At 68.8% G+C, this 115343-nt stretch carries 98 protein-coding genes (2 of these 98 running past the window's edge); 40 read left to right on the plus strand and 58 right to left on the minus strand.

The genetic code is table 11. The annotated features are described in order from the left end of the window. Positions 1 to 621: the 3' portion of an acyl-CoA dehydrogenase family protein gene (locus DMC61_RS18365; RefSeq protein WP_125690305.1), read on the plus strand. It extends 585 nt beyond the left edge of the window; the window shows 621 of its 1206 coding nt (coding positions 586-1206); its start codon lies beyond the left edge, outside the window; the stop codon is at positions 619 to 621. A gap of 2 nt (positions 622 to 623) precedes the next feature. On the opposite strand, the gene DMC61_RS18370 is transcribed toward DMC61_RS18365, so the two are convergent. After that, positions 624 to 1163: a dihydrofolate reductase family protein gene (locus DMC61_RS18370; protein ID WP_125690306.1), complete on the minus strand. Its 540-nt coding sequence runs from the start codon at positions 1161 to 1163 to the stop codon at positions 624 to 626. Positions 1164 to 1255: 92 nt separating this feature from the next. Between DMC61_RS18370 and DMC61_RS18375 the strand changes: the two genes are divergently transcribed. Next, entirely contained in the window at positions 1256 to 1843 is a 588-nt protein-coding gene (locus tag DMC61_RS18375) for a TetR/AcrR family transcriptional regulator (protein ID WP_125690307.1), read from the plus strand. 39 nt (positions 1844 to 1882) lie between these two features. On the opposite strand, the gene DMC61_RS18380 is transcribed toward DMC61_RS18375, so the two are convergent. The 4 genes from DMC61_RS18380 to DMC61_RS18395 form a co-directional block, all read right to left on the minus strand. Then, positions 1883 to 2848 carry a sporulation protein gene (locus DMC61_RS18380; protein WP_125690308.1) on the minus strand — a complete coding sequence of 322 codons (966 nt, stop codon included), beginning with the start codon at positions 2846 to 2848 and terminating at the stop codon, positions 1883 to 1885. A 121-nt stretch (positions 2849 to 2969) separates the two neighbouring features. Continuing rightward, a complete protein-coding gene (locus tag DMC61_RS18385) occupies positions 2970 to 4313 on the minus strand; it encodes an erythromycin esterase family protein (RefSeq protein ID WP_125690309.1) in 1344 nt (447 codons plus the stop codon). Positions 4314 to 4506: 193 nt separating this feature from the next. Beyond that, positions 4507 to 5349: a carbohydrate-binding protein gene (locus DMC61_RS18390; protein WP_125690310.1), complete on the minus strand. Its 843-nt coding sequence runs from the start codon at positions 5347 to 5349 to the stop codon at positions 4507 to 4509. A gap of 78 nt (positions 5350 to 5427) precedes the next feature. Next, positions 5428 to 6333: an AraC family transcriptional regulator gene (locus DMC61_RS18395; protein WP_125690311.1), complete on the minus strand. Its 906-nt coding sequence runs from the start codon at positions 6331 to 6333 to the stop codon at positions 5428 to 5430. 135 nt (positions 6334 to 6468) lie between these two features. Between DMC61_RS18395 and DMC61_RS18400 the strand changes: the two genes are divergently transcribed. The 4 genes from DMC61_RS18400 (at position 6469) to DMC61_RS18415 (ending at position 10638) form a co-directional block, all read left to right on the plus strand. Further along, positions 6469 to 7647 carry a glycosyltransferase 87 family protein gene (locus DMC61_RS18400; protein ID WP_233594851.1) on the plus strand — a complete coding sequence of 393 codons (1179 nt, stop codon included), beginning with the start codon at positions 6469 to 6471 and terminating at the stop codon, positions 7645 to 7647. 121 nt (positions 7648 to 7768) lie between these two features. Further along, complete coding sequence (locus tag DMC61_RS18405; RefSeq protein WP_125690313.1) at positions 7769 to 8518, plus strand: SDR family NAD(P)-dependent oxidoreductase; 750 nt, start codon at positions 7769 to 7771, stop codon at positions 8516 to 8518. A gap of 92 nt (positions 8519 to 8610) precedes the next feature. Next, a complete protein-coding gene (locus tag DMC61_RS18410) occupies positions 8611 to 9150 on the plus strand; it encodes a GNAT family N-acetyltransferase (protein ID WP_233594852.1) in 540 nt (179 codons plus the stop codon). Between the two features lie 294 nt (positions 9151 to 9444). Continuing rightward, a complete protein-coding gene (locus DMC61_RS18415) occupies positions 9445 to 10638 on the plus strand; it encodes an HNH endonuclease signature motif containing protein (RefSeq protein WP_125690314.1) in 1194 nt (397 codons plus the stop codon). Between the two features lie 104 nt (positions 10639 to 10742). On the opposite strand, the gene DMC61_RS18420 is transcribed toward DMC61_RS18415, so the two are convergent. The 3 genes from DMC61_RS18420 to DMC61_RS18430 form a co-directional block, all read right to left on the minus strand. Further along, positions 10743 to 11939, minus strand: a complete 1197-nt coding sequence (locus tag DMC61_RS18420; RefSeq protein WP_125690315.1) for an FAD-dependent monooxygenase — start codon at positions 11937 to 11939, stop codon at positions 10743 to 10745. Between the two features lie 19 nt (positions 11940 to 11958). After that, positions 11959 to 12528: a TetR/AcrR family transcriptional regulator gene (locus DMC61_RS18425; protein ID WP_199750024.1), complete on the minus strand. Its 570-nt coding sequence runs from the start codon at positions 12526 to 12528 to the stop codon at positions 11959 to 11961. Between the two features lie 65 nt (positions 12529 to 12593). Continuing rightward, the gene (locus DMC61_RS18430; protein ID WP_125690317.1) at positions 12594 to 13292 is read right to left on the minus strand and encodes a type 1 glutamine amidotransferase domain-containing protein; all 699 of its coding nucleotides are present in this window, start codon (positions 13290 to 13292) and stop codon (positions 12594 to 12596) included. A gap of 121 nt (positions 13293 to 13413) precedes the next feature. Here DMC61_RS18430 and DMC61_RS18435 point away from each other — a divergent pair, with 121 nt between their 5' ends. Together DMC61_RS18435 and DMC61_RS18440 are read left to right on the plus strand one after the other, a co-directional pair. Next, positions 13414 to 14316: a LysR family transcriptional regulator gene (locus DMC61_RS18435; RefSeq protein WP_125690318.1), complete on the plus strand. Its 903-nt coding sequence runs from the start codon at positions 13414 to 13416 to the stop codon at positions 14314 to 14316. An 85-nt stretch (positions 14317 to 14401) separates the two neighbouring features. Then, positions 14402 to 14590, plus strand: coding sequence for a hypothetical protein (locus DMC61_RS18440; RefSeq protein WP_125690319.1), 189 nt, complete (start codon positions 14402 to 14404; stop codon positions 14588 to 14590). A 9-nt stretch (positions 14591 to 14599) separates the two neighbouring features. Here DMC61_RS18440 and DMC61_RS18445 read toward each other — a convergent pair whose 3' ends face one another. Then, a complete protein-coding gene (locus DMC61_RS18445; RefSeq protein WP_125690320.1) occupies positions 14600 to 15556 on the minus strand; it encodes a GlxA family transcriptional regulator in 957 nt (318 codons plus the stop codon). 86 nt (positions 15557 to 15642) lie between these two features. Between DMC61_RS18445 and DMC61_RS41455 the strand changes: the two genes are divergently transcribed. Further along, a complete protein-coding gene (locus DMC61_RS41455) occupies positions 15643 to 15786 on the plus strand; it encodes a hypothetical protein (protein WP_170064569.1) in 144 nt (47 codons plus the stop codon). Positions 15787 to 16006: 220 nt separating this feature from the next. Next, positions 16007 to 17752, plus strand: a complete 1746-nt coding sequence (locus tag DMC61_RS18450) for a BCCT family transporter (protein WP_199750025.1) — start codon at positions 16007 to 16009, stop codon at positions 17750 to 17752. Between the two features lie 64 nt (positions 17753 to 17816). Here the strand turns inward: DMC61_RS18450 and DMC61_RS18455 are convergent, their stop codons facing one another. The 22 genes from DMC61_RS18455 to DMC61_RS18560 all read right to left on the minus strand — a co-directional run bounded on the left by DMC61_RS18455 (position 17817) and on the right by DMC61_RS18560 (position 47720). Beyond that, complete coding sequence (locus DMC61_RS18455; protein ID WP_125690321.1) at positions 17817 to 18182, minus strand: DoxX family protein; 366 nt, start codon at positions 18180 to 18182, stop codon at positions 17817 to 17819. Then, positions 18182 to 18658 (minus strand): carboxymuconolactone decarboxylase family protein, encoded by a 477-nt coding sequence (locus DMC61_RS18460; protein WP_016331795.1) that lies wholly within the window; start codon positions 18656 to 18658, stop codon positions 18182 to 18184. Before DMC61_RS18460 ends, DMC61_RS18455 begins: the two co-directional genes overlap by 1 nt. Positions 18659 to 18686: 28 nt before the next feature. Further along, positions 18687 to 19550, minus strand: a complete 864-nt coding sequence (locus tag DMC61_RS18465; RefSeq protein WP_016331794.1) for a sigma-70 family RNA polymerase sigma factor — start codon at positions 19548 to 19550, stop codon at positions 18687 to 18689. 321 nt (positions 19551 to 19871) lie between these two features. Next, positions 19872 to 21764: a copper-binding protein gene (locus DMC61_RS18470; RefSeq protein WP_125690322.1), complete on the minus strand. Its 1893-nt coding sequence runs from the start codon at positions 21762 to 21764 to the stop codon at positions 19872 to 19874. A gap of 71 nt (positions 21765 to 21835) precedes the next feature. Beyond that, positions 21836 to 25801 carry a ThuA domain-containing protein gene (locus DMC61_RS18475; RefSeq protein ID WP_125690323.1) on the minus strand — a complete coding sequence of 1322 codons (3966 nt, stop codon included), beginning with the start codon at positions 25799 to 25801 and terminating at the stop codon, positions 21836 to 21838. Positions 25802 to 25820: 19 nt separating this feature from the next. Further along, entirely contained in the window at positions 25821 to 26837 is a 1017-nt protein-coding gene (locus DMC61_RS18480; protein ID WP_125690324.1) for a multicopper oxidase domain-containing protein, read from the minus strand. A gap of 14 nt (positions 26838 to 26851) precedes the next feature. Then, positions 26852 to 27739: a sugar phosphate isomerase/epimerase gene (locus DMC61_RS18485; protein WP_125690325.1), complete on the minus strand. Its 888-nt coding sequence runs from the start codon at positions 27737 to 27739 to the stop codon at positions 26852 to 26854. Positions 27740 to 27749: 10 nt separating this feature from the next. Continuing rightward, positions 27750 to 28754 (minus strand): sugar phosphate isomerase/epimerase, encoded by a 1005-nt coding sequence (locus DMC61_RS18490; protein ID WP_038518461.1) that lies wholly within the window; start codon positions 28752 to 28754, stop codon positions 27750 to 27752. Beyond that, positions 28754 to 31843, minus strand: a complete 3090-nt coding sequence (locus tag DMC61_RS18495) for a ThuA domain-containing protein (RefSeq protein ID WP_125690481.1) — start codon at positions 31841 to 31843, stop codon at positions 28754 to 28756. Before DMC61_RS18495 ends, DMC61_RS18490 begins: the two co-directional genes overlap by 1 nt. A 106-nt stretch (positions 31844 to 31949) precedes the next feature. After that, a complete protein-coding gene (locus DMC61_RS18500) occupies positions 31950 to 33323 on the minus strand; it encodes an alkaline phosphatase family protein (RefSeq protein WP_125690326.1) in 1374 nt (457 codons plus the stop codon). After that, positions 33320 to 34390, minus strand: a complete 1071-nt coding sequence (eboE, locus tag DMC61_RS18505; RefSeq protein WP_125690327.1) for a metabolite traffic protein EboE — start codon at positions 34388 to 34390, stop codon at positions 33320 to 33322. The genes DMC61_RS18500 and eboE overlap by 4 nt, the downstream gene beginning before the upstream one ends. Next, positions 34387 to 35250: a TatD family hydrolase gene (locus DMC61_RS18510; RefSeq protein ID WP_125690328.1), complete on the minus strand. Its 864-nt coding sequence runs from the start codon at positions 35248 to 35250 to the stop codon at positions 34387 to 34389. Before DMC61_RS18510 ends, eboE begins: the two co-directional genes overlap by 4 nt. A gap of 4 nt (positions 35251 to 35254) precedes the next feature. After that, positions 35255 to 36667 carry an EboA domain-containing protein gene (locus DMC61_RS18515; RefSeq protein ID WP_125690329.1) on the minus strand — a complete coding sequence of 471 codons (1413 nt, stop codon included), beginning with the start codon at positions 36665 to 36667 and terminating at the stop codon, positions 35255 to 35257. Next, positions 36664 to 37512, minus strand: coding sequence for an SCO3242 family prenyltransferase (locus tag DMC61_RS18520; protein ID WP_125690330.1), 849 nt, complete (start codon positions 37510 to 37512; stop codon positions 36664 to 36666). Before DMC61_RS18520 ends, DMC61_RS18515 begins: the two co-directional genes overlap by 4 nt. Further along, complete coding sequence (locus DMC61_RS18525; protein WP_125690331.1) at positions 37509 to 38666, minus strand: inositol-3-phosphate synthase; 1158 nt, start codon at positions 38664 to 38666, stop codon at positions 37509 to 37511. The genes DMC61_RS18520 and DMC61_RS18525 overlap by 4 nt, the downstream gene beginning before the upstream one ends. Positions 38667 to 38776: 110 nt before the next feature. Beyond that, a complete protein-coding gene (locus DMC61_RS18530) occupies positions 38777 to 39946 on the minus strand; it encodes a Gfo/Idh/MocA family protein (protein WP_125690332.1) in 1170 nt (389 codons plus the stop codon). 41 nt (positions 39947 to 39987) lie between these two features. Then, the gene (locus DMC61_RS18535; RefSeq protein ID WP_016331780.1) at positions 39988 to 41040 is read right to left on the minus strand and encodes a substrate-binding domain-containing protein; all 1053 of its coding nucleotides are present in this window, start codon (positions 41038 to 41040) and stop codon (positions 39988 to 39990) included. Between the two features lie 22 nt (positions 41041 to 41062). Then, a complete protein-coding gene (locus DMC61_RS18540) occupies positions 41063 to 42079 on the minus strand; it encodes an ABC transporter permease (RefSeq protein WP_016331779.1) in 1017 nt (338 codons plus the stop codon). Further along, the gene (locus DMC61_RS18545; protein ID WP_016331778.1) at positions 42076 to 43578 is read right to left on the minus strand and encodes a sugar ABC transporter ATP-binding protein; all 1503 of its coding nucleotides are present in this window, start codon (positions 43576 to 43578) and stop codon (positions 42076 to 42078) included. The genes DMC61_RS18540 and DMC61_RS18545 overlap by 4 nt, the downstream gene beginning before the upstream one ends. Beyond that, on the minus strand, positions 43575 to 44795 hold the full coding sequence (locus DMC61_RS18550; RefSeq protein ID WP_125690333.1) for an ROK family transcriptional regulator: 1221 nt from the start codon (positions 44793 to 44795) through the stop codon (positions 43575 to 43577). Before DMC61_RS18550 ends, DMC61_RS18545 begins: the two co-directional genes overlap by 4 nt. 349 nt (positions 44796 to 45144) lie before the next feature. Next, positions 45145 to 46347 carry an ROK family transcriptional regulator gene (locus DMC61_RS18555; protein ID WP_016331776.1) on the minus strand — a complete coding sequence of 401 codons (1203 nt, stop codon included), beginning with the start codon at positions 46345 to 46347 and terminating at the stop codon, positions 45145 to 45147. A gap of 92 nt (positions 46348 to 46439) precedes the next feature. Beyond that, positions 46440 to 47720, minus strand: a complete 1281-nt coding sequence (locus DMC61_RS18560) for an MFS transporter (RefSeq protein ID WP_125690334.1) — start codon at positions 47718 to 47720, stop codon at positions 46440 to 46442. A gap of 92 nt (positions 47721 to 47812) precedes the next feature. On the opposite strand from DMC61_RS18560, the gene DMC61_RS18565 reads away from it, so the two are divergent. Continuing rightward, on the plus strand, positions 47813 to 48379 hold the full coding sequence (locus DMC61_RS18565) for a TetR/AcrR family transcriptional regulator C-terminal domain-containing protein (protein ID WP_125690335.1): 567 nt from the start codon (positions 47813 to 47815) through the stop codon (positions 48377 to 48379). A gap of 25 nt (positions 48380 to 48404) precedes the next feature. On the opposite strand, the gene DMC61_RS18570 is transcribed toward DMC61_RS18565, so the two are convergent. Both DMC61_RS18570 and DMC61_RS18575 read right to left on the minus strand, forming a co-directional pair. Next, a complete protein-coding gene (locus tag DMC61_RS18570) occupies positions 48405 to 49067 on the minus strand; it encodes a response regulator (protein ID WP_125690336.1) in 663 nt (220 codons plus the stop codon). Next, positions 49064 to 50596, minus strand: a complete 1533-nt coding sequence (locus DMC61_RS18575; protein ID WP_125690337.1) for a sensor histidine kinase — start codon at positions 50594 to 50596, stop codon at positions 49064 to 49066. The genes DMC61_RS18570 and DMC61_RS18575 overlap by 4 nt, the downstream gene beginning before the upstream one ends. A 132-nt stretch (positions 50597 to 50728) precedes the next feature. Between DMC61_RS18575 and DMC61_RS18580 the strand changes: the two genes are divergently transcribed. From DMC61_RS18580 to DMC61_RS18600, 5 genes are all read left to right on the plus strand, one after another. Further along, positions 50729 to 51697 (plus strand): tripartite tricarboxylate transporter substrate binding protein, encoded by a 969-nt coding sequence (locus tag DMC61_RS18580; protein WP_016331771.1) that lies wholly within the window; start codon positions 50729 to 50731, stop codon positions 51695 to 51697. Next, positions 51694 to 52188, plus strand: a complete 495-nt coding sequence (locus DMC61_RS18585; protein ID WP_125690338.1) for a tripartite tricarboxylate transporter TctB family protein — start codon at positions 51694 to 51696, stop codon at positions 52186 to 52188. The genes DMC61_RS18580 and DMC61_RS18585 overlap by 4 nt, the downstream gene beginning before the upstream one ends. Next, positions 52188 to 53705, plus strand: coding sequence for a tripartite tricarboxylate transporter permease (locus DMC61_RS18590; RefSeq protein WP_016331769.1), 1518 nt, complete (start codon positions 52188 to 52190; stop codon positions 53703 to 53705). The genes DMC61_RS18585 and DMC61_RS18590 overlap by 1 nt, the downstream gene beginning before the upstream one ends. Before the next feature lie 120 nt (positions 53706 to 53825). Next, entirely contained in the window at positions 53826 to 54380 is a 555-nt protein-coding gene (locus DMC61_RS18595; RefSeq protein WP_125690339.1) for a hypothetical protein, read from the plus strand. Positions 54381 to 54547: 167 nt separating this feature from the next. Next, positions 54548 to 55984: a DUF1996 domain-containing protein gene (locus tag DMC61_RS18600; protein ID WP_125690482.1), complete on the plus strand. Its 1437-nt coding sequence runs from the start codon at positions 54548 to 54550 to the stop codon at positions 55982 to 55984. Positions 55985 to 56185: 201 nt separating this feature from the next. On the opposite strand, the gene DMC61_RS18605 is transcribed toward DMC61_RS18600, so the two are convergent. The 6 genes from DMC61_RS18605 to DMC61_RS18630 form a co-directional block, all read right to left on the minus strand. Next, positions 56186 to 56875, minus strand: coding sequence for a hypothetical protein (locus DMC61_RS18605; protein ID WP_016331765.1), 690 nt, complete (start codon positions 56873 to 56875; stop codon positions 56186 to 56188). A gap of 121 nt (positions 56876 to 56996) precedes the next feature. Beyond that, a complete protein-coding gene (locus DMC61_RS18610) occupies positions 56997 to 57698 on the minus strand; it encodes a Crp/Fnr family transcriptional regulator (protein WP_016331764.1) in 702 nt (233 codons plus the stop codon). A 29-nt stretch (positions 57699 to 57727) separates the two neighbouring features. Further along, positions 57728 to 58093: a hypothetical protein gene (locus tag DMC61_RS18615; protein WP_016331763.1), complete on the minus strand. Its 366-nt coding sequence runs from the start codon at positions 58091 to 58093 to the stop codon at positions 57728 to 57730. 50 nt (positions 58094 to 58143) lie between these two features. Then, on the minus strand, positions 58144 to 58656 hold the full coding sequence (locus DMC61_RS18620; RefSeq protein WP_125690340.1) for a hypothetical protein: 513 nt from the start codon (positions 58654 to 58656) through the stop codon (positions 58144 to 58146). A 1-nt stretch (position 58657) separates the two neighbouring features. Continuing rightward, the gene (locus DMC61_RS18625) at positions 58658 to 60412 is read right to left on the minus strand and encodes a substrate-binding and VWA domain-containing protein (protein ID WP_125690341.1); all 1755 of its coding nucleotides are present in this window, start codon (positions 60410 to 60412) and stop codon (positions 58658 to 58660) included. Positions 60413 to 60448: 36 nt separating this feature from the next. Further along, complete coding sequence (locus DMC61_RS18630; RefSeq protein ID WP_125690342.1) at positions 60449 to 63070, minus strand: P-loop NTPase fold protein; 2622 nt, start codon at positions 63068 to 63070, stop codon at positions 60449 to 60451. Positions 63071 to 63206: 136 nt separating this feature from the next. Between DMC61_RS18630 and DMC61_RS18635 the strand changes: the two genes are divergently transcribed. Beyond that, a complete protein-coding gene (locus DMC61_RS18635) occupies positions 63207 to 63758 on the plus strand; it encodes a snapalysin family zinc-dependent metalloprotease (RefSeq protein WP_016331759.1) in 552 nt (183 codons plus the stop codon). Between the two features lie 47 nt (positions 63759 to 63805). Here DMC61_RS18635 and DMC61_RS18640 read toward each other — a convergent pair whose 3' ends face one another. Together DMC61_RS18640 and DMC61_RS18645 are read right to left on the minus strand one after the other, a co-directional pair. Next, on the minus strand, positions 63806 to 63985 hold the full coding sequence (locus DMC61_RS18640) for a ferredoxin (RefSeq protein WP_125690343.1): 180 nt from the start codon (positions 63983 to 63985) through the stop codon (positions 63806 to 63808). Positions 63986 to 63990: 5 nt separating this feature from the next. After that, positions 63991 to 65193 (minus strand): cytochrome P450, encoded by a 1203-nt coding sequence (locus DMC61_RS18645; protein ID WP_125690344.1) that lies wholly within the window; start codon positions 65191 to 65193, stop codon positions 63991 to 63993. Between the two features lie 162 nt (positions 65194 to 65355). Between DMC61_RS18645 and DMC61_RS18650 the strand changes: the two genes are divergently transcribed. Then, entirely contained in the window at positions 65356 to 66297 is a 942-nt protein-coding gene (locus DMC61_RS18650) for a helix-turn-helix domain-containing protein (RefSeq protein ID WP_233594855.1), read from the plus strand. A 380-nt stretch (positions 66298 to 66677) separates the two neighbouring features. Here the strand turns inward: DMC61_RS18650 and DMC61_RS18655 are convergent, their stop codons facing one another. The 4 genes from DMC61_RS18655 to DMC61_RS18670 form a co-directional block, all read right to left on the minus strand. Then, entirely contained in the window at positions 66678 to 67901 is a 1224-nt protein-coding gene (locus DMC61_RS18655; RefSeq protein ID WP_125690483.1) for an HNH endonuclease signature motif containing protein, read from the minus strand. A gap of 235 nt (positions 67902 to 68136) precedes the next feature. Further along, positions 68137 to 73020, minus strand: coding sequence for a DNA repair ATPase (locus tag DMC61_RS18660; RefSeq protein ID WP_125690346.1), 4884 nt, complete (start codon positions 73018 to 73020; stop codon positions 68137 to 68139). Continuing rightward, positions 73017 to 74963, minus strand: a complete 1947-nt coding sequence (locus DMC61_RS18665) for a flotillin family protein (protein WP_233594856.1) — start codon at positions 74961 to 74963, stop codon at positions 73017 to 73019. The genes DMC61_RS18660 and DMC61_RS18665 overlap by 4 nt, the downstream gene beginning before the upstream one ends. Before the next feature lie 80 nt (positions 74964 to 75043). Next, a complete protein-coding gene (locus DMC61_RS18670; protein ID WP_125690348.1) occupies positions 75044 to 75628 on the minus strand; it encodes a hypothetical protein in 585 nt (194 codons plus the stop codon). A 277-nt stretch (positions 75629 to 75905) separates the two neighbouring features. Between DMC61_RS18670 and DMC61_RS18675 the strand changes: the two genes are divergently transcribed. From DMC61_RS18675 to DMC61_RS18710, 8 genes are all read left to right on the plus strand, one after another. Next, a complete protein-coding gene (locus DMC61_RS18675; RefSeq protein ID WP_125690349.1) occupies positions 75906 to 76343 on the plus strand; it encodes a hypothetical protein in 438 nt (145 codons plus the stop codon). A gap of 23 nt (positions 76344 to 76366) precedes the next feature. Then, on the plus strand, positions 76367 to 78466 hold the full coding sequence (locus tag DMC61_RS18680; protein WP_125690350.1) for a (Fe-S)-binding protein: 2100 nt from the start codon (positions 76367 to 76369) through the stop codon (positions 78464 to 78466). Between the two features lie 48 nt (positions 78467 to 78514). Continuing rightward, on the plus strand, positions 78515 to 79429 hold the full coding sequence (locus DMC61_RS18685; RefSeq protein WP_125690351.1) for a metal ABC transporter substrate-binding protein: 915 nt from the start codon (positions 78515 to 78517) through the stop codon (positions 79427 to 79429). Next, positions 79426 to 80169, plus strand: a complete 744-nt coding sequence (locus DMC61_RS18690; RefSeq protein ID WP_125690352.1) for a metal ABC transporter ATP-binding protein — start codon at positions 79426 to 79428, stop codon at positions 80167 to 80169. Before DMC61_RS18685 ends, DMC61_RS18690 begins: the two co-directional genes overlap by 4 nt. Further along, positions 80166 to 81038, plus strand: a complete 873-nt coding sequence (locus DMC61_RS18695; protein ID WP_016331747.1) for a metal ABC transporter permease — start codon at positions 80166 to 80168, stop codon at positions 81036 to 81038. The genes DMC61_RS18690 and DMC61_RS18695 overlap by 4 nt, the downstream gene beginning before the upstream one ends. A 72-nt stretch (positions 81039 to 81110) precedes the next feature. Continuing rightward, positions 81111 to 81926 carry an ABC transporter ATP-binding protein gene (locus tag DMC61_RS18700; protein WP_125690353.1) on the plus strand — a complete coding sequence of 272 codons (816 nt, stop codon included), beginning with the start codon at positions 81111 to 81113 and terminating at the stop codon, positions 81924 to 81926. 17 nt (positions 81927 to 81943) lie between these two features. After that, positions 81944 to 82921 (plus strand): iron-siderophore ABC transporter substrate-binding protein, encoded by a 978-nt coding sequence (locus DMC61_RS18705; protein WP_125690354.1) that lies wholly within the window; start codon positions 81944 to 81946, stop codon positions 82919 to 82921. Continuing rightward, on the plus strand, positions 82921 to 84936 hold the full coding sequence (locus tag DMC61_RS18710; RefSeq protein WP_125690355.1) for an iron ABC transporter permease: 2016 nt from the start codon (positions 82921 to 82923) through the stop codon (positions 84934 to 84936). Before DMC61_RS18705 ends, DMC61_RS18710 begins: the two co-directional genes overlap by 1 nt. A gap of 63 nt (positions 84937 to 84999) precedes the next feature. Here the strand turns inward: DMC61_RS18710 and htpG are convergent, their stop codons facing one another. Genes htpG through DMC61_RS18730 form a run of 4 tightly spaced genes read right to left on the minus strand, consistent with a single transcriptional unit; the run spans position 85000 to position 90374 of the window. Continuing rightward, positions 85000 to 86865 (minus strand): molecular chaperone HtpG, encoded by a 1866-nt coding sequence (htpG, locus tag DMC61_RS18715; protein ID WP_016331743.1) that lies wholly within the window; start codon positions 86863 to 86865, stop codon positions 85000 to 85002. 29 nt (positions 86866 to 86894) lie between these two features. Further along, positions 86895 to 88481, minus strand: a complete 1587-nt coding sequence (locus DMC61_RS18720) for an alkaline phosphatase D family protein (protein WP_125690356.1) — start codon at positions 88479 to 88481, stop codon at positions 86895 to 86897. Between the two features lie 49 nt (positions 88482 to 88530). Next, positions 88531 to 89151: a hypothetical protein gene (locus DMC61_RS18725; protein ID WP_125690357.1), complete on the minus strand. Its 621-nt coding sequence runs from the start codon at positions 89149 to 89151 to the stop codon at positions 88531 to 88533. Then, positions 89148 to 90374, minus strand: a complete 1227-nt coding sequence (locus tag DMC61_RS18730; RefSeq protein WP_125690358.1) for a YncE family protein — start codon at positions 90372 to 90374, stop codon at positions 89148 to 89150. The genes DMC61_RS18725 and DMC61_RS18730 overlap by 4 nt, the downstream gene beginning before the upstream one ends. Positions 90375 to 90518: 144 nt before the next feature. Between DMC61_RS18730 and DMC61_RS18735 the strand changes: the two genes are divergently transcribed. After that, positions 90519 to 91658: a CdaR family transcriptional regulator gene (locus DMC61_RS18735; protein WP_125690359.1), complete on the plus strand. Its 1140-nt coding sequence runs from the start codon at positions 90519 to 90521 to the stop codon at positions 91656 to 91658. A gap of 62 nt (positions 91659 to 91720) precedes the next feature. Then, complete coding sequence (locus tag DMC61_RS18740) at positions 91721 to 93382, plus strand: sulfatase-like hydrolase/transferase (protein ID WP_125690360.1); 1662 nt, start codon at positions 91721 to 91723, stop codon at positions 93380 to 93382. A gap of 18 nt (positions 93383 to 93400) precedes the next feature. Here the strand turns inward: DMC61_RS18740 and DMC61_RS18745 are convergent, their stop codons facing one another. Continuing rightward, positions 93401 to 94360, minus strand: coding sequence for a YafY family protein (locus tag DMC61_RS18745; protein ID WP_125690361.1), 960 nt, complete (start codon positions 94358 to 94360; stop codon positions 93401 to 93403). A 61-nt stretch (positions 94361 to 94421) separates the two neighbouring features. On the opposite strand from DMC61_RS18745, the gene DMC61_RS18750 reads away from it, so the two are divergent. Further along, positions 94422 to 95579: an epoxide hydrolase family protein gene (locus tag DMC61_RS18750; RefSeq protein ID WP_125690362.1), complete on the plus strand. Its 1158-nt coding sequence runs from the start codon at positions 94422 to 94424 to the stop codon at positions 95577 to 95579. A 239-nt stretch (positions 95580 to 95818) separates the two neighbouring features. On the opposite strand, the gene DMC61_RS18755 is transcribed toward DMC61_RS18750, so the two are convergent. Further along, positions 95819 to 96361 (minus strand): transcriptional regulator, encoded by a 543-nt coding sequence (locus DMC61_RS18755; protein ID WP_125690363.1) that lies wholly within the window; start codon positions 96359 to 96361, stop codon positions 95819 to 95821. Between the two features lie 75 nt (positions 96362 to 96436). Between DMC61_RS18755 and DMC61_RS18760 the strand changes: the two genes are divergently transcribed. Beyond that, a complete protein-coding gene (locus DMC61_RS18760; RefSeq protein WP_370456417.1) occupies positions 96437 to 97618 on the plus strand; it encodes an MFS transporter in 1182 nt (393 codons plus the stop codon). Here DMC61_RS18760 and DMC61_RS18765 read toward each other — a convergent pair. Continuing rightward, positions 97599 to 97967, minus strand: a complete 369-nt coding sequence (locus DMC61_RS18765; RefSeq protein WP_125690365.1) for an arsenate reductase family protein — start codon at positions 97965 to 97967, stop codon at positions 97599 to 97601. The two genes, DMC61_RS18760 and DMC61_RS18765, sit on opposite strands and share 20 nt — an antisense overlap. Before the next feature lie 91 nt (positions 97968 to 98058). On the opposite strand from DMC61_RS18765, the gene DMC61_RS18770 reads away from it, so the two are divergent. After that, entirely contained in the window at positions 98059 to 98628 is a 570-nt protein-coding gene (locus tag DMC61_RS18770; protein WP_125690366.1) for a YdeI family protein, read from the plus strand. 1 nt (position 98629) lies between these two features. Here the strand turns inward: DMC61_RS18770 and DMC61_RS18775 are convergent, their stop codons facing one another. Continuing rightward, positions 98630 to 99835, minus strand: a complete 1206-nt coding sequence (locus DMC61_RS18775; protein WP_125690367.1) for a PP2C family protein-serine/threonine phosphatase — start codon at positions 99833 to 99835, stop codon at positions 98630 to 98632. A gap of 9 nt (positions 99836 to 99844) precedes the next feature. Next, the gene (locus tag DMC61_RS18780) at positions 99845 to 100540 is read right to left on the minus strand and encodes a TetR/AcrR family transcriptional regulator (RefSeq protein WP_125690368.1); all 696 of its coding nucleotides are present in this window, start codon (positions 100538 to 100540) and stop codon (positions 99845 to 99847) included. 59 nt (positions 100541 to 100599) lie between these two features. On the opposite strand from DMC61_RS18780, the gene DMC61_RS18785 reads away from it, so the two are divergent. The 9 genes from DMC61_RS18785 to DMC61_RS18825 all read left to right on the plus strand — a co-directional run bounded on the left by DMC61_RS18785 (position 100600) and on the right by DMC61_RS18825 (position 112024). Further along, on the plus strand, positions 100600 to 101397 hold the full coding sequence (locus DMC61_RS18785) for a thioesterase family protein (protein ID WP_125690369.1): 798 nt from the start codon (positions 100600 to 100602) through the stop codon (positions 101395 to 101397). Between the two features lie 78 nt (positions 101398 to 101475). After that, complete coding sequence (locus tag DMC61_RS18790) at positions 101476 to 103530, plus strand: hypothetical protein (RefSeq protein WP_125690370.1); 2055 nt, start codon at positions 101476 to 101478, stop codon at positions 103528 to 103530. A 125-nt stretch (positions 103531 to 103655) separates the two neighbouring features. Further along, positions 103656 to 104078 (plus strand): DoxX family protein, encoded by a 423-nt coding sequence (locus tag DMC61_RS18795; protein ID WP_125690371.1) that lies wholly within the window; start codon positions 103656 to 103658, stop codon positions 104076 to 104078. Positions 104079 to 104377: 299 nt separating this feature from the next. Beyond that, positions 104378 to 105670: an extracellular solute-binding protein gene (locus DMC61_RS18800; RefSeq protein WP_016331726.1), complete on the plus strand. Its 1293-nt coding sequence runs from the start codon at positions 104378 to 104380 to the stop codon at positions 105668 to 105670. Further along, a complete protein-coding gene (locus DMC61_RS18805) occupies positions 105667 to 106653 on the plus strand; it encodes a carbohydrate ABC transporter permease (RefSeq protein WP_125690372.1) in 987 nt (328 codons plus the stop codon). Before DMC61_RS18800 ends, DMC61_RS18805 begins: the two co-directional genes overlap by 4 nt. Beyond that, a complete protein-coding gene (locus DMC61_RS18810; protein WP_016331724.1) occupies positions 106650 to 107480 on the plus strand; it encodes a carbohydrate ABC transporter permease in 831 nt (276 codons plus the stop codon). The genes DMC61_RS18805 and DMC61_RS18810 overlap by 4 nt, the downstream gene beginning before the upstream one ends. Positions 107481 to 107483: 3 nt before the next feature. Continuing rightward, on the plus strand, positions 107484 to 108926 hold the full coding sequence (locus DMC61_RS18815; protein ID WP_125690373.1) for a glycoside hydrolase family 3 protein: 1443 nt from the start codon (positions 107484 to 107486) through the stop codon (positions 108924 to 108926). Between the two features lie 209 nt (positions 108927 to 109135). Further along, on the plus strand, positions 109136 to 111046 hold the full coding sequence (locus tag DMC61_RS18820; protein ID WP_125690374.1) for a translation factor GTPase family protein: 1911 nt from the start codon (positions 109136 to 109138) through the stop codon (positions 111044 to 111046). A 15-nt stretch (positions 111047 to 111061) separates the two neighbouring features. Then, complete coding sequence (locus DMC61_RS18825) at positions 111062 to 112024, plus strand: LLM class flavin-dependent oxidoreductase (RefSeq protein ID WP_125690375.1); 963 nt, start codon at positions 111062 to 111064, stop codon at positions 112022 to 112024. Positions 112025 to 112272: 248 nt separating this feature from the next. On the opposite strand, the gene DMC61_RS18830 is transcribed toward DMC61_RS18825, so the two are convergent. From DMC61_RS18830 to DMC61_RS18845, 4 genes are all read right to left on the minus strand, one after another. Then, the gene (locus DMC61_RS18830; RefSeq protein WP_125690376.1) at positions 112273 to 113136 is read right to left on the minus strand and encodes an NAD(P)-dependent oxidoreductase; all 864 of its coding nucleotides are present in this window, start codon (positions 113134 to 113136) and stop codon (positions 112273 to 112275) included. Positions 113137 to 113331: 195 nt separating this feature from the next. Continuing rightward, positions 113332 to 114069 (minus strand): Long-chain-fatty-acid--CoA ligase, encoded by a 738-nt coding sequence (locus DMC61_RS18835; RefSeq protein WP_125690377.1) that lies wholly within the window; start codon positions 114067 to 114069, stop codon positions 113332 to 113334. 55 nt (positions 114070 to 114124) lie between these two features. Further along, the gene (locus DMC61_RS18840; RefSeq protein ID WP_125690378.1) at positions 114125 to 115219 is read right to left on the minus strand and encodes a glycosyltransferase family 4 protein; all 1095 of its coding nucleotides are present in this window, start codon (positions 115217 to 115219) and stop codon (positions 114125 to 114127) included. Between the two features lie 78 nt (positions 115220 to 115297). Further along, positions 115298 to 115343, minus strand: partial view of an inositol monophosphatase family protein gene (locus tag DMC61_RS18845; RefSeq protein ID WP_125690379.1) — the end only. It continues 743 nt past the right edge of the window; 46 of the gene's 789 nt are visible here — the last part of the coding sequence; its start codon lies off the right edge, out of view — the gene reads right to left on this strand; its stop codon occupies positions 115298 to 115300.

Raw genomic sequence — 115343 nt, forward strand, 5'->3', positions numbered from 1 at the left:
CTCACCGAATCGGGCAGCGTGACCATCACCGACGTCCGCGTCCCGTGGGCGAGCGCGGCGGGCTATGTCGACAAGAAGTTCCACCCCTTGACCTACAACACGCTCAACGTCCCGGCGATCCAGCTGGTGTTCACCAACTTCTACCTCGGCATCGCCCAAGGGGCATTGGAAACCGCGCTGACCTACACCCGCGAGCACACCCGTGCTTGGCCGTACGGCGGCGACGACAAGACTTCCGCCGGTGAAGAGTGGTACATCCTCGAAGGCTACGGCGATCTCCAGTCGAAACTGTGGGCGGCCGAGGCACTCGCGGACAAGGCCGGAACCGCGATTTCGGCCGTGCTGCACGCGCCGCGCGAGGAATTGACACCCGAGGCCCGCGGCGAGGTCGCGGTCCTCATCGCGGCCGCGAAACAGCGTGCGATCGAAACCGGCCTCGAAATCGGCACGAAGATCTTCGAACTGACCGGAGCCCGCGCGAGCGCCACGAAATACGGCTTGGACCGGTTCTGGCGGAACCTGCGCACGCATTCGCTGCACGATCCGGTGGCCTACAAGCGCCGCGAAGTCGGTGCGTACGCATTGCTGAACGAACTCCCGGAGCCCACCTGGTACACCTGAACCTACCCCGCTGCCACGGCATAGGTGAGCAGCAGCGCGCCCGAAGCGAACCGTCGGTCGTCGACGAGCATGAAGGCCGTCTTCGCGTACTCGCCATCGAAGAGTCGCGTCCCGCCGCCGAGGAGCACCGGGTTCACCACGAGCCGCATTTCGTCGAGCAACCCGAGCCGGGCGACGGAAGTCGCGGCCCCTCCCCCGGCGAAGAGGGCGATGTCGCCTTCGAGATCGGCGAGCGCGGAGGCGTCTTCGACCAGGTGCGAGTTGTGCCAGGTCGTGGTCCGGAGCGTGCGCGAGAGAACGTACTTCGGCAGCTCGTGCATCCGCCGCCGCTGCGTGGCCGAGACCTCGTCACCGGCGGTCGGCCAATAGCCGGCGAGTTCCTCGTAGGCCTTGCGACCGAAGGCCATCCCGTCGATCGACTCCAGCAGTTCGTCGATATGCGCTTGGAACTCGTCGTCGGCGAATCGCCAGTCGATGTCGCCCGCGGCGTCGGCGATGTAGCCGTCCAGCGAAACGTTGGTGTGCAGAAAGAGACGCCCCATGTGAACTCCTCGGGATCGACTTCTTGAACGATCGAACAAGAAGTCAACGTACACTTCTTGAACGCACTGTCAAGAAGTCGTACGATGCGACCATGCCACGCACGGGAAGGCCGCGGTCCTTCGACGAGGACCGAGTGATCACAGGGGCGCTCGACGTCTTCTGGCGGCGGGGTTACGCGGCCACGTCGATGCGGGATCTGAAGGACGAACTCGGCATCCTGCCGGGAAGTCTGTACGCCGCGTACGGCGACAAGCACGCGCTTTTCCTGCGAGCGCTGGAACTCTACGCGAGCGGCGCCCGAAGCCAGGCGGCCGCGCTCGCCGAAGGTCCCGTTCTCGCGCATCTGCGCGAACTTCTGCTCAGCGTCCTGGAAGCCGCGCGGGAGAACCCCGGGCGCGGCTGCCTGCTGGGCAACACCGCCACCGAACTGCTTCCCGCCGACGAAGCCGCCGAGAAGCTGGTCCATAGTGGATTCGAAGCACTGGAAACCGGTATCGCGCAAGGACTCGAGGCCGCCCAGCGCTCGGGCGAGGTCCGTGCCGACGTCGACTGTGCGACGCAGGCGCGGCTCCTGCTCGTCGTGATGCAGGGACTGCACGTGGTGGCCAGGGCGGAGGCGGATCCGCACCGGCTCACCGACGCGATCGACGCGGCTTTGGCACCGCTGACCGCGAAGTGAGCTCTGGGCACACCGGAGCCGGTGTGCCCAGAGGCCGGATCACTCCTCGAAGCCCTCGTCGCCGCCGTCGAAGACGTCTTCCATGACCTCGCCGAGGATCATGCCGCCGACCACACCGGCCGCGGCACCGGCGATCACGCCGCCCATCCCCGGACCGCGCCTGCCGTGGTGACCGTGGTGGTCGTAGTCGTGGCCGTAGTGCTCCTGGTGCCCGCCGAACATGGCGTGCCCGCCGCCGGATTCGGCGACCTTGGCCAGCCAGCCGTCGATGGCCGCAGCCCAGTCGGTGCGCAGCGCCTCCTCGTGCGAAACGTGGAAGCGGCCGAAGGAGTCACCGCCGGACCGGAACATGCCGCCGCGCCTGTCCGCCTCCAGCACCACCACGAGGTCGTCCGGGCTCGCGACGAAGGTCAGCTCCACCTGGCTGACCCGGCCGGCGTAGCGCGACGGCGGGAAGAACTCGATCTCCTGGAAGAACCCGAGCTCCTGCCGGACGCCGTGCAACCGCCCGGCCTCGACGTCGGCGCTGCGGAAGGAGAAGCCGAGCTCGCCGAACGCCTCCAGCACCCGGTCCTGCGATTCCAGCGGCCCGACGAGGACCGGGTCGAGGTCGCCCTTGTCCGGCGCGCCGGCGATGACGAGTTCGGTGCGCACGCCGACGACCATGCCCGGCAGCTCCCGCCCGCCCACCGCGCTGATCGGCGTTTCCCACGGCAGGGCGAGCTGGAACGGGACGGTCGTCAGCTGCCCCGCCGTCACCCGCACCTTGCGGCCCGCGCTGACCCGCAGGAACTCCGCGGTCCCGGCCCGCTCGTGGTCGCCGTGCTCGACCTCGACCCTGGTGACCAGCGAAAGCAGGATCTCCTCGATCTGGGCGTCGCTCGAACCGCCCTGGATGCGTACCTGGCCGGTGATCACCTCGCCGGGAACGGCGTGCGGCGAGTCGAGCACGGTGTCGACGGACGGACCGCCGACCCCGAAGGCGCTGAGCATCCGTTTGAACATCAGGGATTTCCTCCGCTGGGTACTGGAACAAGGGGGTACCGGAACACTTCGACTACTACCGAGATCCGCCGCGGCACGCCAGGTGAAACGGGTTAAAAACCCCTAAACGGGCGCGACGTCACTACCTTCTCAGATCGGCCTCACGGACGTCGTGCAGGTGGATGACGACGTCGTAGGAGCGTCCGAGCGAGATGTCCGCCGGGTCGACGGGGAACAGCGTGCCGATGGTGCGGGTGGGCCGGGCGGTGTCCAGCCAGGCGCGGGCGGCCGGCGGCGCGGTGCGCAGGTCCAGGTAGAAGTCGTCGAACCGGACCCGGTCGAGGGTGTCCTCGTTCGTCCCCGACGGCGCGGCCGGGACGGAGAACCGCTTCCACTCCCCGCCCACCGCGGTGTCCTTGGACAGGAAGGAACCCTCGTCGAAGCTGAACCCGATCGGCAGGTAGCCGCGGCCCAGCGTCTCGCGCAGGAAGGCGCCTTGGGTCTTCGGGTAGATCGACGGCATGTCGGGGATGTACGCGACGTGGGCGTTGTGCGCGGAGAGCAGGATCTTGTGCCCGGTCCGCCGCTGCCACCAGGCGACGTTCTGCGCCATCGCCTGATCGCGCAGGATCTGGGCCGCGGGCAGCCCCTTCGGATCCGCGAGGTCGACGGCGAGGAAGCGGGCGGTCTGCGCGACGAACCTGGCGTGCTGCTCGGTCCAGCCGTAGGCGTCCGCGCCGGTCAGGCCCTTGACCAGCTCGAAAGCCTGCTCCGCCTGCGTGGCGAGCCGCCTTCGCTCGTCGACGGGTTTGCGCAGGTAGGCGAACGCGTCGTCGATCGGGCGCAGTCCCGTGTACAGCTCGTTGAGACGGGGCAGCGCCTCCGGATGATGCCGCCCGATGTAGTCGGTGATCCGCGCGAAGAACGCGTCGTTCACCGAAGGCGCGCCGAGGTCGTCGCCGACGAAGTGCACCGTGCGGTCGGGGTGCGCGCGGTTGTGATCGCGCATCCACCGGATCAGGCTGACGAACTCCTCGCGGTCCCAGGGCGACCCGGCCAGGGTGCGCTTCGCGATCTCACGGGCGTCACCGCGCCCGGTCTGGACGTACTCGTCGATCTCCAGGCCGGCGGACCAGCTGAGCTCCAGCGCGAAGGCCCGGAACCCCTTTTCCTCCACCAGGTAGCGGAACACCCGCTCCTTCATCGTGAAGAACTCGTGGGAGCCGTGGGTCGCCTCGCCGAGGCCGACCACCTTCGCATCGGCGATCATCCCGCCCAGTGCCCGAAGATCGGCGGTGTTCCGGCCGGGTTCGGTCGAGCGCAGCGGATACGCCACCCGGTCCAGCGACCGCACCGGATCCCGCCAGGTCGTGGTCGTCTCCGCCGCGAGTGCCGGACTCGCCAAGGGAGCGAGCACCGCTCCCGTCACCATCACGGCGGCGGCCACCACTCCCCGTCTCGCCCACCGCTTCCGGCCGTTCGTCATACCGTTCACCCCTTCGCTCCGATGTCGAAATCGATCATCGTCCGCGGGCCGGGGCCGGCGCATTGAAGCAAAGCTCCTACTTGGGGTGAGGAAAACCCCACCCCATGAGGAAGCGGGTGGACCCCGCCGCCGGGGTGTGGGACCCGGCGGCGGGAGTCCACCCGCGTTTATCTCCCTCCGCAGCGGCTGTCCGTCACTCCGCGCGCCACAACGCGGGTGTGGACGGCGGCTCCCAGCCGGGCTGGGCGGTGTGCGCCTGCAAGCACACATAACCGCGACCGCTGTAGGTGACCCGGGCGCCCGCGGAATAGCCGGTTCCCGCCGCCCAGGTCGTCCCGCCGGGCGGGTTGGAGGTCGAAGTCGACGTCGTCGGCGTCGTACTGGTCGGCCGCGAGGTCGACGTCGGCGTCTGCGGCACGTTCAACACGAAGTCGAACGCGGCCTCCTTGGCCGTGCCCGCGTCCCGGACGGTCATCAGCAACCGCGGGTCGAAGATCGTGTCGGTGTTGTTGCGCGGCTCGTTGGGGAAGTAGAGCTGCGTGGTCAGCACCGGCCTGCCGGGCGCCTGGACCTTGACGTGGATGTGCCGCGTACGGCCGGGGTACAGGCCGGGCACGATGGTGCTCAGCGAGAACGCGCCCTGGTCGTTCGTGAACTGGTGACCGCGGAAGGTGTACCCCACGTTGTCGTAGGCGCCGTTGACGTCCGCCTGCCAGAAGTCCAGCAGTGCCCGCGCGATCGGCAGACAGCCGAGCCCGAACACGTAGCCGGACACGGTGAGCCGCGTCCCCGGCGTCCCCGGCGAGACGAGCGAGGTGCGCTGCGGGGAATTCGGCTTGAAGTAAGGACCCTCGGTCTGCGGGATGGTCGGGTCGTCCCCGTCGTCGCAGTACGGGGTCAGCTCGGGTGTCTTGCCGCTCTCGACGGTGGTGCGCGCGAGTGCGGGACCGCCGATCAACGCGACCGGAGCCGCCACACCCGCCGCGAGCGCGGCCTTCAGCACAGTCTTTCGGCTGAGCTTGTTCTCTTCGTCCATACCTGCTCCTCGTGGGGGCTTCGGGAATCACCCTCGACGGTATGGAGAAGATCAGCTGCGGACGATGGACTGGGGTGGTCAGTCGTGGTGAATCTCCGGGGGCGAGTCTCCGGTCCGGCGGTAATCACCGGGGCTCAACCCCGTTTCCCGCCGGAAGAACCGGCAGAAATACGCGGGATCCGCGAAACCGACCCGGCTGGCGACCTGCCGCACGGTGAGATCGGTGCCGAGCAGGAACCGTTTCGCCTCCCGTGTCCGCGCTTCGCGCATCAGTTGTGCCGCCGTCCGGCCGGTCGCCGTTTTCACCGCGTCGGTGAGATATCCCGGCGTGACCCCGATACGTTCCGCGAGCGCGCCGACCGACCAGAGCCCGAGATCGGGTCGGCCGAGCAACCGGGCGAATTCCGTGCCCACGGCCTGCGCCCTCGCGGGCGGACGCGGATCCGCGAGCCCGGGAAGCCGTCCCGCCCGCACGATCAGCACGTGCATCAGCGCCCGCAGCACCGAATCGGTACCCTGCCCGCCACAACGGAATTCCTCGTCGAGTTCGGCGACCAGCCGCGCCGTCTCCTCGGCCGCGCGTTCGTCGAGCCGCCACGGCTGCTGGCTGAGCCTTCGCAGGGTTTCGCGATCCGACGGATGTTCGAGCAGGAAATCGTCGGTGAACAGCACGACGAATCCGCTGAGATCGCGGGCATCCCAATGATGCACCTGCCCCGGTGTTATGACCGCGAGTTGCGGCGGCCCCAATTCCCAGCGGGTGAAATCGATGACGTGGTCGCCGGTGCCGCCGGTGACATGGACGATTTCGTAGAAGGTGTGCCGATGCGGGAACGACGCCCGCGACATCGGCCCGATCGTGTCGAATGTGCCGACCGTGAACGGCAGGGCGTCCGGCGCGCGGACCTCCAGCCGATGCAGTGGCAATTCCCCCGCCTTCGGTTTCAGGCAAGGCGTCCTCGGCAACACCGTCGTTCCGCGCATGGATCGGTCCCTTTCACCATACTGGGGAATGAAAAGTCTAGACCAATGTGCGTGCGGTGACTGCCGACGGAAGTCGCTTCTCCCCCGCCCGGTACAGTCGTGATCATCGACGCACGTCCGAAGGGTCACCACGCGATGTCTCCCACCAAGTCGCGCGGTCGGGCCTGGTGGTCGCTCGGCGCGTTCGCCGCCTTGGCGCTGGCGTGCGCCGTGGCCCTGATGACGGCGGGCACTTCCCACAGCGACCTGGAGATCTACCGTTTCGGCGTCGACACCCTGTGGAGCGGCGGCGATCTCTACGGCGCGTTGCCGCTTTCCGACGCCGGCATCCCGTTGCTGTTCATCTACCCGCCCTTCGCCGCGCTGGTGCTCACCCCGCTGGCACTGGTGCCGTGGACGGGCGCGGTGCTGGTGCTGTTCGCGCTCAGCCTGGCCGCACTGGGCATCACCTTCTACGGGATCGTCCGCACGCTGTGGCCGTCCGGGGACCGGCGGAAGGCGTTGCTCGTCGCGTCACTGGCGATCACCCCGGCGCTGTTCCTCGAACCGGTCCGCCAGACGCTCGGCTTCGGCCAGATCAACCTGTTGCTCATGGGCCTCGTCGCGGCCGACTGCCTGCTGGCGCGGGGTCGTTACCGGGGCATCGGAGTCGGTCTCGCCGCCGCCGTCAAGCTGACACCGATGGCGTTCCTGCTGTTCTTCCTGGTACGCAAGGATTTCCGCGGCGCGCTGACCGCCATGGGCACGTTCCTGGCCGCCTCGGCCGTCGCGTTCGCGGTCGCGCCGGAGGCCTCCGCGCGTTACTGGTTCGGCGGCTTCGCCGGGGCGTCCGGGATCAGCGGGACTTCGTTCCACACCAACCAGACCCTGCAGGCCGTCCTGGCCCGGTTCGGCGTCGAGTCCGCCGCGAAACCGCTGTGGATCGTCCTCACCGGTGTGCTGCTGGTACTGGTGACGGTGACCATGTACCGCTCGGCGCCGGTGCAGGCGTTGCTGCTCAACGCGACGTTCGCCCTGCTCATCTCGCCGACGTCGTGGTCGCATCACTGGGTGTGGATCGCCCCGGCGCTGTTCACCACCGCCGCGTACGCGGTCCTGCATCGCCGAGACCGCCGCCGTGCGGCAGGCTGGCTGGCCGTTACCGGCGTCGTGGCCACGATCTTCGTCGCGGCCCCGTTCCGGTACTTCCCGGCCTTCGACCGGCCGGGCCAGACCTGGACGACCACCCAGCAGTGGCTGGGGAACTGCTACGTCCTGGCGGGTCTGGTCTTCCTCGCCGTCGCGGGTGCCCGCTCCCTGCGGAAACGCGTTTAGCCGGCTGAACGCGATCCCTCTGTCTTGACACCAGAGAGCGCGCTGTATCTGGCGCTCGCCCTCGGCCTCGCGGGATTCTGTTTCTGGTGGATCCGCCGCCGTCTCGCCTGAAAGGACCTCGATGCTCGACCTGACCGGTACCACCACCCTCGTAACCGGGGCCAGCGGCGGGATCGGCCGCGGCATCGCACTGCGCTTCGCCGAGGCGGGCAGCGCCGTCGCCGTGCACTACCACCGTGACAAGGCCTCAGCGCTCGCCGTCGTCGAACGGATCCAGGAGGCGGGCGGCACCGCCGAGGCGTTCGCCGCCGACCTCACCGACGACGGCGAATGCCGACGGCTCGTGGCGGCTGCCGCAGCCTGGACCGGGCGGCTCGACACCCTGGTCAACAACGCCGGCGTGCAGCCGATCGAACCGCTGCCGGAGATGTCGGCGGAGAGCTGGCGCGCCGTCCTCGACGCGAACCTCACCAGCGCGTTCTCGTGCACCCAGGCCGCGGCCGAAGTGATGAAGGGCGGCAGCGTCATTCATATCGCCTCGATCGAAGCGGCCCATCCCGCGCCGGGACACGCGCATTACAGCAGCGCGAAGGCCGCCCTGGTCATGCACGCCCGAGCCGCCGCGCTCGAATACGGGTCGCGAAAACTGCGCGTCAACTCCGTCTCCCCCGGCCTGATCGACCGGCCCGACCTTGACGACGCCTGGCCGGAGGGCGTCCACCGCTGGCGGCAGGCTTCGCCCTTGGGCAGGCTGGGCACACCCGGCGACGTCGCGAACGCCTGCTTGTTCCTCGCCTCGCCGCTCGCGTCGTGGATCACGGGGCACAACCTCACGGTGGATGGAGGCGTGTCCGCGCGTCCCACTTGGTAGACAAGCATGGCGAAGCTCCTGGTCGAGCGAGTGATCCTGGTCGTGAACTCCAGTGCCTGACGGGTGATGTTCCGTGCGCGATACTGACTTTCATGAACCCAGACAAAGTCCGCTTGAGGGCGTTCACCGAGGCCGACCTCACCTTTCTCGACCGCCTCTGCACGGATCCCGATGCGCTCGGCGAGTTTGACTGGCCCGGATTCGGTGATCCGAGGGCACGCCGCAAGCGATGGGAGATCGACGGGTACATCTCCGCCGAGTCCGCGGCGGTTGCGATCGCGCGGGCCGACGACACGGTTATCGGCATCGTCAGCTGGAAACCTCGCGGCTTCCCCTTGGGTGTCACCTACGAGATCGGCGTGGGGGTGCTACCCGAGCATCGTGGACAGGGGGTGGGCACGGCGGCGCAGAGGCTGCTCGTGGACTACCTGTTCGGCCGCACGACGGCGAACAGAATCGAAGCCCTCACCAATGGCGGTAACTTCGGCGAGCAGAAAGCCCTCGAACGCCTAGGGTTCCGCCGGGAAGGGGTCATGCGCGGCAGGTCCTTCCAACACGGCGAGTATGTCGATGTGCTCGTCTACGGTCTACTCCGCTCAGAGCATTGTTCCGGGACGGCATGTTCAGAGTGAAGTTGGAAAAGGCTCCGTGTACGTCGAGGGCGCTGCGACGGCTTGGTGCGGAGCACCCGTATCGCCTCCATCGGCTCGGCGAAAGGACCGAACCCCGCGTCCACCCGCTTCGGCGAATCATCTTGCCAGGGCCCACTCACGATCGTTTGACAACAGGCCGCCGTTTTATTGGGCCGATATAGTCTGAACATGCTATAGCACAGGTGTTCGATTCGGCGTAGCATTGATCTTGTGTCCAGCGACGATGCATCCCCGAAGACGACCACCGAGTGGTGACGCGTCGACACCGCGACGCTGCACGCCCGCAAACAGGAACTCGAAGTTCTTAAGCGACAGTTGGATGCCGAGCAGAACGCGATCCTCGCCGAAATCAATTCCCGCGGGATCCGCGGCTGCTCGGGTCATTCGACGTTGGCGGGATTGATTCTCGAGGACTTCCTGGTGTCAGACAAGGAAGCCGCCGCCCGCGCCGACCGGGTGCTGGCACTGCATCCCGGCCCCTCGATCGGCGGAGACCCCGAACCCCCGTTGGCTCCGTTGACGGCCGAGGCTGCTGCGGAGGGCGCGATCGGTCGTGGCCAGATCGACGCCATCATCAAGACTCTCGCCCGCATCCCCTCCACCGTCCCCGAGGAAGAGGCCCGGGCCGGAGAGAAGATCCTCGTCGAACTGGCCCGACGCGCGGGGCCACGGCAGATCGCCCGCGCCGGACGCCACCTGCTCGACGAACTCGACCCCGACGGCAAAGAACCCCGCAACGACGACCCCAAAGACACCCGCCCCGAACTACGGTTCATCAAACACCGCGACGGCACCCTGGGCCTCAAAGCGCGACTGGACCTGGAAACCTACGCCCGCTTGAAGTCCGATCTGGATCCGATGGCCAAACCGCACAAGGCCATCGACGGTGTCCGGGATGCCCGCACTCAGGACGAACGCTACGGGGACGCTTTCGCCGACTATGTGCGGTTGAAGACCACCAGCCGTAACCTCCCCGGCCAAGCAGGCGAAGCCACCCACATCCTGGTCACGATGTCCTACGAGGATTTGATCCGGGACATCGGCGAAGCCCACCTCGACCTCGTGGGCCCCATCAGCGCCACCGACGCGAGGATCCTCGCCTGCGACGCCCGCGTCCGCCCCGGCGTCCTCGGCACCGCAGGCGAACCACTCGACATCGGCCGCTCCAAACGCACCGTGTCGTTGGCACAGAAATACGCGCTCACGATCCGCGACGGAGGCTGCGCCTTCCCGGGCTGCGACATGCCCGTCCCACGCTGCACGGCCCACCACATTGTTTTCTGGCGGCACCACGGCGAAACGAAGATCGACAACCTCGTACTCCTCTGTACCAAGCACCACCGGCTCATCCACCGCAGCGAATGGAAAGTCCAGATCGCCCAAGACGGCCTGCCGGAATTCACTCCGCCCGCCTACCTCGACCCCACCGGGACCCCGAGGCGCAACACCATGCACCTACGGACATAAGCCGACCCGTGAAACTTCCGAAACCGAGTCCCGACCCGACTGGCTCCCACCCAACCCGCTAGACGCGCCGAACAGCCGGTGCCCCATCGAGCCGTACCGAAAAGTCACCGGCTCCGAATCTCGGCCCCGCGCTTCAGATTCGTCACCAGCGCCGTCGACTTGCCGGTGACGGCGGCCGCGAGCGGGCGTTCGAGTCCCGGAAGCCGGGCTACGCGAAGGAGCGCGCGGCGCGCCAGGAGCAGGAAGCGGTTGGCGGGAAGGAACCATCGCGCGCCCCGGCGGGCGACCTGCTGCTTCTCGGTCACCACTGGGCGGACCAGGCTCTCGTAGTCCGCGAGCGCCGTCTCGATCGAGGGCGCCCGGGTGAGCTGCTCGGCCAGCACGAACGCGCCCGCGATACCCAGTGAAGCCCCCTGACCGGCGAGAAGGGAGACGGCATAACAAGAATCGCCGACGAGCACGACCCGCCCGCGGCTCCACGAAGGCATCTCGATCTGCGCGACCTGGTCGTAGTACACCTCACCTGGAGGCGGGCACAGCTCGAGTGCTTTCGGTACCGCCCAGCCGAGCGAACCGTAGGTCGCACGCAGCGCTGCTCGCGCATCGGCCGGCAGGGCCGGGTCCGTCGTGCGGTGCACGGCGAACGCCGCGAGTTTGCCGTCGCGGAGCCCGTAGAAGCCCATCTGCATCCCGATGGTGTCGGTCAGGCAGAACCGCTCCCCCACCCGCGTACGAATGTCCTCGTCCTCGAAAACGAAGGCCGCCGTATGAAACCCGAGATGACGCAAGAACCGGCTCTCTTCACCGAAAACCAGCCGGCGGACGGTCGAATGGATCCCGTCGGCGCCGACCAGCAGATCGGCTTCGATGGTCTCACCGTCCGCCAAGGTGACCCGCACGCGGTCGCCGAGGTCCTCGACGCCGGTGACCCCGGCACCGAACCTGACGTCCACTGTGGACGGAAGCCCGGTACGCAGGACCCGCTCCAGATCCGGCCGCATGATGCTGCAGAGCCGTCCCCGCACCGACTTGGCGAACTGGACGTAGTCGATCGCCGCCCGGCGGCGGCCGTGCTCGTCCAGCAAGGTCGCTTCGTCCACCCGATACGCCACTTCTTCGATCTGGGGCAGCAGCCCCATCTCCTCGACGGCGTCGAAGCCGGGGCCGAAGAAGTCGATCATGTAGCCCTGTTCCCGCGGCCCCGCGGCCCGTTCCAGCACCACGACCTCGACGTCCAGCGTCGCGAGCCGGTGCGCCAGCGCCAGACCGGTGATCCCGGCACCGCAGATCGCCACCTTCATGGAGTCCCCTCCCTTTCGTTCAGCCGACCAGCCTGCGCAGGACGGCCGGGGAGACGATCCGGCCGGACTCCGGTCCGAGCGCCCGATGCAACAGAAGCCCGTCCACCGCGGCGAGGAGCGCCGCCGCCGTGTCCTCGGCGTCGGCCACTCCCCGCTGCGCCAGCCACCCGCCGAACCTGGTCCGCAGGTCGGCGAGCAGCTCACGGATGCCTTGGCGCAAGGTGTCGTCGCGGGTCGCGGCGAGGTAGGCCTCGGCGAACAGCAACGACATCGGGTCGGTGCCGGAGTATTCGCCGACCGACGCCAGCAGCGCGTCCACCGCGTCCGCAGGCGTCTCGACGGCCTCCAACGCCGGCTCGAAAGCGACCGCGACTTCACGCATTGCGCCGAGCACGGCCTCGATCATCAAGGCCTGCAGCGACGGGAAGTGGTAGTGCACGACGCTCGGCGTGACACCCGCGCGCTCGGCCAGGATCCGGGTGCTGACCGCGGACCACCCGAGTTCGGGTACGAGCGCGACAGCCGCTTCGAGCAACCGCTGCCGAACGAGCCTGCCACGCGCCGCGGCCGGGGATCCTGCCACCGTCATCTCCTAGGGCGTTCGTCCTGTACGACTGCCCTGATCGTATGCCCGGATCCGGCCGAGGCGCAATCTCACGCCGTCTTCAGCCGTGCCACCACACGTTCCGCGGTCGCGACGCTGGATTGCGGGTTCTGGCCGGTGACAAGGTTTCCGTCGACGATGACGTCGCTCGACCAGGCGGCCGCCGGAGTGACGTTCGCACCCTCTTCCCGAAGCCGTGCCTCCACGAAGAAGGGGGTCTTCTCGCCCAGCCCGCCCTGCCGTTCCTCCTCGTCGCTGAACGACGTCATCGAGCGGCCGGCGAAGGTGAACGAGCCGTCCTCGCGGCGCGCGCTGAGCAAGGCGGCGAGTCCGTGGCAGAGGGCGGCGATGGTCTTGCCCTGCGCGTCGGCGTCGTTCAGCAGGGCGCCGAGGTCGGCGTCGTCCACCAGGTCGGTCATCGGGCCGTGTCCACCGGGCAGGTAGAAGGCGTCGTAGGCGTCGGCCGAGACGTCGGCGAGCTTGAGCGACGCCGAAAGGTCGAGCTCTTTGAGGTACTCGGCGAACTTCGCGCCCGCGGCCGGGTCGACGCCGCCGCGTTCGTCCAGGCTGATCGGGTCGACGGTCGGCCGGAGCCCGGACGGCGTCGCGATCTCCACCCGGTGGCCCGCCGCGGCGAGCACCCGGTGCGATTCGGCGACCTCTTCGGCCCAGAACCCGGTCGGGTGGTCGACGCCGTCCGTGAGCCGCACGTGGTCCGCGGCCGAGACGATCATGAGGATGCGCGCCATGACTGTTCCTTTCGTTGTCCGGGGGCGTTGTGCCCCACTGCCCCCTTCAACCGGGTCTTTGCCGCGAGCACTCCGCGCCGACGACTACGATCCATAAGATTTCTTATGGAAGGTGGCTTGCATGACCAACCTGGACCGGCTAGCGACCTTCCTGTCCATCTACCGCCTCGGCTCGCTCTCCGCGGCCGCCGCGGAGCTCGGCCTGACCCAGCCCGCCGTCACCGGGCAACTGCTCAAGCTCGAAGAGGAACTCGGCGAGCAGCTCTTCGTCCGGTCACGGCTGGGTGCGGCGCCAACCGCTCGCGCGGCCGAACTCGCCGCCAGGATCGGTACCCGGATCGACGAACTGCGGGGTGCTTTGACGCCGGGCGACGACGAGGTCCAGTACCGCGAACAGGTGGCGCTGGGCGGCGCGAGCGACGGCATGGCGACGCGGTTCCTGCCCGCGCTCGCCCCGCTGACCGAACGCGGGCTACGGCTCACCGTCACCCTCGGCCTCGCCGACGAACTCCTGGCCGCCCTCGAAGCCGCGCGCCTGGACCTCGTCATCTCGTCGGTCCGGCCGCGGCAGCGCGGCATCACCGCGATTCCGTTGATCGACGAGGAATTCGTGCTCGTCGCCGCCCCGGCGCTCGCCCGGAGCGTCGATCCCGCGCTGCTCGCCGCCGACCCGGTGCCGGCGCTGGCCCATCTGCCGCTGATCGCCTACGCCGGCGATCTGCCGATCATCCGCCGTTACTGGCGCAGCGAATTCGGGCGGCGGCCACCGAACCGCGTCGCGATGGTCGTGCCCGATCTCCGCGCGATTCTCGCGGTGGTCGTCGCGGGCGCCGGGGCGAGCGTGCTGCCGCGCTACATCGCCGCGGCCGCGCTCGAAGCGGGCTCGGTCTCGACAGTGCACACCCCGGAAGTGCCGCCACTGAACACCATCTACCTCGCGCACCGGCCGGGAACGGTGCGGCCGGTCGTGACCCTCATTCGCGACCGGCTGCTGGAACGCGCCCGCGCCTGGGGCTCACTCTGAAACCCCGGGCGGGGCAAAAATGACCTCTTTCTCCCTCGGAACCGTCGCGAAGCTGGCTCTTCCGAACCCGTTTCCTGGAGGACACATGGTCTCGAAACCCCGCCTCGCACTGGGAATGCTCGTCTTGGCTGCCCTGGCGGCGGGGCTGCTCGCGTTGCTCATCTCGCTCGACGTCGGCGCGTTCTGGGCCAAGACGCTGCCGCTCGTCCTCCTGGCGGGTGGCGCGGCGTTCGCGCAATCCCTCGGTCTGTTCAACAAGGCGCCGAAGGACTGAAGGCGAGCGTCAAACGCGCTGCGGCGCGAAGGTCCGCCGGTAGTCCTGCGGGGAAACGCCGACGACCTTGTGGAAATGGTGACGCAGCAAGGCTCCCGAACCGAAGCCGCAGCGGCGCGCGACCTCGTCGATGCTCATCGTCGTCTCTTCGAGCAGTGACCTCGCGTGCAGAACCCGTTGTGTCGAAAGCCATCGGTGCGGTGTGGTGCCCGTCTCCGCGACGAACTTGCGGGCGAAGGTGCGCTCGGACATCCGGGCCCGGCGGGCCAGTTCGGCGACGGGATGTTCGTGGTCGATGGTGTCGAGCATCCAGGCGAGCACCGGCTGAAGGCTGTCCCCGGTGCACTCCGGGATCGGCACCTCGACGAACTGGCGTTGCCCGCCTTCCCGTTGCGGGGGCACCACCATGCGCCGGGCGATCGCGGTGGCCGCGGCGGAACCGAGTTCACGGCGGACCAGATGCAGGCACGCGTCGATACCGGCGGCCGTTCCGGCGCTGGTGATGATGTCGCCGTCGTCGACGAAGAGGACGTCGGGATCCAGCCGCGCCTCGGGAAAGCGCTCCCGGAACCGCGTGCTGTGCCGCCAGTGGTTCGTGCATCGCCGCCCGTCGAGCAGCCCCGCGGCGCCCAGTACGAACGCGCCGGTGCAGACCGAAAGCAGCGTGGCACCCCGCGCCGAGACCGCACGGAGCGCGTCGAGCACCGCGGGCGGGTACTCGTCGCGCACGTCGCAGGCGGGGACGACGACGAGGTCCGCGTCTTCGGTCGCCTCGAGACCGTGTTCCGGGGTGACCTTCACGCCGTGCCCGAGGCTGAGCGGTTCTCCGGCGCGCTCGCCGCACACGCGGAAGTCGAGCAGCGGCACTCCGTCATCGGTGCGGTCGTAGCCGAACACCTCGCACACGACACCGAACTCGAAGGGGGCGAAGTCGTCCAGCAGCACCACGGCGACGCTTTTCAGCATGCCCGGAGCATAGCTGGCAGGATTTTGTCGCACAACGACAGAACTGCCACTTTTGGCAGGATGTCGAGCGGCGCAAACTTACTGCCATGACCGCAATCATCGTCACCCTCGCCCTGATCGCCCTCGTCACCTACCTGCTGGAGCGCAATCACGCGCGGCAGGGCCGCCCGGACGCCGCCGGCGGCGATCCGCTCGGCCGGCCCTTCTGGCGAGGAGGCGCCACGGCCTGAAACCCCTTACGCGGGCACCGCGCCGGTGTCACGAGCGACACGTTCCCCGCCGAGACCGTCTGACGAGCTCGCATCCGCCGAGGTCAAGCCCACAATCACCGGTTTAAACCTCTTCGCCCGCATTTTCTGCCGGTTACCAGTTTTCTGGTTAGGGTGCAGTGGTGCAAACGGGTTAACTCGGGCGGAAGGAGAGCGCGCCGCAGTCGGCGCGTCACTGAACATGAGTTCGCAGGACGGTAAACAAGCGGAAGAACAGGTCGTCGCGGAGACCGCGGCCGACCTTGCCCACGCACCGGACACGACGGGCCCGGGCCACCCGCCCGATGAGCACGTCCCCCTCGACCTCGCGTCCGAACGACCCGCCGAGACCGACCGCACCGTTTTCGGTGTGGCGGCGGTGCTCGCGCTCGCGATCATCGTCTGGGGCGTGCTGGCCCCGGAAAACCTGGCGAGTGTCGCGTCGACCCTGTTGAACGACGCCGTGATCCCTTACGGCGGCTGGGCTTTCGTGCTGACCGCGAGCGGTTTCGTGCTCTTCGCGGTCTGTCTGGCCATAAGCCGCTACGGCCGGATCCCGCTGGGCGGGGACAAGGAACTCCCCGAATTCCGGACGTCGTCGTGGATCGCGATGATGTTCAGCGCCGGCATGGGCATCGGCCTGATGTTCTTCGGTGTGTACGAACCGGTCTCCCATCTCGCGAGCCCGCCCCCGGGCACCGCGGCCCCGAACTCCGACGAAGCCGTCCACACCGCGATGGCGACGACGTTGTTCCACTGGACCGTGCACCCGTGGGCGATCTACGCCGTCGTCGGCCTCGCGATCGCGTACAGCACCTTCCGGAAGGGCCGCAGCCAGCTGATCAGTTCGGTGTTCGCGCCGCTGATCGGCAAGCGGCGCACCGAAGGCCCGTTGGGCAAGGCGATCGACATCATGGCCATCTTCGCGACCCTGTTCGGCTCGGCCGCATCGCTCGGTCTCGGCGCGCTCCAGGTGGGTGGCGGTATGGGCGCCGTCGGCTGGATCGACGACCCCGGCAAGGGCCTCCTGGTCGCGATCATCGCGATCCTCACCATCGCGTTCATCGCTTCGGCGGTGTCCGGGGTGGCCAAGGGGATCCAGTGGCTGTCCAACATCAACATGGTGCTCGCCGCGGTGCTCGCGGTGTTCGTGCTGGTGGTCGGGCCGACCGTGCTGATCCTCAACATCGTGCCCGGCGCGATCGGCGACTACTTCCGCGAGCTGGCGGAGATGTCCGGCCGTACCGGGATGACCGGCGGCGAGGAGATGCAGACGTGGCTCGGCGGCTGGACGGTCTTCTACTGGGCGTGGTGGATCTCGTGGACGCCCTTCGTCGGCATGTTCATCGCGCGGATCTCGCGCGGCCGCACCATCCGGCAGTTCATCTTCGGTGTCATCGCGATCCCGAGCATCGTGAGCCTGATCTGGTTCGCGATCTTCGGCGGTGCGGCGATCAGCAGGCAGCGGGCGGGCACGGACATCGCGGGCGCGGGCAGTGCCCAGTCGGCGACGTTCGAACTCCTCGAGACGCTGCCGTGGTTCATCCCGATCGCGATCCTGGTGATGATCCTGGTGTCCATCTTCTTCGTCTCCGGCGCGGACGCGGCGTCGGTGGTGATGGGCACCTTGTCCCAGCGCGGAAGCGTGCATCCGACGAAGAGCGTCGTCATCTTCTGGGGCGTGCTGATGGGCGCCGTGGCGGCGGTGATGCTGCTGGTCGGCGGGGACAAGGCGCTGACCGGGTTGCAGAACCTCACCATCCTGATCGCGGTGCCGTTCGTGTTCGTGATGGTCGGGTTGTGCGTGTCGGTCTGGAAGGACCTGCGCAACGATCCGCTGATGAAGCAGGAAGACGCGATGATGTTGTCGCTGAAGGAACTGCACGAGGAGCGCACCAACGGCCACGGCCGTCGTCGTATCCTCGGCCGGTCGAAACAGCGCACCTGAGCTTGATCCCGCGTGAAGGCCCCCTTTCCTCGGTTGAGCCGAGGGAAGGGGGCCTTCACGCGTTTCAGGCACGTCCGATGGCGACGAAAGCGCACAGCGCGAGGTAACCCAGGTCCAGCAACGCGATCAGGGGCTCGCGGCGACGCAGCCGGACGACCAGCGCGCCCGCCATGACCAGCGCCAGTCCGAGGGCCGCCAGCGGCACCAGCAGCGGGGCGATGTCGAGCAGCGCAGGAACGACCAGGCCGACCGCGCCCAGGATCTCGACCACCCCGATGAACTTCACCGTGCCGGGGCTGAAATCGAGCACCCAGCCCGCCCCCGAGGCCACCCCGGCGATCGTTTCCCTGCGCAGGAACAGCTTTCCGACGCCGGAGACGAGATACATCACGGCCAGCAGACCGGCGACGATCCACAGCGCGGTTTCCATCAGTGCGCCGCGAACTGGCCGGGCGTGTAGTCACCGGCGGGCTGCCGGGTGATGACGTTCAGCCGGTTGAAGGCGTTGATGAGCGCGATCTGGGTCACCAGCGCCACGAGCTGCTCGTCGTCGTAGTGCTTGGCGGCGGCCGCCCACGCCTCGTCGGTGACACCGCTGCCGTCGGCGAGACGGCTGCCCTGTTCGGTGAGTTCCAGCGCGGCACGTTCGGCCTCGGTGAACACCGTCGCCTCGCGCCAGCACGCGACCAGGTTCAGCCGGGTCGTGGTCTCCCCCGCGTGCGCCGCGTCCTTGGTGTGCATGTCGAGGCAGCCCGAGCAGCCGTTGATCTGGCTGGCCCGGATGTTCACCAGTTCCCTTGTCGCCAAAGGAAGTTCGCTCCCGTCGAGGACTTTGGCGGCCGAGACGAGGTGCTTCACCAGCTTCGGCGCGAGAGCGGTCTTGAGGTAATCGATCCTTGCCTGCATGGGATTTCTCCTTCTCGTCGGTCTTCACTTACTTCGACGAGGAGGACTTCCGAGAGGTAACACCCATGGCGGCGAGGCGACGTGGATCACTGACGGAGTCGATTTCGACGATGCGGCCGTCGACGATGGTGCAGGCCATGACGCCCAGCAGCTTGCCGGTCCGGCTCCACGACACGATGCCCGGTTTGCCGTTGACCAAGGCGGGCCGGGTGGTGCCGGCGGCGCGCGCTCCGCGCTGGACCCGCGTGGCCACCTCCGCCGCGCCGAGCCGCACGACCTCGCCGTGACGGCTCCGCGAGCGCCAGGTGACGTCGGGGTCGAGCATCTCCAGCAACCCCTCGAAGTCCCCTTCGCGGGCGGCGGCGAGAAACGCTTCGACGACTGCGCGTTGCCGCGGCTCGTCGGCCGGACGCTGTCCCCGCACCTTCCGGCGGGCCCGGCTGGCGAGCATCTTGGCCGCGTCCGCCGACTTGCCGAGGATCTCCCCGATCTCGGCGAACGAGACCGCGAACAGGTCGTGCAGCACGAACGCCAGCCGCTCGGCCGGGCCGAGGGTGTCGAGCACCACGACCAGCGCCACCCCGACCGATTCGGCGAGCAGCGCGTCTTCTTCCGGCGAGTCGTCGAGCACCAGCAACTCGGGCGGCTCGTCGTAGGAATCCTCGGGGCGGGTCTTGCGGGAGCGCAGGACGTCGATGCAGACGCGGCCGACGACGGTGGTCAGCCAGCCGGACAGGTTGTCGATCGTGTCGGCGTCCTGGCGGGCGAGCCGCAGCCAGGCCTCCTGGACCGCGTCCTCGGCGTCCGTGCGGGAGCCGAGCATCCGCTGGGCCACGGCCACCAGACGCCCGCGCTGTTCCTCAAAAGCGCTGGCCAGGGCTTCGCCGGTCATGTCGATACCTTTCTCGCGCCGAACCCGTCATGGACATGACGAGCGCGACGCGAGAAAGGTAACCGACTCCGTGACTCGCGTGCTTGAGGACGTGACTCACGTGATTGGGGACGGAACTCACGTGTCTGGACGCCGCACTCGGGTGTCCCGTGCTCAAGCACGCGAGTTCCGTGTCCAAGCACGCGAGTCACGTGCCTGATCACGCGAGTTCGGTGTCCCGTCACCCAGGCCGACGCGAAGGGGCCTTTCCCCGCTTCGTATGCGAGGAAAGGCCCCTTCACCACATTCGGCACAGCCCTGCGGAGCCGGGCCGAGCTTCGCTCAGACGTCGCGGATCGGCGTCTTCACGGTCTTCTTCATGCCGGGGTTCTTCGTCTCCGGCTTCTTCTTGCCGGGCTCCGGCTCCGGCTCGGCGGTCGTGCCGCCGATGCCGGAGTCGATCGCCGCCGTGACGATCAGGTTCCGCTCGTCGGACGAGACGATCCCGCCGTCGAACAGTTCCTGGGTCACGGCCCGCACGTAGGTCACGAACTGCTCGTTCGACGAGTAGTCCGACTCGTCGTCGATCACGTCGTTGATCGTGCAGCCGTCACCGGTGTCGCGGTTCTCGACCTGGCTGTCCGCCGTCCCGAGGATCACGGTGTCCCGGAGGTCGGAGTCCGGGCAGGCGTCCGGGCCCGGCGGCGCGGCGACGATGGTGAACGAGCCGCCCTGTTCCGCCGACACGTTGCCCGCCTTGTCCGACGCGCGGTAGGTCAGCGTGTGCGTGCCGAGCGCGGTCACCTTCACCGGCGCGGTGTAGACCGTCCAGGCCCCACCGTCCAGCTGATACTCGATCTTGTCCACCCCGGACCCGGTGTCCGTCGCGGTCAGGTTGATGGTCGCGTCCTCGATGTACGACCAGCTTCCGTCCAGATCACCGCTCACCACCACCGAAACCACCGGTGCGGTGCTGTCGTCGCCTTCGACGATGGTGAACGTCGCCGTGCCCTCGGCCGAGACGTTGCCCGCCTTGTCGGTGGCGCGGTACTTCACCGTGTGCGCGCCGACGACGGTCAGCGCGAGCGGTGCCGAGTACGTCAGCCACGGGCCGCCGTTCAGGTTGTACTCGACCTTGCCGACGCCGGAGCCTGCGTCGGTGGCCGTGAGGGTCACGGTCGCCTTGCCGACGTAGTTCCCGGCGGTGTCCTTGGTCCCGGTCACCTCGGACGTCACGGTCGGCGCGGTGGTGTCACCGCTGACGATCGTGAAGTGCGCCATGCCTTCCGGCGAGACGTTGCCCGCCTTGTCCGAAGCACGGTAGGAGACCATGTGCATCCCGGGCGCGGTGACCGCGACCGGAGCGGTGTACGCGGTCCACGCGCCTTCGTCCACTTTGTACTCGACCTTGTCGACACCGGAGCCTGCGTCCGTGGCGGTGAGCTTCACCGTGGCGGTGTCGAGGTAGTTGCCCGCACCGTCCTTGGTCCCCGTGACCTCGGCCGTCACCGTCGGCGGTGTCGTGTCGCCGGGCTGCCCGGTGACGACGGTGAACGACGACATCCCTTCCGGTGAGACGTTTCCGGCCTTGTCCGAAGCGCGGTAGTGGACCATGTGCGCACCGGCGGCGGTGACCGCCACGGGTGCGGTGTACGCGGTCCACGCGCCGCCGTCGAGCTGGTACTCGACCTTGTCCACACCGGACTGGCTGTCCGACGCGGACAGGTTCACCGTCGCGGAACCGACGTAGTTCCCGGCGGTGTCCTTGGTGCCGGTCACGTTCGCGGTCACGGTCGGCGGGGTGGTGTCCGGGGTCGGCTCGCCGGTGACGACGAACTCGCCCATCATCTTGGTGTGGCCCTGGATCGTGCAGTAGTACCGGTACTTGCCCGGGGTCAGCGTCACCGTGGCCTGGTGGACGCCGTTCTTGTCGTCGTAGGGGTTGGCGAGGATGTTGAGGTTGACGTCGTGGTTGTAGCCCGGCGTCGAGGTGTCGAACGTCAGCGTGTGCGACATCGTCGAGCCGAGCTCTTCGGTGTTCTTGAAGACGATCGTGGTCTCACCGGCCACCGCGGTGGACGGCGCGCTGAGGTAGTGGTCGGTGCTGTCGCCCGCGGTCCATTCCAGGGTCTGGACGGGTGCGGCGGAGGCGGGAGCGGACGAGCCCGGCAACACCAGGCCCGCCAGTGCGAGCGTCGCGGCCACCAGGGCCACGACGAGGGTTCTTGGGGACATCGCAGGGAAACCTTCCGTACAAGGGACACCGGCCGGGCACACGGAACCCGCGCGCCCGGCCGGCTTTCGCGCTACAGCTGCCGCACCCGGATGTTGCGGAACTCCATCAGGTCGTTGTCACCGTGGTTCTGCAGACCGATGAACCCGCTGACGAACTGCCGGAAGTCCGTGGACGGATCGCCCGCCCGCGACGACTGGATACCCGGCGCGTTCTCGAACTCGTTGATCACCACGCCGTTGCGGATGATCGTGTACTTCTGCCCGACGACCTTGATCTCGTACTCGTTCCAGGTCCCCTTCGGCTTCACGCCCGCCTGGTCCAGCGGCCGCGGGTCGAAGTTGTAGATCGACCCGGTCTTCTGCGGCTCACCGGTGGCCCCGTCGTACAGCTGCACCTCGTGGCCGCAGTAGATCGCGACCCAGGCCTGCGACGTCCTCGCCGAACCGACCGTGCCGCAGCTACCCGGCGGACGCTGCTCCAGCGGAGTCCGCGGATCCGGGAACCGGACGAACACACCGCTGTTGGCGCTGCCGGTCGGCGCGATGTCCTTGAACTGCAGCTTCACCGAGAAGTTGCCGAACTGCCGTGCCGAGTACCACAGCATGCCGAGCCCACCCGACGGTCGCAGTGACCCGTCCGGCTGGATGGCGAACTGCCCGGACGGCGCCTGCGACCAGTTCCGGAACGACTCCGGCGTGCCGTCGTAGATTGCGTCGTAGCCGGTGACGCCCTTGTTGCCGATGGGCGACGCGGCGGCCGCGGCGTTGATCTTGTCCGACTCGGCCGCGTTCAGCACCCCGAGGTCACCGAGCCGGTCCACGGCCTGCGTGACGTGGTTGACGAAACCGGCGTGGGAGGTCCACGTGCTCTCGTCGTCGATCATGTCGTCGACCGTGCAGCCGCCACCGGCGTTGCGGTTGGTCACCCCGGTGTCGGTGTCGCCGATGGTCACCGTGGCACTGGAATCCGCCACGAGACAGCCGACGCTCACCGAGTTCCGCGTGGTCACCGTCTCGCCGTTCGCGTAGGTCACGGTCAGCTTGGCGGTGTACAGCCCGGTGCGGGGGTAGGTGTGCCGCGGGTCGGGCTGGGTCGAGATCGTGCCGTCGCCGAACTCCCACTTGTAGGAGACGCCGCCGGACTTCGACCCGGTGAAGGCCGCGGTGAGCGGCTTGTTCTGCACCATCGTCGACGAAGCCGCCGCGGCCGGGGTGGCCTCCCCGCCGGTGTAGCTGATCTTCAGCAGCTTCTGGTTGTTGGTCAGGGTGAAGAAGCCGCCGCCGTAGTCGAGCGCGTACAGCGCCCCGTCCGGCCCGAACTTGGCGTCCATCCACTGGTTCAGCTTGGTGTCGCCACCACCGGTCGGGATGATCTGCCGCACGGTTTCGGCGAACACCGGCGGATCCTGCTTCGCGACGCCGTTCGGGTCGAGGGTGACCGCGATCCGGTTCTGCCCGTTGCTCTGGTCACCGATGAACCACTTGTCGTTCCAGTAGGCGGGCCACGCGACGCCGCTGTTGGTGTTGACCAGGTCGCGGTGGTACGTCGGCCCGGTCATGACCGCCTGGCCGCCGCCCTTGAGGTAGGGCTGCGTGTAGGTGGCCTCGGCCGCGTTGTACGTCGGGACGGAGCTGTTGGGGCGGTTGGGGAACACCGGCCCGCCGCCGTCCGGCGCGTACCAGATCATGTTCTTCTTGATCGGCGGCAGGTTCACCAGGCCGGTGTTGCGCGGCGAGGTGTTGACCGGGTTGTCGCAGTCGTACCAGCCGGTGAGCACCGCGGCGTCGGTGCTGCTGCGGTCGCGGTACGGCTGCTTGTTGCCCATGCAGTACGGCCAGCCGTGGTTGCCCGCCTCGGTGATCACCGTGGCGGTCTCGTACTTGGCCGGGCCGAGCTCCGGGCTCGGCGACGACGCGTCCGGGCCGACCCAAGCGGCGGTCAGCCAATTGGTCTTCTTGTCGACTTGCAGACGCGAGATGTTCCGCACGCCCATCACGTAGATCTCGGGCCTGGTCTTGTTCCCGGGGTCGTTGGCCTCGGGGAACAGGTTGCCCGCCGGGTTGGTGTAGGTACCGTCGGCCTCGGGGTGGATCCGCAGGATCTTGCCGTTGAGGTCGTTGGTGTTACCGGCGGTGCGGCGCGCGTCCTGGAACGAGACGCCCTTGTAGTCCTGGGTCCAGTTGTTGCCGGAGTACCCGTTGGAACCCTGCGACGAGTTGCTGTCACCGGAACCGATGTAGAGGTTCCCGTCCTTGTCGAAGTCCATGCCGCCGCCGGCGTGGCAGCAGCTGTGGACCTGGACGTCCCACGACAGCAGGTCCTTGCGGGTCGCCTGGTCCAGCGTCTGGTTCTTCAGGTCGTAGGTGAACCGCGAGACCGTGCGCTTGCCGATCCGCTTGTCGATGTCGACCGACGCGTGCGGCATCCAGTAGGCGTACATCCAGCCGTTTTCGCTGAACTTCGGGTCCAGCACGAGACCGAGGAGGCCTTCCTCGTTCTTGACCAGTTCGTCGCCGCTGCCGCGGTTGCCCATCACCTTCAGCGTGGTGAGCAGCTTCGGCTTCTTGGTGACCGGGTCCCACTGGTGGATCGTGCCGCAGCCGGCGCCGATCTCGGGGTTGGTCCAGTCGTTCGGCGCGGGCACCGTGTTGCCGGCGCAGGCGGCGCGGCCGATGTAGAAGACCCGGCCGTTCGGCGCGATGGTGAGCCCGTGCGGCTCGCCCATCTGGTCCAGCTGGCCGGGCTGGTTGATCCCGGTCAGGCGCTCGACCTTGTAGTTGGCCGCGATACCCGCCTTGCAGTCACCGCGCACCATGCCGGTGGTCCACTTGAGCGCGCCGAGGATGTGACTGCGGAACTGGGCCTCGCCGTAGCTCGCCTCGGTCCGGCCCATGCCGCTGTAGAAGGAGCGGCCGCCGTCGTAGTCACGGCACCACGAGATCGGGTGGAAGGCGCCGTTCGCGCCGACACCCGGCTTGTAGGTCGATTCCTCGACCTGCGCGACCGTGTGCACGGTGCCGACCGGGTTGACCTCCCAGTTGAGCCACCGGTCGGTGCGCACCCACTTCTGCGGCAGGCCAGCGGTAGCCGGGTTCGCCTTGTCGAGGACGTCGACCGTGGCCTGGGCCGGGTCGGGCTCCGGCGGCGGCGGGGTGGTCGAGTTGTCCTTGTACAGCTTCCAATCCGCCAGCTGGATGAGCGGTTCACCGGCGTTGGCGGTGATGTTCAGCCGGTAGTTCGCGTACGCCGTGGTGTTGGTGAAGGTGAACTTGCGGCTCACGAACCGGTCGGCGAACGTCTCGTTGGTGCGCGTGTCCAGATCGGTCCACGTGGTCCCGTCGTTGGAGCCCTGCAGGGTCCAGCTCTTGGGGTCACGGCCGGGGAAGTCGTTCGCCGATACGAGGTCGTAGCTGCTCACGGCGACCGGGGCGGCCATCTTGTAGGCGACCCAGCCGGTCGGCTGGAACGCCAGCCATTTGGTGTTCTCGTTGTTGTCGGCGAGCTTTTCCTTGCTCTCGTTGGGCGCGTTCTCCGCGCTCGCGGTGACCGAGGCGACCGCCTCCGGCGTGGGACGCGCCCCCACCGGACGGGCACCGATCAGCCCGGAGAACCACTGCGAACCGTCCTGGGCCCGCGCGGCGTCGGACAGGCCGAGGAACCCACCGCCCGCCTTCATGTAGTTCTGCAGCGAGGTTTCCTGGTCACGGTTGAGCGTGATGCCCTGCGCGGAAAGGAAAACGACGCCGCGGTACTTCGCGAGGTTCGCCTGCGTGAACACCGCGGGGTCCGAAGAGGACGAAACGGAGATGCCGTTCGCCTGGCCCAGGCTCGCGATCGCGTCCGTGGCACGCAGGACGGGGTCCTTCTGGTCCGCGGCGGCACCGTGGAAGACCAGGACGTTCACCGGGACGTTCGTCGCGGCTTCGGCGGCCACCGGCGCGATGGCCAGCGGCAGGCCGGAGGTGACGACGGCGCCGACCGCGAGCGCGGCCAGTGACCGTCTGCGGAGCCGGCGTTGCGAAAATACTCGTCTCAAGTTCTCGCTCCTTTCAAGACTAGTGGTGGTGGGCCGAGGCGCCGGTGGCGTTCGGCGTGGACGTGGTGGGGTGCTGATGCCCCTTGAAGCGGTCGATCGCCTCCTGCGCGCCCGCGGGCATCCCGCCGTCGGCGTTGCGCACCAGGAACACCCCGGACATGCCGTCGTCCGAGTGCTGCTGGACGTGGCAGTGGTACATCCACGCGCCCGGCCCGACGCCGTCACCGGCGATCACCTGGAACCCGAAGGAGTTGCCGGGGTCCAGGGTCTTGTTGTCGACGATCGGGGCGTTGTCGGTCGCGCTGGTGAGCATGCCGGTGCGGGTGTCCGCCCAGCGATGCGCGTGCAGGTGGAAGGTGTGCATCAGGTTGCCGTGCCCGATGCAGATGAATTCGACGCGTTCGCCGAGGTTCGCCTCGAAGATCGGCGTGTTCGGGGCGATCTGGTGGTTGATCCACATCTCGGTGAACACGACGGTGAACTGCTTGCTGGGCAGCAGATCGCCGCGTTTACGCACGATCAGGCCACCGTAGAGGCCTTTCAGCAGGCCGATGGTGCCGTGATCGCCGTCGAACGCGTGGTCGTGGTAATGCCAGTACCCCGCGCTGCCGGGCATCCAGAAACCGTTGGCCGCCTGGTAGGCCGTGCGGGTCTTCCAGGTGTAGGTCTTGGTCTCGTAGGGCTTGTTGAAGGAATCGTTGAACGGTGAACCGTCGGATTTGGTGTCGTAGTTGACACCGTGCGGATGGATCGACAGCCGCTTGTCGGTCTTGTTGACCAGCTCGATCACCAGCGTGTCACCCTCGTAGCACTCCAGGAGCGGCCCGGGGATCGTCGGCTTGCCGGGCTCCAGCCCGTAGCCGACCCGGGTCGAACCGGGAACGTAGTCGGCGTAGATGGTGATGTTGCGGGTCATCCCGGCCGCGGCGGCCGGTGCCGAACCGGCGCTGGCCGACACCACGACCGGGGCGATCACCCCGGCCGCGGTGCCCGCGAGCATCGATCTGCGGGACAGCCCGCGTTTCTTGTTGTCCATTGTGGATTCCCCAGTTAGAAGCGGACGTTACGGAGATAGGTGAATCCGGTCTGGGCGGTGCTCAGGGGATCCGTGGGGTTGTCGTGCTCGACGATGTATTCGGCGAGGTGGGGACGGGTGTGGCGGAAGATGCGCGGGAAGTCGATGACGCCCTTGCCGGGGTCGACCATCTCGCCCGCCGCGGTCCGGTCCTTGACGTGGTACTGCACCACGCGCGGGCAGTGCCGCCGGTACAGCGAAACCGGGTCCATCCCGCCTTCCACCGCCCAGAACAGGTCGATCTCCAGGTGCACGTACCGCGGGTTCGTGTTCCTGGTGAGCACGTCGTACGGGCGCACGCCGCCGATGGGCGCGAACTCGTGCGCGTGGTTGTGGTAGCCGAGCGGGATACCGGCCTGGCGGAACTTCCGCGCCGCCGTGTCCATCCGGCCGGCGAACTGCTTCCAGCCGTCGATGGTGTCGAAGTTCGCCCACGGCACGTTGGCGCGGGTGTTCCCGAGGATCTTCGCGTCCGCGATGGTCTTGTCGAGATCGCCGTCGATGCCGACGTGGGTGGACGTCGCCTTGATGTGGTTCTTGTCCAGCAGACCGCGGAACTCCTCGGCCGAACGGCCGTAGGTGCCCGCCAGTTCGACCTTCCGGTAGCCGATGTCCGCCAGCGCGGACAGGGTTCCCGGCAGATCGGCCTGCAGCGCGGTGCGCAGGGAGTAGAGCTGGATGCTGATCTTCTCCACCGGGACCCGGCCCCGTCCGTGGTGGCCGGATCCCTGGGTCTCCGCCTCGGTGGCCGCACCGGCCACACCCGGCAGGGCTACCGCCGCGCCGACCGCGACCGCCGCCGTCGCCGCGCCGCGCAGGAGCGCCCGTCGAGAGTGGAACTGCTCAGCTTCTTCACCGCACATGAAACCGCCCTCACTTCTGGTTGCTGAAAGCCGCGTCGAAGGCCGCCGACGGCTTGTCGAACAGGAGCCCCCGCAGAAAGGTCACGGCCTCCGCCGCGCCCCGGAGCCGGTCCATGCCGGCGTCCTCCCACTCCACCGAGATCGGACCGGCGTAGCCGATCGAATTCAGTGCGCGGAAACAGTCCTCCCAGGGCACGTCGCCGTGCCCGGTCGAAACGAAGTCCCAGCCGCGTCGGGGATCTCCCCAGGGGAGATGCGAGCCGAGCCGTCCGTTCCGTCCGTCGAACCGCTTCCTGGTGTCCTTGCAGTCCACGTGGTAGATCCGGTCGGCGAAGTCGAGGATGAAGCCGACCGGGTCGAGGTCCTGCCAGATGAAATGCGAAGGATCCCAATTCAGCCCGAATGCCGGACGGTCGCCGACAGCTTCGAGCGCTCGTTTCGTGGTCCAGTAGTCGTAAGCGATCTCCGACGGGTGGACCTCGTGGGCGAACCGCACGCCCACCTCGTCGAAGACGTCGAGGATCGGGTTCCACCGGTCGGCGAAGTCCTGGTAGCCGTCGTCGATGACCGCCTGCGAGACGGGCGGGAACATCGCGACGTACTTCCAGGTCTTCGAGCCGGTGAAACCGATCACCGTGTCCACGCCGAGTTTCGCCGCCGCGCGGGCGGTGTCGGCCATCTCCTTCGCCGCCCGCTGCCGGACGCCTTCGGGCTCTCCGTCCCCCCACACCCGGGCGGGGATGATGGCCTGGTGGCGTTCGTCGATCGGGTCGTCGCAGATGGCCTGGCCGACGAGGTGGTTGGAGATCGCCCACACCTTGAGGCCGTGCTCGGCGAGCAGCTTGAGCCGTCCGGGCACGTAGTCCTCTTCGGACAGTGCGCGGTCGACCTCGAAGTGGTCGCCGGAACACGCGATCTCGAGGCCGTCGTAGCCCCATTCACTGGCCAGCCTGCACACCTCGGTGAACGGGAGATCCGCCCACTGGCCGGTGAACAGGGTGATCGGACGGCTCATCAGTTCTCCTCGAAAGTGATCGCGTCGACGTCGAACAAGCCGCCGGAACCGCCCTTGAACACGAGGAACAACGGGCCGGTGCCGCCGGGGTCGGTGATGGCGGAAGCCGGGATGTCGGCGTACGTGTCCCAGCCGCCGGTGTTGGCGACGGTGACCGTCTGGACCAGCGGTCCGTCCACCGCGCCCGAGCGCACCTCGATCGTGCCGCCCGCGCCGCCGGACGAGACCCGGTAGCCGATGCCGCTGACGCCGACGAGGTTCACCGGGTCGAATTTGATCCAGTCACCGGATTCGATGTGGCCGACGCGTTTGCCGCCACTGGCGCCGGCGTGCGCGACGACCTCGATACCGCTCGACTGGGTGTAGAACTCGGCCTGCTTCAGCTTGGGCTGCAGGATGGATTCCGCCTCGCCGGTGAGCGCGGGCACGCCGTTTCCGCCGTTGTCGGTGTAGCTGGCGTTGATGACGCCGAAGACGTTGGCGTCCGCGCCGTGTCCTTCGTCGGCGGGCGTGGCGATGGTTCCTTCACAACCGGTCGCGCGGCTCAGCGGATGTCCGTGCCCCTCGTGGCCGAGGATGTATTCGACGGTCACCTTCGAGCAGTCGATCGGATTGTCCTCGGCGTCGGTCACCTCGACCTTGAACGGGACCATGTCCCCGAAGCTGAACACGCTGCCGTTGACCGGGGTCTTCAGCGTGACCACCGGCGCGGTGTTGCCGACGGTGACCACCACGCTCGCCGAACCGGTCAGCCCGGTGGAGTCGGTGACCGAGAGCTTCGCCGTGTACTGGCCGTTCGCGGCGTAGGTGTGGGAAACCGGGGTGGCCTCGGTGGAATCGGTCGTGCCGTTCCCGTCGAAGTCCCAGGCGTAGGTGAGCGCGCCGCCGTCGGGATCGTTCGTACCCGCCGGGTCGAACTTGACGGTCAGCGGCGCCTGGCCGGACGTCTTGTCCGCGGCCACCTTGGCGACCGGCGTGCGGCGGCCCTTGGTGTAGTCGATGCGGTAGACGGCGGATTCCTTGGAGCCACCGAAGTAGCCGGTGCCGTAGTCGAGGACGTAGAGCGCGCCGTCCGGGCCGAACTCGAGGTTCATCGGGCGGACGAGGTCCATCGAGTCGAAGAACGGCTTGATGGCACCGCGTTCACCGTTCGCGCCGACGGTGATCTCTTTGATCCAGCCGCGTTCCCATTCGTAGGCGAAGGTCTTGCCGTCGAAGTACTCCGGGAACTTGGTCTGCGACGGGTTCTTCGCGTCGAACTGGTAGACCGGGCCGCCCATCGGCGACTCGGGGCCGGTGCCGAACTCGGGCACCGAACCGCCGTCGTAGGCGATCCACGCCTTCTCGACCGGCGGCAGATCGGTCAGGCCGGTGTTGCGCGGGCTGGTGTTCTTCGGTTTGGCGCAGTCGAAGGCGGCGCCGGACTGCTTGGTGGCGAAGTCGTAGTCGATGAACGGCAGGTTGTCCCCGACGCAGTACGGCCAGCCGAAGTTGCCGGGCTTCTTGATCAGGTTGAACTCGACCGTACCGCCGGGCCCGCGCTTGGGGTCGGCAGCGCCGGCGTCGGGACCGTAGTCGGCCAGGTGGATCCAGCCGGTCTCGCGGTCGACGGCGAAGCGGAACGGGTTGCGGAAGCCCATCGCGTAGATCTCGGGCTTGGTCTTGGCCGTGCCCTTGGGGAACAGGTTGCCCTTGGGGATCGTGTACTTGCCTCCCGCGCCGACCTTGATCCGCAGCACCTTGCCGCGCAGGTCGTTGGTGTTGGCCGAGGTGCGCTGCGCGTCGTACACCGGGTTGCGGTCGGCACGCTCGTCGATCGGGGTGAAACCGTCGGAGGCGAACGGGTTGGAATCGTCCCCTGTGGACAGATAGAGGTTGCCCTTGGCGTCGAAGTCGATCTCGCCGCCGGCGTGGCAGCAGATCCCGCGTTCGGCGGGGACCTGGAGGATCTTCTGCTCGCTCGCGAGGTCGAGCTTGTTGTCGGTGCCGAGCTTGAACCGCGAGAGCTGGTTGTACCCCTTGAACGGCTCGAAGTCGGCGGGGGTGCCGTTCTCCGGCGCGTCACCGGCCGGGGTGTTCAGCTTGGGCGCGTAGTACAGGTAGACCCAGCGGTTCTTGGCGAAGTCCGGGTCGATGGCGACACCCTGGAGGCCGTCTTCGTCGTGGTTGTAGACGGGGATCTGCCCGGCCAGCGAGGTCGTCGCCGACGAGCTGGTGTACCAGACGCGGCCGTCGCGCGACGTGTGCAGGACGTCGCGGTTGGGCAGCACGGAGAGCGCGATCGGCTCGCCGGTCTTCTCCTCGCCCTTGGCCAGGGTGATCTGATCGAAGTCCGCGTCGACCGGGTCTTCCTGGGTCTTGGCGCAGCCCGCCTCGCTCAGCTTGGTGGCGTACTTGATGCCGCCCGCCAGATGCTTGAGGAAGGCAGGCTCGGCGTAGGAGGCCTTGGTGTGCCCGCCGCCGGTGTACCAGGAGCGGCCGCCGGAGTTCTCGTGGCACCAGGCGATCGGGTGATCGCCCATCGCGCCGTCGCCGGGCTGGTAGCTCTTCTCATCCAGGCTCGCGAGCACGTGGACATCGCTGCGCGGGTTCTCGCGGTAGTTGTACCACTCGTCGGTGCGCGGCCAGGTCTCCGGAAGATCCACAGTGGACACGTGCTCGTGGTCTTCGACCTTGACGTTCGCCTGCTGGATCTGCGGGTGGGACTTGAAGTACGCCCCGACCAGCTCGCCGTACCAGGGCCAGTCGTACTCGGTGTCGGAGGCGGCGTGCACGCCCACGTACCCGCCGCCTCCCTTCACGTACCGCTCGAACGCGGCCTGCTGGTCCGCGTTCAGCACGTCACCGGTGGTGGAAAGCCAGACCACCGCGTCGAACCGCTTGAGGTTCGCGTCGGTGAAGGCCGCCGCGTCCTCGGTGGCCTCCACCGCGAAGTGGTTCTGCGCCCCCAAATCCTTGATCGCCTTGATCCCGTCGGGGATCGAATCGTGCCGGAAGCCCGCGGTCTTGGAGAACACGAGCACCGTGGCCGCTTCGTGCGCCGATGCGGTCTGCACCGGTAGCGCGACGCCTGTCAGAGCCGTGACCATCGACGTGACGAGCACGCCTAGTCGTCGTTTCAAGGACATAGCAGTAGCGATCCTTTCGATGAGCGGCGGCGATCAAGGAAGGACTTGCGGGTGGAGCGCGTCTCCTCTACTTCAGTCCCTGCAGCGACAACAACAGCGGGTGCACGTCGGTGGCCCCGACGCGACCGGAAGGCTGGAACGCCGGGTCCGAGCAGAGCAGCACCGGACCGTCCTCTGTGGAATCCGGCAGCCGGCCGTGCGAGCCGCGCACCCAGCGCGGATCGGTCGGGACGACGTCCATCGCGTACCGGAGCCCGGCGAACTTCTTCGCCAGGTTGAGCCCGGCCCGCGCCTTGGCGAACTTGTCCTCCGGGTCGAAGAACAGCTCGGCGGGGTCGTAACCCGGTTTGCGGTGGATCTCGACGCCGCGCGCGAAGTCGGGCTTCCGCGCGTCGTCGAGCCAGTAGTAGTAGGTGAACCACGAGTCCGGATCCGCGACCGCGACGAGTTCGCCCGCGCGTTCGTGGTCGATCCCGTAGCGAGCCTGCGCCTCGCGGTCGAGCACCTCGTCGACGCCGGTCAGCTCGCCGACGATCGAGCGCACCCGCTCCACATCGGACTGATCGCGGACGTAGACGTGCGCGACCTGGTGGTCGGCGACGGCGAACGCGCGCGACGCCCACGGGTCGAGGTACTCCATGCCCGCCTGGGTGTAGACCTCCAGCAGACCCTCGCGCCGCAGCGCCCGGTTGATGTCGACCGGCCGGTGCACGTTGGTGATCCCGTACTCGCTGAGCGCGACCACGGTCGCCCCGGCGTTGCGGGCGTCGTCCAGTAGCGGCGCCAGCGCGTTGTCCAGTTCCCGCGCCGCCTGCCGGGCCTGCGGCGCGTCGGGGCCGAAGCGCTGCAGGTCGTAATCCAGGTGCGGCACGTAGGTCAGCAGCAGATCCGGCCGCTTCTCCCGCAGGATCTGCCGCGACGCCCCGATCACCCACTTGCTCGACTTGAGCGACGCCGTCGGGCCCCAGTACTGGAAGAGCGGGAACTCCCCCAGCGCGCCGGTCAGCTGATCGTGCAGTTCCGGCGGGCGCACGTAGGCGTCCGGCGACTTGCGGCCGTCGGCGTGGTAGATCGGCCGCGGGGTCACCGTGACGTCGGTGCTCATACCCATCGCGTACCACCAGCAGACGTTCGCCGACGTGTAGCCGGGGTGCGCCGCCCTCGCGGTCTCCCACAGCTTCTCGCCGCCGACGAGCCGGTTGTGCTGGCGCCACAGGAAGATCTCGCCGAGTTCGCGGAAGTACCAGCCGTTGCCGACGATCCCGTGCTGCGCGGGCATGAGCCCGGTGAGGAAGGTCGACTGCGCGCTGCAGGTGACTGCGGGCAGCACCGTGCCCAGTTCGGCCTGCCAGCCGTCGCGGGCGACGGCGGACAGTTTCGGCATGTCTCGCAACGCCTTCGGGGTCAGCCCGACGACGTCGATGACGACCAGCGGTTTCACGCGGACGCCCCTTCCTTGACGAGGTTCGCCTGTGCCCATTCGAGTTCCGCGGCGATCCCGCCGACGAGGTCGCCCGCGTCCGGGAGCACGCTCCAGGTGTAGGTCTCGACTTCGATATGCGGTTCGCCGGGCAGCCCGGCGGCGACGGTGCGCAGGACGTCGGTCGTGGTGGACAGCGGCGCGGCCGGCGCCTGGTGCAGCGGCATGTGGAAGTGCACGCGCCACGGCCCCTCCCCCGGCAGGTCGGTCCACGCCTCGGGCAGGTCGTCGGCCTTGCGCACGACACCGCCCGAAAACTCGCGGACCTGGTGCAGGTACCGCGGTTCGGCGAACGCCGCCAACGCGTCACGGGCTTCGGCCGGGTCTTCGACGTGCAACGCGGCGGAAGCCTGCACCTTCACGATGTCCACATCGGACTCCGCGATCGCCTTGAGCGTCTCCGCCGGGTCGGCGAACGACACCGCGAGATGGCAGGTGTCCAGGCACAGCCCGACGTGCTCCGGATCGACGCGGCCGGAAAGCCAGCCCAGCGCGTCGGCCACGGTGTCGAGCACACAGCCGGGTTCGGGTTCGACGGCCAGTTTGATCGGCCGGTCACCGATCGCGCGGACGACCTGACCGAAGGCCTCGGCAGCCCGGCGGTCGTCCTGTTCGCCCCACGGTTCACGCCAAGCCAACGGCAACGTCGATATGCTGCCGTAAGAAGCATCCTCGGCGAGGAGATCGGAGAGCACGTTCACGCAGTCGATCGTGTACGCGACCCGGTCCGGGTGTGTCCACTCAGGACGGTAGACCGCGTGCTTGACGACGTCGTCGTGAAAGCCGCCGTACGGGAAGGCGTTGAGCGTGTACACCGAAAGCCCGCGGGCGTCGAGTTCGGCACGGAAACGCTTGCGCGCCTCGATGTCTTCGGCGAGCCCGCGCGCGACCGGCGCGGAAAGCCAGAGACCGACACCGAGCCGGTCGGCGCCCAGCCGCTCACGCACCGGGAGCGCGTACCGCTCCAGCTGCGCGACGATGCCGTCGACGTCTTCGGCCGGGTGGACGTTCGTACAGTAGGAGATCATTTGCGGGCACCTCGCAGCACCGAGTTGCCCTCGAACGTCACGGCCTCGCCGGTGAACCCGGGCAGCGGGTCGAGCGTGAGCCTGCCGCTGAGCCTGTAGAAGTCGACCGGGTTCTGCCACAGCACCTTGTCGACGTCGGCCTCGGTGAACCCGCCGTCGAGCATCGCCTGCCCGGTCTTGGCGGTCTTCAACGGATCGGACCGGCCCCAGTCGGCGGCCGAGTTGACGATCATCTTCTCCAGCCCGTACTGGCGCAGGATCTCGACCATCCGGTGCTCGTCCATCTTGGTGTCCGGGTAGATCGAGAAACCCATCCAGGCGCCGGAATCCTTGACCAGTTCGACGGTGACCTCGTTGAGGTGATCCACGACCACGCGTTCCGGCGCGACGCCGGCCTCGCGCACGACGTCGAGCGTGCGCTTGGTGCCTTCCAGCTTGTCGCGGTGCGGGGTGTGCACCAGGACGGGGAGGTCGTGTTCCAGCGCCATCGCCAGCTGCTGGGAGAAGACCTCGTCCTCCTCCTTGGTCATCGAGTCGTAGCCGACCTCGCCGACCGCGACCACGCCGTCCTTCGCCAGGTACCTCGGGAGCACGTCGAGCACCTCGCGGCAGCGGGGGTCGTTGGCTTCCTTGGGGTTCAGCGCGATCGTGCAGTGGTGCCGGATGCCGAACTGGGCGGCACGGAACCGTTCCCAGCCGATGAGCGCGTCGAAGTAGTCGGTGTACGAGCCGACGCTGGTACGCGGCTGCCCCAGCCAGAACGCGGGCTCGACGAGCGCGCGGACACCGGCCGCGTACATGGCTTCGTAGTCGTCGGTGGTCCGGGAGGACATGTGGATGTGGGGATCGAAGATACGCACTGGCTCAGTTCTCCTTGAGGAGTTCGAGGGCGTCGGCGGGTACGTCACGCCCGGCCGCCCTGCGTTCGTCGGCGAAATCGGCGAGCATCCTTCGAAGCTCGTCGTCCGCGCGGGCAGTGAGGTCCGCGACGGCGGCCAGCGGCACACCGACGAAGACGCATTTGAGGACGCCGTGGCGCCACGTGTGGTCGTCCAGGAACCGGGCGAAGGCACCCATGGCGGCGGCGACCAGCCTGATGTCGTTGGCGCGCAAGGCGTCCTCGACCAGCTTGATCCCGGCATCGGTGACTTCGGCGCCCGGCGACTCCAGCGCGGAGAGCGCCCGCAGGACCCCGCGCCGCTCGGCGTCGTCGCCGTAGCGGTAGAGATCGCGCAGTTCCGCGGCCAGCGCCGCGTCGTCGAGGACTTCGGCGAGCACCGACACGAGCCGGACCCGTGCCCGGTCGTCGACCGTGCCCTGGACCAGACCCTGCGGATCGGTGTCCGGGCGCAGCGCCTCCCGGCCGACCTCGCGGCCGACGGCCGGGAAGATCGAGCCGATCACCGACGGCTTCTCCCGGATCCGGCGTTCCGCCTTGGTCTGCCATGTCTGCGGCATCGCCGCGGTGAGCGCCTCGAAGGCCCGGCGCGCGGTGTCCGGCGCGGCGTGGCTGTGCCGGGGCAGTTCGACCGCGGCCAGCCCGGTGTAGCCGATCTCCGCCAGCGCGGCGAGCGTCCCCGGCAGATCCAGATGTCCGTCGCCGAACTCCAGATGCTCGTGGACCCTCGGCAGCATGTCGTCCAGTTGCACGTTCCATAGCAGCGGACCGGCGAGGCGGACGCATTCGGCCGCGTTCACCGGCTCGACCGCGACGCAGTGCCCGACGTCGAGCGTGACCCCGAAGAGGTCCGGCTCGCCGAGTTCCTTGCGCAGGTCCAGGACCTGGCCCAGATGCTGCACGAGGTGGCCGGGCTCGGGTTCCATCGCCAGCCGCACGTTCAGCCGCGCGGCGTGCTCCAGGACCGCCGCGACCCCCTCACGCAACCGGGACCAGGCGAGGTCGTTGTCCACAGTGGACACGCCGGACCAAAACGACACGCAATCCGCGCCGAGGTCCCCGGCGATCCGCAAAGCCCGTGCCAGGAAGTCGATCCGCAACGCGGGATCGTCCGAAAGCAGCGTCGGCGAGTGCTTGCGCCACGGGTCGAGCAGGTACCGCGCGCCGGTCTCGATGACGACCCGGTTCAGGCCGAGCGCCGAAAGCCGGGAGGCCACGTGGTCGACCTGCCGCGCCAGATCGTCGGCGAACGGATCCAAGTGGTCGTGGTCCAGCGTCAACGCCACCCCGGTGTAGCCGAGGTCGGCGATCACCGCGAGCGCGTCGTCGAGGCGGTGGTTGGAGAAGCCGTTGGTGCCGTATCCGAGCGAGAACGTCATGTGGGGCTCACCTTCCTCGACAGCTTGCGGGCGATCGGCAGCGCGGCCGCGACCAGCGCCGCCCCCAGTACCGAGCCCTTCGCCGTGACCGCCGCCTGCAGCGGGACCATGCCGTGGATGCCGTTCTTGGTCGCCGACCGCACGGATTTCGCCGACGGGTCGCGGACGGCGTCCGCCTGCGCCCGGCCGACCAGGCCCGCGTAGCCCGAGCCGGCGGCCATCGAGGCGGCGCGATGCCAGCCGCCACGTGCCGGTCCGGTCAATGCCAACGTTGTCGCCGCGCAGCTGGTGGCCAGCGCCGCCCGGGCGGTCGCCGGGTTCGCCCCGTGGACCTCCCCGGTGGAGAGCACGGTGACGCCGAGCGTGTGGACGCCGACCGCCGCCGCGGCGGTGGCTGCCTTCTTCGGCGAGTCGCCGGCACCCAATAGGACGTCGAGGGTGCGGCACGCCGCCATCGCCACCGGTCCGGCCGGGGTCGGCTTGAGCACGGTGTCGTAGGCCCACACCGACGCCGCGAGCGGGACCGCGACGCGCATCGCCCGGCGGCCGCCACCGAGCGCGGCCAGGCCGAGTCCGGCCGCGGTCAGCGCGGCACCGGTGGTGAGCGCCGCGCCCGCGCTCACCCGTCCGGACGGGATCGGGCGCTCGGGCCGCTCCACGGCGTCGAGCTTCCGGTCCGCCCAGTCGTTGAGGGCCATCCCGGCCCAGTAGAAGGCGACCGATGACAGCGGCAGCAGCAGCCGCCGGCCGGTCATCTTGAGCCCCGCCGCGGCAGATCCGGCGACCGTGTCGCCGAGCACCGTCAGCGCCGCGGGCGCCCGGACGAGTTCCACATAAGCCTTCACAGGTCGGCCGCCCAGGTGACCAGGCGGGCGGTCTGCTCGGCGAAGCGGTGTTCGTCGCTGCCCAGCGGATCCTTGAAGAAGAAGCCGAGTTCGGTCAGCGCGCCGCTCTGGCCGCCGGCGTGCGCCGCGGTGACGAACCGGGCCAGATCCAGGATCAGCGGCGCCGCGAGCGCGGAGTCGTAGCCGGTCCAGGTGAACTGCAGGCTCATGCGCGCGCCGAGGAAACCCTCGAACGACACGTGATCCCACGCGGTCTTGATCTCGCCGAGGTCGGGCACGTTGTCGATGTGCAGCGGCGCGGTGACGTCCTCGCCGAGCAGCGCCGCGAGCCCGCGCGCCTTGGATTCCAGCTTGCTGTTCGCGGTCACCGGGTCGGCGAGGGTCTCCCCGTCGCCGCCGCCCAGCAGGTTGGTACCCGCCCAGGAGCGGACCTTCAGCGCCCGCGCGCTGAACATCGGCGCGAGGACGGTGCGCAGCAGCGTCTCGCCGGTCTTGCCGTCGCACCCCGCGTACGGCAGGCCTTCGCGCTCGGCGAGCCGCCGCAGCGCGGGCAGGGTGATCCCGGCGGACGGCGTGAACTCGACGTACGGGCTTCCCGCCTTCAAGGCCGCGTAGGCCGACAGGGAACTCGACGGGAGCACCGCCCGCGCCGGATCCGTGAGCGCCGCTTCGAGCGCGTCGAGGTCGTCGTGTTCGGGGAGGTGGGGGCACGGGGCCTCGGTGGAGGACACGTTGACCACCACGACCCGCGCGAGGTCGTGCCGGTCGGCGAAAGACCGGATGTCCGCCGTGAGCCGCGCGGCCGCGTCGGCCTGGGCACCGGTATGTGTCGCCGGGTGGTAACCGTCGCGGATCTCGGCGTCCACCTCGGCCAGCCCGGACCGCACCGCGGAGAACACCGAGTGCCCGAAGACGCCGGCGTGCGCCAGCTGCTCGGCACGCTTCTCGAGCGGGGTGTGCACGATGTCGTGGCCACCGAGGACCAGATCGTCCCAGCCCGGCAACGGAACCCCGGCGAACGCGGGCAACTCGCTGACACAGCCGCCACCGCCGGCCACCCCCGCGCGCAGCGCGAGGAGCCCCACCGCGGCGGTAGTCGCGACTGACCCCCTCGCCCCGATCAACCAGATGCCCGTACGCTCGTGAGCAGGCATTTCTCCACCTTTCCAGAACCCGACAACCCCCGACCTCCGATGGTCGGATGTTTCGGATCGAACCAAGTCGCAGTGATAGCCGTCATGCGACTTTCGGCTGGATCTACTCCTCAGTTACTCCCCTTCGCGGTGACACCGGGCACAGTGGTCCATCGCGCCTCGTCGGACGCGCTGCGCTCGACCGCGTCCAGTACCTGCTGAACCCTCAATCCGTCCTCGAAGGACGGTTCGGGATCCTTGCCGTCGCCGATCGCGGTGAGCAGATCGGCGACCTCGTTGGTGAAGGTGTGCTCGTAGCCGAGCAGGTGGCCCGGCGGCCACCACACCCCGACGTACGGGTGCTCGGGTTCGGTGACCAGGATCCGGCGGAACCCGGCCTCGGTGGCGGGCTGGCCACCGTCGAAGAAGGACAGTTCGTTCATCGACTCGAAGTCGAACGCGAGGCTCGCCTTCGACCCGTTGACCTCCAGCCGCATCGCGTTCTTGCGGCCGAGCGCGAACCGGGTCGCCTCGAAACTCGCCACCGCCCCGCCGCTGAACCGCCCGAGGAACAGCGCGGCGTCGTCGACCGTGACCTGCCCGGTGCCGCCGTCGCCGTCCGGCCGCTCCTTGACGAAGGTGTTCGTCAGCGCGGAAACCCCGGTGATCGTGTCGCCGGTGACGAACTGGGCGGCGTCGACGATGTGCGCGCCGAGGTCGCCCAGCGCGCCGGAGCCCGCCTTGTCCTTGTGCAGCCGCCAGGTCATCGGCGCCTGGGCGTCGGACAGCCAGTCCTGCAGGTAGACCGTCCGCACGTGGCGGATCTCGCCGAGTGCCCCGCTCGCGACCAGTTTCCTGGCGTGCGCGAGCGCGGGCACCCGGCGGTAGTTGAAAGCCACCATGGACCGGACGCCGTTGGCCCGTGCCTTCGCCGCCGCCTCGGCCATCGCTTCGGCCTCGGCGAGGGTGTTGGCCAGCGGCTTCTCGCACAGCACGTGCTTGCCCGCTTCGAGCGCGGCGATCGCGATCTCGGCGTGGCTGTCGCCCGGTGTGCAGATGTCGACCAGGTCGACGTCGTCGCGGGCGATCAGCGCGCGCCAGTCGGTCTCGACGTCTTCCCAGCCGAACCGTTCCGCCGCGGCCTTCGCCCGCACTTCGTCACGGCCGCCGAGCACGGCGAGTCGCGGGATCAGCGGTGGCGTGAAGAACCGGTGCACGCTGCGCCACGCGTGCGAATGCACCGCACCCATGAACGCGTGGCCCACCATGCCGATCCCGATCGTTTCCGTTGCCGTGCTCAATACCCCTCCTAGATGCGCGTGCGTGTGTCGGGTACGCGGGTTTACGAGTCGAAGCCGACGTCCATGTACTTGTCGACGTTCTCCTTGGTGACCACCGCGGAGTACGTGGTGATCTCGGCGGGGATCTCGTGCTCGGCGAAGTCACCGGCCCCCTTGCCCTGGCCGAGCAGGCGCGCGAGCGAGATCGCCGAGGACGCCATCGACGGGCTGTAGAGCACCGTCGCCTTCAGCGGTTCGGCGTCGGACTTGATCAGGTTCATCGCGTTCTTCGATCCCGCGCCGCCGACCATCAGGAAGTTCTTGCGGTTGGCGTTGTTGATCGCCGCGATGACCCCGACACCCTGGTCGTCGTCGTGGTTCCACAGAGCGTCCAATTTGGACGCCGACTGCAGCAGGTTCGAGGTCTGCTGCTCGCCCGACTCCGGGGTGAACTGCGCCGAAACGCGCGGTCCGACGGTGAAACCCTGACGGGTCAAGGCGTCCTTGAAACCCTTGCTGCGTTCCTGCGTCAGCGGCAGCGAGTCGATGCCCGCGACCTCGCCGATGACCGGGTTGGCGATGTTCTTCGCCTTCATCTGCTGGGCGATGTAGTTGCCGGCGTTGACACCCATGCGGTAGTTGTCGCCGCCGATCCAGGTGCGGTACGCGAGCGGGGTGTCGAAGACGCGGTCCAGGTTGATCACCTGGATCCCGGCGTCCATCGCCTGCTGGCCGACCGCGGTCAGCGCCTTGCCGTCGAACGGCAGGATCACCAGGACGTTGACCTTGGCGTTGATCAGGGTCTCCACCTGGGAGATCTGCTGGTTGACGTCGTTGGTGCCCTCGGTCGCGTTGAGCGTGACCTCACTGAACTTCTGCGCCTGCGCGCGGGCGTTCTTGGTGATGGCCGCCATCCAGCCGTGGTCCGCGGCGGGAGCCGAGAACCCGATGGTGACGGGGGTCCCGGGCTGCGAGTTCGCCCCGGCGTTGGCCACGTTGGCCGCGTTGTTCTGCGCCGGTGCCTCGTTCGAGGTGCACGCGGTCAGCAGCGCACCCGCTCCGACGGCCGCGCCTCCCAGCAGGAAACGGCGGCGGTGCAGGGATTGTTCGGTCATGACGACTCTCCATCCACGGTGATCAAGTACTCGTCTTGGTTTTCTTGACGGAGCGGAACTGCAGCAGCGCGGCCAGGACGATGATCACGCCCTTGGCGATGTTCTGGATGTCGGTGTCCAGGTTGTTGAGCGTGAAGATGTTGGACAGCACGGTGAAGATCAGCACGCCGATCAGGGTGCCGATGAGCGAGCCGCGGCCACCGGTGAGCAGGGTGCCGCCGATGACGACCGCCGCGATGGCGTCGAGTTCGTAGAGCATGCCGTTGGTCGAGGCACCCGCGGTGGTGCGGGCGACGACCATCAGCGCGGCGATACCGCAGCACAGCCCGGCGACGCCGTAGACGAGCGCGGTGTGCCGCTTGACGTTGATCCCCGCCAGCCGCGACGCCTCGGCGTTGCCGCCGACGGCGAAGGTGCGGCGGCCGAACGTGGTGCGGTTCAGCACCACCCAGCCGATCGCGAACACCAGCGCGAACATCCAGATCAGCACCGGGATGCCGAGCAGGTCACCGCGGAAGAAGTCCAGGAAGCCCGCTTCCGACACCACCTGCGTGCGGCGGCCGCTGATGCGTTCCGCGAGACCGCGGGCCGAGACGTACATCGCCAGTGTGGCGATGAACGGCACGATCTTCCCGTAGGAGACCAGGATCCCGTTGATCAGCCCGCAGCCGAGGCCGACCAGGAGTCCACAAAGGATCATCACCCACGGGCCGTAGGACTGGGTGGCCAAGGTGGTCAGCCAGACACTGGACAGCGCCACGATCGACCCGACCGAGAGGTCGATGCCGCCGGCGATGATCACGAACGTCATCCCGACGCTGACCACCCCGATGGCCGCGGCGAGCCGCAGGATCGTGGAGATGTTGCCGTCGGTGAAGAACTGGTCGGGCCTGGTCACCTGGCCGACGATGCACAGGATCACCAGCACCCCGGTCAGCCCGAGCAGCCTGGGGTCGGCGGTGAACTTGAACCCTGTCTTCTTGGGGGGCAGGGGTTCCACGGCGCTCTCCGTACGCACCGATTCGGCTTGGTCGGTCACGCCGCACTCCCTTCGAGAATCACGTCGAGCACTTCCGCCTCTGTCAGCTCCGCGGACGGCTTTTCAGCCAGGACACGTCCTTCACGCAGCACCAGCACCCGGTCGGACAGGCCGAGCACCTCGGGGATCTCGCTGCTGACGAGCACGATCGCGACCCCGGTCGCGGCCAGTTCCTCGATCAGCCGGTACAGCTCCGCCCGCGCGCCGACGTCGACCCCGCGCGTCGGCTCGTCCAGCAGCAGGACCCGGCAGCCGCGGACCAGCCAGCGCGCCAGCACCGCCTTCTGCTGGTTGCCGCCGGACAGCGTGCGGATGATCCGGTGCGGGTCAGCGGGCCGGAGATCGAGGCGCCGCAGGCTTTCCCCGGCGTCGTCGAGTTCCCTGCCCCGCTCGGTGAACCCGAACGTCGCGTACTTGCTCAGGCTCGCCAGGGTCACGTTGTGCACGACCGGCAGGTCCAGCAGCAGCCCCTGGCTCTTGCGTTCCTCGGGCGCCAGGCCGATGCCTGCCTTGACCGCCGCGGACACGCTGCCCGGCCGGACCGGCTCGCCGTCGACCGACACCGAACCCGTGTCCTGCTTGCGTGCGCCGAAAATCGTCTCCAGCAGTTCGCTGCGGCCCGAACCGACGAGACCCGCGATCCCGACGACCTCCCCGGCGTGCACGGTGAAGTTCACGTTCTCGAACTCGCCGACGGTGGTCAGGTTCTCGACCTTGAGGACTTCGTTGTCCGGGTCGACGTGTTCCTGGTGGCGCGGGCCGAACACGGTTTCGACCTTGCGGCCCGCCATCAGCGCGACGAGGTCGGAGGTCGGCGTCTCCTTGGCGTCGAGGCCGGTGGAGACGGTCTTGCCGTCCTTCAGCACGGTGACGCGGTGGCCGATCCGGCGCAGTTCTTCGAGCCGGTGGGAGATGTAGACGATCGCGACACCTTCGGCGGTCAGTTCGCCGACGATGCGGAACAGGTTGTCGACCTCTTCGCCGGCCAGCGCCGCGGTGGGCTCGTCCATCACCAGCAGCTTCGCGTCGTAGGCGAGCGCCCGCGCCATCGAGACCAGCTGCTGACCGGCGGCGGACAGCTTGCCGACCTCGGTCGACGGCGCGATCTCGGGATGTCCGAGCCGTGCCATCAGTTTCGCGGCCTTGTTCCGGGACTCGCTGATCCGCGTGAACCCGAACTTCGCCCGCTCGCGGCCGAGGAAGATGTTGTCCGCCACGGAAAGCCCGGGCACCAGGTCGAGTTCCTGGTACATGGTCGCGATGCCGATCTTCAGCGCGGCGACCGGCGAGGGCAGCGTGACCGGCTCGCCCTGCCAGAAGATCTCGCCACCGTCGGGCCGGTGGGCTCCGGCGAGCGTCTTGATCAGCGTGGACTTGCCCGCGCCGTTCTGGCCGAGCAGACAGTGCACCTCGCCGGGTTCGACGTCGAAGTCGACCCCGTCCAGCGCACGCACCCCGGGGAACGTCTTCACGATCCCCCGGACGGATAGCAGGGTCATGCCGGAGCCTCCTCGGCCGCGTTGGGAACTAGCGTCGGGTCGGCGAAAAGCCGTTCGGTGGCGAGATGCGCGGCGCCGCGCAGCGGGGCGGTGGTACCCAGCGGCGACGGCTCGACGCGGCAGGCGGGCTCGTGCCCGAGCGGACGCGCGGACAGTTCGCGGCGCACCGGCTCGACCAGCCACTCACCCAGTTCGGCGAAGTAACCGCCGAGTACGACGAGGTCCGGGTCGAGCACGTCGACCACGGTGGACACCGCGATGCCGAGCGCGACCCCGAGTTCCGAGACCGCCGCGACCGCGCGCTGGTCACCGCGCTGCACGCGGTGCTTGAGCAGCCCGACCCGGCCGTCGACGCCGAGCGCGGGATCGTGCAGCGGGTCACCGGGAGAGGCGGCGCCGCGCAGGACGGCGTTGAGCCCGGCCTTGGTCTCCAGGCAGCCGACCCGGCCGCAAGGGCATTGCTCGCCCGATGGGTCGACGGTGATGTGCCCGACCTCGCCCGCGAAACCCCTGGCACCGCGCAGGATCGCGCCGCCTGCCACGAGCCCGCCGCCGACGCCCGTCCCGCCGCTGAGGTAGAAGAGCTCCCGCACGCCTTGGCCGACTCCGGCGACCGATTCGCCGACCGCGCCGAGGTTCGCTTCGTTGTCGACCGTGATGGCGTCGGCAGGCAGACCGAGCCGGGCGGCGAGGAGGTCGGCGATCTCGGCGTCGCGCCAGCGCAGGGTCGGCGCGAACCGGAGGACGGCGGCGGCCGAATCGACCAGGCCGGGCACCGAGACGGTGACCCCGACCGGCTGGTCGTCCAGCAGCACGGTCCGGGCGAGGAAGGCGAGTTCGTCCATGCTCCGGTGCAGCCCGAGCGCGGCGACGTCGGCGGTCTCGGTGCGTTCGGCGACCACGCGGCCGTCGAGGTTCGTGACGACGGCGGCGAACCGGTCGGCCTCGACGCTGAGCGCGAGCCCGCACGCGCTGGCGCCGTTCAGCTCGACCAGCTGGCTGGGCCTGCCGTTACCGCCGCCCTGGAGTCCGGCGGAGCGGACGAGACCGCGATCGGACAGCTCGGTGACCAACCCGGAGACGGCCGCCTTGGTGAGCCCGCAACGCGCCGCGAGCTGGGTGCGCGAGAGCGGCCCCGCGCGCAATGCCCGCAGGAGCGCGGCGAGGTTCGCGGTGCGTGGGCTGACCGGATCGAGCCCGGGTTCAGTCGCGGCCACACTGCCTCATCTGACGACGCCTCACTTACGAATCGGCCGTAACAAACTTTGTTACTTAGCCAGCGAAAGTAGGGTGGCGCCCGTCACCCGTCAAGGTGACAACAGGACAGAAATGTCGACTAAAGCCCTCCGTCACCCGATTAGCCGTCTCAATCCGCGCAGACTTTCGTACTTTTCGAGCGAAAGTCTGTACGATCTTGACGTTACTAATCGGAATCAGGTGGATGCCCAACGTGCCACCGGATCCTCACTCAGCGCCCCGGCCCGGATGTCATGAAAGGGTCGTTCAGGACGTAATTTGTCCTGAACGACCCTTTCATGACATCCGGAACCGCGGTGCCCTGGCCTCTCAGCTACTCAGCGTGAAGGCCCGGTCCGTAGCGGACCAAGCGGCCCCGATGACCCCCGCGGTGTCCCCCAGCTCGGACAGCACGATCGGCAGGTTCCCGGTCGCGAGCGGCAGCGACCGCCGGTACACCGAGCTGCGGATCTCGGCGAGCAGCTGATGCCCGAGCTGCGCCACGCCGCCACCGATCACGACCATGCCGGGGTTCACGAAACTCACCAGCGAGGCGACCACCTGCCCGAGCCGCCGCCCGCCGTCGCGGATCAGGTTGACCGCGCCGAAATCGCCCGACGCCGCCGCCCGGCCGACGTCCTGCGCGGTGATCGCGCCGCGAGCGGCGACGACGTCGGCGAGGTAGGTCGACCGGCCACTGCGCGCGAGCGTCAGCCCGTCGCGGGCCAGCGCGGCACCGCCGAAGTAGGCCTCGAGGCAGCCCGTCTCGCCGCAGGCGCAGGTCGGCCCGTAGTCGTCGAGCCGGATGTGCCCGATGTCGCCCGCGGTGCCGGCGACGCCGCGGTAGACCTTGCCGCCCAGCACGATCCCGCAGCCGATACCGGTACCGATCTTGACGAACACCAGGTCGTCGATGGAGCGCGCGACCCCGGCGTGCCGTTCCCCGAGCGCCATCGAGTTCACGTCGTTGTCGACCGTGACCGGGCAGCGCAGCAGCCCACCGAGATGGTCGCGCACGGAGAACCGGTCCCAGCCGGGCATTATCGGCGGCGCGACCGCCATGCCCTCGGCGAAACTCACCGGGCCCGGGAGACCGATCCCGGCGGCGATCAGCTTGCCCGGCGCCTCTTCGCGGATCTTCTCCGCCAGCGCGACGACGCGTTTGAGCACCGCGTGCGGCCCCTGCCGGACGTCGCAGTCCTCGACGGTGTGCACCAGCACCTCGCACGAAGCGTCGGTGAGCGCGACCCCGACCGACGTCGCGCCGACGTCGACCGACAGCACCCGCAGGTCTCCCGCGAGCCGCACCAACGTGGACCGCCTGCCACCGCGGCTCGCCGACGGACCCGCCGTCTCGACGAGGCCGACCTCGGCCAGCCGCGCGACCTCGGCCCCCACCCGGGCACGCGGCAGCTCCAGCCGCTCCCCCAGCTCGACGCGGGACATCGGTCCCTCGTCGCGCAACAGGGTGAGCAACTGGGTCTGGTGCCGGGTTTCGACCGTCGGATGCTCCGACGTGGGTGCCGTGCTCATTCACCTGAGCCTACGGCGTTGTCCACCCGCTGTCCCGGATGACACTGGAAACCTTCACGCCCTCCGGACGGGAACAAACCCACCGGCACCGGTCAGTCCTTTGTGGACATTTCGGCGCGGACGAGGAGCCACGCCGGGATCAGCACGATCGCCGTGATCCCGGCGATCCACCCGTGCGCGCCCGCGACGGCCGCCGCGGACCCGGGAGCGGCGGCGAGCCGCGCGGCGACGACCGCGGTCAGCACCGACGTCCCGAAGGAACCGCCGATGCGTTGCAGCATGGCGAAGAGCGGCATCGCGTGGGAAATTCGCTCTTTGGGCACCGACACCAGTCCGGTGGCGAGCGCCGGGGTCGTGGTCAGCCCGATACCGCAGCCGCGGACCACCTGGACGGCCGAAAGCCACCAGTAATCGTCGGCTCCGGTGAGCAACGCGAGCGGCACCGTCCCGATGATCGTGACGATCAGGCCGGCGAAGATCACCCGCGCGCCGAGGCTTTCGTGCCGGACGTCGAGGTAGTACAGCGGCAGGACGATCATCGCGCCGAACAGCGCGACCCCCATCCCGAAGACGACGGCGGCGGCCGAGGAGAACGTCCGGTCGCGGAACAGCCGCAGGTCGAGCAGTGGCGACGGCGACCTCAGCGCGGTGACCACGAAGACGGCGAGCAGCGTCGCGCCCGCGGCCGCCGCGATCGGGGCGGCTTCGGCGAAGCCGTAGACGAGCAACGGCAAGCCGGTGACGGTGAGCACCAGGCCACGCCAATCCAGTGGGTGGTCGCCGACGGGCTTCTCCCTCGGCAACCGTTTCCGGCCCAGCAGCAGGCAGAGCACCGCGAGCGGCACGTTCACCAGGAACAGCCACGGGACGCCGAACCGCTCGGCGAGCACGCTGCCCGCCAGGGTGCCGAGCACGGGAGCGAGGTAGATCGGGATGCTCAGCACGGCCATCATCCGGCCGAGCCGCTTCGGTCCCGCCATCGTCGCGAACAGGATCTGTCCCGCCGGGACCAGCAGTCCGCCCGCGGCGCCTTGCAGGACACGAAACGCGATCAGCGCCTCGGCCGAGGGCGCCGCCGCGCACAGCGCGGAAAAGGCCGCGAACAGACCGACGCACACCAGCCACAGCCGCGCCGTCCCGATGCGACGGCTCGCCCAGCCGCTCACCGGCACCATCGCGGCGAGCGCGAGCAGATAGCCGGTGACGATCCACTGGGCGGTACCGAGTGGTGCACGGAATCCGGCCGCGATCGTGCCGAGCGCGACGGTGACGACGGTCGACGTGAACATCGACAGGAATCCGCCGAGGGTCAGGATCGCGGCCGTCCCCCACAATGCCGGGGTCGACCGGTCCTCATCGGGACTTCCGATCATCCTACCTGCCGATCTTATCGCCGTTAAGATCTTAACGATGATAAGTTGTCGTCGAGTTGTCAACTCCGATACGGACCGGCGAAGGTGTGCGCATGGTCGTGAGACGGGATGGCTACGTTCGAGCCGCGCTGGAGCTCCTCGACGAGGTCGGGCTGGACGGATTGAGCCTGCGCAAGCTCGGGGAGAAGCTCGGCGTGCGCGGCCCCGCGCTCTACACGCATTTCAAGAGCAAGCAGGCGTTGCTCGACCAGATGGCCGAAACCATGCTGGACGACCGGCTCGCCCCGCTCGACGATCCTTCGGCGATGGACGACTGGGCCGAGTGGCTGGCCCGGCGCGCCCGCACCATCCGCCGCACCCTGCTGTCCTACCGGGACGGCGCCCGCCTGCACGCCGGCTCCCGCCCGACCGGCCGGTCGGCGATGACACCGCTGATCAAACCGTTGCTGCGGGCGGGTTTCACCGAAGAGAACGCGACGCACGCGATCCTCGCGATCAGCCGCTACACCCTCGGCTGCGCGATCGACGAACAGCAGCACCTGGAGGGCGACCACGACGAGGATCCGGCCGCCTCGTTCGAGTACGGTCTCGCACGCCTGATCGCCGGGCTCCGCGCCGACGTCAAGGTCGCGAACCCGCCGGACCAGGACGTCGCCTAGCCGCATTCAGAGGACTAAATGCGGGTCAGGACCACAGGTAGCGACGTTCGGGACGGCCGGTTCCGCCGTACTTGAGGGTCACCTCGGCCTTCCCCGTCGCCACGAAATGCTCCAGGTACCGTCGCGCGCTCACCCGGGCGACACCGGTCGCCTCGGCGCATTCGCTCGCCGACATCCCGCCCGCCGCGCCCCGCAGCGCGGTCTCCACCAGTCGCGCGGTCTCGGCGGTAAGTCCCTTGGGCAGCACGGGTTTCGCGCTCGGCCGCGCGCCGAAGACCTGGTCGACGTCGGCCTGCCCGGCCTCGGCCAGGCGGTCCAGCCGTTGGTGCAACGAAGCGAAATGGGTGAGCTGATCGCGCAGCGACGCGTATTCGAACGGCTTGATCAGATAGTGCAGCACCCCGCCCCGCATCGCCTGCCGCACGGTTTCCACGTCGGTCGCGGCGGTGATCAGGATGACGTCGACGTCCTCGGTCGTGCGCAGTTCCCGCAGCACCGAAAGCCCGTCGACATCGGGAAGATAGACGTCCAGCAGCACCAGATCGGGTTTCAGTTCCCGCGCCAGGCGGATCGCGTCGGCACCGGTGTGCGCCACCCCGACCACGGCGAACCCCTCCGTGCGCGTGACGTATCCACTGTGGACCTTCGCGACCATGAAATCGTCGTCGACGACGAGCACCTTGATCATCGCGGCAACCTCGCCGTGAACACCGCGCCGCCGGAGTTGTGCACCTCGACCGAGCCGCCTCTCCGCACACACGCCTGCCGGATCAGCGCGAGCCCGAGACCGCGCTGGCCGTGCGCGGCGGCCTTCGTGGTGAAGCCGTGCTCGAACACCTCTTCCGCGATCTCCGGGGCGACCCCCGGCCCGGAATCACGGACCTCCACCCGCACTTCGTCCTCCTCCTGCCACACGCCGACCTCGATCCAGCCCTGCTCACCGCCCAGTGCGTCCAAGGCGTTGTCGACGAGATTTCCCAGCACCGTCACCAAATCCGAGGAAAGGGCGTCTTCGACGCGGTCCAGTTCGCTGTCCGAGGCCATGCGCAGCCCGACGCCGCGTTCCGCCGCGAGCGACGCCTTCGCGATCAGCAACGCCGCCACCGCCGGGTCGCCGACGCGCGAGCCGACCTCCGCGCGCCACTCCCCCTGCGCCGAGCTGATCCGGCTGACGTAGCCGCGGACCTCTTCGTATTCCCCGAGTTCCAGCAGTCCGGAGATGGTGTGCAGCCGGTTGCTGAACTCGTGCGCCTGCGCCCGCAACGTGTCGGTGGCGTGCCTGCTGGCGTCGAGTTCGTCCCGCAGGGTCATCAGATCGGTGCGGTCCCGCAGGGTGACCACGGCTCCCCGCACGTCGATCGGCATCCGGTTCAGCGTGAGCACCTTCCCCTGCCGCAGCACGATCTGGTCGGCGCCGGTCGCGCGGCCGGTGAGCAGGTCGCGGATCCGCTCGTTGAGCTCGAGGTCCTCGACCGACCGGCCGACCGCGTCGTCCGGCAGCGCCAGCAGGGCGCGCGCCTGATCGTTCACCAGGGTGATCCGGTGCTGCGGGTCCAGGCCGACGACGCCCTCCTTGATGCCGTGCAGGAGGGCCTCCCGGTTCTCGACCAGCGCGGTGATCTCGTGCGGCTCCAGGCCGAGCGTCTGGTTCTTCACCCGCCGCGCCAGCAACAGCGAACCGCTCACCCCGATCACCAGCGCGACCCCCAGCACGCGCAGGGCGTTGTCCGGCGACTCCAGCACTCCGGCGAAGAACCCGGGCGACTTCGAGCCCGCCGCGACCATGCGGACCACCTTGCCGCCCTTCTCGTCGAGCACCGGGACGTGCGCCACGATCGAGCCGTCGAGTTCGCCGACCCACGACCGTCCAGAGAGGACGGTGCTGTCGCCGAGGTCGAGCAGCGTGCGCACCTGCCCCGGATCAGGTGACGCGAGCACATAACGGTCCGCTCCCGCGATCACGACGAAATCGACCCCGGAGAGGCTTCGCGCGGTCTCCGCGGGCGCGTTCAGCTCCCACGGGCCGTTGCCGAGGTCGCCCACGATGCCCTGCGCGGCGACACTCTCCGCGACCGAAAGCGCCCGGCGTCCCTCGGTCGTGCGGAAGTTGTTCCCCGCCTGGACGACGGCCAGCACGCCCACCGCGCACAGTAGGCAGGTGACGACTACCAGTTGCCACACGAGGAGCTGGCGGGCCAGTGAACCCCGAGCGCCCATCGCCACCTCCTCGTGACCACAAAGAACAAAAGAACCCTTAGGCGTCTAAGCGAGACATCTCTGTTTACACGAGTGCAACATGTCCAACCACGCGGCAGAGAGGCGGGGATCACAGTGAAGCCCAGTAGCTGGTTGGCCATCGCGGCGGCGCTCGTCGCCGTCTTGCTGGTGCCACCGTTGCTCACCCCGGGCAGCGAGGCCGACGAGGGCTCGCAGATCCGGTCGTTGCGGGTACTCGTGCCCAACGCGCCCGGCGGCGGTTACGACATCACGGCGCGGACCGCGACCAAGGCCATGGAGGACGCCGACCTGCTCGGCAACGCGGAGGTGTTCAACCTCCCCGGCGCCGGCGGCACGGTCGGCCTCGGCCGCACGGTGGCCGAACGCGGCAACGGCAAGCTCGTCATGTCGATGGGGCTCGGCGTCGTCGGCAGCGTGTTCACGAACAAGTCGCCGTCTTCGCTGCTCGACACCACACCGGTGGCGAAGCTGATCGAAGAGTCGGACATCGTCGTGGTCGGCAAGGATTCGCCGTACCAGAACATCGGCCAGCTGCTCGATGCCTGGAAGCGGGACCCGGGCGCGGTCCAGGTCGGCGGCGGTTCGTCGCCCGGCGGGCCGGACCATCTGGCGCCGATGCTGATGGCGAAGGCGATCGGGCTCGCGCCCAAATCCGTCAACTACGTCCAGTACGACGGCGGTGGCGAACTGCTCGCCTCGGTGCTCGGCGGCAAGGTCGCGTTCGGCGTCTCCGGGGTCGGCGAGTACCGCGACCAGATCGCGGCGGGCACGCTCCGGGTATTGGCGGTGACGAGCGAGAAGCGGCTTCCCGGGATCGACGCGCCGACGCTGACGGAGTCCGGCGTGGACGTGAAGTTCACGAACTGGCGCGGCATCGTCGCGCCGCCGGGCATCACCGAGTCGGACCGGGCGAAGCTCGTGAGCCTGTTCGAGCGGTTGCAGAAGACGCCGCAGTGGCAGGAAGCCTTGCAGCGCAACGGATGGACCGGCGCGTTCGCGCCAGGTGAGCAGTTCGGTTCGTTTCTCAAAGAGGAGAACACACGAGTGGCAACGGTGCTGAAAGAGCTGGGTCTGGCATGACCACGTGGCTGAAAGGGCGCTCCGAACTCGGAGTGAGCGTGGTGCTCGTCGTACTCGGCGTGCTGGTGCTGACCGACGCGCTGAGCATTCCCACCGACTTCGCCCAGCGCGGTCCCGTGGGGCCGAAGGCGGTCCCGGTCCTGGTCGGTTCGTTGCTGCTGATCGTCGCGGTGCTGCTGGTGCGCGACGTCCTGCGCGGCGGCAAGGGCGAGGCCGAGGGCGGCGAGGACATCGACCTCACCGCGCCCGCCGACATGCGCACGGTCCTGTTGCTGTGCGGCGCCTTCCTCGCCAACGCGGCGCTGATCGGCCTCGTCGGGTTCCCGATCTCGGGCGCGATCCTGTTCTGGGGCGCGGCGTTCGCCCTCGGCAGCCGCAACCTGGTGCGTGACCCGCTGATCGCGGCGGGCATGTCGGTCGTGACCTTCCTGATCTTCAACAACCTGCTCGGTGTCCCGCTGCCCGGTGGCCCGTTGATGGAGGTGTTCTGATGCTGCAGCAACTCATCGACGGGTTCGGCACCGCGCTGACCCCGACGCACCTCGCGCTCGCCGCGCTCGGTGTGCTGCTGGGCACCGCGATCGGCGTGCTGCCGGGGATCGGTCCCGCGATGGCGGTGGCCCTGCTGCTGCCGGTGACCTACGGCATGGAGCCGACGGCGGCGTTCATCATGTTCGCCGGCATCTACTACGGCGGCATGTTCGGCGGTTCGACGACGTCGATCCTGCTGAACACCCCGGGTGAAAGCTTCTCCGTGGTCGCCGCGATCGACGGAAACCCCATGGCGCGCAAGGGCCGGGGCGCACAGGCGCTGGCGGCGGCCGCGATCGGGCACTTCGTCGGCGGCATCCTCGGCACGATGGCGCTGGTGCTGCTGGCGCCGATCATCGCGAAGTACGCGGTGGACATCGGCGCGCCCGACCTGTTCGCGATCATGGTGCTGGCGTTCATCGGGGTGACCTCGGTGCTCGGCAACTCGCGGATCCGCGGGGTCGCTTCGCTGCTGATCGGCCTCACCATCGGGCTCGTCGGCCTGGACGAGATGACCGGCCAGTCGCGGCTGACCTTCGGTTCGCTGCATCTGGCCGACGGGATCGACGTGGTGATCGTGGCGGTCGCGCTGTTCGCCGTCGGCGAGTCGCTGTGGGTCGCCGCGCATCTGCGGCGCAACACCTTCAAGCCGATCCCGGTCGGCAGGCCGTGGCTCTCGCGCGCCGATCTGAAGCGGACCTGGAAGCCGTGGCTGCGCGGCCCGGTGATCGGTTTCCCGTTCGGCGCCATCCCGGCCGGTGGCGCGGAGATCCCGACCTTCCTTTCGTACCTGACCGAAAAGCGGCTCTCGAAGCACAAGGACGAGTTCGGCAAGGGCGCCATCGAAGGGGTCGCGGGTCCGGAAGCGGCCGCGTCGTCCTCGGCGGCGGGCACGCTGGTCTCGATGCTGACGCTGGGCCTGCCGACCACCGCGGTCGCGGCCGTGATGCTGGCGGCGTTCCAGCAGTACGGCATCCAGCCGGGACCGCTGCTGTTCGAACGCGAGTCGAAGCTGGTGTGGGGCCTGATCGCCTCGCTGTTCGTCGGCCTGACGCTGCTGCTGGTGCTGAACCTGCCGCTGGCGCCGCTGTGGGCGAAGCTGCTGCGCATCCCGCGGCCGTACCTCTACGCGGGCATCCTGTTCTTCGCCAGCGTCGGCGCGTACGCGGTCAACGCGGACATCTTCGATCTGCTGGTGATGTTCGTGATCGGCCTGATCGGGTTCGCGATGCGCCGCTACGGGTTGCCGGTGCTGCCGGCGATCATCGGCGTCATCCTCGGCCCGGCCGCCGAACAGCAGATGCGGCGCGCGCTGCAGCTCAGTGACGGCTCGCTGACCGGACTGGTCAACACGCCGTTCGCGATCGTGGTCTACGTGATCATCCTGGTGATCCTGTTCTTCCCGTTGATCAAGCGTTTCCTGCCCTCCCGGCCCACCGCACCCGAGCCGGAGCCCAAGGACAAGGTCGACGCCTGAGAAGCGGGAACCGGCCCGGCCTCGACTGCCCCGAGGCCGGGCCTTTCTCCCTCTTCGGAAGGAGCGAACTTGTCCGCGCGAGTGATCTTTCCGGCGCCTCACGGCGACAGGATCGGCCTCATGCAGATCCTCCACCGTCCTCCGGCCGTCAGCGACACCGAACAACCGGTTCCCCGCTGGGCGACGCGCCTGGCCTACGCGCTCCCCTGGCTCCTGCTGCCTTCGTGCCTGTGGCGGCTGCCCTTCGCCGTCCACTTCGAAATGGGCCAGGTCCACGATCGCCCGATGCCGGACTACTGGTTGAGCATCCCGTACGTCCTCACGCTCAGCGTGCTTTCCGAAGTGATCGCGCTGCTGGCCATCGGGCTGGTCCGGGGCTGGGGCGAAGTGGTGCCCCGCTGGATCCCGTTCCTCGGCGGCAAACCCGTCCGGCCGCTGGCGGCGGTCGTTCCCGCCGTGGTCGGCGGCTTGATCCTCACCGCGCTCTTCAGCTCGATCCCCCTCGGGGACGACCGACGGCTCACTGTGTTCGGCATCGCCGAAAACGCCCCTTACGTCAACGAAGGCTGGGAAACCCTGGCCGCGATCTGCATCGCCCCGCTCACCTTGTGGGGACCCATCACCATCGTTCTGGGGCTCGCCTATCACCGCCGCCGCAAGGTAACGAAAGCGTAACGGCGAGGTCGCGTTTTGAACCGGCCGTCCCTCGGGGCCGTTTCAGCCAACGCGGAGTCAGTGACGCCGGCGCGGCCGGCGCCGCATCCCCCGGGCTTCGCGCAACGACACCGAACGAGGTGAACAAGTTCATGCCCCGTAACCAAAGAACCGCCGGCCGCCATCGCATGGCGCGCCGCACCAAGGTCGCCACGGGCGCCACCGCCCTCGCCCTCGCCGTCGGCGGGATCGTCGTGGTCAACACGACCGGAACCCCCGACGCCGCCAGGGCCGACGGCGCGGACAAATCGTTCTTCATCGACATCACGAAGGTCCCCCGCGGCAACAACGTCAACCTCGACCTCGCGAAACGAGGCGCACGAGGGACGTTCACCGTGGACTGCGGCCGCAACGAGAACGGCCACTTCAACGGCGACAACTTCATCGCCCAGCCCGGCGTCCGCAACGGAGCCGAGCACCTGCACGACTACGTCGGGAACCTTTCGACCAACGCGGACTCGAACAACAAGAGCCTGCTGCGCGCGGGCACCACCTGCAAGAACGGGGACAAGTCGGCCTACTTCTGGCCGGTCATCCGGATCAACACCGAGGAAGAGGAAGCCAACGAGGCGGCGAACGAGGAGAAACTCGCCGCGGATCGCGTCGACGCGGCCAAGGACGAGGCGGGCGCCCAGGTCGACTGTCCCGACGTCGCCAGCGAACTCGAAGAGGTCCCCGACCAGGCCATGCCCGCGATCGACGAGAACCTCGACAAACTCGACCGGGAGTCCGAGAACGCGAACAGCCAGCTGGCGCAAGGAAAACAAGCAGGCCAGGTGCTCGACGAGCTGAAGAACAAGCGGAAGCCGTCGATCCAGCAGATCGGCGACACCATGCGGCAGGCGGGCAAGCCGGTCGCGAAGAACGAAGACCAGCTCGCGAGTTGCGCGGTGAAGCAGAACGGCAAGGGCGGTCTCGACAACGGCGGCGACAACAGCAACGTCAACGCCGCCGGTGACGCCGAGAAGAAGAAGGCCGACGGCAACGCGGCCGACCTGCCGGGTGTCAACGACAACAACGAGATCGGCGACAACGAAGGCGAGATCCAGCGCGCCGAGAAGGTCGACCTGACCTTCACCAGCGGCGGAGCCCGCCGCGTCGTCGCGATGCCGAAGTTCCTGCGGGTGCTCTACGGCGACGCCAAACAGAGCACCAACGGCCCGGCCAACGCCCGGCCGAGCTGGACCTGCACCGGCTTCGAGGACCGGCTCACCGAGTTGTACCCGATCTGCCCGCGCGGCAGCAAGGTCACGCGGATCCACTCGTTCCCGAACTGCTGGGACGGGAAGAACACCGACAGCGCCAACCACCGCACGCATATCGTGTTCTCCGACCGCAACGGGAAATGCCCGCGTGGCTTCAAGAACGTGCCGCAGCTGCGGATCACGCTCGTGTACGACATCCCCGCGGACATCCAGGCCGCCGGGCAATACGCGGTCGACGCGTTCGCGCAGGAGAAGCACAACCCGCGCTCCGACCACGACGACTTCGCGAACGTCATGTCGCAGCGGCTGATGAACCAGCTGGTGAAGTGCGTCAACAGCGGCAAGAGGTGCAGGCAGTAGCCCCAAGCTCGTGAGTGGTAAGGACGGTTCTAACCGTCCTTACCACTCACGAGGTCTCTGCGAGAGGGCGCGGCGGGGATGACCCGCGCCCCCACCCCCCGCGCCGGGGGTCCGGTTCCCGGCCCGGCGTAGGGGTACCGGGCCGGGAACCGGCGAGCGATACGGTTTTCCCTCCCTGGAAACCGGACCGCCCGGTCTGGGTCAGGCCGTCGTGGACAACCGGCTCACCCGGTCGAACACGAGCGGCACCGCGACGGCGGGGTTCAGTTCGGCGAGGACCGCTTCCGCGTCCAAGCCGGGCAAGTGGATCCACGCGCTGTCGGCGAAGTCCGGGGTCGTGACGCTGATCCGGGCGCAGCGGGCGGGCGGGACCAGCGCGACCCCGAACGGCTCGACCACGTTGCGCCACACGGATTGCGAGACGATCATCCCGGCGCCGAACTTGTCGCCCGTCGGATCCGAACGGCACCAGTAGCCCACGGCGTCGTTGAAGGTCGAGGCGCACAGCAGCCGGGTCAGCGTGATGTACGTGCGGTGGTAGCGGTGGTTGTCCGCCATCGGTCCCATGTGGACCGCCACCCGCGCCCGCATCGGGACCCTGGCGTAGCGGTTACGGGTCCGGAGCAGATGGTCCAGGTGGAACGCGACCTCGCAGAGCTGCCCGACGGCGTGGTCCGGATACGCGACCATCAGCCCGTCCCCGGTCTCCCGGAAGTGACGCGCTTCCCCCGGGGCGAGCCCGACCGCGTTGAACGAGCGGGAAACCAGCGTTTCCATCTCGGTCTTCATCGGGTCCAGCAGATCGTCGCTGGCCTTGGACGAACCGACGATGTCGACGGAAAGCACGGCGTGGGTGTGCGCGTTGTAATGGCCTGAGGTCAGCACCTGCATCTCTGCGACCCCTCCCCTGATCGGTGAAAACTGGCGGCAGGAAGCAGTGTTCCCACTCCTCACCGGAAGTTCTGTTCGGAACCGAACAAAACATGACCTCGCGATGGTCAACGCCAGTGAGCTAAGTCACACCTTTTTCCGTGATCACCCGCAATGCCTCGCGGTCGATGACGGTGATCGCACGGCGCGAACTGGCCACGACTCCCGCCTTCCGCAGCTTGTCCAGCGCCTGCGCGACCATGGTCCGGCCCATCGGGATGAACTGCGCGAGTTCGTCCTGGCTCAACGGGATCCCGATCCGCCAGCCGGCGGGTGTCCGGATGCCACAGACGTCGACGAGGTAGTCCAGCCGGGTCGCGACCCGCGCCACGGCCTGCGGTTTCCACGATTGGGTCCGCTGCCGCTGGGCGAGCACGAACCGGCGGGCGACGCTGACGAGCACCTCGCGCATCGCCGCCGGATGATCCAGCAGGAACCGGTTGAACTCGCTCGCCGCGATGCGCCGGACGTGCACCTCCTCGATGGCCACCACGTCGGCCATCCGGATACCGCCCGCGATCACCGCGATCTCGCCGTGCAGATCGCCGGGCACCCCGACGTCGAGGATGACCGTCGCGCCCATCCGGTCGGCGCTGGTCACCTTCACGTAGCCGTGCCGCAGCAACATGACGAAGTCGCCGGGCTCGCCCGCCCGCATCAGCGCCTGTCTGGCCTCGTAGGTCTGCGGGGTCCCCATCTCCAGCAACCGGGCGCGGACGGGTTCGTCCAGTCGCTCCAGGAACGGACGTTCTCTCTCTTCGGCGGCCTCCTGGCCCAAACCCACGAAACACCCTCCCAGGCAGTCGTGAACACCTATCGCGGAGAGTAACCGAGTCGGCCACCCGATCCGGCGGCGGAACCGTCGTGGGTGGTGAAGATGCCCAGCCGGACCAGTTCCGATCTGATCCACTCGGCCAGCCGGTGCAACGGCCCGTCTTCGGCCTCGACGAAATAGCTGTCCACGATCTGGTGTCGCCTATCGGCGTGTTTCGCCGCATAAAGCAGCGCTGACCGTACCTCCGACACCTTCAGCGGAGCGACCTTGATTCCCGGAGCGGGCCGCACGGTGCTTTTGGCGGCCATCACCGCCAGCACGGCCTCCTCCAGGCTGAACCGGTGCTCCACCGGCACGACCACATGTTCCACGCCCTCGACAACCCGGCGCCCGATCAACGGCATGCTGTCAGATCAGCATGACGCACGGCCGTAGTCTGTTCGGCACCGAACACTCACCCCGGTTCGACCGCCCGGAGAGCCTCTTCGAGCGTTTCCCGGTACAGCCCCATCCGCTCGCCGAGCATCACCGGATCGGGATTCTCGTCCCCCGCGTGTCGTTCCAGCTTCTCGGTGGTCTGCTTCACCGTCACCCGCAGTTCGACGACTTCGGCGGTGTTGCGGTTCTTGTGTCGTTCGAGCGCCGACACCGCCCGGCGGAAGACCTTGGTCAGCTCGGTTTCGCCGGGCCGCACAGTTTCGATGGCCGTCAGCGCCCGGCCGAGCAGGCTGAAGTGGTCGTACGGGGCGGATTGCGGCACGCGCTTCTTCTCCCGCGCCGGCCTCCGTCGCCTTCCGTTCAGCACGAAGAACGCGGTTTCGGCAGGCACCAGCACGGCCAGCGCGGCGGCCGCGGCGAAGAGCCAGGCCTGCGGATGCGGATAGGTCACCGCGCGGCCGATCATCCCGGCGATGACGGCGAGCACCACCGCGACGACGTGGAACGGCCGGTTGTCGTACTCGGCCATGTCAGAAGTTGCTGAACACGTTGACGAACATCTTGTCGATGCCGTGCGGGTCGACGGCCTGATAGCTGCGGGCCTTGGACTTCTGCGCGATCTCGTCGAGGACGCGGCTGTCGGCCTGCGCGCCATAGGCCATGGTGAAGATCCGGACGGAGTTGTCCAGCCGTTCGGCGTCGACGTTCTGCAGCACCTGCTCCTTCGTCCCGGCTTCGGTGTTCTCGCCGTCGGTCAGGAAGACGACGGCGTTGATCAGGTTCGGATCGAACTCGCGCCGCATCTTGTCGTTGGCCGCCATCACCGTCTGGTACAGCGCCGTATCCCCTTTCGGAGTCAGGTTCTCGACCAGCTGGAGCATCGGGCCGCGGACGTTCTTGACCTTGCCGATCGGCATCTTCTCCTCGTACCCGTCCGAGAAGGTCCACAGCCCGACCTCGTCCTCGGGATGCAGGTACTCGAGCTGTTTCCGGATCGCGGGTTTCAGCAGGGCGATCCGGCTCTCGGAGTACGGCTTGTCCTTGCGGTTCTTGTCGAACGGCTCGTTCATCGAACCGGACAGGTCCAGCACCAGCAGGATCCGGCCGCGCCGCTGCGTGTACTCCCAGCCGTCCAGCATCTTCTGGATCTGCTCGCCGGTGGGGACGCCGATCTTCGGGGTCTCCTGGGTGCCTTGGGTGCCCACCACCCCGGCCAGATCCGGGCCCGGCCTGCCCTCGGGGTCGCGGAACCCGAGATCGCGGAACCGGCGCTGCTGGCCCTCTTCCCGCAGGAAGGCGTAGAAGTCCTCGGCCGCGGCCTGCTGCTCGGACGACGCGCTCGCGGTGATCAGGAAGGGGTGGTCGATCAGCATCGTCCCCTCCTTGGGGGGAACGGCGACCAGCGGGCGCAGCGGCGGGACGGGGTTCGCGTTCAGCTGCGCCGGATCCCCGGTCGGCACGCCGCGGTTGTAGAGGTAGACCATCTGCTCCTGCATCGCCATCGCGCTGATGTAGGGCGTGGGCTTCTTGCGGTCCTCGTCGTACAGCGTCTTCAGGAAGGCCACCGAATCGTCGCTGTAGTAGGCGACCGACGCCTCGACCCCGCGGACGAACTGCACGGTCTCCGCGGTCCCGATCTTGCCGTAGTCGCCGCCCGTGGCGGCGAAGTAGGTCGCGATGGTGGCCGCGAGCCCGGACGTCGACCGCCGCGGATTGTCCTTGCCCAGGGTGAAGTTGCCCCAGTCGGCGTACTCCGCGCCTTTCGAAGCCCAGCCGCCGTCCCGGTTCACCTGCAGGACGTCGCCCCAGCCGATGGACTTGCCCGGCCAGCCCATCGCTTTGGCCATCGGCTCCGGCATCGCGATCACCATCGGGCTGGTCGCGAGCGAGGTCTTCGGCCCGGCCTTGATCCGGTCGCCCTTCCCCCGCTGTTTCAGCAGATCGAACCAGAGCGAGGAACTCGGCAGCCAGACCTGGGGCTCGGGCTGACGATCATCGACGTCGTTCCAGCCGTCGGCGATGAGGTCGAGTGTGGCGCCCGAGGTCTTCTTGCGCGCGTCGACCTTCGCGCATTTGCCGCCGTCGAACGTCCGGCCCGCGTCGTTGTACCGCGCGGCCAGTTCGGCGATCAGATCGCCCTTCTCCGTGGAGGAACTCGTGACCAGCCCGACGCAGTCGGTCCTCGGCGCGGCAGGCGGAGCGCTGACCGTGGTGGCGAGCAGGACGATCACGAGCGTCCCGACGAGCGCGCCGAAGACGAGCGAAAGCCAGCCTGATCTCCGCATGCGCCGCCCCCTCGCCGTCGTAGCGGGCAAGTGTAGCTACAACGTGGCTTCCGGTTCCGTCTCCTCGGTGACCAGATCGTAGGTTTCGAAACTGAAGCGGGCGAGAGTGCCCACCCAATTCCGGTAGACCTGTAGATCATCGAAGGATTCGGCGTCCAGCCGCCATTCAGGTGGAAAGGCGTCGCGCGACGATTCCCCGGCGGAAAGCGCGATGAACGTCGAACGCGCGGCGTCCGGATCGGCGACCAGCAGGGCCAGAAGGACGAGCACCGCGCGATAGGGGCCGCCGACGAACGCCGCCAGTTCCGCGTCGGGGATTCCGATGCGCACGAGCCGGTAGAGGTTGACCAGTTTCCGGATCTCGCGCGGCGTGTTCAGCCTTTTCCGCAGCACGTGGACGAAATCGCGTTCGACCTCGGTGAGCCGCAACCGGTCCGGCCGCATGTTGTAGAACGTCGGCGGGGCGGTGTCCTGCACCACGACCTCCACCGGTTCACCGCGTTCGGGGGCGCTCTCGTCCTCCGCCCATTCTTCGTGCTCGGACGGCCGCGGTTCCCGTTCCCCGATCGGCATCAGGGCGTCGATCAGCTCGTCCGCCGCGCTTCCCATGGGGCGCAGGGCGAACACGATCTGGAAGATCTTGTCGAGGTACTCCGTCCGGCTCGTCTCCCCCGCGCCGAACAGTTCTTCGTGGTGCTGGTCGAGGCATCGCCGCAGCCATCGCGGATCGACGGCCACCACCACGACGAACGCGGGCAGGGCCAGCAGCAGATGGACCGCGGCCAGCACTTCGATCACCTTCGACGGCGGGCAGCGGTCGAGGTCGTCGATGTAGAGCACGATCCGCTCCAGCGGCGGCTTGCCCTTCCCGCCGGCCAGCAGCCATTGTTCCCGAGCGTCGGCCAGATCGGCGCTCAGATCCGCGAGGTCCTCGCGCACCCGGGCGAAAACCCCTTGGTAGTCACCGTATCGACCGGTTTTCGCCTCCTCGATCAGATCGCCGATCCTGCTTGCCGCGTCCAACCGCCGGAGCCGTTCCTCGGTCTCCCGCACCTCGGTCTCGAATCGTTCCCCGCGCTTGTCGACGTCGTGCCGCAGTTTGTCCAATGTGGACTTCACCGGGGCGAGTGCCGCCCTCGCGGTGGTGAGCGCCGGGGTCAGCACGGCGCCGAGCGCGACGATGGCGCCCGCGGCGGCGAGAATCGCGTTGTGCCACAGGGCCCAGCCGGTGATCGCCGCGGCGATGCCGAGCACCCCCGCCACCGCGTAGCCCGCGACCGCGAGCCGTCGCCGCCGTCGTTCGGCGCGGTCCACCCCGGAGACCAGCAGCCGCCAGCGCCAGGTGAGCGGAGAGTCCGCCTTGACCGCCTGCAGTCCCGCGAGCCGGGCCCGCAGTTCCTCGCGTTCGGCGTGGACCTCACCGGCGTCCGCATGCGTCTCGGGCGCGCCGAGGTTGCGGAACAGATGGTCCACCAGCCCGACCCACAGATGGTCGTCGTGGTACTGCCAGGCGTTGAACCGGATCTGCCGGATCTCACCGGTGAACACGCTGTTGGCGGCGTCGCCGCGGGACCGGCTCGCCAGTTCGGCCACCCGGTCGGTCACCTGCCGGACGAAACTCGACTTGCCGGACCCCCAGGGCCCCAGCAGCGCGACGCACAGCGGCGGGCTGGTCTCGCGGTCGGCGATGACCGCGGCGAGCGTGCGCACGTCGTCGTGGAAGCCGATCAGGTCCACCGGGCTTTCGACGTCGGGCGTGATCCGCGGCCGCGCCCGGCCCGGTTTCGGCTCGACGAAACCGGTGCCGTCGATCTGGTTGCCGAAGCGGTCCCACACCCGGATCGTGCGGTCGTCGCCGACCGTGACGATCTTTTCGTTCCCCGCGGTGCAGGCGATCGCGCGGACGTTCCCCTGATGTCCCTTGAGGAGCGTGTACTCCCGCGGGTCGTCGATCTCCCGGACGCGGACCTCGCCGTCGGAGCCGCCGGAGAGCACCAACTTGCCGTCCGCGCCGAAGGCCAGCGCCCGCACCACCCCGGTGTGCGCGGGGAAGACGAGGGCGGGGTCGCCTTTGCGCCCCCACAACCGCACCGTCTCGCCCTCGGCGGACAGCACCTGGCCGCCGTCGGGCGAGATCGCGACCACGTGGACCGCGCCCGCCCCACCGAACCGGTAGTGGGAAACGACTTCCCGGTCCCACAGCCGCACGCCGCCCGCGTCGTCCCCGGCGACGACGACCCGGCCGTCCGGGGTCACCGCGACGGATTCGATCTCCGGGCCGCCGATGCGCGGGCCGCGCACCGTCACGCCGTCCGGCCGGCGGACCTCGACGGCGCTCCCCGCGCCGGAAACGACGAAGTCCTTCGCGACCGCGACCGCCACGGTCCGTTTGGTGGTCTGGACCTCCGGGGGATGCGCTTCGGCGCCCGTGATCCGCCAGCGCCGCACCGTCGCCCCATCGCAACCGACCACGTGCCGACCCGAGATACCCACCGCCAGCACCGGCCGATCATGGCCGCTCAGCACGAATTTCTGCGCTCCGGTCTCCAGGTCCCAGACCCGGACCGTCCGGTCCGCGCCCCCGGTGACCAGCCGGTTTCCCTTCACCGCGACCGCGAGGATCGGTTCTTCGTGTCCGGTGAAACGCGCCGTCGTCATAACGGCACAGTCTTCCGGTCGCGTCAAGATCATGGTTAACGACAGACGACTATCGGCGGGTACCCCGGCCGCCCCGACAGGTTCAGTGTCGACACTGCTCCGAAATTCCAGCACGCCTTAACGCGAGGAGTTCAACGTGCTTCGACGTACCTTCGCCGCGGTGCTCACCGGCGCCGCGCTCTCCATCTCGGTGCTCTCGGCACCCTCCGCCGGCGCCGCCGAGATCATGGCGACGACCCTGACCTACGACGACAGCCAGGCGGCGGAGTTCAAGGACGCGGTGGCCGCCGGCGTCAACGTCTGGAACACCAACGTCACCAACGTCCGCATCGTGAAGGCGACGCCGGGGCAGCGGGTCAACATCCGGGTCATCGCCGACAACGGCTGGCCGCGCGCCACGCTCGGCCCGGTCCGCCCGGGCGGCACGGTCACCGTGTGGATGGGCAGGCAGGCCGTCCAGCAGGGCTATCACACGCCCCGGATCGCTTCCCACGAACTCGGGCACAGCCTCGGCCTGCCCGACGTGAAGCCCGGCCCCTGCTCGTCGCTGATGTCCGGCTCGACCGGCGGGGTCAGCTGCACCAACGTGAACCCCAACGCCCAGGAGAAGGCCAGGGTCCAGCAGCTCTACGCCGGCACCGCGGTGCAGAGCGCCGACGCGGGCAAGGTCCTCGCGGAAATCGGCTGATCCCGAGCCAGGGGGTGCCCGCCCGGCACCCCCTGGCCTGGCTCTTTTCAGGCGTTCGCCGTGATCGCCGCCGCCGGGCACAGCTGCACGGCGTCGCCGATGTCGGCCGGTTCCGGATCCAGCAGCCGGACCCGGCCGTCTTCCTCGTCCTGTTCGAACACCCCGGGCGCGGTCAGCACACACATTCCGGCGCCCACACAGCGTTCCCGGTCCACTTCGAGTTTCATCGCGATCAGCTCCAGTCCACCGGGAGCGCGTACACGCCGTAGATGTCGGAGTCCGTCCGCATCGGGATCTCGTCGGCCGGGACGGCCAGGCGCAGCTTCGGGAACCTGGCGAGCAGCCCGCTGAAGGCGACCTTCATCTGCACCCGCGCGAGCTGCTGGCCGAGGCACTGGTGCACGCCGTGCCCGAAGGTTGCGTGCCCGGCGGCGTTCCGGCGGACGTCGAGCCGGTCGGGTTCCGGGAACTTCAGCGGATCACGGTTGGCGGCCTGGGCCGACAGCGCGACCGCTTCCCCGGCCTTGACGAGCTGACCGCCGATCTCGACGTCTTCGAGCGCGGTCCGCGCGCCGGTGTGCGTGATGGTCAGGTAGCGCAACAGTTCCTCGATCGCGCCGTCGATGAGCTCCGGGGCCTCGCGCAGCGCCGCGAGCTGCTCCGGATTCTCGAGAAGGGCGAACGTGCCCAGCCCGAGCATGTTGGCCGTGGTGTCGAGACCCGCTCCCAGCAAGAGGAACGCGATGCTGGTCAGTTCCTCGTCGGTGAGTTCCGTGGTCGTCAGTTCGCCGAGGATGTCGTCGGTCGGCTCGGCGCGCTTGGCCAGGATGAGCTTGTAGAGGTACTCCCCCAGCGCGTTGATGGCGGCTCCCTGCTCCTCGGCCGAAGCGTCCGGCCGGTTCAGCGGCATGACGTTGCGGCGGAAGAACTCGTGGTCTTCGTACGGGACGCCGAGCAGCTCGCAGATCATCAGCGCCGGAATGGGCTGCGCGAAGGCGGGCACCAGATCGGCCGTCGTTCCCTGACGCTCCATCGCGTCGAGGCACTCGGTGGTCACCTGCTCGACCCGCTCGGTCAGCAGCCGCATCCGGCGGACGGTGAACTTGCCGGTGAGCAGCTTGCGGTACCGCGCGTGCTCCGCACCGTCCATCCGGATGAACATCCCCGGCGCCGCGGGCGGCATCTCCACCATCGCGGCCGCGCCCGGCAGCGGTGAGTGCATCAGTTCCTGCCGGGCACTGAACCGGGGATCCGCGAGGATCGCCCTGGCGATCGCGTGGCCCGTCGCGAGCCAGCCCTCGTGCCCGTCGGGGAAGGTCAGCCGGACGAGCGGGTGCTCGTCGCGCAGCGTGCCGAGCTCCGCGGGCGGGTCGAACGGGCAGCCCTTCGGACGTTCGAGGGGCAACTCGGTGAGATGTGGGACCGAAGTGGTCATTTCTGTTCCTCCCAGTTTTCAGCGATACCCGAAGGCTACGTTGCATTCAGATTTGCTTCAAAGCTAGGGATTGGCTTTTATGGCGTTCTTGCTGGTAGATTTCCGTAAATCGTTGCAACGATCTTGACGCTGAATGCAACGACTCGTTGCAATGATTTGCGGGTGAACGCACAGGAGGTGCCCATGCCGGGCGGCAGACTGACCCAGGAGGACCGCCGGCTGATCGCGGCCTGGCTCAAGGACGGCCTCGGTTACGCCGAGATCGCGCGGCGGCTCGGGCGCCCGACGTCGACGATCAGCCGCGAGGTCGCGCGCAACAGCGGCCAGTCCGGCTACCGCGCCGACGAAGCGACCCGCGTGACCGGAGAACGCGCTCGACGCCGCAAACCGCAGCCGCGCACCGCGCCCGTCGTCGAAAACGGTTATGGGCGCGACCCCGAAGCCGTCCGCGCCTTCGAAACCGAGTTCGCCGAAATGATCGTCGAGACCGGCCTGCCCCGGATGACCGCCCGGCTGCTGGCGTGTTTGGCGGTCAGCGACGACGGCGTGCTCAGCGCCGCCGACCTCGCCCAACGGCTCCAGGTCAGCCCCGCCTCGATCTCGAACGCCGTCGCCTACCTCGAGTCGCAAGCGATGCTCAAACGGGAACGGGACGGTCGGCGGGAGCGCTACGTCATCGACGAGGAGATGCCGCAACGGGTGTGGAACGAAAGCGTGCGGTCGAACCAGGAATGGGTGCGGGTCTCGCGCCGGGGCGCCGAAGTCCTCGGCACCTCGACCCCCGCGGGAGCCCGCATGGACGACCTCTCCCGATTTCACGCGCGTATCAACGAAATCATGCTCGACGACCGGATCGCGGTGTTCGCCGGTGACGCCCTGACCGTACTCACCGCCCTCCTGCATGTCGGCCGCGCGCTTTCCGTTTCTGCTCTCGCGGACGCGCTGGGCTGGGCGACCGATCGGGTTGCGGCCGCTTTGCGGGTGGCGGAGGAGCATCCGCATATCGCGGGGCCGGTGCGGGTGGTTTGCCGTGATGGGGAGTATGGGGCGGTGCCTTTGGTGGAACGGCTCACGGCTGGGCAGTTGGGGGCTTTGGGGGCTTGAGGTGTGTGGTTCGGGTTTTTTTTTGGGGGGGGGTGGTGGTGGTGTGTCGCCGGTTTTCGGCGACGTGGCTGGGCTGGCACGCGGACCGCACGTTGCCACTTTTCGGCGACGCCTCGTGGCTTCTGGTTGAAAGCCGGTGCTTCACGCACAAATCCGCCGCTATCCGGCGATGGATGGGAACAGTGGGACTTGTTGGCGGCTTTCGCCTGAACGCGGCCCCTCGCACAACTCGCCTGTCGCCGGATTTCGACGACGGATCGGAAGGGTAAGACTTGCTGGTGGCGGCCGTCGCCACATCCCGGTGACAGACCGGAACAGAGGCCTTGTCGGCGGCCAGCCTTTCGCGCACAACCCACCTGTTGCCGTTTTTCGGCGACGGCTCAGAACGGTGGTGGTTCGTCGGATGCCGGCCGGGGTTCGTGAAGTGGCGGCGGTGTGCTGTCGTGGCGTTGCCCGGTGGGAGTGGTGATGGTGAGGGTGCCGTCAGGGTCGAGGTGGTAGGTCCAGCCGGGTTCGTCTTTCAACCGATGGTCCCGACGGCAGAGGTCGACGAGTTCGGTGTCGGTGGTGTGCCCGCCGTGCTGCCACGGCACCGCATGATCGAGGTCGCACGCCTGAGCCGGCCGGTGACAGCCGGGTCTTCGACATTCACGATCCCGCACCCGCACGAACTCCGCCAAACCCGCCGTCGGCCGGTACCGATCCCGGCCGAGATCGAGAACCTGCCCGGACAATGGATCGGTGACGATCCGCCGCAACACACTGTTCTCACCGCCAGCGATATGCCTGGCCAACGCCGCGGGAATCGTGCCATGCCCCGCCAACTCCGCCGGGTCCTCGTTCAAACCGAGGTAAGTGAACAAGTCCATATAGAGGAACACTTCGCTGCGCTCACTCGCCCCACCCTTCCCACCCAGCAGTAGATCGAGCGCGACGTCCGCACGCAACTGATCCAGAGTACGGGTCTCACCAGCGCCCCTGAGGGCGCGTGCTTCCCGTTCGATCCGCTGATACGCGGCAGCGACCTTCTCCACCGGCCCATCCTCGACCTCGATCGAGGCCACTCCAGTTTCGCCGTGCCGCATAGTGAGGCGACGGCCTTCACGGTGCCGCTCGGCCCGTCGACCGGCACCGTCGGGGTCGACGGTGTTCGCCGCGTGGTTCGCGGCTTTCCGCACCTGATCCGGATTCTTGTCCGCGATCCGGCCCTCCAGCAGCGCGTCGACCGTACGGGCGTCCTCGTCGGAGAGCCATACGGTCGCCGAAGCGACTTTCATCGCGCTGAAACCGGCCAGCTTTCCCTCATCCATCAGGTGCAGAGTGCGGGGCAGACGAGTGGTCAACGCGTCGGCCGCGGCGACCATCGCACCGGCATGACTATCCACAAGGGACAACTCAAGCGCGGCCTCCTGCGCCACACTCCGCGCCCCCTCACGATGCCGGTTCAGCTGCGCCAACGCCCGGAACCGCACCGCTTCCAGGCGTGCGATCCCCGCCGACGCGGCTTGCGCCAACGCCACGGAATCGTTGTCGTCCAACATAATCGCGGCAACGTTCACCGCAGCCAGCACCTCAGGATCGGTGAGGCTTTCCAGAAGCGCCACAGGCGCGGAATGAGTGTCCACCCCACGAACCTACGACCCGCCACCGACAATTCCGGGGCCTCACGAACGACCGAAGCATTACCGATTTTCGGCAACAAGGCTCGCTTTCTACTGCTGTGAGCCACTGGCCACAGCCATCGCCGATTTCCGGCAAACCGCCCCACAGACAAAAAAGCCGACGGCCCACCACCGTTTCCGGCAATGGGCCGCCGGCCCGTCGAACCCCAAGAAACCCCTACATCACATCCCGCACGACCATCCGCTCCGAAGCGCGCTCGATAGCCGCCTCGACCGCGCCCACCCGGTCCGCCAGCAAACCCACAGCGCCGACAGCCCGGCTCATCGGGTCTTCGTCGTCGCCGCCCAGTGCCTGCGCACGCAGGTAAGCCGCCTTCACGTCCGCCCACCGTTGCGCGTCCGAGGGGCTCAGCCGTCCGCGGAGTTCGGCCAGCTTTAGGAGGTTGGCTTCGGCGCCCGAGGTCAGCGTCTGCGCTTCGCCGGCGTAGTGGTCGTCGATCAGCGCTTCCAGCTCCGCGTCATTCATCGCGGGCACGATGCGGCCGGCGAGTTTGTTCATGTTGCGGTACGAGCCTTGCAGCTGGAACGGCGGTTCGACCCGGGACGCGTCCGCCTGTGCCGCGGAAGAGATGTACGCCTGGTTGTTCGTCAGGACGATCCGCTGCACCTTGATCAGTTTCCGCAGGACGGCGAGGATCTGCTCCAGTTCGGTCGCCGAGTACGCGTGTTTCAGCTGATCCGCCCGAGCCGAACCGTCGCCGCGGGCCAGCCGCACCAGAACGTCCACATCGGACCGTTCCCGTGAGACCAGCGGAGCGAGCACGGTATTGGCGGTGAGCGAGTTTTCGATGTAGCTCAGCGCGAACAATTCTTCCTTGCCCGAGAGCACGTCGCCGAGGTTCCACACGTCCGCGCGGTTGGCGAGCATGTCCGGGATCCGGAACCGCTTGCCCTGCTCGGTGTACGGGTTTCCGGCCATGCAGACCGCGAACCGCTTGCCCCGCAGGTCATACGTCCGCGTCCGGCCCTCCCAGACGCCCTCCATCCGCCGCTGCGCGTCGCACAGCGAGATGAACTTCTGCAGCAGTTCGGGCGACGTGTGCTGGATGTCGTCCAGATACAGCAGCACGTTGTTGCCCTGCTCCAGCGCGAACGAGATCTTCTCGACCTCTTGCCGCGCCGTCGCGTTGGGCGCGTCCGCCGGATCCACCGACGTGACGTCGTGCCCGAGCGCCGGCCCGTTCACCTTCACGAACACCAGCCCGAGACGGCTCGCGACGTACTCCATGAGGGTCGTCTTGCCGTAGCCGGGCGGCGAGATGAGCAGCAGCAGACCGGACTGGTCGGTACGCCGCGCGTCGCCCGTCGCGCCGAGCTGTTTGGCGAGGTTGTCGCCGATCAGCGGCAAGTAGACCTCGTCGAGCAGCCTGTTGCGCACGAAGGCGCTCATCACCTTCGGCTTGTACTCCGACAGCCGCAACCTGTCCCGCTCGGCCGCCACGAGGTCGTTGCGCAACCGTTGGTACGCCCGGAAACCCGGGACGCGGTCGCGCCGGAAACGCCGTGTCCTGGCGAGTGTCTCGTCGAGCCGCAGGGTCAGCGACCGGTTGACGATCCGCGGATGCGAGCCGAGCAGACCGTCCACAGTGGCCGAAAGCTCGGCCGAAGAGTCGTACCGCGGCAGGTCGGCCAGTTCGATCGCGACGGCCTCCGCCAGCTCGTCGTCCGGCAGCCCAGCTGAGTCCACAAAGGACCGCAGCCACGCCTCCGCGAGCTGGTGACGGTCGGCGAGGTCTTCGAGCGCACGCAGATCTTCGGCGAAGCTCCGGCGGTCCAGCCGGAACTTGTCGAGCAGCGTCCGCGCGCCACCGCTGGTGACGAACCCCGGCGACGCGTCGGCCAGTTCCTCGAACAGGTACTCGCCGGCGAGTTCGAGCTCCAGCGAGAGCCCGGACGACGTCGCGAACGCGGTCATCGCCTCGGTGAGTTCCCGCGCCAGCGCGTCGATCGCCGTGGTGTGCCCGAACGCCTCCCGCACCCGCGCGAGCGACGCGGAACGCGTGGTCCAGGCGGACTTCGCCGCTTCTTCGGCACCGAAAGCCCAGAACAGCTGAGCCGCGGCCCTGGCGGCGGGCGGATAGCGCAGCAGCCCGGCGGCGGACCGCAGACGTACCAAGGCCGACAGGATCGCGGCGGCGTCGTGGTCGTGCACGCCACGCGCGTAACCCTCGTCGTACCGATCCCCCGCCGCGCGCCGGACGACATCCAGCAGATCGACGTCCGGCAGGTCGGGCTGTTCGGCCAGGATCGACGTCGCCAGATACTCGGCGCGGTAGACCTCGGCCGACTCCGAGACCAGCAGCTGATCCCAGTACGGCCGCGTCTCCTCGAACGCGGAATCGCGCACCGGCGAACGGTAGTCGGTGCCGGTGATGGCGAACTTCATCCCGCCGTCGTGCGGCACCAGGGTGAGGTCGATGTCCTGGGTGTTGACCGCGAAGGTGTTGCGGCCCAGGCGGATCGTCTCGCCGCCCTCGCCGTAGAGATCCAGCCGGTCGCGCAGCGCGCGCCCGGCTTCCTGACGCGCGGCCTTGACGCGGCCTTCGAGCTCCTCGGCGCGCACCTGGTCGCCGAGGTCACGCAGTTCGGCGACGACGCTGCGCAGCTTCGCGACCATCGGATCGGAAGCGAAGTAGGTGTTGATCTCGTCGACCGAGCCGAGCGTGCCGACCCTGCGGGTCACGCTCGTGAGGATCCGCTCGGCCGAATCGACCAGCCTGTCCGCGCGTCGCGCCCGCTCGTCGAGCAGCGCCTGCTTGCGTGAGGAGAACGCCTCGTAGACGTCGGTGCGCTTCTCGCCGAGCGACGCCAGGAAGTCGTCGAACTCCCCGAACCGCGATTCGAGGTTTTCCAGCTGCAGCAGCAATCTGCCGAGCTGCTCATCGCAGCGGTCCGGGGTGTCCGCGACCGCGAGCCCGCCGGTGATCGCCTGCGCGAGCAGCGCGAACTCGGCGGCGAACTCGGCCCGGCCCTCGGTCTCCAGCAGTTCCTTGCGGCGCGCGTCGAGCGTCGCGCGAGCCCGGTTGACCGCACCGATGACCTCGCCGACGCGTTCGAGGATCTTCGTGCGCACCACGGCGTCCGCGATCTCCAGCCCGCCGACGACGTCGGTGAGGACTTCGAGCCCGCCGGACTGCTCGTCCAGCTGTTCGGCGACCGGGACCGCTTCGGCGACGGTGGAGATCGCGCCCGCGGCTTCGATCAGCCCGTCGACCTCGGCGTGGTAGCTCGTGAACGCGTCTTCGCCCTGGAGGAAGCGGACGGCCCGCTGCGCCGCCTCACCGAATTCCGTGTCGAGATCGGCGATCAGCTTGTCGACCCGGTCGGTGTCGACGTACCGCAGCTCCCGCACGGTGACGAGATGTCCGCGCGCGCGATGCATTTCCGCGAGCCGGCGCACCCAGGCGTCGGCCGCGTTCAGCGCCTCGCCGCGGACCTTCCGCACCAGCGACGCGGTTTCCGCGGCCGCTTCCTCGACGGCTTCGGCCGCCTGCGCGGTGAGCGAAGTGACGGTCTCGAACTCGTCGAGCACCTGCTCGGCGGTGACCCGGACGTCCGACAGCGGCGACCGCAGATCGCCGAGTTCGGCCTCGCCGAGCCAGTGATAGTGGTCGAAGACCCGCGCGCACGCGGCGATCAGCGCCTCGAACACTGCCGCCGACGGCGCCATCTCCTCGACCATCCGGCCGATGGAGAGACAGTCGGAGATGCCGCGGACCAGATCGGCGTTGCCGACCCGCTCCAGCGGCCCCGTCCCGGCCGGCTGCGACGCGGCGTACGTGTCCGACTGGAACGGCGTCCGCCACACCTGCATCGGGTGCACGCGGCTCGGCTCGTCGGACAGCGCACGGAACAGCACCATCGTGCCGTCGTCGAACAGCGAGTACCCGTGGCACGGGATCGGGTTCGAGACCTCTTTGCGGATCACGTTGTACGGCAGGAGCAGCGAACGGCCCTCGGCCCGCGCGTGGAAGACGTAGAGCACGTCCTCCCCGTTGGGCGAGCGGATCACGCGCTCGAATTCGAGCTCGTCCACGGTGGTGTCGAACGTCTTGCTGACACCCGTGTCGAGGTAGTAGCCGCCGGGGAAGATGATCCCGTGGTCCTCGGGCAGCCGCTGGCACGCCTGCCCGATCCCGTCGAGGCGCACGACGTTCCGGGTGCGGGTGTTGAACACCAGGTACCGGTACACCGTCTCCTTGTAGGGCAGGATCCGCAGCAGGATCAGCGGCCCGATCCTGGCGTAGGACACCTCGGCGTCGGCCAGGCTCTGCAGTGGCTCGTCGACCGGCTCGGAGTAGACGCCCTCACCGGTTTCGGTGTTGTTCTCGACCTTGATCGTCAGGTTGCCGCCGACGGTCTCGACGAACACCTCGTCCTCGATCGAGATATGCGGATGCCGCCCGAGGACGTGCTGCTCGCGGCCGGTCTCGATCCATTCGAAGTCGTGCGACGGCGGGAAGACGTGGTCGCGTTCGCCCCGGCTGTCCACATAGGACACCGTGCCGTCGGCGGCCACACCCCAGCGCAGCACGCGGATGTCCTCGGTCCGCGGACCGATCTGGAACACCGCGAGCAGTTTGCCCTCGACCCGGCGCAACTGCAGCAGCTTCGCCTGCCGGTAGTACCGGTACAGCTCGGCGAAATCGCGGACGAACTGCTCGTCGCGCAGCAACCCCGGCAGTTCTTCGGCCGGTACGTCGTCGAAGCGGAAGGCCTGTTCGTCATGACTGAAGCCGTGCAGCGAGAAGACGTCGTCGACCGTCGTCTCGGGCTTGAGACCGATGAAGACGTTGTAGCCGAACAACATCCGTCCGCCGACCGACACGACATCCCGCGGCACGCAGTTGTTCTCGGTGCGGATCCGCTCCGTGCCGATCAGCGCGAGCTGCGCGCTGCCGAAGACCCCGAGCCGCGCGGTGTTGAGCTCGTCGGCGCGCTTCGCCAGCTCGGCGGCCTGTGCGGCGAGCCGGGCGCGGAGCACCTCGTAGGTGCCCGCGTCCAGCTGCTCCGTTCCTGCCGCCGGTTCGGTCGTCGTCACTGCTTCGCGGGGGCGAGGGCGGCGACGGACTTGTCAGCCAGGCCGAGCCGCTGCGCCATGGCCAGCAGCTCCTGCACCTTGCCGCTGTCCGGGCCGCCCGCCTGCAGCTGCTTGGCCAGGAAGGCCGACAGCGTCAGGTTCTTCACGTCCTCCGTGCTCACCGAGCCGACCAGTTTCGTCAGGTCGTCGGTGAAGCTGCCCGAGCCGTCGAGCCACGCCTTCCCGAGGGTCTGGACGACGTCCGAGTGCTCGACGAAGCCGTCCACGCTCTTGCCCGCCCCGATCGAGCCGATGACCTTCTCGAAGAACATCGTCTCGCCGCCGACGATGTCGATGTCGGCCTTCTCCAGCCCGATGCCCAGCACCGTGGCCTGTGCCTCGGCGACCTCGCGCTGCACGTTGAGCGCGGCGAGCCGGATCTCCTTCTCGGCCTCCAGGCGCAGGCGGTACTCCTCGTGCTCGCGGCTGGCGCTGTCGAGCGCCGCCATCGCGGCGGCCTTCTCGGTGAGACCTTCGGCCTCGCCCTTGAGCTTGTCGCGCATCGCGTCGGCGAGGACGATCGCCTTCTCGCGTTCGACGATGGCCTCGGCGCGGCCGACCTTCTCCAGCGCGTCGGCGTCGCGTTCCTTGACCTGCGCCGCGGCCAGCCCGGCGGCGGCCTCCTCGGCCTGGATGCCCTCGGCCAGGCGGATCTTCGCCCTGGTCTCCAGCTCGGCGGCCTGCTGGCGCGCCTCGGCCAGCGTCAGCTCCTCGCGGGCCTTGTGCTTGGCGGCCGCCTCGGCGGCTTCCGCGGCCTTGATGTCCTTGACGAGGTTCTCCTGCGCCTCGCCTTCGGCCCGGATGATGGTGGCCTCGCGCTGGCGCTGCGCCTCTTCGACGACGCGGAGCTTCTTGATGTTCTCTTCCTGCTCCGCCACGGTCTTCTCGACCGCGATCCGCTCGCGGATGACCTCGGCGATGGAGCGCTTCTCGGTCTCGACTTCCTTGTCCTTGGCGATACGGGACAGTTCGGTTTCGCGTTCGCGGCCGATGACCTCGAGCAGGCGGTCCTTCTCGATGCGCTCGGTCTCGATGGCGATCACGCGTTCGCGGTTCTTGCCCGCGACCTCGATCTCACGCTGCTGGTTCTGGTGCTGGATGCCGAGTTGCTCGTCGGTGCGCAGGCCGGCGGCCTGCGACTTGAGCCGCTCCTCCGCCTGCACCTTGGCGATCTCCGCCTCTTCGCGCGCCCGCATGGTCTCGACCTCGCGGCGCTGCTTGATCTCGGCGTCGGCCTGCCGCCGCTCCAGTTCGAGGATCGCCTCCTTGGCGTCCACGTTCTGGCGGGTGATCTCTTTTTCCTCGCTGCGGCGGAACTCGTTGGTGCGCACGTGCTCGATCGCGGTCAGCTCGGTGATCTTGCGGATGCCCTGCGCGTCGAGGATGTTCGCGGAGTCGAGCTGCGCCATCGGCGTCTGCTCGAGGTAGTCGATGGCCGCGTCCTCCAGGCTGTACCCGTTGAGGTCGGTGCCGATGACGCGGATGATCTGATCGCGGAATTCGTGGCGTTTGGTGTAGAGATCCACGAAGTCCAGCTGCTTGCCGACGGTTTTCAACGCCTCGGAGAACTTGGCGTTGAACAGCTCCTGCAGGGTCGCCTCGTCGCTGGCGCGTTCGGTGCCGATGGCCTGCGCGACCTTGATCACGTCCTCGACGGTCTTGTTGACCCGCACGAAGAACGAGATCCGGATGTCGGCGCGGATGTTGTCCCGGCAGATCAGGCCCTCGCGGCCGGTCCGGGTGATCTCCATGGCCTTGACCGAGGTGTCCATGATCTCGGCCTTGTGCAGCACAGGCAGGACGATCGCGCCGGTGAACGTCACGTCGACGCGGCGGACCTTCGAGATGATCAGTGCCTTACCCTGCGGCACCTTCTTGAACAACCTGGTGATCGTGAAGAGCAAGACCAGGAGGATGACAACTACCACGGCGATCAGAACGCCGGCCCCCACGCTGATGGCACCCATAGTGTTCCTTTTCTGCTTCAGATGTCCAAAGACTCGACCCAGAAGAACTCGCGTTCGGAGTCGTAGTCATAGAGAACTACGCGGCTGCCCGCCGTCAGGTTGCCTTGACCCGCCTGCCGAACGTCCACAATGGCCGTCGACCCGTCGGCGGCGGCGACTTCGGCCTGCCCGAAGTCGTGCGTGACCGACGAGGTGCGGATGACCGCGGCCCGGCCGACGAAGTCCTTCCTGCTCGGTTCCCTCGCGGGACCGAAGACGCGACGTAGCGGCACCACGATCACCCTCGTCCCGAGTGTGCCGAGGACGAGCGCGACGACGAGCATGCCGCCCGCGAGCCCGATCCTCGATGGTGTCGAAAGCTCAAGGTCATCGAGTAGAACCGTCCCTGCCAGGCTGGCGAACCAGGTGAATGCGATCAGCAAAGAGAGCGAAATGGACAGTGGGACGCCGCCGAAGCCCGCGAGGAGCCCGTCGCCGCCGTCGAAGTCGTCGACATCGACGGCACCGAGCAGTGCCAGCAGCCAATAGCCGATCACCACGATCAGCAAGAAGCTGAAGAGCACGGCCGGGAACCCCAAAGCCGCGGTGACGAACCCGCCCATCGCCGTCGTTCCCTCCCCATTACCCCGGGTCAGGACTATAACCAGCGCGTGACGCCCGGCGGGCCGTTTTCGGCTACGACTGGGTCACGGTGTGCGGAAGCGTGCGCGACCCCTCCCCGCATTTAGTCCTCTGAATGCGGTGCACGGCCGGACGCGGAGCGTTACGCCGACCGGCCGCTCGGAAGCCATCCGGTTGGACCTGTCGCACCTTCGGAGCGAGCCCTACTCTCCAGTATTGAGAGTGACACAGGACACACCACGGTCTTGGGAGGCTCCATTGGGTTGGCACGTTCGCGAGACGATCGACGGGGATCAGCGCGAACGGCGGATCCGCCACGTCACCCGCTGCCTGAGTTGCACGCTCACCTGTGTCCACTGTGGACTCCCCGCGAGATTCTCCGTGCCCGCCGGACATCCCGGCCTCGGCGTCGTCGAACACCTCCCCGGGGTGACCTCCCCCGGTCTCCCCGATCTCGCGCTGCTGCACCGATTCTGCCGGGACAACCTCGCCGCGGAGCCGGGGATCGCGCTCAGACGCGCCTATCTCGGCCTGGCGACCGAACTCTTCGAAGCGGGACGGCGGATCCGCCGTCACCGCAGGCTCGGCGTGCATCCGCCACGGCCGGGACATCTCGAGGCCTACCGAAAACGGTGGCGAGTGGCCAAAATGCGGTACGCCTGCAAGGCGTGCCGGTACTACACCGGCTCTCACTGAGCCGATTCTCCCCCGGAGGACTCGTGCTCGTTCGTCTCATCCTCGGCCTGCTCATCACCGTCGCCGGCCTCGCCTTCGCCGCCCGTCGCGCCGTCTGGCTCTACAAACTGATCCGGTCCGGCCAACCGGACGAGAAACGCTCCGATGTCTTGGCCGTCCGCGCGAAAACGCATCTGGCCGAGGTCTTCGGACAGCGCAAACTGCTCAAATGGTCCGTCCCCGGGCTCGCGCATCTGTTCACCTTCTGGGGTTTCGTGATCCTCGGTTCGGTCTACGTCGAGGCGTACGGCGCCCTGTTCGACCACGACTTCCACATCCCGCTCATCGGGCACTGGGCGGTACTGGGTTTCCTGCAGGACTTCATCGCGGTCGCGGTGCTCGTCTCGCTCGCGGTCTTCGCGGTCATCCGGATCCGCCAAGCACCCGAACGGAAAGAGCGCGCGTCGCGGTTCTTCGGCTCGCACACCGGCGGCGCCTGGCTGATCCTGTTCATGATCTTCAACGTGATCTGGACGATGTTCCTCTTCCGCGGCGCGTCGGCGGCGGTCGGCGTCTTCCCGTACGAGTCGGGCGCGTGGGTCTCGCTCGGCGTGGGCGAACTCCTGGAGCCGCTGGGCACGTCGGTCACCGAGCCGCTGGAGACCGTCGGGCTGCTGCTGCACATCGGCGTGATGCTGGCGTTCCTGTCGATCGTGCTCTATTCCAAGCACCTGCACATCTTCCTGGCGCCGGTCAACGTCACCGCGAAACGGCTCCCGGACGCGCTCGGCCCGCTGCTGCCGATGGAATCCGGCGGCAAGCCGATCGACTTCGAGGATCCGGGCGAGGACGACACGTTCGGCCGCGGCAAGATCGAGGACTTCACCTGGAAGGGCATGCTCGACTTCGCCACCTGCACCGAATGCGGCCGCTGCCAGTCGCAGTGTCCGGCATGGAACACCGGGAAACCGTTGTCCCCCAAGCTGTTGATCATGGATCTGCGGGACCACCTCTTCGAAAAGGCGCCGTACATCCTGGACGGGAAGGAAGCCCCCGAAGGACGTCCGCTCGTCGGCCCCCAGGACGACGGCGGTGTGATCGACCCGGACGTGCTGTGGTCGTGCACCACCTGCGGCGCCTGCGTCGAGCAGTGCCCGGTCGACATCGAGCACGTGGACCACGTCGTGGACATGCGCCGCTACCAGGTGATGATCGAGTCGGCCTTCCCGAGCGAGCTCGGCGTGCTGTTCAAGAACCTGGAAACCAAGGGGAATCCCTGGGGCCAGAACAACTCCGACCGCCTCGCCTGGACGAAGGACCTCGGCTTCGAGGTGCCGGTCTTCGACGGCGAACTCGCCGACGACGTCGAGTACGTGTACTGGGTCGGGTGCGCGGGCGCGTTCGACGACAACGCCCGCAAGACCGTCCGCGCCACGGCGGAACTCCTGCATCTGGCCGGGGTGAAATACACGATCCTCGGCACCGACGAGTCGTGCACCGGCGACCCCGCCCGCCGCTCCGGCAACGAGTTCCTCTTCCAGATGCTCGCGCAGCAGACCGTCGAGACGCTGAACGCGGTGTTCGAGGGCCGCGAACCGGGTACGCGCAAGATCGTCACCACCTGCCCGCACTGTCTCAACACCCTCGGCCGCGAGTACCCGCAACTGGACGGGCATTACGAGGTCCTGCACCACACGCAACTGCTGAACCGCCTCGTGCGCGCGGGCAAGCTCACGCCGGTCAAACCGGTCGACGCCGGCCCGGTGACCTATCACGACCCGTGCTACCTCGGCCGCCACAACAAGGTCTACGAGCCGCCCCGCGAACTCGTCGGCGCGACCGGCGCGACGCTCAGCGAGATGCCCCGGCACGCGGACCGCTCGCTGTGCTGCGGCGCGGGCGGCGCGCGCATGTGGATGGAGGAGCAGATCGGGAAGCGCATCAACCTCGAACGCGTCGACGAAGCGCTCGGCACGGACGCCGAAACGATCGTCACCGGCTGCCCGTTCTGCCGCGTGATGCTGAACGACGGTCTCGTGCAGCGGCAGAGCGAAAAGCGTGGCGAGAACGTCACCGTGCGCGATGTTTCCCAGCTCCTGCTGGAGTCCGTACGGGAACGGGACCGGACCGCGACCGAGATTTAAGGCACACGTGAGTTGGAAGTTCGGCGCGCCGAACTCTAGACTCGCGGGATGGCGAATCTGCGCAAGACCGTGTGCGCGCTGGCGGCGTCGGCTCTCGTCCTTTCCGCATGCGGAGGCCCCGCCGGCGGCACGGACGACAAGCGGCCCGTGGTGCTGACGACGTTCACGGTGCTGGCGGACATCGCCTCGAACGTCGCGGGCGACAAGCTGAAGGTCGAGTCGATCACCAAACCCGGCGCGGAGATCCACGGCTACGAGCCCACGCCGGACGACATCAAGAAGGCCGCGAAGGCCGACTTGATCCTCGACAACGGACTGAACCTGGAGGCGTGGTTCGCCCGGTTCGTCAAGGAGAGCGACGCTCCGCACAAGGTCGTCAGCGAAGGCGTCCAGCCCATCGCCATCGGCGAAGACGCCTATCAGGGAAAGCCGAACCCGCACGCGTGGATGTCCCCGAAAAATGTGGGTATCTACGTGGACAACATGGTGAAGGCGTTCAGCGAGCTCTCCTCCGGCGACGCCGCCGTGTTCAAGGCCAACGGCGATGCCTACAAGGCGAAACTGCAGCAGGTACAGGACGAGATGACGAACGCGCTGAGCACCCTGCCGAAGAACGAACGCGCCCTGGTGACCTGCGAAGGCGCCTTCTCCTACCTCGCGCGCGACACCGGTCTCACCGAGCGGTACATCTGGGCGGTCAACGCCGAACAGCAGGCGACCCCGCAGCAGATCACCCGCGCCATCGAGTTCGTCAAGGAGAACAAGGTCCCCGCGGTGTTCTGCGAGTCGACCGTCTCCGACGCCCCGATGCGGCAAGTCGTTTCCGCGACGGGGGCCGCGTTCGGCGGCGTGCTCTTCGTCGATTCCCTGTCCGGGCCGGAAGGTCCGGTGCCGACGTACCTCGACCTCATCCGCCACGACTCGAAGACGATCGTCGCCGCGCTCACCGGGGCGAAACCGTGACGGCCGCGATCCGCGTCGAAGGCGTCACCGTCCACTATGGCGACGTCCTCGCGCTCGACGGTGTCGACGTCACCCTCGACCACGGCCGCGTCTGCGGGCTGGTCGGGATGAACGGCTCCGGCAAGTCGACGCTGTTCAAGACGATCATGGGCATGGTCCGGCCGGACGCCGGCACGGTCTCGATCGACGGCGGCACCCCCGTCCGCGCGCGTAAGACCGGCGTGATCGGGTACGTGCCGCAGAGTGAGGACGTCGACTGGTCGTTCCCGTTGTCCGTGCGGGATGTCGTGATGACCGGCCGCTATGGACGGCTCGGCTTCACCCGCCGTCCGCGTCGCGCTGACCACGAAGCCGTCGACCACGCGCTGGAGCGGGTCGAACTGACCGACCTCGCCGGACGCCAGATCGGCCAGCTGTCCGGTGGGCAGCGCAAACGCGCGTTCGTCGCGCGCGGGATCGCCCAGGGCGCCCGCGTCCTGCTGCTGGACGAGCCGTTCGCCGGGGTGGACAAGCGCTCCGAGGCCACGATCACCCGGTTGCTCAAGGAACTCGCGGCCGACGGCGCCGCGGTCCTGATCTCCACCCACGATCTGCACGCGCTGCCCGGCCTGGCCGACGAGGCGATCCTGCTGATGCGCAAGGTGCTCGCGCACGGCTCCCCCGGCGAAGTGCTCCGCCCCGAGAACCTCGCGCTGGCCTTCGGGCTCGACGTCCTGCAACGGGAAGAAGAACCCGCGTGAGTCTCTACGACCTGTTCCTCGAACCACTGAGCTACGACTTCATGGTGCGGGCGCTGGCGTCCACGGTCGTCGCGTCCGCGGTCTGCGCGGTGCTCTCCTGCTGGCTGGTGCTGATCGGCTGGTCGCTGATGGGCGACGCGGTCTCGCACGCGGTGTTGCCCGGCGTCGTGCTCGCGTACGTCCTCGGCGCGCCCTTCGCGCTGGGTGCCGTGGTCTTCGGTTTCCTCGCCGTGGCGCTGATCGGCGTCGTCCGGGACACCAGCCGGGTCAAGGAGGACGCCGCGATCGGCATCGTGTTCACCACGCTGTTCGCGCTCGGGCTGGTGCTGATCTCGGTGACGCCGAGCCAGACCGACCTGAACCACATCATCTTCGGCAACCTGCTCGGCGTCGACACCTCGGATCTGATCCAGATCGGCGTCCTCGGCGCGATCACGCTCACCGTGCTGGTGCTCAAACGCCGCGATTTCACCTTGTACGCCTTCGATCCCACGCACGCGCACGCGATCGGGCTCAACCCGCGCGTGCTCGGCGCCGCGCTGCTCGGCCTGCTCGCGCTGACCGCGGTGGTGGCGCTGCAGGTGGTCGGCGTGATCCTGGTGGTGGCGATGCTGATCATCCCCGGCGCGACGGCGTACCTGCTGACCGACCGGTTCGGCCGCATGCTGGTGATCGCCCCGTCCTTCTCGGTGCTCGCGGCGGTGGCCGGGCTGTACCTGAGCTACCACCTCGACACCGCGTCCGGCGGGATGATCGTGCTGGTGCAGGGCGCCGGGTTCACGCTGGTGTATCTGTTCGGGCCGCGGCACGGGATCGTCGGGAAGCGGCTGGCCAAGCGTCGCCGGGAGACGGCACGGGCGGCGGCGTAACCGGACAATCACCCCGCGCTCTGTGTCTCTCGTGACATGGGTCTGGACCGCCTCTTAGGTTAGGCTCCCCTCATGTCTACGGAAGACGCGCTGCTCACCGGCCATGACCTGGTGCTCGCGCACCAAGAGCGGGCCGTGGTGGACGGGGTGTCCCTGTCCTTGCGCGCCGGTACGGTGACCGCGCTGGTCGGGCCGAACGGCTCCGGCAAGTCGACGCTCCTGCGTTCGCTGGCACGGCTGCACAAGCCCCGCGAGGGCGGTGTCCGGCTCGGAGAGCGTCCCGTCTGGGGCGGCAACGCGTTGTCCGGCAAGGAATTCGCCCGTCAGGTCACGCTGCTGACCCAGCACCGGCCGACCCCGAGCGGGGTCTCCGTGCGCGACGTCGTGTCCTACGGCCGGTATCCGTACCGCTCCGGCTGGCGCGGGGTCGACATCGACGGCGCCGCCGCGATCCGCCGCGCGATGGAGCTCACCGGCGTGACGGCGATGGCCGAACGCGGTGTCGACGAGCTCTCCGGCGGCGAACTCCAGCGCGTCTGGCTCGCTTCCTGCCTCGCGCAGCAGACCTCGGTGCTGCTGCTCGACGAGCCCACCAACCATCTCGACCTGCGCTATCAGGTCGAGATCCTCGACGTCGTCCGCGATCTGGCCAACGAAGGCGTCGCGGTCGGCGTGGTGCTGCACGACCTCGACCACGCGGCGATCATCGCCGACGAGGTCGTCCTGCTGAGCGAGGGAACCATCGTGGCCACGGGTGACATCGGGCAGGTGCTCACCTCCGAGCACCTCTCCCAGGCCTACGGCGTCACCGTCCACGTCGCGAACGACCCGGTGACGGGCGCGATCCACTGCAGGCCACTCGGGCGGCATTCGCCCAGGCCCGCCTGAGAAATCCAGGAAGAACCATGCGTTTGCTGACCCCTGCCGCCCTCGTCGCGGCGACGGCCCTGCTGTTGTCCGCCTGCGGCACCACGGAGAACACCGCGGCCGCGCCGAGCGAATCCGCCGCCGCGAGCGGACCGGTCACGGTGACCGACGCGCGCGGCAAGGCCGTCACCCTCAAGGCCCCGGCGAAGCGCGTCGTCGCGCTGGAGTGGGGCGAGGCCGAGATGGTCGCGTCGCTCGGTGTCATGCCGGTCGGCGCCGCGGACGTCGCGGGCTACAACGTCTGGGACAAGGCCGCTCCCCTGACCCCGGAGGTCAAGGACGTCGGCAAGCGCAACGAGCCCAGCGTCGACGCGATCGTGGGGCTGAGCCCCGACGTCGTCATCATCGCCGACGAGCGCGACTCGACGCTGGTCCCGCAGATCGAGAAGTACGTGCCGGTCGTGGTGACCAAGTCCAGTGACGCGAGCCGGAACTTCGACCGGCTGCGCGAGGACTTCAAGCTGATCGCCAAGACGGTCGGCAAGGAGGCCGAGGCGGACAAGCAACTGTCCGAAATGGACGCCAAACTCGCCGAGGGCAAGAAGGCCGTCGAGGCCAAGGGCGCCGCGGGCACCCCGTTCCTGATGGCCGACGGCTACCTCGAAGGCAGCACCGTCAGCATCCGTCCGTTCGGCAAGGGTTCGCTGGTCTCCGACACCGCCGAGGCCGTCGGCCTGAAGAACGCCTGGACCGGCAAGGTCGACCCGCAGTGGGGGCTCGGCCAGACCGACGTCGAGGGCCTGACCGCGATCACCGACCCGAAGACCGTGCTGTTCTACAGCGCCGCCGAAGAAGACGTCTTCACCACCGGGCTCGCGCAGAACGCCGTCTACCAGCGGCTGCCGTTCGTGGTGTCGAAGAAGATCCACAAGCTCGACGCGGGCACGTGGACCTTCGGCGGACCGAAGTCGATCATCATGACCGCCGACCAGATCGTGAAGGCAGTCACGACCTGATGCGTGCCCGCACCATCGCGGTGTCGGCGGGGCTGGTGGTGCTCATCGCCGTCCTCGCCGGCATCCACCTGACCCAGGGCACTTCGACGTCCGGTCCGCTGGACGTGGTGAAGGCGATCTTCGGCCAGGGCGACGCGCAGACCCTCGCGGTACTGGAGGGTGCGCGCGTCCCCCGGCTGCTCGCCGCGTTGCTGCTCGGGATCGCGCTCGGTGTCGCGGGCGCGGGAATGCAGTCCGTGGCACGGAATCCGCTCGCCTCGCCGGACACGCTCGCGGTCAACGCGGGCGCGCATTTCGCCGTGGTCGCCATCTCCGCGTTCGGGCTCTCGCTGCCGCTCGTGCCGGTGGGCGGGGCGGCGTTCGTGGGCGGGCTCGCCGCGGCCGTCGTCGTCCTCGGTCTCGCGGGCGGCGGTGCCGCGAGCCCACGGCTCGTGCTGGTCGGTTCGGCGATGCTGCTGGCGCTCCAGTCGGTGACCGTCCTGCTGCTGCTCCTGTTCGAGGAGGAGACGAGCGGGCTGTTCGCCTGGGGCAGCGGTTCGCTGACCGTGGCCGATCTGCGCGCGACCGGCCAGATGACGCCGATCGTGGTGATCGCCGTGGTGGCGCTCATCGCGATGGGCGGCAGGCTCGACATCCTCGCCCTCGGCGACGACAACGCGACCGTGCTCGGCCTGCGGGTCCGCCGCACGCGGGTCACCGCGATCGTGCTGACCGTCGCGCTGACCGCGGCGGCGGTGACCGTCGCCGGACCGGTCGGGTTCGTCGGGCTGAGCGCTCCGGTGATCACGCGGCTGCTGCTGCCGATCGCCAAACATCGTGCCCTGCTGCCGGTTTCCGGGCTGGTCGGCGTCGTCACGGTACTCGGCGCCGACGTCGTCCTGCGGGCGATCATGGGTTCGGCCGCCGCCGTGCGGGTGCCGACCGGGGTGGTGACCACGATCGTCGGCGCCGTCGTGATGGTGTGGCTGGCGCGGCGCGGCCGGGGAAGCGGCTCGCGCCGTCCCGCTCCGGCCGGGCGGGTCGGGGTCGCCGGATCGACCCGGCGGCTCGTGCTCATTTCCGTCGTCCTGGTGGCTCTCCTCGCTGTCGTCCCGGTGGTGGGCCTGATGCTGGGCGACCGCCTGGTGCTGCTCGGCGATCTCGCGAACTGGGTCACCGGCAACACCGGGACCGCGCTCACCTTCGTGCTGGACCAGCGCCTTCCGCGGGTGCTGGCCGCGCTGCTCGCCGGTGCCGCGCTGGCCGTGTCCGGCTGCGGGATCCAGTCGGTCAGCCGCAACCCGCTCGCCGAACCCGGCTTGCTCGGCATCACCGCGGGCGCCGGGCTCGGCGCGATCACACTGATCACCATCGTCCCCGCGGTCGGCGCCTGGTCGATCGCCGGTGCCGCCGGCGTCGGCGCGACCGTGGTGTTCCTGCTGGTCTACGGGCTGGCGTGGCGGTCGGGGCTGGATTCGGACCGGCTGGTGATCATCGGCATCGCGGTCTGGTCGGCCGGGATGGCGCTGATCACGCTGCTGATCGTGGTCTCCGACCCGTGGAACTCGGCCAAGGCGCTGACCTGGCTGTCCGGTTCGACCTACGGCCGCACGCTGGAGCAGGTCGTGCCGGTGGCGCTCGCGCTCGTCGCGCTGACGCCGTTGCTGTGGATCAAGCACCGCGAGCTCGACCTGCACGCCCTCGACGAGGACACCCCGCGTGTGCTCGGGGTGCGTATCGAACGGTCACGGCTGGTGGTGCTGGCGGCGTCCGGGATCCTGGCGGCCACCGCGGTGTCCGCCATCGGCGTGGTCGTCTTCGTCGGTCTGGTCGCACCGCATCTGGCGCGCTCGCTGGTCGGTGGGCGGCACGGGCGGGTCGTCCCGGTGGCCGCGGCGCTCGGTGCGCTGCTGGTGAGCGTCGCGGACACGCTGGGGCGGACGGTCATCGCACCGGCTCAGATCCCGGCGGGTCTGGTCATCGCGATGGTCGGGACGCCGTACTTCGTGCTGGTGCTCTGGAAGACCCGGCCCTGAACGCGCGTGAAGGCCCCCTTCCCTCGGCTGAGCCGAGGGAAGGGGGCCTTCACGCGCTTCGGGCTACAGGGTCTTCTGGAGGTGCGTGGCGAGCAGCTTCGTGAAGCGCGCGGGGTCGGCCAGTTCGCCGCCTTCGGCGAGCAAAGCCATGCCGTACAACAGTTCCGCGGTCTCCGCGAGCCCCTCGGACTCGCCCTTCTCGGTGAACGAGGACCGCAGCCCGGACACCAGCGGGTGCCCCGGGTTCAGTTCCAGGATCCGCTTGATCTGCGGCAGTTCCTGGCCCATCGCGCGGTACATCTTCTCCAGCGTCGGGGTGACGTCGTTCGTGTCGCCGACGATGCAGGCGGGCGACGTCGTCAGCCGCGACGAAAGCCGGACCTCCTTGACCTGCTCCCCGAGCGTCTTCGTCAGCCAGGTCAGCAGCCCGGAGAACTCTTCCTTCTGCTCGTCGGTGGTGTCGGAGTCGAGTTCGACCTCGCCCTTCGCGACCGACTGGAACTGCTTCTCCTCGTAGCCGGCGACGGCGTCGACCCACATCTCGTCGATCGGGTCGGTGAGCACGAGCACCTCGTAACCCTTGGCCTGGAAGGCTTCCAGATGCGGGGAGTTCTCGATGCTCTGCCGCGACTCACCGGTCAGGTAGTAGATGTGCTCCTGGCCGTCCTTCATCCGCTCGATGTACTCACGCAGCGACGTGAGCTTCTCCGGGTCGTTCGTCGAGGCGAACGAGCAGATGTCGAGGATGGCGGTGCGGTTCTCGTGGTCGTCCAGCAGGCCTTCCTTGACGGCGCGGCCGAACTCCTTCCAGAACGTGTCGTACTTGTAGCGGTTCTCGTCGGCCATCAGGGTCTTGACCGTCGACAGCACCTTCTTGACCAGGCGACGGCGGATCAGCTGGATCTGCCGGTCCTGCTGCAGGATCTCGCGCGAGACGTTGAGCGAAAGGTCCTGCGCGTCGACGACGCCCTTCACGAAGCGCAGGTACTCCGGCATCAGCGCTTCGCAGTCGTCCATGATGAAGACGCGCTTCACGTACAGCTGGACGCCGCGTTTGCGCTCCCGCATGAACAGGTCGAGCGGCGCGTGCCCCGGCAGGAACAGCAGCGCCTGGTACTCGAAGGTGCCCTCGGCCTGGAGCCGGATCGTCTCCAGCGGGTCGTTCCAGTCGTGCGCGACGTGCTTGTAGAACTCGTTGTACTCGTCCTCGGTGACGTCGGACGACGGGCGCGCCCACAGTGCCTTCATCGAGTTGACCGTGACGACCTCTTCGCCTTCGGTCATCCGGATGGGCCAGGTGATGAAGTCCGAGTACTTCTTGACGATCTGCTTGATCTTCGTGGCCGAGGTGTAGTCGAAGAGCTGGTCTTCGGCGTCCTCGGGCTTGAGGTGCAGGATCACCGACGTGCCCTGCGGCAGGTCCGGGACCGTCTCGATGGTGTACGTGCCCTCACCCTCGGACTCCCAGCGGACGCCCTCGTCCGATCCGGCGCGGCGGGTCAGCAGCGTGACCTTGTCGGCCACCATGAAGCTGGCGTAGAAGCCGATGCCGAATTGGCCGATCAGATCCTGCGAGGCCGCGGAATCCTTGGTCTCCTTCAGTTTCTTCAGGAATTCGGCGGTGCCGGATTTCGCGATCGTGCCGATCAGCGCCACGACGTCGTCCCGGCTCATCCCGATTCCGTTGTCCCGCACGGTGAGGGTGCGGTTTTCGGGGTCGGTCGCGATCTCGATGTGGAGATCGTCGGTGTCCGCCTGCAGTTCCTTGTCGCGGAACGCTTCGAGGCGGAGTTTGTCCAGTGCGTCGGAGGCGTTGGACACCAGTTCCCGCAGGAAGGTGTCCTTGTTCGAGTAGATCGAGTGGATCATCAGCTGAAGCAGCTGACGTGCCTCCGACTGGAACTCGAGTGTTTCGGCAGAGGTTGTCACGAGCCGATATTACCGAGCGCGTGACCGGCTCAAACCAGCCTCTGCCGGGCCACCTCGGTCAGCCCGTCACCGGTGGCCTGTTCGATCGTCGTGACGGCCGATCGGCCGTCGGTCTCGACGGTCGCGATGACATTGCCGAAATGCGGTCCCGACGTCTTCCGCCATTCGAGCGGAAGGGGTTCGACACCGCCGCGTTCGGCCCAGCGGCGCGCCAACGACGCCAGCCGGGCCGACCAGGTGGCGCCGAAGGCCAGCCGGAGCGGCCGCGGCATCGCGTTGTGCACCGGCGAGCAGGTGAGCTGGTACACCGCCGACGCCACCGGCTCGGGGTATCGCGCCTCGGCGATGTAGGCGTGGTGGACGTCGCCGGAGAGCACCGCGATGGTGGCGGGCGGATCCTCCCGGCGCCCCTCGCGCGCGATCATCGCCGCGAGCCGGTCGAACGACGCGCGGAACGACGCCCAGTGTTCGAGGTCGCCCGCCTGCCGGATCTTCTCCGCGAGCCGTCCCCGCCACCCGGGACGGGCACAGGCACGCTCGTTCAGCGATTGCAGGTGGGAGATCACCGGCGGCAGCAGCCACGGCAGCGAGGAGCCGATGAGCAGGTGGTCGCAGGCGTCGGCGGCGTTCTCCTCGATCCAGTCGAACTCGTCGTCGTCCACCATGGACCGGGCGCCGCCCACCAGGATCCGCCCGGCCCGGCTGTCGATGACCAGCAGCCGCACGCCGCCGAAGTCGCGGCGGTAACTCCAGCGCGCGCCCTTGGTGCCGTCGCGGTCGTCGTCGGCCTCGTCGGCGAACGCGGCCAGCAGGTCGGCGTTGTCCCCGCCGGAGGCGATGGCCTTCTGGAAGGTCGGGTCCTCGGCGAGTTCGGCGGGGCCGAGGTTCCCGAGGTGCTGGTAGACCCAGTACGACATGATCGCCCCGCGCAGGCGCTCCTGCCACCACGGCTGCGCGCGCATCTGCTGCCGCCAGGTGTGGGAGGTGTTCCAGTCGTCGCGGACGTCGTGGTCGTCGAAGATCATCGACGTCGGCACCGTGGACAGCAGCCAGCGGATCACCGGCTCGCCCCAGGCTTCGAGGTAGAGGTGGGTGTACTCCTCGAAATCCGTCACTTCCGTGCCCGGCGGTTTCGAAGTGTCGCGACGCCGCTTCAGCCATTCCTGCGTCTCGTCGGTGGTCTCGTCGGCGTAGACCTGATCGCCCAGCATCAGCAACGCCTGCGGCCACTCGGTTTCCTCGCCCGCGGCCATCCGGTGGGCATCCGCGGCCAGCGCGTCCGGGCCGAAGATGTCGCCGTCGTGCGGTTTGCGGCAGGAGCCGAACACGAGCCGGACCCGGGACTCGTTCCGGGGCAGGGTCCGGATGCGGCTGGGCGGGAAGCCGGAATCCTCCGGCGGCCATGCCTTTTCGCCGTCCACGCGCACCTCGTACTCGTGGCACGAGCCCGGTTCGAGACCGGTCAGCACCAGCAGCGCGTAATGGTGGCCGCGGATCTCGAACGTCCTCGCCGTGACACCGAGGACTTCGACCTCACTCGCGGTGGTGGTCTCGACCCACACCGTCGCCGAAGTCTCGTCGACGTGACGCAGCAGCGGACCCAAGCGCAGGCTCATTCCCGAAACGGTGCCACAGCGGAGCCATGATCGTGCGCTGAGCGGCGCCTCAGCCGAGCCGCGCGAAGATCTCCCGGACCTCGGCCAGCGCCTCATCGGGTTCCACGTCGCCGTCTTCATACCAACCGAGGGCGGCCCGGTACTCGACGATCGCCTCGGGGGTGAACTCCTCGCCGAACCGGTATTCGCCGAGGCAAGAGATGAACCCCGACTCGGTCAGCGGGTCCAGGCCTTCCCGGCGGCAGTGCTCCAGGAAGCCTTCGGCCTGCGCCCACCGCTCGCCGTCGAACCAGAACACACCACAGGCGTAGTGGATCGCAGCTCCCGTCTCCGCATCGACGAGATTCATGGACTCGTAGTTCCCGGGACGGTTCCGTACCAGCGTGACGAGGTGTTCGGGAACGCCGCCGTAGAGCGCTTCCTGCACCGAATAGTCCTCGACCACGGACAAGTTCAACCTCGACTCGTGGTCGAAGGTCAGCAGCAGCGCCTGCTTGTCCGGCGTGAAGTACCAGACCGCCGACTCGCCGCCACCGTTGTTCCAGGCGTACCGCACCGCGCCGTCGACCTCGATCGGCTCGATTTCGGTGACCGCGTCGATCACCGCCGCACGACGTCGTACCTCGTCGAGGGAGGTCGCACCGAGCGCGGCCCAGATCTCTTCGCTCACCCGCGCAGGCTACCGGTACGCACGTGGCCGATCCGGATCCGCTGCGGGTGGTCGCCGACCGGGACGGACTTCACCTTCGCACCGGTCGCGAAGTCGATCGCCGTCACCTGGTCCGATCCGCTTTCCGAGATGACGCAATGCCTTCCGTCGCCGCTCACGGTCGCCCAGTACGGCTTCGCCGCCGTCACGAGCTGCGCCTCCCGCAGGCTCGCGCGGTCCACAATGGTCGCGTAGTCGTCCATGGTCCCGGCGACGCAAACCTTGTCGCCCGCCGGGCTCATCGAGAGCCCGTGGTGCCGCGAGTCGTTGACCCAGGTGGTGCGGTCCTCGCTGGTCGCCGGGTTCTTCGGCAGCGTCTTCGACCGCGTGATCCGGTCGGTGGCGACGTCGTATTCGAGGAGGCCGTTGAAGAACGACACCTGGAAGTACAGCTTCGACTCGTCGGGGGTGAAGGCCACCGGCCGGACGGCGTCGGAGAGATCGCCGCGCCCGAAAGCGTCCAAACGCTCACGCATGTCGATCACCTTCACCTGCTGGAAGGTGGTCGCGTCGACGACGGTGAGCCGCCGGTCGCCCTTGGTGAAGTCCTGCCACGGCGCGTCGAGCGCGGTGTTCACCTCGCCGATCGAGCTGTTCCAAAGGTACCGGCCGCCGTCGGTGTAGGTGTTCTCGTGCGGTTTGTCGCCGGTCTTGAACGAGCCGCGCTGCCGTCCGGTCTCGATGTCGAGTACGTGGACGGTGTTCGACGTCGAGGCCGACACCGCGATGCTGCGGCCGTCCGGCGACACGGCCATGTGGTCGGAGCGAAAACCCGACACCGGGAACCGCCAGTTGACGCGGCCGGTGGCGAGGTCGATCGACACGACGTCGGCGAAACTCGGGCGCGACGCGACCACCGCGCGGCCGTCCGGGGTGGTGTAGAGGTCGTCGACGAGCTGGTCGTGTCCCTCGCCGACGCCGTTGCGGATCCCGAGGAAGAACGCGAGCTTGATCGGGTTCAGGTAGATCTCGGTGAGCCGTTCGTCCTTGTCCGGCACCATGTTCACGCGCGCGATCTTCGCGTAGTCGCCGGAGGGCGCGATGACGTCCGCGGTCCCCTCCCAGTTGTTGCCCACGAACAGCACCTGCCGCAGGCCGTCTTCCGCCGCGGCGGAGGACGCCGAGCCCAGTGCCGCGGCGAGGCAGGTCACGAGGACGGTGGTCAGCAACCGGCGTTTCCGCATCACGCGCACCTTTCGGCGAGGGCCTGTTACCTTTCGGTAGCTCACAGGAAACCAACCGGCCGGACACCCTCGGTAGGGGACGGTCGCCAAGGACCGCCGGCTTCGTTGTGCACCGCGCACAATCCGCGCGGGAAGGCGGTGGCGATGGCGCACCGGTCGCTCCACGACGTGCTGGCCACGATGGCCGCCGACGCCGATGTCGTCGACGAGGTGGTCCGGGCGGCCCGCACGGAGTCGCCGGAAGTCGCGACCCTGCCGGTGAGCGAGAACCGGCGGCACGTCGCCATCGTGCTCGCCGCCGGGCTCGCCTCCTTCGACCGGCCGGGCGGGGCCGGGGAGCAGGACTACGCCGCGGCCGCCGCCGTCGGCGCGGACTGGGCCGCGCAGGGCGTGCCGCTCGCCGCGCTGCTGCGCGGGGTGCAGGCGGGCCGCAGCCGCGCGGTCGAGATCGCCGTCGAACGCGGCAAGGCGGCCGGGGTGCCGGACGACGTCATGCTGGCGGCACTGGTCGACTTCGACCGGAACACGCGCGCGCTCGAACGGCAGGTCATCGCCGGGTATCACGAGGCCGAACTCGAACTCTCCCGGACGGTGCACGACAGCCACACCCGGGTGCTGCGGCGGTTGCTGGGTGGCGACACGACGGCGCCTTCGGCTGAGGAGGTCGCGAACGCCGGGCTCAATCCGGGCGGCCGGTATCACTGCCTGCTCTCCGACGTCGGCGATCCGTACCAGGCGCGGGTCGTCGAACGACGGCTCGGCGCGACGGGCGGCGTCTTCGGCCTGGTCGACGGGCGGCTCACCGGGCTGGCGCCGCGGCTTCCCGCTGCGTCGGCGCTCGGTGACGACGTCCTCATGGTGGTCTCCCCCGCCGTCCCGCTCGCGGAGGTCCGCGGGATGCACGCGCTGTGCGTGATGGCGCTGCCGACGGCCGCGCGGTCCCGCGGTCTGCACGCGGTGGCCGATCTGGCCGTCGAGACCGCGCTCGCCGCCCAGCCGGGACTCGCGGCGCTGCTCGGTGACACCCTGCTGAGCGCGCTGACGCCGGGCGATCCCTTCCACGAGCAGCTCGTCTCGACCGCGCTGGCCTACCTCGACCACGGGCGGCGGCTCGACCAGACGGCCGCGGCGCTGCACGTCCACGCGAACACCGTGCGGTACCGGCTCGCCCGGCTCGGCGAGATCACCGGTGCGTCGCTCGACCCGCCCGAAGACGACGGCGGGGCGCATGTGCGGCACACCGTCGGCTGGTGGTGGGCGCTGCGCACCTGGCGCTCGGGCTGAACCGCCGGAGCCCGTCGTCCGTGTAACCCGATGAAGGCTTCTCCACCCGGAAGGAATCCGCCTTGTCGGTTTTCACGCGCCCCGCATTGGCCGGCCTGCCGGGAGACCGGACGGCCGCCCGCGAGATCGCGTCCAGCGCGGCGACCACCCTGTCCGCCGTCCTCGTGCTGTTCGCGCTGCTCGCGCCGGACGACCTCGACGCGCTGACCCCCGAGGCGTTCGTGCGGTTGCCGGTGGAGGCGTTGCTCGGGGTGGCGGTGGTGCTCATGCTGCGCGACGGCGCCCGGCGGGTCGTCGCGGTTTCGGCGGGCGCGATCCTCGGGCTGCTGACCGTGTTCAAGGCCATCGACATCGGTTTCGGGCTCACGCTGAACCGGCCGTTCAACCCGGTTTTCGACTGGGGTGTGCTCGGGAACGGCGTCGATCTGCTCGGCACGTCGATCGGCCGGGCAGGCGCGATCGCGTCGTTCACCGCGCTGACGCTGCTCGCCGTGGTGGTGATCGTGCTGATGTCGCTGGCCGTGCTGCGGTTGAGCCGGGTGGTGGCCGGACGGCGCACGGCGTCGACCAGGGTGACGGCCGTGCTCAGCGTGGTCTGGATGGCGTGCGCGGTCTCCGGCGCGCAGCTCGCTCCGGGGCAGCCCCTGGCTTCGCGCAGCGCGGTCGCCTTCGCCTACGACGACCTCCGCCAGGTGCGGGCCGGCATCCGGGACAGGCAGGCCTTCGCCGAGGAAGTCGCCGTCGACGCCTTCCGTGACACGCCGTCTTCCGGACTGCTGAACGCGTTGCGCGGCAAGGATGTGCTGTTCACCTTCATCGAGAGCTACGGCCGGGTGGCCGTCCAGGACTCGGACATCGCGCCCAAGGTCGACGCGGTCCTCGACGCCGGGACCGCGCGGCTGAAGAACGCAGGCTACGGCTCGCGCAGCGCGTTCCTGACGTCGCCGACGACGAGCGCGGGCAGCTGGCTGGCGCATTCCACGTTCCAGTCCGGGGTGTGGGTCGACAGCCAGCACCGCTACGACGACTTCGTGAAAACCGACCGGTTCACCCTCGGCGGTGCGTTCAAGCGCGCGGGCTGGGAGACCGTCGGCGTTGTTCCCGCGCACACCGAAGACTGGCCGGAGGGCAAGGTCTACGGCTACGACCGCTACTACGACTCACGGAACATCGGGTATCACGGCCCGCGGTTCTCCTACGCCACGATGCCGGACCAGTTCACGCTTTCGGCTTTCCAGCGCGCCGAACGCGGGAGGCCGGACCGTCCGCCACTGATGGCGGAGATCGACCTCGTCACCAGCCACTGGCCGTGGACACCGCTCCCCCGAATGATCGACTGGGCCGCCGTCGGCGACGGATCCGTCTACGACCCCATGCCCTCGCAAGGGAAAACGCCCGAAGAGGTCTTCACCGACCCCGCCAAGGTGCGCGGCGCGTACGGCGACTCGATCGCGTATTCGCTGGACTCGCTCATCTCGTACGTGGAGACGTACGGCGACGACGACCTCGTGCTCGTGTTCCTCGGCGACCACCAGCCGAACCCGATCGTCGCCGGCGCGGGCGCGGATCACGACGTCCCGGTCACCGTGGTCACGCGGGACAAGGCCGTGCTCGACAAGGTCGCGGCGTGGCACTGGCAGGACGGCCTGAACCCGGACCGGAACGCGCCGGTGTGGCGGATGGACACGTTCCGGGACCGGTTCCTGACCACTTTCGCCCGCTGAAACCCCGCATTCAGAGGACTAAATGCGGGTGGCGTCGCGATACCGGTCGGCCAGCTCGCGCAAGTAGTCGACCAATTGCTGAGGTTCGGTGACCCGGAAAGGGGCGTTGAGTAGTCCTAAGTGGACGGCCATCGTCTCGATGCTGTCCGCGCCGGTGTGCAGGACGCAGGTGTTCGCGTCGACGGCCTCCACCGTCCCGACGGCCGGGTTGATCCGCGCGGTCACCTCTTCGGCGGACGCGTGCACGGTGACGTCGGCGCGGTAGCGCCAGGCGGCGGACGACACCCCGCGCCGAACGCGGTCCGTGACGTCTTCGGGCAGTTCGCGCGCGGTGAACCGCGGGCCGGTCGGGACGCGCGGGGTCAGCCTGTCGACCCGGAAGGTGCGCCAGTCGCCGCGGTCGAGGTCCCAGGCGACCAGATACCAGCGGCGTCCCCAGTTCACCAGGCGATACGGCTCGACCTTGCGGGTGCTTTCCGAACCGTCGTGGGTCCGGTAGCCGAAGCGCAGCACCTCGCGATCCCGGCAGCAGGCCGTCAGCACGGTGAGCGTCTCGGCGGCGACGCGCGGGCCGGGTTCGTCCCTCGGCACCGGGACCGTGTACGCCTGCAAGGCGTTCACGCGGCGGCGCAACCGGGACGGCAACACCTGCTCCAGCTTGGCGAGCGCGCGCAACGATGTCTCCTCCACGCCCGCGATGGTGCCGCCTGCCGCGGTGCGCAGGCCGATCGCGACCGCGACGGCCTCCTCGTCGTCCAGCAGCAACGGCGGCAGATCGGCGCCCGCGCCGAGCCGGTAGCCGCCGACGGAGCCGCGGGTCGCGTCCACCGGGTAGCCGAGCGCGCGCAGACGCTCGACGTCGTTGCGGATCGTGCGGGCGCTGACCTTCAGGCGTTCTGCCAGTTCAGTGCCTGTCCAGTCACGGGGAGTTTGCAGGAGGGAGAGCAAACGGAGTAATCGTGCCGAAGTTTCCAACATTTCTTCAGGCTGCCCCTCCATTAGGAACGGGATGTTCCTAATGGCACTCTACCTTGGTCTCATGAACGAAAACACCGAGATCAAGCCCTTCCGCGTCGAGGTCCCGCAGGCCGAACTGGACGACCTCGCCGACCGTCTGGCCCGCGTCCGCTGGGCGAACGAGCTGCCCGCCGACCAGGTGACCGACGGGGTGCAGCGCGGACCGGTCACGCCGGGCTGGGAGTACGGCGTGCCCCTGGAGTACGTGCGACGGCTGGTCTCGTACTGGCGCGAGGGCTACGACTGGCGGAAGTGGGAGGCGAAGCTCAACGCGTACCCGCAGTTCACCACGGAGATCGACGGGCAGAACATCCACTTCCTGCACGTCCGCTCGCCGGAGCCGGACGCGACGCCGCTGATCCTCACCCACGGCTGGCCGAACTCGGTGTTCGAATACCTCGACCTGATCGACCAGCTGACGGACCCGCGTTCCCACGGGGGCGACGCGGCGGACGCGTTCCACGTGGTCATCCCGTCGCTGCCCGGGTTCGGCTTCTCCGGCCCGACACGCGAAAAGGGCTGGAACCGGTACCGCACGGCCCGGGCCTGGGCCGAGCTGATGCGCCGCCTCGGCTACGAGCGCTACGGCACGCACGGGAACGACGCCGGTTCGTTCGTCGCCCCCGAGGTCGGCCGCGTCGACGCCGAGCACGTGCTCGGCGTGCACGTCACGCAGCTGTTCTCGTTCCCCAGCGGCGATCCGGCGGAGTTCGAGGGCATGACCGAGAAGGAACTGGAGTACATGCAGTTCCTCCAGTCCTTCAACGACGACATGTCCGGCTACGCGAAACTCCAGGAGAGCGCGCCGCAGAACCTCGCGCACGCGCTGGCCGACTCGCCGACCGGGCAGCTGGCCTGGAGCGCGCAGCTGCTGTCGGCCACGAGCGACGACCACGTGCTCACCAACGCCACGCTGTACTGGCTCACCAACACCGCGGCTTCGGCGGCGCGGTTCTACTACGAGGACAAGCACAGCGAGCACCCGGCGGAGCCGACGACCGCGCCGACCGGGCTGGCCAGCTTCGCCTACGACTTCCGGCCGCTGCGGCGCTTCGCCGAGCGGGACCACGCGAACATCGTTTCGTGGCAGGAATTCGACCGCGGCAGCCACTGGGCGACGCAGGACGCGCCGGATCTGCTGGTGGGGGACCTCCGGGCCTTCTTCCGCAAGCTGTCCTGAGCACCGCACTCGCGTGATCGAAGGCGGAACTCGCGTGATCAGAGGCGAAACACCCGAGTGCGGCCTCCAATCACGCGAGTCACGTCCCTGATCACGCGAGTCACGCCTTCGTTCACGCCACACCAGTCCGTGAAGGCCTCCTTGAGGGACTCTGGGTCCCTCAAGGAGGCCTTCACGGACTTCGGATCAGCAGGTACTTAAGGCACCTTTGGCCCCAACCGTCCGTACCACTCACGAGGTCACTCGGCCATGCGGTGCAACAGGAAGATCCCGTTCAACAGCGGCCGGTCCAGCCGCTGCCCGTCGGTCGCCACGTACTCGTCGAGGATGTCGAGGATCCGGTTGTCGAGTTCGGTGACCTCTTCCGGCGAGAGATGCAGCGCGAACCGCTCGACCACCCGCACCGAACCCGGCCCGGCTTCGCGGAGTTCGTCCTGGAATGCCTCGATCGGCCCGAACCGGGTGTCTTCGTCCTCGCCGTTCAACGGCCCGTCCAGCCACCAGGTCTTGCCGGCACTGCGATAGGGCTTTTCGAGCGCGCCGCTCGACCCGGTGCGCACCGGGGCCTGCTCCAGCAGACCGGCCTCGACGAGCTGCCGCACGTGATAGAGCACCGTGCCGGGGTCCTTGCCGAGCCGGTCGGCGAGTTCCTTGTTGGTCAGCTCCCGCTCGCCGCAGAGCCGGAGAATCCGCAACCGCAAGGGATGACCGAGCGCCTTGGCCTCCCGCGCGGTCGCTTCGCGCCGCCTGTCCGCGACCCTCGCGGCGACCTGATCGTCCATGGGCGCAGCGTAGCCGACCGATGGAGAAGACAGACATCGATGGAGTTTTCTCAATCAATGTGCGATCCTCGATCGGTGGCCTCACTGGGGACCGCCTACCGGCGGCTGTGGAGTTCGTCGGGGCTGTCGAACCTGGCCGACGGGATCGTCAAGGTCGCGCTCGGCCTGGTGGCCGTCCAGTTCACCCGGTCGCCGTCGCTGGTCGCGGGGCTGGCGGCCGTGTCCTCCTTGCCGTGGCTGGTGTTCGCCCTGCACGCCGGGGTGCTCGCCGACCGCGTCGACCGCCGCCGCGCGATGCTCGCCGCGAATCTGGCCCGCGCGGCGCTCGTCGCCCGGTTCGCGGCGGCGATCGCGCTGGGATCCGGGTCGATCTGGCTGCTCTACGTCGTCGCGCTGGGACTCGGGATCGCCGAAACGGTCCACGACACGGCCGCGCAGGCGATCCTCCCGCAGATCGTCGGCCGCGACCGGCTGACGCGGGCCAACAGCCGGCTCTACGCCGCCGAACTCACCGCCAACGAATTCGCCGGCCCGCCACTGGGCGGTTTCCTCGTCGCCGCCGGCGCTTCCGTCGCGTTCGCGGCGCCCTCGGCGCTCTGGATCGTCGCGCTCGCCGCGCTCTTCTTCGTCCCCGGCTCGTTCCGCGCCGATCGGCCGCGGGGCACGAGCGTCCGCGAAGATCTGGTCGAGGGCCTGCGTTTCCTTTGGGAGAACCGGATTCTGCGGATCCTGGCGATCATGGTCGGCGGGTTCAACCTCGCCACGAGCGCGGTGATCACGCTCTTCGTGCTGTACGCGGTGGGCCCGTCGTCGGCGATGGGGCTGTCCGCACAGGCCTACGGATTCCTGCTCGCGGTCATCGCCCTCGGCAGTCTCGCGGGGTCGTTCGCGGCCGAGCGGATCGAACTCGCGCTCGGCCGCTCCCGCGCGCTGGTGCTCAGCCTGCTCACCGGCACCGCCTTCGCCGGGATTCCCGCGGTGACCACGGATCCGTACGTGATCGGCGCGGTGTTCTTCCTCGGCGGCGCCGGGGTCGTGCTGTGGAACGTGATCGTGGTTTCGCTGCGGCAGCAAATCATCCCGGACCATCTGCTGGGCCGGGCCACCAGCGGCCACCGGCTCGTCGCCTGGGGGACCAAACCGCTGGGCGCGGCGGCGGCCGGGCTGCTCGCGGAGGTCTTCGGGCTGCGACCGGTGTTCGCGGGGGCGGCGGCGGTGATCCTGGCGCTGGCGCTGCTCACCCCTCGCGAGTGGTGAGCACCGACTGAACGGCCTCCGGGGTCCGCCCGACCACGGTCGTGCCGTCGTCGGCGGTGATGATCGGCCGCTGGATCAGCTTCGGATGCGTCGCCAGCGCCTCGATCCACCGGTCGCGGTCGGCGGGAGTGCGCCCCCACGTCTTGAGTTCGAGTTCCTTCGCGATCGGCTCGGTGGTGCGGGTGATGTCCCACGGCTCGAGTCCGAGCCGCTTGAGGACGGCCTTCAGCTCCTTCGCCGTCGGCGGCTCTTCGAGGTACTTCCGCACGGTGTACTCGGCCCCCGCCTCGTCCAGCATCGAGACCGCGGACCGGCATTTGGAACACGCCGGGTTCACCCAGATCTCCATCCGGGGCCACCTCCCTTCGAAAAGTGCTCACTCGATGAGCACTTCACTTCCGATGATGGTCACAGACATTACGACGAAAGGAACCCCGGTCATGGACGAGACCACCTTCAGTGCCGCCTCCCCCGCCGAGTGGCGTGCCTGGCTCGCCGAGAACGCCGGGACCGAAAAGGCGGTCTGGCTGGTCATCCGGCACAAGGACAGCGGCGTCCCCAGCGTCCGGATCGAAGAGGCGATGGAGCAGGCGCTGTGCTTCGGGTGGATCGACGGGCTGCACCGCAAGAACGACGCCACCAGCTCGCGGCTGCGGTTCACCCCGCGCAACCCCCGGAGCACCTGGAGCCGCGTCAACCGCGAACGGGCCGCCCGCCTGATCGCCGAAGGGCGGATGACCGAACGCGGCCAGGCGATGATCGACCTGGCCAAGGCGAAGGGCCGCTGGCAGGTCGTGCCGGACGGCGACGGCGTCCCGGAGGACCTGCGCGCCCGGCTCGATGCCGACGACGCCGCCCGCACCCACTTCGAGAAGTTCCCGCCGTCGTCGAAGCGGCTGATCCTGGAATGGATCCTGACGGCGAAGAAGCCGGAGACCCGGGAGCGGCGGATCGCCAAGACCGTCGAACTCGCGGCCGTGAACGTCCGCGCGAATCACCCGGTCCGGTGACTCAGTTCGGTTCGCACCGGGCGACGAGGAGGGCGATGTCGTCCTGCGCCGGGATGTTGCCGACGAGCGCGGCCATCACGCGCGCGCAGACCACATCGGGCTGGTCCGCGGAGATCACGCCCGCGAGCCGCTGCAGGCCGACGTCGATCAGCTGGTCCCGGCGCTCGACGAGCCCGTCGGTGTAGAAGGCGAGCACGGCACCGGGCGGCAGTTCGACGACGGTTCGTCGGCGCTTCGGCCCGGTGACCCCGATCGGCGGATCGACCGGCGCGTCGACGAACGCCGACGGCCCGCCGGGCGGCGCGAGCACCGGCGGCAGATGCCCGGCCAGCGAGATCGCCATGCTGTCGCGCGAAGCCGTCACCAATCCGTACACGACGGTGGCCAGCGAACCCGGCTCGAAATGCTGCACCTTCCGGTCCAGTTTGGACAGTACTTCCGCCGGGTCGTCCGATTCGAGCGCGTAGGCGCGAAGCGCGCTGCGCAGCCGTCCCATGATCACGGCGGCGTTGAGGCCGTGCCCGGCGACGTCGCCCATCACGATGCCGAGCCGTCCGCCCGGCAGCGCGAACAGGTCGTACCAGTCACCGCCGACCCCGGGTTCGGTACCCGGCACGTACCGCGCGGAGAACTGGATTCCCGGGACGGCGGGCAGCCGCGCGGGCACCAGGCTCCGCTGCAGCGCGGCCGCCGCCGCGCGATCGGTCGACGAGAGTTCGATCTGCGCCGCCAGCGCGAGCCGCGCGGCCACCAGCTGCAGCAGTTCGATGTCGGTCTCGGAGAACTCCCTCGGCGTCAGCGACCCGACGTGCAGGACCCCGATCAGTTCGTCGCCCGCGACCATCGGCACGCCGAGCAGCGTGCTCAGCCCCCGTTCCCACAGGAGCGAGTTCACCACCGTGGTCTCGTCGACGTGGTCGATGACCACCGGACGGCGCTGCGCGGCGACCTTGCCCGCGAAGCCGGCGCCGACGGGCACCCGCACGTCCTGATAGACCTCTTCCTCGATCCCGGAAGCGGCGATCGCCAGCAGCTGCTGGGCCGACGGGTCGTGCCGGAGCACCGTGGCGGTGTCGACGCCGAGAACCTCGCGTACGCGCGCCAGGATCGTGGCCATCACCTTGTCCTGGCCGAGGCGCCCCAGCTCCGTGTCGGTGATGGCTTCGAGCACCTGGAGCCGGTCGGCGGCGGTCGGGGTCTCGGGCATGCGCAGAGCCTAGCCAGCCCGGTCGGCGGCCACCGCCCAGCCCGCCGCCAGTCCGTCGAGGTCAGCCGCCAGTACGGCACTCGGCGGAATGGCGTCCCGCGGGACCCGGCAGGCGAGCGCCGTGCCGAGTCCGGCCATCCGGATGACGCCGTCGATCAGCGCCTCCGGCTCCTCCTGCCAGTCGAACCCCGGCTGGGCGATCAGCAGGCTCACGCAACCGTGCATCGCCGACCAGAGGCCCATCGAGAGGACCTCCGGTTCGCCGCGCAGGATCCCGGCCCGTACGCAGGCGGCGGTCGCCTCGGCGAGATACCGGAAGCAGGCGACCGCGCCGGGCGACGAACCGCCGGAGGGACGCATCAAAAGCACGCGGTACTGGACCGGATGGTCGAGGGCGAACCGGGCGTACACGCGTGCGCGTCGGCTGAGCGCGCGCATCGGATCGGCGACCTCGACGGCGTGCTCGCGCATGCGGCGGGCGAGTTCGTCCCACACCCGCAGGCAGACCGCCTCCAACAAGGCGTCCCGGCTGGGGAAGTGCGCGTAGACCGACGGCGTGGAGACCCCGGTGCGGCGCGCGACGGCCCGCAACGTCAGCGCCTCGTCGGTGCCCGCCTCGCCGAGCAGGGCGTCGGCGGCGGACAGGATCTCGCCGCGCAGCCTGTCCCCTTCACCCGGCCGCGCCTTCGTCCGCTTCGCGCCCATGCCGTGATGCTGCCAGCATTGACTTGACACCGTCAACTTGACGGTGTCAGCTTGGCGGTATGGCGCATTTCCGGACCGCGACCGCCCTCCGCCGCCGAGGCGACGACCCGGTCTTCGACACCGAGCTCGATCCACAGTGGACGATCGGGACGAAGCTGCACGGCGGCTATCTCCTCGCCGTGCTCGCCAAGGCTGCCGCCGAGGTGTCGTCGCATCCGCATCTGACCGCGATCAGCGGCTCGTTCTCGGTGGCCCCCGAGCCCGGCCCCGCGGTCGTCGAGGTCGAGGTGCTGCGCGAGGGCCGCGGCCTCACCCAGCTGCGCGCCCGGCTGAGCCAGGGCGGCGCGCCCTGTACCGAAGCGCTGATCACCCAAGGCGTCCTGACCGACGGCGACGCGTGGTGGTCCGGAGTGGACCCGGTCGAGATCCCGCCGGAGCAGGACTGCCTGCCCGTGCCCACCGACGGCGGTGGCGGCTTCCGCATCGGCCTGATGGACGTCGTCGAGCAGCGCCTCGACCCGGCCGCGGCGGGTTTCGCGGTGGGACAGCCGTCCCGGAAAGGCGTCATCTCGTCCTGGCTGCGGCTCGCCGACGGCAGCGACTGGGATCCGGTGAGCCTGCTCGTCGCGCTCGACCCGGTACCGCCGATCTCCTACGACCTCGGCATCGCGGGCTGGGCGCCGACCGTCCAGTTCACCGCGTACCTGCGCGGGCTCCCGGCGCCGGGTCCGGTGCGGGTGCGGATGCGCGCGGGCGAACTCGGCGGCGACCGGATGGACGAGGTCGCGGAGCTTTGGGACGAAAAGGACCGGCTCATCGGGCAGGCGACCCAGATCGCCGCCGTCCGACTCCCCTGAACCACCCGAAAGCGGGTTCATGACGCGGCGCCGGGAGCTAAGATCCGGCTTCGACGTCATAGTTCTGGGGGCAGGACCATGGAAGTGGAACCACGTCGTGCGGGCGAGAACGACTCCGGCTCCGGCGGAGCCGAGATCACCCGGCTCTGCCGGACCCTGGTGCCGCTGGCCGCCGCCGGCAAGTACGCCGAGGCCGCGTCGACCTATCGCTGGGTGAGCAGGGCCTCGTCCGGCGACCCGCTCCGGTACGGCGATCACGCGCTACGGCTGGAATTCTGCGCCCTCACCGGCAACGAGCACACCGGCCTCGATCTCCTGTCGCTTTTGGACGGTGTCGGCGACCATTCGGACGCCGTCGGCAGGCTGGAGTTCTTCGCCTCGGCGGCGCTGCTCACCCGCCGGTTGACGGAAACCGGATACGGCGAGATCCCGTTTGTCCTCAACGGCCCGTACGACGGCGTTTCCCTGAGCAGGCTGCACGAGCGGATGCGGGCGGCGGCCTTCGTCGAAGCCGAAGAACTCGACGGACGCGAGCACTCCGGCTACTTCACCGTCTACGCCGAACGGAAGATGGCCGCGAAACCGGTCGCGGAATTCGTCCCGCTCCTGCCGTCGGCGCTCCCCCGGGTGCCGGTCCTGCCGCCGCCAGGACTGTCCGCGGAGGAACTCGTCATCCGGGCGGAGATCCACAATCACCGGTGCGAACCGGAGGAGGCGCGAGCCTGTCTCGACGCGATCGAAGGCGTCCCGGACGAAATCGCCCCTCGGCTGAGCGAACTGCGCGCGATCTTCTTCCAGGGCGAGGACACCGAGGAGCGGCTGCGCGACGCCGCCGCCGGATTCCGGCGCCAGGGCGACGAAATCCGGTTCCTGCTCAACCAGTGCTGGCTCGGCCTGTGGCTCGTTTTCGACGATCAGGCCGAGACCGGGGTGGCGCTGACGACGGTGGCCGCGTCCCGCCTGCGCGCCGGGACGGACGAACGCGCCGCCTGCTGGGGCGAATACTGGCTGGCGCACGTGCTTTCCGGGCAGGGCCGCACTTCCGAGGCGTACGAGGCCTTGCGGCGGGGCGCCGAGCGGGCCGGCGCGCTCGGTGATCCCTTGCTCCTCGGGACCCTGCTGTGTCTCGAAGCGTCGTTGCGCAACGGCGACGGCGAGGATCCGGTGACCACACTGGAACTCGCGCGGTCGGCGACGGACGCCTTCATCGTCGGGAACGTCGGCGAGAAGGCCGTCGAGGCGGTCGAACAGGTCCGGATCGCTTACGAGCGCACGGGATCGCTCGACGAATTGGACGTCTTCGTGGAGCACCTGCTGGCGACGCTGCCCGTGGGCGGCCCGGAACGGTTGCGCGGACATCTCCGCCACCTCCGCGCGTTGTCGCTGATCGGCACCGGCAGGTTCGCCGAAGCCGTCGACGACGCCTACGCGTCTCTCGGTGTCTCCGCGTCGAAAGGCAAGGACACCGCGGAACATTGGTACGTCCTCGTCACCGCGCTGCACGGCGCCGGCCGCTACGACGAGGTGCTCGACGTCGCACCCCGCGCCATCGCCCTGCTCTCCGCGTCACCGGACTGGGGGCACCGCTGCCGGTGGATGTACGCCGACAGCTACCGCGCGCTCGGCGAATCTTCCCGCGCCTTCAACGAATACGCCGTCCTCGCCGAGATACTCCACGATTCGGGCGACACCGGGCACTCCTACATCTCGGTGAGCATGGCCGCCGCCGAACAGCTCGATCTGCTCGGCTACGGCGCCAACGCCGCCGACTTCTACGCGCGGGCCGCCGACGCGGCCTTGGCGATCGGCGGTGGATACGTCGCCGCCACCTGCCGCAACGCCGCGACCCTTTCCCGGCTGCGGTCCGGCGACCTCGACGCGGCGCTGAGCGCGCTCGACGCCGCGGAAACCGCCGTGCACGCCGTGGAAACCGAGACCGTGCCCGCCAGGGAGCATCTCTTCGCACAGCTCGACCACGTCGCCGCCCACGTGCTCAGCGCCGCCGGCCGGGTCCGCGAGGCCGCCCGCCGCGCGCTCCGCGCCGCCGAAACGTTCCACCGGATAGGCGAAGCCGAGTCCGCCCGCGACGTCGACCTGTTGCTCGAACAGATCCTCCTCGGCGACCAGAAGTGACGTGCCGCTTCGGTCCAGTGGGTCGTGAGTGGCGTTTCGGGTTCTAACCCGAATCGCCACTCACGACCACCTGGACCCTCACCGTCGCCTTGCCAGCCCCACTCACCAGGAGAAGGATCCCCGGCATGACCGGAGGAGCCAGCGGTACCCGAAGCCTGTCCATCGGCTCGATCCTGCTGTGGGTCGTGCGCGTCGCGCTCGCCGCCGAGTTCCTCTACAGCGGCTACCTGCTGTTCGCGGGCGGCCACACCGAACAGACCTTCGCCGAGATCGGGCTCGGGCAGTGGCTCCGGTACGTCACCGGCGTGCTCGAGGTCGCCGGCGCGATCGGCCTGCTGATCCCCCGCTTCGGCGGGCCGTCGGCGCTGCTGCTGGCGGGCGTCATGGTGGGCGCGAGCGTCACGGAACTGTTCATCCTCGCCGACGGCGGCCCGGTCCTCCCGCTGATCCTGCTGATCGCCTGCGCGACGCTGGCCTGGTTCCTCCAGGATCAGACGCGCGCGTTGCTCGGGATCCAGCCGCCCGAAGACGACGAGGACGACCGCTAGGCGAACGCGCGCCGACCCTTACACCGAACGGCGCAAAGGTCGCCCGCCGAATGCCCCGATCACCGGGACGGACAAAGAAAAACCGCATGTCAGCCCGCCTCGCGAGGCGCTGACGAGCACGCCGAAATCCGATCACCAGCGTGATCATCCGCTCACTCAAGGTTAAAGATTGCGGCTCGTTTACAACGAACCGGCCACCCGCTTGACAGTCGGAGTGGTACGTACCACGCTGCCCGCATTGGTCTACACCATTTTGTGGGAGCTCGGCATGGTGGCCGGGCATCGAAAGGACGGCACGAGTGAAGCGCTGGCTCAAGATGGCTGCGGGCGCCGCCGCCATCACCCTCGCGACGGCGGGCTGCGCCGGTTCCGGCAGTGGCGACAGCACGAATTCGAGCGCTGCGGCCTCGAACGGCTCGCTCACGGTCTGGCTCATGACGGGGACCGCCCCGGAAGCACTGACGAACTCGCTCCACAAGGAATTCGAAGACGCGCACCCCGGCGTCAAGGTCAAGTACGAGATCCAGCAGTGGAACGGCATCCAGCAGAAGCTGACCACCGCGCTGGCCAGTGACAACCCGCCGGACGTGATCGAGCTGGGCAACACCCAGACCCCCGCGTTCGCGAACCAGGGCGTGCTCGCCGACCTCACCTCGAGCGTGAACGACTTCAACGGCGCGCAGTGGCTGCAGGGCCTCAAGGCTTCGGGCGAGTTCGACGGCAAGACCTACGGCGTCCCGTTCTACGCGGCCAACCGCGAGGTCATCTACCGCAAGGACATGTTCGAGCAGGCCGGCATCACCGCGACGCCGAAGACGCGCGCGGAGTGGCTCGACGCGATCACCAAGCTCAAGGCCAAGTTCGGCAGCGACCCCGAGTTCCAGGCCCTCTACCACCCCGGCCAGAACTGGTACGAGCTGCTGTCCTACATCTGGGACGAGGGCGGCGACATCGCCCAGGCCAACGGCAAGTCCTTCAAGTCGACCCTGGACTCCCCGCAGGCGAAGGCCGGGCTCGAGTTCTACAAGCAGCTCACCGACGCTTCGGGCACCAAGGCCCCGAAGGACGCCGACGAGGCCACCCCGCAGCAGGCCGGCATCTACGGCGCGGGCAAGGTCGCGATGATGATCGGTGTCCCGGGTGAGGTCGACACCGCGGCGAAGACCGACCCGAAGATCAAGGAGAAGTCGGGCGCCTTCGCGATCCCGGGCAAGACCGCCGACAAGTCGGCCCCGGTCTTCCTGGGCGGCTCGAACCTGGTCATCCCGGCCAACAGCAAGAACGCGGCCGCGGCGAAGGACTACGTCAAGCTGTTCTCCACCCCGAAGTACCAGACCGAGCTGGCCAAGGCCGGTTACGTCCCCGGTACCTCGACCGACGTGTCCGCGCTCGACGCGAACCCGCTCACCAAGGTGATGGCCGAGGCTTCCAAGAACGGCCGCGCCGTGCCGACCAGCCCCAAGTGGGGTGACGTCGAATCCGGTCAGAACCCGATCAAGGACATGCTGACCGCCTACCTGACCGGAACGAAGACGCTCGACCAGGCGACCGCCGACGCCAACGCAGCGCTCGACAAGCTCATCGGCGGATGACCACGACGAAAGATGTGACGATGCCGGCGGGGGCCACCCCGCCGGCATCGCCGCGCATCAAACCCCCGAAGTCCAACCGGCGCCTCCGCCTCGGCGAGCGGACGGCGCCGTACCTGCTGATCCTTCCCGCACTGGTCGCGATCCTGGTCCTGCTGGGCTGGCCGACGCTGCAGCTGATCGGGATCAGTCTCCGCAAGCTGGACCTCCGTGAGCTGGTCTCCGGGGAGATGGTCTGGGTCGGATTCGAGAACTTCTCCGAGATCCTGTCCGATTCGGAGTTCTGGGAGATCACCGTCCGCACGCTGGTGTTCACCGCGTCGGTCGTGCTCCTCACCCTGCTGCTCGCGCTGCTCATGGCGGTGCTGATGCGGCATCTCAACCCGGTGGTCCGGGTGATCGTGCAGGTCGCGCTGATCCTCGCGTGGGCGACCCCGGTGGTCGCGACGACCACGGTGTTCCAGTGGATCTTCGACCAGCAGTACGGCATCTTGAACAAGACGCTCGCGAAACTCGGTTTCGAGAGCTTCATCGGGCATTCGTGGTTCTCCACCGGCCCGAGCACGCTCACCGTCATCGGGATCCTGGTGGTCTGGCAGGCCGTGCCGTTCGTGGCGTTCACGCTCTACGCCGGGCTCCTCGGCGTTCCCAAGGAGCAGTACGAGGCCGCGGGGATCGACGGCGCCAACGCCTGGCAGGCGTTCTGGGCGGTCAGCTGGCCGGCGATCCGGCCGATCCTGACCATGGTCACGTTCCTGTCGGTGCTGTGGGACTTCAAGTTGTTCGCCCAGGTGTGGGCGATCCGTCAAGGCGGGCCGGACGGCGCCAGCACGACGCTGCCGGTCTACATGTACCTCAAGGGCCTCGCGGGCAACCACTTCGGCCTGGCGGCCACCGCCGCCCTGCTGATGATGCTCGTGCTGATCCTGCTCACCGCCCGGTACGTCCAGCTGCTGGTGCGCACGAAGGAGGCCGACCTGTCATGAGGAAGTCCCTGACCCAGCGGATCGGCCTCGGCACGCTCGGCGTGGTCGTGGCCCTGCTGTTCGTCTTCCCGACGTACTGGATGTTCACCTCGTCGCTGAAGACCCCGGGCCAGGTCCTGTCCCCGGACTACGACCTCGTCCCGCTTTCGGTGACGTTCGAAAACTTCGTCTCGGCGCTGACGAAGCCCGGTTTCACCACGTACCTCGCCAACAGCCTGATCGTCACGCTCGGCGCGGTGCTGTGCTCGCTCGTCGCGGGTGTGCTGGCCGCGGTTCCCTTGTCCCGTATGCGTTTCCGTGGACGCAAGGGGTTCCTGCTGCTGGTGCTCGTCGCCCAGCTGGCGCCGTTCGAAGCGCTGCTGATCCCGATGTACCTGCTGATGCGCGACGCCGGGCTGCTCAACCAGCTGCCTTCGCTGCTGCTGGTGTACTTCGCGGCGACGCTGCCCTTCACGTGCTGGATGCTCTACGGCTTCGTCAACGGCATCCCGTACGACCTCGAAGAGGCCGCGATGATCGACGGATGCAGCCGGGCGGGTGCCTTCCGCCGGGTGACGCTGCCGCTGCTCGCGCCCGGACTCGTGACCACCTCGGTGTTCAGCTTCATCACCGCGTGGAACGAGTTCCTGTTCGCGTTCGTGTTCATGCGCGACCAGAACAAGCAGACGCTGCCGGTGTGGCTCTCGTCGTTCCGGACGGCGTTCTCCGTGGACTGGGGCGGCATCATGGCGGCGTCGGTGATCTACGCCGTGCCCGCGCTGGTGTTCTTCATCATCGTCCAGCGCAAGCTCGTGTCCAACCTGACCGCAGGCGCAGTGAAGGGGTAATCCTTGTCTTCACCGGAAAAGCTCGCCGCTTCCGTTCTCGTACCGGGCTTCGACGGCACCACCGCGCCGGATTGGCTGCGCCGCAAGGTGGCGGACGGTCTCGGCGGCGCGATCCTGTTCGGCCGCAACGTGGTCGACGACGAGCAGGTGGCCGCGCTGAGCGCGCAGCTGCGGGCGGAACGGCCCGACGTGCTCGTCGGCATCGACGAGGAGGGCGGTGACGTCACGCGGCTCGACGTCGCCACCGGCTCGTTCGTGCCGGGACCACTCGCACTCGGCGCCGCGGACGACGTCGAGCTGACGACCTCGGTCGCGGCGGCGCTCGGCGAGCGGCTGGCCGCGTGCGGGGTGACGATCAGTTTCGCCCCGTGCGCGGATCTCACGCTCGCGGCGGAGGATCCCTCGATCGGGGTCCGGGCGTTCGGTTCGGATCCGGTGAAGGCGTCGCCGCATGTGGCGGCGTTCATCACCGGGCTGCAGAAGTACGGCGTGGCCGCGTCGGCCAAGCATTTCCCCGGCCACGGGGCGGCGACGGACGATTCGCACCACGCGCTGCCGGTGCTGCCCCGGACCGAGGCGGAACTGCACGAGATCGAACTCGTCCCGTTCAAGGCGGCGATCGCGGCGGGGGTGCGCGCGGTGATGACCGGGCACCTCGTCGTGCCCGCGTGGGGTGAGCTGCCCGCGACGCTCAACCCGAAGGCGCTCACCGACGTCCTGCGCGGCGAGCTCGGCTTCACCGGCGCGGTCATCACCGACGCGCTGGACATGGGCGCCGTCGCGGGCGAACTCGGCAAGACCGAGGGCGTCGGACGGGCGTCGGTGCGGGCGCTGATCGCCGGCGCCGACGCGCTGTGCCTCGGCGGGGTGTCGTTCGAAGAGGACGAGCTGAACCGGATCGCGGCGGTCATCGCGGCCGCCGTCGAGTCCGGCGAGCTGCCGCTGGAGCGGCTGGCAGAGGCGTCGGAGCGGGTCGCCGCGCTCGGCACTCCCCCGGTGTCGACGCCGATCTCTCCGGTGGATCACCGGCTCGGCCTGGAGGCGGCGCGCAAGGCGTTGCGGATCCAGGGTTCGCCGAAGCTGGACGGGCCGCCGCTGGTGATCGACATCGAGACCGAGCCGATCATCGCGGCGGGCCCGATGCCGTGGGGGCTCGGCTCGCATCTGACCGAGCTCGTGCCCGGCACCCGGGCGCTCAAGGTCGGCGCGGACGGGATCTCGACCGCGATCGAGGCCGTCCACGGTGCCCGCGACCTCGTGGTGGTGACGCGCGAGGCGCACCGGCACCCGGAGGTCCGTGAGTTCCTCGGCTGGCTGCGTGAGGCGGGCGTGGACTACATCCGGGTCGAGACCGGCGTTCCGGGCCCGGAAACCGACGGCCCGCGGATCGACACGTTCAGCGGGTCCTACGTCAGCCTCCGCGCCGCCGCGGAGTACCTGGCCTGACCCACCCCTCTCGCATTTCGTCCTCTGGATGCGGTACTTGCACGCGCAACTACCGCATTCAGAGGACGAATTGCGTTATTCGGTTGCGGGGCCGGAGCGGGGGTGTTGTAGTCCTGGGGATCGGTTCCCGGCCTAGGAGATGATCGTCTTGCGAGTGTCCACGTCCTTCCATCAGGTAATTTCCGCCTACCTCAAGGACGAGACCACTCGTGAAGACCCTCAATCTGGGGATTCTGGCGCATGTTGACGCCGGGAAGACGAGCCTGACCGAGCGGCTGTTGCACACCACCGGGATCATCGGCGAGCCGGGCAGCGTCGACGACGGCAGCACGCAGACCGACACCCTGGCGCTCGAACGCGCCCGCGGCATCACCATCAAGGCGGCCGTGGTGTCGTTCGCCCTCGGCGACGTCACCGTCAACCTGATCGACACCCCGGGCCACCCCGATTTCATCGCCGAGGTCGAACGCGCGCTCGGCGTTCTCGACGGCGCGGTCCTGGTGCTGTCGGCGGTCGAAGGCGTTCAAGCCCAGACCCGTGTCCTGATGCGGACCTTGCGGCGGCTGGGCATCCCGGTGCTGCTGTTCGTGAACAAACTGGACCGCCGCGGAGCCGATCCCGGCCGCGTTTTCCGGGAGATCACCGAGAAACTCACGCCGTCGGCGATCGCGATGGATCCCACGGAGCCCGATCGGGTGATCGATCTGCTGGCGACGCTCGACGAGGACTTCCTCACCGAGTACCTCACCGCCCCGGACGCTTTCACGCCGTCGCGGCTCCTCGCCGAGCTCACCGCGAAGGTCGCCGAAGGGCTCGCACATCCCGTCTACTCCGGGTCCGCGATCACCGGCGCCGGGATCGACGCGCTCTGCGACGGCATCGAGAACCTGTTGCCCGCCAAGGAAGCCGACGTCCACGCGCCGTTGTCCGGCACGGTGTTCAAGGTCGAGCGCGCGCCGGGTGGCGAGAAGATCGCCTACGTGCGGCTGTTCTCCGGCAGCGTCGCCGTACGCGACAAGGTCCCGCTCGGTGACGACGAAGGCAAGGTCACCGCGATCAGCGTTTTCGACAACGGCGGGGCCGTACCGTCGGCGTCGGCCGGCGCCGGGCGCATCGCGAAGCTCTCCGGGCTCGACGTCCGAATCGGGGACGTACTCGGAACGCGGCCGCCGATGCGGGAAGCGCGGTTCTCGCCGCCGACGCTGGAAACCGTCGTCTCGCCGGTGCGCCCGGCCGATCGCGGGCCGCTGCACCAGGCGCTCACCCGGCTGACCGAACAGGATCCGCTGATCGGCCTGCGGCACGACGAGGTCCGCCAGGAGACTTCCGTTTCGCTGTACGGAGAAGTGCAGAAGGAGGTCATACAGGCGACGCTCGCGGACGAGTACGGCGTCGACGTCACGTTCAGCGAGACGACCACGATCTGCGTCGAACGCCTCCGTGGCACCGGATCGGCCGCCGAGCTCATCGGCACGTCGTCGAATCCCTTTCTCGCCACCGTCGGACTGCGCGTCGAACCCGGGAGCGGGATCTCGTTCCGCCTGGAGGTCGAACTCGGCTCGATGCCGTATTCCTTCGTCAAAGCCGTGGAGGACACGGTGAGGAAGACGCTGCGCGAAGGCATTCACGGCTGGGAAGTGCTCGACTGCGCGGTGACAATGACGCATTCCGGCTATTACGCCAGGCAAAGCCACGCCCACGGCACCTTCGACAAGAGCATGTCCAGCACCGCGGGCGATTTCCGCGATCTGACGCCGCTGGTGCTGATGGCGGCGCTGCGCGAGGCGGGGACGACCGTGCACGAGCCCCTGCACCGGTTCACCCTCCAGACTCCGGCCGACACACTCGGCCCGGTGACCGCGCTGCTCGCGCGGTCACGCGCCGTCCCGCGGACGACGCTCACGAAGGGCGGGACGGCCGAGCTCGAAGGCGAGATCCCGGCGGCGAAAACCCATGAGGTGCACCAGCTCCTGCCCTCGGCGACCCGAGGGGAGGGCGTGCTGGAGACGGCGTTCCACGGCTACCGGCCCGTCCGGGGAGCGGCGCCGTCGCGATCGAGGACCGATCACAACCCGTTGAACCGCAAGGAATACCTGCTGCGCGTGCTGCGGCGCGTCTGAAGAACGGAGAACGTCATGGTTTCACGGCTCGGGGTCAGGATCCCGCGCGAGCTGCCCGCCGCCCGGCTGAAGAGTCTGGCCCAGCACGCCGAACAGGAAGGCTTGGACGAGGTCTGGATCGTCGAGGACTGCTTCTACGCGGGCGGGATCGCGACGGCGTCGGCGGTGCTGTCGGCGACCGAGAAGATCACGCTCGGCATCGGCATCATGCCCGCCGTGGCGAGGAACCCGGCCATCGCGGCGATGGAGATCGCGGCGATGGCGGAGCTGTACCCAGGGCGGCTGATCGCCGGGTTCGGGCACGGGGTGCCGGGCTGGATGCGGCAGATCGACGCGTGGCCGAAGTCGGCGCTGGCCGCGTTCGAGGAGACGCTGACGGTCATCCGGCGGCTGCTGGCGGGTGAGCGGGTTTCCTTCGAGGGCAAGCACGTCCGGCTCGACGAGGTCGAACTGGAGTTCCCGCCCGCGCTGCCGCCGAAGCTCGTCGGCGGTGTCCGCGGCCCGAAGTCGCTCGCGGCGGCGGGCCGGGTCGCCGACGGGACGCTCCTGGCCGAACCGGCGACCCCGGAGTACGTCCGCGCGACGCGGGACCTGATCGGCGTCGAAGGCCATTCGATCGCCGCCTACAACTGGCTGGCCCTCGACGCTGATCAGGATCGGGCCCGCGAACGCGCCCGGTCCGACGTCGCGTCCGCGATCGGGCCGAACTCCGGTCCGGCGCTGGAGCCGCTGGACTTCGGCGCCGAACTACTGGCCGAGGTGAAGGCCGCTACCGACCGCGGAGACCTGGCCCGGCGGTTGCGGCCCGAGTGGATCGACAGGCTGAGCATCAGCGGCCCACTCGACCGGTGCGTCGAGCAGATCCGCGCGCTGTACGCGGCCGGGACCGAGTCGGTCATCCTGCTCCCCCTGCTCGGCGAGCCGGAAGAGGAGTCCTTCGCCGCTGCGGGCCGGATCGCCTCGGCCCTGCGCGGCTGACCCCCTCCGCATTTCGTCCTCTAAATGCGGTCGGGGGGCGGCGGCGCCTGGGGTGAAGGGGACTTTCCCCGCATCTGATGCGGCGAAAGCTCCCTTCACAACACCCAAGCGACCGTGGGCGTCGTCGTGAAGGCCTCCTTGGGGACGTTAGATGTCTCAAGGGTGGCCTTCAGGACATCGCTGGCCCCTGCCCCCAAGGACCGCATTTAGAGGACTAAATGCGGTCCTTGCACACGCAACCACCGCATTTAGTCCTCTGGATGCGGACGGGTGCCGAGCGCTCTGATCACGGCGACCATGTCCTCATCGCCGAGACCGAGCCGCGCGGTCTCGGCGTAGAGGGCGCGGGACGCCGAGATCAGCGGCAGCTCCAGGCCCGCGTCCCCGGCCGCCGCCGCGATCAGCTCGACGTTGGCCAGCACGTTCGCGATCGAGGCCTGCGGCGCGAAGTCCTCTTCGACCAGCTTCGGCGCCTTGACCCGCAGGATCGGGCTGGCTAGCTGCCCCGCGCCGAGCACGTCGGCGAGCAGGCCGAGATCCAGCCCGTGCGCCCGGGCGAAGTGCACCGTCTCGGCCAGCGAAGTCACGACCGCGGTCAGGTGCACGTTGACCGCCAGCTTCATCAGGAGCCCGTTCGGGACCGGCCCGCAGTACACGGTTTCCCGGCACATCGGCCCGAACAGTTCCCGGACCTCCTCGACCGCGCCGGGGTCGCCCGCGAGCATCGCGACCAGCTCCCCCGCCTCCGCCGGGACACGCGAACCCGAAACCGGCGCCTCCACGTACTTCGCCCCCGCCGCGACGAGGTCCGCCTCCAGCGCACGGGAATGGCCAGGCGCCGTCGTTCCCATGTGGACGATCGTGCGGCCGGCCACCCGCCCGGCGAATTCGGGCCCGCCGCGTCCGAGCACGGCATCGACGGCGTCCGCGTCCTTGAGCATCAGGATCACGACGTCGCAGCGCGCGAACAGGTCGGCGACGTCGGCCACCTGGTCGCCCTTGCCCGGCGTGCGGTTCCACCGGAGCACCGGGATCCCGGCCCGCACCAGGTTCCGTGCCATCGGCTCGCCCATGCTGCCCAGCCCGGCGAAACCGACTCGTTCGAGGTCCATGGGCTCCACTCTGCTGCACCGGAGGACGACACCGGACCCGATGCGACGATTGCGGCGGAAATCGCGAGGAATGGCACCGGCCCGTCCCGCTCAGCGCCCGCGGCCAGGTTGCGAAAGCCACTTTCGCAACGTTGAAGGTTGCGAAAGTGGCTTTCGCAACCTCGTCGCAGGCCGCCGCCGCGAAGACTGAACCGATCAGAACGGGTGCTCCATCCACACGTTCGCCTCCACGTACACCCCGCAGTCCCGCTCGACGTCCGCGTGCACCGGCGCGATCCCGCCGGGGATCACGTTGTCGCCGTCGACGAGGTCGACGCCGCTCCACTCCTTCCAATCCGCGATCGAGCCCGAAATGGTCACCGCGAACGGGCACACCTTGATCATCCGCGCGCCGAGGCGTTCGTGGGTGCGCAGCCAGCGGTCGGCGAACAGCCCGTCCTCGCGCCGCCGGAGGGCGTAGTCCTCCATGAGCACGCCGGGCTCGTCCTCCTTGCCGATCGGGCGCACGGAGACGATCAGCCGCTTCAGCCCGGTCTCGGCCGCGCGCGCCTTCAGCGCCTTGAGCATCGGCGTGGACAGGCCGGTTCCGCGCATTCGCGGCGCCACAACGACTTCGAGGGCGCAGAGGGTGTCCGGCGCGCGGCCGTCCATGAGGTCCTGCGCGGCCCACTGGATCGCCTCGTCCCATCCGTGCGACGGCAGCTCGTGGCGGTCTTCGGCCGGATAGGTCAGCGGGACCGACAGGGCCCGCGCGATCGGCGCACCGTCGTCGTCGAGCGCGATCAGGAAATACCGGGACCAGTGGCGCAGGAACCGGTCCGGCGTGATCATCTTGCCGCTGAACCCGGCGTAGATGAACTCACCGCCGACGTCGCCGAGGTTCAGCGCGGCATCGAGGAGATCGGGACGGGTCGCAAGGTCGACGATTCGCATGCCGCCCAGTCAACCGAGCCGGTGATCTCCGCCGATAGCTGCTTCCGGGCGATGATCAAACCGGCTGACGCGGCGCCGCCTGCAGCCGGGAGAGGACGTCGGTGAGCCTGCCCGCGGCGACGTCCCATTCCTCGAGGACGCTGCTGCGCGCGAGCGCCGACGTCCGCAGCGAATGGCGGAGTTCCGCGTCGAGCGACCACCGCAGCAACGCCGCCGCGAGTGCCGAAGGGTTGTTCGGCGGCACCAGCATGCCGGGCACGCCGCCGCCGGGGGCGGTGCCGAGCGCGTCGTGCGCGCCGGCGGTTTCCGTGGCCACCACGGGGATCCCGCGTGCCAGCGCCTCGGCGACGACCAGTCCGGACGTGCCGCCGCGGGCGGGCAGGACGAGCAGATCCGCGCCGTCGTAGACCAGGTCGAGGTCGTCCGGCGGCTGGATGAGGCTGATCCGCGAGCCGAGCCCGAGCCGTTCGACCGTCCAGCGCAGTTCGTCGACGTACGCGGGATCGTGGTGCGTCGCACCGGCGAACACGCATTTGAACGCCAATTCGTCGACCATCGAAAGCGCCCGGATGAGCACGTCCTGGCCGTGACGCGCGGTCATAGGCGCGAGACACAGCAGCCGCGAGACGCCGTCGGCCGCGTCGGCGAACGGCGCCGCGTCCGTACCCGGTGTCGCCACGTAGACGCGGGTCGGATCGAGGTCGTGCCGGTCGATCAATTGCCGGGCGAGCCACGGCCCGGTGGCGACGATCATCCCCGTCAGCCGCAGAGTCTCGCGTTCGCAGGCGTCGAGTTCGGCGGCCTGCGCCGGATCGAGGGCGGGATCGTCGGCGAGCGGCCGGTGGACCAGGACGGCCAGCCGGAGCCGCCGCGCGTGCGGGACGACGATCTCCGGGACGCCGCAGGCGACCGTGCCGTCGATCAGGACGACGGTGTCGTCGGGCAGCGCGGCGAGCGAACGGGCCAGTCTCGACCGGGACAGCGGCCCCGGCATCGGCCATTCCCCGGCGATCGGCAGTTCCAGCAGGGGAAGGCCGGTGGCCGGGAGGTTCTGGCACATCCGGCGGTCGTATTCACCGCTGACGTCCTCCGTTTCGCCCGGCAGGACGAAGACGACCGGTTCGGTCACGCGGACATTCGAGGTGAACACGGTTACCTCCAGATGCGGGCGCCTTATCTGGAGACACGGATACGGCGCCCGTCCGGTTCATTTCCGGGCTGACAAAATTCAGCCGCGCACGCGCGCGAGGGCCGCGACGATGTCGTCCCGCAGC

Source organism: Amycolatopsis sp. WAC 04169, assembly GCF_003947535.1.
In the GTDB taxonomy this organism is placed as follows: domain Bacteria; phylum Actinomycetota; class Actinomycetes; order Mycobacteriales; family Pseudonocardiaceae; genus Amycolatopsis; species Amycolatopsis keratiniphila.

Coding starts and splice junctions, on each gene's coding strand:
- DMC61_RS18370 (WP_125690306.1), bottom strand. CDS start 1,163: ATGGGGCGTCTCTTTCTGCACACCAACGTTTCGCTGGACGGCTACATC.
- DMC61_RS18375 (WP_125690307.1), top strand. CDS start 1,256: ATGCCACGCACGGGAAGGCCGCGGTCCTTCGACGAGGACCGAGTGATC.
- DMC61_RS18380 (WP_125690308.1), bottom strand. CDS start 2,848: ATGTTCAAACGGATGCTCAGCGCCTTCGGGGTCGGCGGTCCGTCCGTC.
- DMC61_RS18385 (WP_125690309.1), bottom strand. CDS start 4,313: ATGACGAACGGCCGGAAGCGGTGGGCGAGACGGGGAGTGGTGGCCGCC.
- DMC61_RS18390 (WP_125690310.1), bottom strand. CDS start 5,349: ATGGACGAAGAGAACAAGCTCAGCCGAAAGACTGTGCTGAAGGCCGCG.
- DMC61_RS18395 (WP_125690311.1), bottom strand. CDS start 6,333: ATGCGCGGAACGACGGTGTTGCCGAGGACGCCTTGCCTGAAACCGAAG.
- DMC61_RS18400 (WP_233594851.1), top strand. CDS start 6,469: ATGTCTCCCACCAAGTCGCGCGGTCGGGCCTGGTGGTCGCTCGGCGCG.
- DMC61_RS18405 (WP_125690313.1), top strand. CDS start 7,769: ATGCTCGACCTGACCGGTACCACCACCCTCGTAACCGGGGCCAGCGGC.
- DMC61_RS18410 (WP_233594852.1), top strand. CDS start 8,611: ATGAACCCAGACAAAGTCCGCTTGAGGGCGTTCACCGAGGCCGACCTC.
- DMC61_RS18420 (WP_125690315.1), bottom strand. CDS start 11,939: ATGAAGGTGGCGATCTGCGGTGCCGGGATCACCGGTCTGGCGCTGGCG.
- DMC61_RS18425 (WP_199750024.1), bottom strand. CDS start 12,528: ATGACGGTGGCAGGATCCCCGGCCGCGGCGCGTGGCAGGCTCGTTCGG.
- DMC61_RS18430 (WP_125690317.1), bottom strand. CDS start 13,292: ATGGCGCGCATCCTCATGATCGTCTCGGCCGCGGACCACGTGCGGCTC.
- DMC61_RS18435 (WP_125690318.1), top strand. CDS start 13,414: ATGACCAACCTGGACCGGCTAGCGACCTTCCTGTCCATCTACCGCCTC.
- DMC61_RS18440 (WP_125690319.1), top strand. CDS start 14,402: ATGGTCTCGAAACCCCGCCTCGCACTGGGAATGCTCGTCTTGGCTGCC.
- DMC61_RS18445 (WP_125690320.1), bottom strand. CDS start 15,556: ATGCTGAAAAGCGTCGCCGTGGTGCTGCTGGACGACTTCGCCCCCTTC.
- DMC61_RS41455 (WP_170064569.1), top strand. CDS start 15,643: ATGACCGCAATCATCGTCACCCTCGCCCTGATCGCCCTCGTCACCTAC.
- DMC61_RS18450 (WP_199750025.1), top strand. CDS start 16,007: ATGAGTTCGCAGGACGGTAAACAAGCGGAAGAACAGGTCGTCGCGGAG.
- DMC61_RS18455 (WP_125690321.1), bottom strand. CDS start 18,182: ATGGAAACCGCGCTGTGGATCGTCGCCGGTCTGCTGGCCGTGATGTAT.
- DMC61_RS18460 (WP_016331795.1), bottom strand. CDS start 18,658: ATGCAGGCAAGGATCGATTACCTCAAGACCGCTCTCGCGCCGAAGCTG.
- DMC61_RS18465 (WP_016331794.1), bottom strand. CDS start 19,550: ATGACCGGCGAAGCCCTGGCCAGCGCTTTTGAGGAACAGCGCGGGCGT.
- DMC61_RS18470 (WP_125690322.1), bottom strand. CDS start 21,764: ATGTCCCCAAGAACCCTCGTCGTGGCCCTGGTGGCCGCGACGCTCGCA.
- DMC61_RS18480 (WP_125690324.1), bottom strand. CDS start 26,837: ATGGACAACAAGAAACGCGGGCTGTCCCGCAGATCGATGCTCGCGGGC.
- DMC61_RS18485 (WP_125690325.1), bottom strand. CDS start 27,739: ATGTGCGGTGAAGAAGCTGAGCAGTTCCACTCTCGACGGGCGCTCCTG.
- DMC61_RS18490 (WP_038518461.1), bottom strand. CDS start 28,754: ATGAGCCGTCCGATCACCCTGTTCACCGGCCAGTGGGCGGATCTCCCG.
- DMC61_RS18495 (WP_125690481.1), bottom strand. CDS start 31,843: ATGGTCACGGCTCTGACAGGCGTCGCGCTACCGGTGCAGACCGCATCG.
- eboE (WP_125690327.1), bottom strand. CDS start 34,390: ATGATCTCCTACTGTACGAACGTCCACCCGGCCGAAGACGTCGACGGC.
- DMC61_RS18515 (WP_125690329.1), bottom strand. CDS start 36,667: ATGACGTTCTCGCTCGGATACGGCACCAACGGCTTCTCCAACCACCGC.
- DMC61_RS18525 (WP_125690331.1), bottom strand. CDS start 38,666: ATGCCTGCTCACGAGCGTACGGGCATCTGGTTGATCGGGGCGAGGGGG.
- DMC61_RS18535 (WP_016331780.1), bottom strand. CDS start 41,040: ATGACCGAACAATCCCTGCACCGCCGCCGTTTCCTGCTGGGAGGCGCG.
- DMC61_RS18545 (WP_016331778.1), bottom strand. CDS start 43,578: ATGACCCTGCTATCCGTCCGGGGGATCGTGAAGACGTTCCCCGGGGTG.
- DMC61_RS18555 (WP_016331776.1), bottom strand. CDS start 46,347: ATGAGCACGGCACCCACGTCGGAGCATCCGACGGTCGAAACCCGGCAC.
- DMC61_RS18560 (WP_125690334.1), bottom strand. CDS start 47,720: ATGATCGGAAGTCCCGATGAGGACCGGTCGACCCCGGCATTGTGGGGG.
- DMC61_RS18565 (WP_125690335.1), top strand. CDS start 47,813: ATGGTCGTGAGACGGGATGGCTACGTTCGAGCCGCGCTGGAGCTCCTC.
- DMC61_RS18570 (WP_125690336.1), bottom strand. CDS start 49,067: ATGATCAAGGTGCTCGTCGTCGACGACGATTTCATGGTCGCGAAGGTC.
- DMC61_RS18575 (WP_125690337.1), bottom strand. CDS start 50,596: ATGGGCGCTCGGGGTTCACTGGCCCGCCAGCTCCTCGTGTGGCAACTG.
- DMC61_RS18585 (WP_125690338.1), top strand. CDS start 51,694: ATGACCACGTGGCTGAAAGGGCGCTCCGAACTCGGAGTGAGCGTGGTG.
- DMC61_RS18590 (WP_016331769.1), top strand. CDS start 52,188: ATGCTGCAGCAACTCATCGACGGGTTCGGCACCGCGCTGACCCCGACG.
- DMC61_RS18595 (WP_125690339.1), top strand. CDS start 53,826: ATGCAGATCCTCCACCGTCCTCCGGCCGTCAGCGACACCGAACAACCG.
- DMC61_RS18600 (WP_125690482.1), top strand. CDS start 54,548: ATGGCGCGCCGCACCAAGGTCGCCACGGGCGCCACCGCCCTCGCCCTC.
- DMC61_RS18605 (WP_016331765.1), bottom strand. CDS start 56,875: ATGCAGGTGCTGACCTCAGGCCATTACAACGCGCACACCCACGCCGTG.
- DMC61_RS18615 (WP_016331763.1), bottom strand. CDS start 58,093: ATGCCGTTGATCGGGCGCCGGGTTGTCGAGGGCGTGGAACATGTGGTC.
- DMC61_RS18620 (WP_125690340.1), bottom strand. CDS start 58,656: ATGGCCGAGTACGACAACCGGCCGTTCCACGTCGTCGCGGTGGTGCTC.
- DMC61_RS18625 (WP_125690341.1), bottom strand. CDS start 60,412: ATGCGGAGATCAGGCTGGCTTTCGCTCGTCTTCGGCGCGCTCGTCGGG.
- DMC61_RS18630 (WP_125690342.1), bottom strand. CDS start 63,070: ATGACGACGGCGCGTTTCACCGGACACGAAGAACCGATCCTCGCGGTC.
- DMC61_RS18640 (WP_125690343.1), bottom strand. CDS start 63,985: ATGAAACTCGAAGTGGACCGGGAACGCTGTGTGGGCGCCGGAATGTGT.
- DMC61_RS18645 (WP_125690344.1), bottom strand. CDS start 65,193: ATGACCACTTCGGTCCCACATCTCACCGAGTTGCCCCTCGAACGTCCG.
- DMC61_RS18670 (WP_125690348.1), bottom strand. CDS start 75,628: ATGGGCGGGTTCGTCACCGCGGCTTTGGGGTTCCCGGCCGTGCTCTTC.
- DMC61_RS18685 (WP_125690351.1), top strand. CDS start 78,515: ATGGCGAATCTGCGCAAGACCGTGTGCGCGCTGGCGGCGTCGGCTCTC.
- DMC61_RS18700 (WP_125690353.1), top strand. CDS start 81,111: ATGTCTACGGAAGACGCGCTGCTCACCGGCCATGACCTGGTGCTCGCG.
- DMC61_RS18705 (WP_125690354.1), top strand. CDS start 81,944: ATGCGTTTGCTGACCCCTGCCGCCCTCGTCGCGGCGACGGCCCTGCTG.
- DMC61_RS18710 (WP_125690355.1), top strand. CDS start 82,921: ATGCGTGCCCGCACCATCGCGGTGTCGGCGGGGCTGGTGGTGCTCATC.
- DMC61_RS18720 (WP_125690356.1), bottom strand. CDS start 88,481: ATGAGCCTGCGCTTGGGTCCGCTGCTGCGTCACGTCGACGAGACTTCG.
- DMC61_RS18730 (WP_125690358.1), bottom strand. CDS start 90,374: ATGCGGAAACGCCGGTTGCTGACCACCGTCCTCGTGACCTGCCTCGCC.
- DMC61_RS18735 (WP_125690359.1), top strand. CDS start 90,519: ATGGCGCACCGGTCGCTCCACGACGTGCTGGCCACGATGGCCGCCGAC.
- DMC61_RS18745 (WP_125690361.1), bottom strand. CDS start 94,360: ATGTTGGAAACTTCGGCACGATTACTCCGTTTGCTCTCCCTCCTGCAA.
- DMC61_RS18750 (WP_125690362.1), top strand. CDS start 94,422: ATGAACGAAAACACCGAGATCAAGCCCTTCCGCGTCGAGGTCCCGCAG.
- DMC61_RS18755 (WP_125690363.1), bottom strand. CDS start 96,361: ATGGACGATCAGGTCGCCGCGAGGGTCGCGGACAGGCGGCGCGAAGCG.
- DMC61_RS18765 (WP_125690365.1), bottom strand. CDS start 97,967: ATGGAGATCTGGGTGAACCCGGCGTGTTCCAAATGCCGGTCCGCGGTC.
- DMC61_RS18770 (WP_125690366.1), top strand. CDS start 98,059: ATGGACGAGACCACCTTCAGTGCCGCCTCCCCCGCCGAGTGGCGTGCC.
- DMC61_RS18775 (WP_125690367.1), bottom strand. CDS start 99,835: ATGCCCGAGACCCCGACCGCCGCCGACCGGCTCCAGGTGCTCGAAGCC.
- DMC61_RS18780 (WP_125690368.1), bottom strand. CDS start 100,540: ATGGGCGCGAAGCGGACGAAGGCGCGGCCGGGTGAAGGGGACAGGCTG.
- DMC61_RS18785 (WP_125690369.1), top strand. CDS start 100,600: ATGGCGCATTTCCGGACCGCGACCGCCCTCCGCCGCCGAGGCGACGAC.
- DMC61_RS18790 (WP_125690370.1), top strand. CDS start 101,476: ATGGAAGTGGAACCACGTCGTGCGGGCGAGAACGACTCCGGCTCCGGC.
- DMC61_RS18795 (WP_125690371.1), top strand. CDS start 103,656: ATGACCGGAGGAGCCAGCGGTACCCGAAGCCTGTCCATCGGCTCGATC.
- DMC61_RS18805 (WP_125690372.1), top strand. CDS start 105,667: ATGACCACGACGAAAGATGTGACGATGCCGGCGGGGGCCACCCCGCCG.
- DMC61_RS18810 (WP_016331724.1), top strand. CDS start 106,650: ATGAGGAAGTCCCTGACCCAGCGGATCGGCCTCGGCACGCTCGGCGTG.
- DMC61_RS18825 (WP_125690375.1), top strand. CDS start 111,062: ATGGTTTCACGGCTCGGGGTCAGGATCCCGCGCGAGCTGCCCGCCGCC.
- DMC61_RS18830 (WP_125690376.1), bottom strand. CDS start 113,136: ATGGACCTCGAACGAGTCGGTTTCGCCGGGCTGGGCAGCATGGGCGAG.
- DMC61_RS18835 (WP_125690377.1), bottom strand. CDS start 114,069: ATGCGAATCGTCGACCTTGCGACCCGTCCCGATCTCCTCGATGCCGCG.